Origin of the sequence: Porphyromonas sp. COT-290 OH860, from assembly GCF_000768935.1 — a bacterium.
Taxonomy (GTDB): Bacteria; Bacteroidota; Bacteroidia; order Bacteroidales; family Porphyromonadaceae; genus Porphyromonas.
This window is the reverse complement of record NZ_JRAR01000053.1, coordinates 1-115343: the sequence shown is the minus strand read 5'-3', so window position 1 is coordinate 115343 and position 115343 is coordinate 1. Positions and strand designations below refer to the sequence as shown.

Here is a 115343-nt window from a genome sequence, read left to right as displayed (position 1 = left end):
TATCATCGCTCTGCCCAGATAGGCCATGGCTAACCCAAAATGTCCCTGCGGCAAGGAGCAAAATTTTCACTAGTTTCATAATCTTCTTCAATTAATTAAGTGAAACACCTCTATAATCTCTACGTTATCCGAGGACATTAGTCTAACGCTACAAGCATAAAACATATTGCCTCCAGTGTGTAAAGTTACCAATTTTACACATTAAAACAAAACAGACACTCAAAACAATCATTTTGATAGATCTGACTAGAAGATCCAGACATTAGCACAGAAGAGAACAAGTATCCCGATCAATCTGACACAAATAAACAAAGGATACGGAAGCTACTGAGCTTCCATACCCTTTTCCGCTCGCATAAGCTAGGAGCGGCTGTGGTAGCGAAAAGGCTAAGTGCTACCTCTTCCAGAAGTGAGGCGTCAGGATACCCAAAACGGTGAAAACCTCTAAGCGCCCTGTAAGCATCAAGAAAGCCATCAGATACTTACTGAAGTCGCCAGCAGGGCCTATGGTAGACATATACTCCCCGATGCCGGGACCGGAGTTGCTCGCAGCCGAGCAAGCGATACTTAGACTGGAGATAAAGCCGTTGCCGTCGAGCATGAAGAGCAAACTACCCGCAAAGATCAGCATCAGGTATACCACACAAAAAGCCAAAACTTGATGTACCGTACTGATGCTTAGCTGCTTGCCGTTTAGTTTCACGGGAGTAAAGAGATGAGGGTAGATCTGCTTCTTAAACTCGGTATATAGATTTTTCATCAGCAAGACGAAGCGAGCAACCTTGAGTCCCCCAGAGGTAGAGCCTGCACAGCCGTTGATGAACATAATCTGTAGCCCTAGCATCCAAAAGAAAGGGCGCCACTCTGTAATATCGGCAGTAAGGAATCCTGTACTAGACCCCAAGGATATAACTTGGAATAACGACTTGCGTATCGCCTCCTCGAGATCTTGGTAGAAACCCTGCGAATACAACCAAATAGCCGTGACGATCACGGTAGCACCGATGAAGATATTAAACCATCTAAACTCCTCATCACGCAACAGCTTGAGTGGGCTACCAGCGAAGGCAAAATAGATAAGCGTAAGATTGAGAGCCCCTATGTACATAAACAAACTGAGCACATACTCAATGTAGACAGAGTCGTATGCAGCGATACCAGCATCTCGTGTGGAGTAACCGCCCGTAGAAACACAGCTAAGCGAATGGCACACGGCATCGAATAACCCCATAGGCCCAAGGACAAGGAGCACAATCAGTACCAGAGTCTCGACTACATAGACGATACACAAGCGCTGAGCCACATCGGCGATACGTGGCAAAAAACGTTCGTGCGTGATGCCCGTAGTCTCGGCGTTGAAGATTTGGCTCGCTCCGCCACCAAACATCGGCACCAAAGCCACCGTAAAAACTACGATACCAATCCCCCCCTGCCACTGCATTAGGCTACGCATAAACAAAATCCCATGAGGTAGATGCTCTACCCGACTAAAGACTGTAGCGCCAGTGGTGGTAAAGCCTGAAATACACTCTAGGAATGCATCGACAAAACGAGGCGTCGCCCCACTGAGCATCATCGGAATCGTGGAGAGTAGAGAGAGGAGTAGCCACGTAGAGGTCACGGTAAGCATGCCCTCACGCCTACCTACTCTCTGGTCTTTGAGATCTCTACCCAAACCAAACAACACCCCTCCGACGCCAGCGTATGCCAGTACTCCGATGACGAAAGGCATGATCACCTCGCCGAAATACAAAGAGATACCCACGCAGATGAGCATCATCACGCACTGGACAAGACTCATCAGCCCTAGTACTCGAGATATAAATCGGAAGTTGATTGTCTTCACGGTTCGCTAGTTAAAGAGGCGTTTGAGTTCGTTGAGAGAAACATCGTGGTAGAAAACCATGACGTGGTCGTATGGCTCAATCACCGTATCGCCCCCAATCATTCGAGGCACTCCGTTGCGTAGCATGCCACCAAGCGTCATGTGGTCTGGCAACTCCAAGTCCATGATGCGCTTACCAACCAAAGGCGACTGACGCCCGACGATGAGCTCTGCGACCTCGGCATTGTTGAGCAGGGAGAGGCAGACTATCGAGCCTGCTTTCTGCCCCAGCAGCATTTGATAGATATACCCCGCTGCAAGCAGTTTTTTGTTGATGAGCGTACCGATATCTAGGCGATAAGCTAGTGGGATATAGTCGATGTTCTCCTCCTTGGCGATCGTCTTATAGACGTTGTAGCGTTTGGCTGCCAGACATGCCAAGATATTCGTCTCGGAGTTCTGGGTCAGGGCGACGAAGACCTGAGCATCATCGAGCCCTACCTCTCTGAGCAGATCTGGGTTCTGTCCGTCCCCATGGTAGACCATAACGTTGGGGAACTTATGATCCGAAACCATAATACACTTCTCCTTACTCTTCTCGATGACACAGATGCGAATACTCTCGGGGAGCTTCTTGATCGTTTGCATGGCCACTCTGCTGGCGCCCATGATGACCATCTTGCGCACCTTGGGGCACTGCTTCCCTGCTAGCCGTCTGATCTCATCAATCTGCCCCACCGGACAAGTGAAGAATACCAAGTCATTGGCCTCGATGCGTGTCGAACCCGTAGGAATAATGGTCTGCAAATCTCGTTTGATCGCAACGATGTGGTAAAACTTGTCACTCCCCGCCGAAGACTCCTGCTTGAGCTCGTAGAGATGCTTACCCACAATCTCGGCATTGTCCCGCACCTTGACGCCCGCCAGTATCAGAGCGCCATTAAACAGCTCCACATACTGCCTAGCCCATGGGTTGAGCGTTGTGGAGGCAATCTCATTGGCGGCCAATTCCTCTGGGTAAATCAAGTGGTCGATGCCGATCGACTCGTAGTGATCTGCATACCTAGGCTCTAGATGGAGGTGCGTATTGACTCGAGCTATCGTCTGCTTGGCACCTAGCATCTTGGCTAGACTACAAGCCAGCAGGTTGGTCGCTCCGTCTGGCGTTACGCTCACGAATAGATCGGCCCCTACCACACGAGCCTCCTTGAGGTCGTCTAGAATCACGGGGTCGCCCACCGTCATCAAGGCTTCTATGTGCGATTTCTTCTCCTCCAGACGCTTCTCGTCAGCATCCATGAGGACGATATCCTGCTCCTCGCTCGCAAGCATCTGGGCTAGATGAGTACCAACCTCCCCAGCCCCTGCGATCACTATACGCATATCTCTAACGATTTATTAGTTGCTCGCCTGCCTCCCTAATAGAAGCATCGTCCAAGCCACAGTCTAGGCGCTGCTGGCTAGGTGTGCCATGGGAGATAAAGCGGTCGGGGATCCCCAACCTTTTGAGCCGAGCTGTATAACCTCTATCCAGTATGAACTCTGCCACTGCAGAGCCTAGGCCACCACAGATGGAGGCCTCCTCTACCGTCACGACATTGGGGCAACGTGCCAGCAGGTCCTCGAGTAGCTCCTCGTCAAGGGGTTTAGCGAATACCATATCTATATGCCCTACATCAATCCCCTCGGAGCGCAACTGAGCGACAACCTTAGCTACATTGACGCCAATCGGGCCGATAGAGAGATAGATAAGCAGACTACCTCTCTGCAGCTCTCGCCCCTTGCCAAAGGGAATCTCTTGCATGGGCTGGCGCCAATCGACCATAGAGCCCTGACCTCGTGGGTAGCGAATAGCTACGCTAATAGGCCAAGTCTTGTAGGCCGAGTACATCTGGTGGCGTAGCTGCGCCTCGTCCATAGGAGAGCAGACAGCTATATCTGGGATGCTACGCAGGTACGATAGATCGAACGCACCCTGATGCGTCGCACCATCTTCACCGACTAGACCCGCTCGGTCTAGACAGAAAATTACCTTATTACCCTGTAGAGCCACATCGTGTATGAGCTGGTCGTAGGCCCTCTGCATAAATGTCGAATAGATGTTGCAGAAAGGGATCATGCCCCCCGAAGCCAAACCCGAGGAGAAAGTAACAGCATGCTCCTCGGCAATACCCACATCGTAGGCTCTCTCGGGGAAGACCTCCATCATCTTATTCATCGAGCAACCTGAGGGCATGGCAGGTGTGATACCGACAATGCGCTCGTCCATGCGAGCCAGCTCTACGAGCGTCTCGCCAAATACGTCCTGAAACTTGGGTGGCTCTGGCTGGGCTGGTGCAGCAAGTCGTTGCCCTGTAGCGGGGTCAAACTTACCGGGGGCATGCCAAATCGTAGGGGATTTCTCGGCTGGTTCGTAGCCCTTGCCCTTGACTGTACTAATGTGCAGGATCTTGGGGCCTCGCATATTCTTGAGCCCATTGAGCACATGTACCATGCGCAGCACGTCATTGCCATCTACGGGACCGAAGTAGCGAATGCTAAAGCTATCGAACAGATTATTCTGCCTCGACACGAGGCTCTTGAGCTTATTGTTGAAGCCAAGAATATCTCGTTTGTCTTTCTCCTCGATGAGGCGTAGCTTCATCAAGCCATGGTAGAAGTCCCGCCTAACACAGTTGTAGGGACGAGAGGTAAGCAGATCTACCATATATTTATTAAGTCCACCGACATTCTTGTCGATAGACATATTATTATCGTTGAGTATAATGAGCAGATTGTTGGGAGCGGAGGAGGCATTGTTCAGCCCCTCGAAGGCCATGCCTCCCGTCATCGAGCCATCGCCGATGAAGGCTACCACACGCCGACGCTCCCCCTTGCTTCTGGCAGCTACCGCCATACCGAGGGCTGCTGAGATCGAGTTGGAGGCGTGCCCAGCCACGAAGGTATCGTACTCACTTTCCTTGGGGCTTGGGAAACCCGATAACCCACCCCATTTGCGTAGCGTATGGAACTCCCCTCTACGCCCCGTCAAGAGCTTATGAATATAGGCCTGATGCCCCACATCCCAGACAATCTGATCATACGGAGCATCGAAAACATAGTGCATAGCCACTGTTGCCTCGATAGCTCCTAGATTGGACCCCAAGTGCCCGGGATTAACCGACAGAGCCTCCAATAAGTACTGCCTGAGCTCCGCGCAGAGCTTGGGTAAATCTTCTAGGGCAAGCTGCTTGAGATCGCTAGGGGTATTGATCCTATCGAGCAACGGATAGAGGATTGTCCCCTCGGCGCTATGTTCCATAAACTTAATCGTTATCGTATAAATCTCACTTCAGATATAGCAAGCGCATGGGCGGTGCATCAAAATGTGGTTACTCTAGATCTGCATCGAACGGCTTCTGCTGTCGCATAGGCAGGCACCCTGACCTCCTACTATATCATTCATTAAACACATAAACAAAGGTAAGGGTTTCCATATAATATTATGGTGTATCCCCTGCAAAAGCATGAGAGGCCACACCGCAATAATAGGTGTAGCCCCTCCCTAATATATACAAGGCCTCAAAGGAAGAATACAAAGTATGAGGCCCACACGCATTCGTCTAACTAGAATACTGTGACTTTCTGGTTCTCAAACTCAAACTTGGCAGTATAAGACTGGTTTACCTTATCCTTCAAGACTAGAGCCTCACCAGTGTTGTTGTCATAGAGGTGATCACTCTTTCTAGACCCCTTGACTTCGGCCCTCTTGATCAGAGCATCTGCTTCAGGAAACTCAAAAAGCAAATGTTTATCCTTATCTTCTAGATTACCCTTAGGCTTTAACACGAACGTGATTTTTTCTCCCTCTTCGTAGTTAGAAACCTTGATATCCCCATAGATCCTAGGATCTGCACCAAATTTTTTGAAGGCAATCTTAACTTCCTCTTGATTACCACTCTTATACTCTTTCCTCACAAACACATCATAGGCATTATAAATATTCTCTCCAAGGCCTGTATGGAATGAGTCATTATTGAAGAAGACATCAAATGAAATGCGCTTAATAGGCTGCTTTTCTCGCGTGTATCTAGAGTAGATGACAGTCTTGAATGTCTGATTCGTTTCTAGTTCTCTGAGCTTATAAGCGATGGGTACTCCGAGATTATCCTTACTCCATGTTGCCCCCTCGGCAAGGAAACTCTTAATCATCTGCACATCTACAACGCTCTGACCAGCAAGCTTAGCGCTACCACCGAGAACACGCCCTCTGATAGAAGATCTCTCCGAGATAGACTTGAAGTTAGCCTCTGCCTCTGCGGTGAAAGAGCCGCCAAGGAAGCTTGTCTGCAGCTTTGCATCTAATTCATTCTTAGTTAGGCTAGTTTCAACACCTAGGAGGAGGATGCGTCCAACCTTAACCGAAGAGATGTAGAGAGGCTTATTAGTCCCGAAAGCACTCTTATAATCGAACTCGCCAGCGAAGAAGTCTGATGGCTTCTGTGGAGTATCCAAATCCATGGTATAGAACACCTGCTGCACTTTCACGAGGAAGTACTTCTTGTCGGAGCTATAAGAAAAGCCAGCTGTAGCCTTAACAGAAGTAGATGTACCATTATAGCCACCACCGATAGCAATCTTGAGGTGCTGCTCGTCATGTACCTCCTCTGATGAGTAAGAGATGTTGGCAGGAGGAGGGTTAAATCCTCTACCAAGCAATTCATTGACACCAGCACGCACAGTAGAGAGCTTAGGATCTGGTACTACAATGGTAGGATTGGAGCCTGTCAGAGAAACAGAAATAGTAATTGGCTTACGTGGAGCAACCACTGGGCTATAGTCCCCATTAATTACGCTCGTAGCCTTGATCAGAGCCCCGGGGTAAAAAAGCTCATGATTGTCCGAAAACAGAAGCTGTTCCTCTAGAGCGACTGCTTGTTCATAGTCTTTTCTTTCCCCTGCAACTGGCAAAATTTCATCTACCCTGAAAGCTCGTGGCTTCGAAGCATCATACGGACGCTCTGCGAAAGGTTCAATTTGCTTTACGGTTGGGAGATTAGTCACAAACGTGTTTAGCTGATCGGCATAAGCGGCACTTATATTGCCTTGTTTTTCAGCGCCATTTTGGTTTTTAAGGTTTGGCTCATCTTTGGTCGAACACGAATAAACCCCTACTACGAGAGCCACAGCCAAGAAGCCTTTAAATCCTGTGAAATCCATAAACGTTAAATTAAAATTGATACAACAATGTGAGCGTCAAATACGCCCCTTAATTCACTTCTTGGGGTGCAAAAGTAAGTCAAGCAAATTGAATAGCCATCTTTTTTCCGCAATAAATATTTGACACGATGTAGCAGAATTTCCAGAAAAAACCATTCTTAATCACTGAAAATCAAAATATTAATATAAAATTATTTTTTTATTTCAGGGCTGCATATTAAGTAAAAATCCAAACTTTATTCCACATCATTAAGGATATATCCGCACTAAATGGCCTTACACTGGGCTCTCGATAATAGATTTGGGAGAGGATTATGCCCCCAATTAGCTTGAATAGCGCCGGCTCGATGGGGCTCCCCCCTCCTACCCGAGCCAATGGAGCTGTACTACCCAGCCACTATAAGACCTCCTAAACTGAAAATAAATGTTTAAGCGAAGATCAATTTTAGATCAACTTTTAGATATCGGTGGGTGCGCCCCTCTACACTCAAGCCAAAAGGGGCAGACCTCGTATTTGCCCCCTAGCAGGCTCTAGGTTGCGTCCGACCTCGTTTGGGCTCTTCCCCCTTAGACCGACAAAAACACCCACCTTAAACGAAGGCCACACAAAGAACTAATAGTCAACATCATAAAACAAAACAACCTATCATCTAGCGCACTCATGCCTCATTTCGGGATATTTCTTCCCATCAATCTTGGCTAATTGATGGACACATTGCAGAGGGTTAGTCCACCAATCCGCAAAAATGTTCCCATCAATTTCCCGCCAATGCTCCACAGACCTTTATAAACTGAGGACTCGTTTCATAAAATTCGAGGGTAATACATTTACACACCTTAACAGATAAGTAGATAAATAGCCCGCCAAATCTCTCGACCCAATCATGACGACAGTACATACCGCCTCGCCATTCCTTGTCGAGATAGGCCTAAGAGAAGATATACGGTATAGATGTGCAATCAAGGTTTGCTCAATCTCCGCCCTCTGTGGGGACAAATATTGCCGACCAAGAGGATATATCATTATTTTTGTGGGTAGAAAAGCTAAAAAACAAACCTAATACAACGCCAATCGTATGTCATCGACGTTCAAACTTATCGCCGTCAAAATTGGGCAGGGATGTGCAGAGCATATCCGAAAGAACCTTAAAGAAGAGGTCTGGTACTTATTCGACAAAGACTACACCATAGACGAGGAGCTAGACAGCCCTAAGCTCAAAAAGGATCGCCAAGTCCCAGACAACTTCTTTTCCACTGAAGAGGGGCAAAACCCTTCGCCCACAATCAATATCCACGCCATTGTCGGTATGAACGGCAGTGGCAAGAGTGCCCTAATTGACTTCATCTTGCGACTCATCAACAACTATTCATACGCACATCCATATGATGAAAAACCTAGATGGGAAAGGCCACTCTTGAGTAGAGTCAAGGGGGTTCGAGGAAGATTAGTCTTTGAATATTCGGGGGAACTATACAAGTTAGAGCAAGCTAACGATGATGAAATAACAAACGATATTAAAATAACACTTGAATCAATCAATAACGAGAGTAAAACCACAGATTTAGATCTAAAAGACTTTTTCTACACAATTTTGCTGAACTATTCCATACACGCCTTGAATATTTGGGATTATGCAAAAGAAAAAGAAGACCTAGAAGATTATTGGCTCAATGGTCTATTCCACAAGAATGATGGCTACCAAACCCCATGCGTGCTCAATCCATGGAGATTAGAAGGAAATATAGACATCAATAAAGAGAATAAACTATCCAAGGATCGACTTATCGCTATTGCTTTGATGAACAAAGAGGGAAATATTGGAGGTGGCTATAAGCTGACCAAGTTAAAACTATCGTTACAAGAACGCAAAACTTTAATGAAATCAGGAGATCTATCAAAAAAAATAGTACCATGGCCAAGACTTAACTACGCAGATTTCTTCCAAGAGATTCGAGATGTTTGGAAAAACGGACATAAAGACGAGAAGAAAAAGCCACTTACCATAAGACGAACAGGTCTCTTACGAGATTTAGCTTTAGATTATCTCGCTTATAAGTCTATTTCGATTGACGACAAGTACATCGCCAATAACCATGTACTGGGGGAGGTGGCAGACTCCTTTATAATGTCAGTGAGTAGAGCGAGTGAGTTAGAAGGAAAGGCTGGTGAGTTAGTTGAAATTTTACTAAAAGACAAAAGCCATATCACAAACAAGATATATCAGACTGTAAAGTTTTTGAGCGGGGAGGAGCATGAGAGTGTTTGGTTAAGCAAAATAAAAGATTTAATTAGATTAAAAGATAGAATTGATCGAATAGGAAAAAAAGAGGGAGATGTAAACTCGCCCGAAGATCTAGTTGATTACGAAGATTTGTTTAAGGAGTTATACAATCTATCCGAGTACAGGTTTGACACTTTAGAGGATATTTTAAAAAGGAAAACTAGCTTTCTTGCTTGGTTTATTGATCGACATCGCAATAACATCCATGTTGCTTGGAGTGATTACATCAATCTCATCTACAAGGACATCCAAGATATCCACAAAAGGATCTATGACAATGCAGAAATAGATCTTGACTCAACAGAGGATGAACGTAACGAAACTCCAGAGTTTCTTCTTTGGGAACACCTTACGCCAAAAGAAGAAGAAAACTTCAAGTCTAACACTTGGAATGCACTCGAAAAAATTCTAGAATCCAAAGACCACGATGCTACTTTCTTTCAAAAGATTTGGAATAGAGAAGAATCTAACATTGAAAGTTTTGATATAGAAGTAGCCTCTGGTTCTACGGTGGTGTTACCCATAGAGGATTTTAGATGTGAGGGCGAAAATCCTATTTATTGTGTACCTCCGCCAATCTTTGATGTCGAGCTATTGGTATCTAAGGGTGGAGGAAAAGAAATTCCTCTCTCCAAGCTAAGCAGCGGAGAGAAGCAACTCCTCTATAGCTCTAGTAGCTATCTCTATCATTTGCTCAATCTTGATTCAGCGCACGAAAGCCCAAGCGACCGAATTAAATATGACTATGTCAATCTAATCTGCGATGAGATAGAGCTGTACTTTCACCCAGAGTACCAGCGGCAGTTCGTCGACTATATGCTCAAGTCCATTAGGTCTATGAACCTAAAGCACATCAAGGCAATCAACATCCTACTCTCTACTCATTCGCCCTTCATCCTCTCGGATATCCCCGATGCTCATGTCCTCTACTTGAAAGAGGGGGAACCAGAGAATCGGCAAGGAGAAACCTTTGGGGCTAATATCCACGAGCTACTCCGTGATGCCTTCTTCCTCAATGGAATGCCTATCGGCGACTTTGCTAGAGAGAAGATCCTCAAGCTCAATGAAAAAATCGAAGCAGTCACGGAGCAGACCTCTCTAGAAGAGCTTGAGAGGTTAAATAAAGAGATTAGCCTCATTGGAGAGCCGATCCTACGTCGTCAGCTACGTAGACTTCTCGGAGAGAAGGTAATGACAATGGGGAGCATACGATTGGCTACTAAAACTGCATTACTCGAGAATCGTATTAGAACTCTGGAAAGCGAAGTCAAAAGGCTGAAGAAAAAGAAGTAAAACTATGATCAAGATCAATATACCCAAAGAGGAGTTGAATGCTATTGCAGAAGAATATGCAGAGATATTGCTTTCGGGATGGAATAAAATTAACTCAGATCAAAGCTTAAGAGATAAGGTGAAGAGCCTTTTACTTTGTCCTGCTGATAAACTAGAAGAGGAGTATGAAACATTAAAATCTCATATACCTCCCTCATTGCTCATTTCCAAGGATGAGTATCAATATCGCATAAACAAGAAAGAATACATCATTAACGAAGAAAAAGTTACAGGACTAGCCTATTGGCTTGTACAAAAACTCAATATCCAAGTTTGCCCTTATTGCAATCATAACTATATCTTTATTCGAGATCCAAGAGGGAGATCTGGAAGACCTGATCTGGACCACTTTTATCCTAAAGGAGAAAACAGCCAAAAGGATGAATCTACCAGTAAGACTTATCCGTACCTAGCTCTCTCTTTCTATAACCTAATTCCAAGTTGTAAGACATGCAACCACCTTAAACTTGACCAACAAATAGATCATTCGCCATATATCCAAGGGTTTGAGCGGGTTCCTATATTCCGAATGGAGAAGTTGATTGAGTATCTGATGGGAGAGCCAGACCTAGAGATCAATCTAAAAGCCGAAGCATTGGGCAAGAATATGGAGGTCTTTAAGCTGAAAGAACTATATGCGCAGCACACAGCTGAGGCGGAGGAGCTGATCTTCAAGGCGAGGGCGTATCAGGAGGATTATTACGAGTCCTTGATTGAGTCTTTTGGCGGTATGGGGCTAGACGAAGGCGAGATGCACCGAATGATCTTTGGGAATTACCCCGATCCCGAAGACTTCAGCAAACGGCCATTGGCGAAGTTTACCTATGATTTACTACAACAGCTTGGCGTCAAGCCTCCGAAACAAAGCACGCTTACAGCCCTCTAGAGCTGGGCGAGAGACGAGAGGCGCAGAAAAGTTGGGGAAGTGTTTGGTGGTTTAGAAAACTCGTTCTATCTTTGCATCGCAAAAGAGAGCCCGGGTGGCGGAATTGGTAGACGCGCTCGTTTCAGGTGCGAGTGTTCAAAAGACGTGCAGGTTCGATTCCTGTCCCGGGCACGAGGATACAATCAGCTCCTTGCTCTCTAAAGCAAAGACATAATGCGCGGGTGGTGGAATTGGTAGACACGCTACTTTGAGGGGGTAGTGCCGGTTTCGGCGTGTGAGTTCAAATCTCATCTCGCGTACTTAGAGAGTGGTCAGCAATCAAGGTTGTTGATCACTTTTTCTTTTTAAATTTTCCTTTTTCAGGTTTATCCGCTTATGATCTCATTCCCCAATGCCAAGATCAATCTTGGGCTCAACATCATAGGTCGCCGCCCAGACGGCTATCATCTGCTAGAAACTCTATTCTATCCCATCCCACTATGCGATGTCCTAGAGGCGCATCCTCTACCCGAGGGGCAGGAAGATAGGCTTACTCTATACGGGGCAGACAATCTAGGCGACCCTGCAGACAACCTCGCCCTGCGTGCCGTTCGTGCTCTTAGGGCGCGCTATGCCGTTCCCCCTCTAGACATCTACCTCCGCAAGCATATTCCCTCGGGGGCAGGCATGGGTGGCGGTTCGGCCGATGCCTCCTTTATGCTCACGATGCTCAACCGAGAGCTCTCGCTGGGAGTCACCCAGGAGGAGTTACGAGAGATTGCCCTAGGGCTTGGGGCGGATTGCCCCGTCTTCATCGACAATGTACCCGCTTTCGGCGAAGGTATCGGGGAGCGACTAACGCCCTACGAGGGTCTATCCCTCTCGGGCTATACACTTGTCGTCATCAAACCCGAGCTACACATCAGCACAGCAGAGGCTTTCCGTGGACTCCGACGTGTAGCCCCTGCACCCGAACCTCTACGCGAGCTCCTCGACCTACCACTAGAACAATGGTACTCTCGAGTGGTTAATGATTTTGAAGAGAGCCTCTTCCCTCTTCACCCAGAGCTCGAGACTATCAAGGCCGAGCTCTACACCCAAGGGGCGATCTACGCCTCTATGACTGGCTCGGGAGCTGCTCTATACGGCATATTTGCCGAGGAGATCGAGCTGGATAGATATGAACTAAAAGATTACTTCGTTTGGCAACACAAACTTCCGTAGAAAGCAAAAAGCCACTGTGGCTACCGACGACCAAGAAAGAGATGGAGATGCGCGGCTGGGACGAGGCCGACGTGATCATCTTCTCTGGCGATGCGTATGTCGATCATCCTTCCTTTGGCAATGCAGTGGTAGGACGCTTCCTCGAGTCCATGGGGCTGAGGGTAGCGATCGTGCCACAGCCCAACTGGCGTGACGACCTGCGCGACTTCAAGAAGCTTGGTCGTCCGCGTCTATTCTTCGGTATCTCGGCTGGGGTTATGGACTCGATGGTCAATAAGTACACGGCTCGCAAGCGTTTACGCAAGGAAGATGCCTATACCCCCGACGGGCGCAACGATATGCGCCCCGACTATCCCTCTATCGTGTATGCGGACTGCATCCGCAAGTTCTACCCCGACGTCCCCATCGTCCTTGGGGGCGTAGAGGCCAGTCTTAGGCGTGTCACGCACTACGACTACTGGAGCGACCGTCTGATGCCCACCATTCTGGCGCAGACCAAGGCCGACCTACTTATATATGGTATGGGCGAGCAACCACTGCGCGAGATTGTCTCTCGCTTGCAGGCAGGCGAACCCTTCGCCAACCTCAAGGATGTTCCCCAGACTGCCTACCTCGCCTTACGTAAGGACTTCGAGGCTAAGAAAGACGACATCATCCTCTATGGACATGAGGAGTGCCTAGAGAATAAGCGCAAGCAGGCAGCTAACTTCAAGCACATCGAGCAGCAGAGCAATATGATAAAGGCTAACCGCATCCTGCAAGCCGTAGGTGGACGTATCTTAGTGGTCAATCCGCCCTATCCGCCGATGACGAGCCGAGAGATTGATGCGAGCTTCGACCTGCCTTACACACGCCTGCCCCACCCCAAATATCGAGGCAAGAAACTAGGGGCTTATGAGATGATTAAGTTCTCGGTCAATATGCATCGTGGGTGTTTCGGGGGCTGTGCGTTCTGCACGATCAGTGCACATCAAGGCAAGTTCGTTGCCAGCCGTAGCGAGCGTTCTATACTCAAGGAAGTAGATGCTATCACACAGATGGAGGACTTCAAGGGCTATCTAAGTGATGTGGGTGGCCCCTCTGCCAATATGTATGCGATGAAAGGGAAGAACCTGTCGATCTGTGAGATGTGTCGCCGCCCAAGCTGCATCCACCCCAAGATATGTCCCAACCTAAACGCTGACCATACACGCCTAACCAATCTGCTTAGACGCATTGACGAGCATCCACGCATCAAGAAGAGCTTCATCTCTAGCGGCATCCGCTATGACCTATTCTTCGGCGACCATCACGATCCTAAACACCGAGAGGCGGCACTCATCTATGCTCGCGATTTGGTAGAGAAGCACGTCTCGGGTAGGCTCAAAGTAGCTCCAGAGCACACGAGTGACCGGGTGCTTAACCTGATGCGCAAACCTTCGTTCAAGATGTTCTACGAGTTTAAGAAGTTCTTCGACGAAGTGAACCAAGCCAGCGGACAAAATCAGCAAATTATCCCTTACTTTATCAGTAGCCACCCCGGCTGCACAGAGGAGGATATGGCAGAGCTAGCTGCCGAAACCAAGAAACTCGGCTTCCGCTTGGAGCAAATACAAGACTTCACACCTACACCAATGACTCTGGCTACCGAGATCTACTACACCGGTATCCACCCCTATACTCTAGAACCCGTCTTCACGGCAATCACTGAAACGCAGAAAACAGCTCAGCATCAGTTCTTCTTTTGGTATCAGCCAGCCCAGCGCGCCAAGATCATGAAGGCCCTGCGCAAGATGGGTCGCCCAGACCTCGAGCGTGAGCTCTTCGGCAATGGGCATCAACGCAAACGGTAGACACAAAGGGATAAATAGCACATAGTCATCTAGACAAAAGACGTTTCCGCTCTTTTTGTATAGATCTTCGTGTGTTTTTACATATTTTGCTGTACCTTTGCTAGCCAGACAGATAGAGGTGTTCGCCGTATGCAAAGCAGCCTACCATTTGCTCTGGTTGGCTTGGGCACAATATGCAGTATCCTCCTAGCAAACCATGCGTTTGGTATCTTTGCTTTGCCCACTCCAGTCCACCCAAGGGGAATGCCAAAGTTGAAGCTTTGCCCCCAACAACTAAAACAGAAACAGATATGCGGATATGTGATACAAGGCTAGCGAGCATTGCCACCTTGGCAATGGCTTGGCTTAGCCCTTCGTTGTCAGCTCAAGAGAAGCCCGACACGCTTAGTCTAGACATGGCACGTGCGATAGAGATAGCTTACAAACAGAATGCCAATGTTACCACTAGCGACATGGAGGTCACGAGGGCTACCTATAATCAACGCAAAGGCTTATCAGCTTTACTACCGAACGTCAATCTCTCTGGCTCGTATGGCTACACACTCAAGAAGCAACGTGTTTACTTTGGCGGTGGAGATGATTCGTCCAATCCATTTGCATCAGCTTTCCCAAAAGAGGGTATTGAGATGGGGCAGACGCACAATATCCAAGCAGGAGTACAGGCAGGGGTAGCAGTCTTGGCACCTCAACTCTGGGCAAGTCTGGCCCTAGACCGTAATGCCGTAGAGCAAGCTGTGGAAAAAGCACGTGCCTCTCGAGTGGAGATGACCTCCGAGGTACGCAAGGCTTATCTGGGGGCACTCATGGCTCGAGATGCCCTTAGGGTGCTCGAGGAAAGCCTCGCCAATGCCCAAGAAAACCACGGGCAGATCCGACAGAAATTTGAGCAGGGTCTAGTGGCCGAGTACGATCTGATTCGCATGGATGCACAGGTCAAAAACCTAATGCCAGAGGTAATACGAGCACAGCAGTCGGTTCGTCTAGCAGAGATGAAGCTCAAGGTACTCATGAATATAGATCCTGATCACCCCATTAAACTCAAAGAGCAACTCGAAGACTACAACCATGTAGTATATGGACGCCTACTCTCGGACGATGCCCCCCTATCTCTGGAGCAGAATTCGGCGCTACGCACACTGGATCTACAAGGCGATCAGCTTGAGAAGATCATCAAAGTGAAGAAAATGGCGTACGCACCAACCCTCTCGCTTAGCTTCTCCTACAACTACAGCTTCGCCAGTGATCAGTTTAAGCTAGACAATAACCGCCGTTGGTCCCCACACTCTATGATCGGTGTTTCGCTCAATATCCCAGTATTCTCGGGTGGGAGCCGCTACTACGACCTCAAGGCCACACGCCTGCAGCTGCAACAACTGGCACTACAAAGACGCCAAACAGAGAAAGAACTCAACCTTGGACTGACGAACTCACGCAGCGAACAGCGCAACGCTGCTTCGCAATTCGTAGCCTCTCAAGAGGCCGTGCGTAGTGCACAGAAAGGCTACGACATCGCACAAGCACGCTACCGCACCGGTGCTGGGACGATCCTAGAGCTCAACGACGCCGATCTGGCGCTCAGACAGGCTCAGCTCAACCTCAACCAGTCTATCTTCAACTATATGGTCGCGTCCTATACGCTAGATCAGCTCGAGGGGCGCATCTATATGAAGTCCAACAAACAGCAGTAATGCCTCTAATCCAATGATCGAGGCTAATATCACAAGATCAATAAGGCTATATACGGAATATGAAACAGACAAGGAAAAGCTTCTTTGGCCTACTCACCGCTATGCTCGCTCTAGGGCTAGGCGCCTGCCAAGGAGCGAAAGACAATAACGAAGGGAACAAGCAGGCTGACTCAATCTCTATTAGAGTTGTGGAGATCAGCACCGCAGTGCGCGACACAGTAGCGGTAGAGCTTGAGTACAGTGCTGCCCTCAAAGCTAAAGTAACCAACACTATCTCCACCCAGACCGGCGGACGCCTGCAGCAGTTGCTAGTACGTGTCGGTGATCGAGTAGGAGTTGGGCAAATACTAGGTAGGCTAGATCCCTTTGCACTTAACCAAGCTAAAATCCAGCTTGATGATGCCAAGGTTAATTACGATCGCCTCAACGAGCTCTACAAGATAGGAGGTATAGCGAAGGCCCAGTGGGAGCAGGCCTCCAGTGCGATGCGCATTGCCCAAGAGGCATATAGTAATCTGCACTCCAATACTATCCTACGCAGCCCTACCTCTGGGGTGGTAACAGCCAAGAATTACGACATAGGTGATATGACTGCTCCCAGCCAGCCAATACTCATAGTCGAGCAGATTAGCCCAGTCAAAGCGGAGGTTCAAGTTTCGGAAGAGCATTACAGCCTGCTCAAACAGGGACGCCCTGCCACGATCGTGGTAGATGCCCTCTCGGGCGAGGCTTTTGACGCACGCATCTCTAATGTCTTCCCCACAATCAATCCTGCCACACATACTATTACAGTAGAGGTAGAGGCTCCCAACCGTAAGCAAGAGCTTCGCCCCGGAATGTATAGTCGCATCACACTAGACTTGGGCGATAAGGAGGCTCTCCTCGTCCCCGATATGGCAGTGCTACGCCAAGTAGGGAGCGGCGAACGCTTCGTCTATGTCTATCAAGACGGCAAAGCGATGCGTCGAGTGGTAGAGCTGGGATCCCTCTATGGCGATCGCTACGAGATACTCTCAGGTTTGGATGCTGGAGAAGCCGTGATCACCTCCTCTCCATCTACCCTTACTAATGGTATGTCTGTCGTATTGCAGGCGAGCCGATAAATACTCCAATCTCTACAGATATGAGCATATACAGCAGTGCAGTCAAGCGTCCGATTACCACGGCTCTCGTCTTCGTGGCCATCGCTATCGTGGGGCTGTTTTCTCTGACACGACTATCAGTCGATTTGATGCCAGAGACTGACCCCACGACGATCATGGTCATCACAGCATATCCCGGAGCGAGTGCCGAGGACATAGAAACCAATGTCAGTAAATTACTAGAAAACAGCCTCAACAGTGTCGATAACCTCAAACATATCAAGTCGGTCAGCAGTGAGAACACATCTTTCATCACACTAGAATTCGAGGCCGGGACCGATATCGCTGAGGCGACTAACGACACACGTGACAAGATTGATGCAATCCGAAGCAGACTACCTGCTGGAGTTGTGAATCCAACGATCTTCAAGTTCAGTACTAGTGATATTCCCGTAGCAATACTCACAGTAGAGGCTGAGGAGAGCTCTCGTGCGATGAATAAGATTCTGGACGATCTACTGGTGAACCGCCTAGCTCGTCTAGATGGCGTCGGCTCTGTCTCTGTCGTGGGAGCAGAAGAGCGTGCTATACAGATCTACTGCGATCCTCAGAAACTCGAGGCATACAACCTGACCATCGGTCAGATCTCACAAATCGTTTCAGCAGAAAACTCCAACATACCAGCAGGTCAAATTGATCTTGGCAGCAAGACTAACTCTCTACGTGTGCAGGGGGAACTGAACGATCCGCAACAGTTGGGCAGTATAGTCGTTGCTTCGTTTAATGGTGCGAGTGTCTACCTGCGAGATGTAGCACGCATCGAAGATAGCACGGTGGAACGTATGCAGGAGAACTATACCAATGGTAAGCGTGGGGCAATCATCGTCATCAACAAACAATCTGGGGCGAATGCCGTAGAGATCTCCAAGCAGGTAAGCAAAGAGCTACCTCTAATCCAGAGAGAGCTCCCCGAAGACATCAAGATCGACTACATCATCGACACCTCGACCTTCATCACCTCTACAATCAACAGCCTGTCTCAAACGATCGCCATTACCTTCATCATCGTGATGATCGTCGTGTATATCTTCTTGGCTAGAGCCTCTGCGACGTTCATCATCATTCTGACTATCCCAGTTTCACTGATAGGAGCTTTCATTTACCTGCTGATGTCGGGCAATTCGCTCAACGTCATCTCTCTGAGCTCGCTCTCCATTGCCATCGGTATGGTCGTCGATGATGCGATCGTAGTTTTGGAAAATATAACGACACATATTGAACGAGGGAGCTATCCCAAGCAGGCAGCCGTTCACGGCACGAACGAAGTAGGTATCTCTGTGGTAGCCTCAACGCTGACTATGCTTGCCGTGTTCCTCCCTCTGACGATGATTAGCGGGCAGAGCGGCCTGATGTTCCGCCAGCTTGGCTGGATCATTAGCATTGTAATGATCGTATCGACCTTCGCAGCTCTTACCCTGACGCCTATGATGAGCTCTCTCATGCTCAAGCGTGACGCACGCCAATCCCGCTTGGCTGCCAAAGTTTTTGCTCCAGTCAATCGTGGCCTAAGTGCTCTGGACGATGTGTATGCTCGATCTCTAGCGTGGGCCATCGGCCATCGCAAAACGACCATTGCACTAGCTTTCCTCTTCTTCTCTACGAGCATTATGCTAGCTTCGCTGATCAAAACAGAGTTTATGCCTGCGCAAGACAATGGCTTCATCGTGGCATCTGTCGAGCTCCCAGTAGGGACACGTATAGAAACCACACGTGAGCTAGGGAGGGAGCTACAAGACCGCTGGCGTAAGGCCTGCCCAGAGATCCATATTGTGTCTATGTCGGTAGGGCAAGCAGATGCGAGCAACGCCTTCGCAGCCTCTCAAGCTAATGGTAATAACATCGTGTCCTTCCGCATCGGGTTGGTTGGCTTCTCCGAGAGAACACGTAGCCAAGATCAGATTGCAGAAGATATCCGAGGGATTATCGCCGAATATCCTGCCGTAACAAGCTCGACTGTCAAAGGTGGTGGCGGAGGGGAAGGCGGCAAGAGCGATGTGGACCTCGATCTATTCGGCCACGATTTCGATGCAACGACAACGATTGCCAAGGAACTCAAAGCTAAGATCGAGTCTTCTAATGCCTGCTCGCAAGTTACGATTAGTCGTAAGGAGTACACCCCCGAGATGCGCTTCATTTTCGATAGAGAGAAGCTCGCCTCTCATGGGCTAAATCTAGCGACAGCTTCCAGTTTCTTGCGTAATGCGATCAATGGCTCTGTGGCTTCGTTCTACCGTGAAGATGGTGACGAATACGATATAAGAGTGAGCTACGCCCCTGAGGCTCGCCAGTCTATGCAGGATATCCTAGCAATCCCTGTGTACACAACTCAAGGGAAGCAGATACGTTTAGGTGAGCTAGGGCATATTGAAGAGGCCTTTACTCCACCAACGATCGAGCGTAAGGATCGCTCGAGAGTCGTTACCCTAGGCGTGAGCCTAGCCTCTGGATATGCCTTGAGCGATCTTGTGGAGAGCGTACAGAATGCTATCGACGACACTGCACTGCCAAGCAACATTACCTACAAGATGGGTGGGATCTACGAAACCCAGCAAGAAACCTTTGGGGAGCTTTTCGTGCTTCTTGCCCTGATCATCATACTTGTATTCATTGTAATGGCTGCGCAGTTTGAGAGTCTGTCTGCTCCATTTGTCATCATGTTCTCTGTGCCATTTGCCTTTACGGGAGTACTCTTTGGGCTGATCGTGACCCAAATCCCTATGGGAGCTATGGCACTCATCGGTCTAATCATGCTCGTGGGTATCGTGGTGAAGAATGGTATCGTACTAATTGACTACATACAGCTCTGCAGAGAGCGTGGTATGGGTATTTCTCGCTCTGTGATTACTTCGGGTCGTTCTCGCCTACGCCCCGTACTGATGACCACTTGTACTACGGTACTAGGTATGATCCCGATGGCTCTAGGCCTAGGTGAGGGGGGAGATATGTGGAAGTCTATGGGGGTGGCGGTAGCCTTTGGTCTGAGCTTCTCTACACTTGTTACCCTGATCCTTATCCCGACGATATACGCCTCCGTAGAGGGGTTCCGCCTCAAACGTGATCAGAGGCTATTAGCTCGCAAAATCCGCCGCAAGGCAACCGAACGCTTACACTCCTAGCGCAATGTACACATCAGACTATACACCCAAGACATCTCTCAAATCGGTTTTCATCGCCTATAATCAGGCTTATCACCCGCTGATCCTACGCATCTTGCGCCATCTCAGCCTCAAGGGCTACACGAGTTGGGCAGAAACTCCGGGGCAGGGGACACATCAAGGCGATCCGCATCTCGGTAGCCATGCGTGGCCTACGATGAACTCATCGATGCTAGTAGTCATACCAGGGGAGAAAGTTCCCCAGCTACTCTCGGATCTGAAGGCTCTGGACGAAGCTACACCCGAGCAGGGCTTACGTGCTTTCGTCTGGTCTATCGAGCAAACTATCTAAGCGAACTGATTCGTTTATCTTACCAAGGGCAGGCTATCTAAGCCCTGCCCTTGGTAAGCCCTATATACATTTATTTCATTCGTGTTTCGCAGATTACATCTACTCTCCATCTTTACTCTGATATGCGCAATCGGATTTGCCTGCTCCACAGCTCGCATCGACCGATCGGACTCTATCGCATACGCCCGTCCAGATAGTTCCGTTCTCGCAGATGGTAGTCAGATCCCCAGCGATAGTTTGCTGATGAAGATCTTGGAGATAGACGGCTTCCCCGTTTCGTCACACAATCGTATACGCCTCTTCACTCGAGGTCAAGATAAGTTTAATGACCTCTTCGATGCCATTGGTCAAGCCAAGCATCACGTACACATGGAGTACTTTAATTTCCGCAACGACTCCATCTCCTCTGCTCTCTTTAGCTTACTCAAAACAAAAGTCGCCCAAGGGGTGGAGGTGCGTATCCTCTTCGACGACTTTGGCAATTGGTCCAACAATCGTCCGCTCAAGCGGCATCACCTCGACTCGATCCGAGCCTGTGGTATAGAGATCGTGAAGTTCGACCCCATCGTTTTCCCATACATCAACCATGCCAGTAGCCGAGATCACCGTAAGATCGTCGTCATTGACGGACTGATTGGCTACACAGGAGGCATGAATGTAGCCGACTACTACATCAAGGGACTACCCAAGATCGGGCCATGGCTGGATATGCACCTGAGAATCGAGGGGGAGGCTGTGGCAGATCTGCAGCGCATCTTTCTTGGTGCATGGAATAAAGAAGCCAAGCAATCCATCGAGGGCGATCAATACTTTCCACCTATTATCCTGCGAGATAGCTTAGCAGGACAGAGCGTATCCATAGTTGATCGCCGTCCTAATAAGACGCCCGAATCAATTAAGGAAGCCTACACTCACTCGATCAACCTAGCTGGTAGCCACGTACGCATCATCAATCCTTACTTTGTCCCTACGAGCTCTATTAATAGGGCCATCAGGAGGGCTCTAGAGCGGGGCGTTGAGATCAGTATTATGGTACCCGAGAAGTCGGATATACCATTTACTCCCGACGCAATGTTACACAAACTAAACAAGCTCTCCAAGCATGGTGCCAAGGTGCTACTTTATCAAGGTGGTTTCCACCATTCCAAGGCAATGACAGTAGACAATACATTCTGTACAGTAGGCTCTGCCAACCTCAACAGCCGTAGCCTCAGATACGACTACGAGACCAATGCTTTCATCTTCGACCGAGGCATGACGGCACAAATCGACACCATCTTTCGTCAAGATGCCGAGCACTGCGTCCAGCTAGACAGAAATTACTGGCACAAGCGAAGCCTCTGGCGCAAGTTCGTAGGTTGGTTCGCCAACCTCTTCACTCCCTTCCTCTAGGAGTAATCAGACACAACAAAGGGGCTGTGGCAAGACTTGATGTCGCCACAGCCCCTTTGTTTTATATAAAACCTATTTCTCGGCTATCGCTCTAGGCGTTTGAGTAGGCTCTTACCTTTCTCGAGTGCCTCCATATTCATCGGTATGAGTTTATGGTGACGCTCTGGGAGCGACTTGCGAAGCCCTTTCTCGATGCTATCCATGTGGATCATCGGACGTGTAGCGAGTAGAGCTCCAAGGATAAGCATATTGAATACCTTCTGGTTACCCATACGGTTAGCCTCATTGGTTGCGTCTACCTCGTAGATCTCGATGTCATTGCGCTCTGGCACGTGGTGAATACCATTAGAGTCGTAGATCAGTACTCCACCGGGCTTAACGTGGGGAGCAAACTTATTGAGAGAGGGTTGGTTGAGGGCAACCACTACGTCATAGTCCTGAACTACGGGCGAGCTAACGGGCTCGTCGCTCACAATAACAGTCACGTTGGAGGTACCTCCACGTTGCTCTGGCCCATACGAAGGCATCCAGCTCACTTCTTTATCTTCCATCAACCCTGAGTAAGCAAGTATCTTACCCATTGATAGTACACCTTGTCCGCCGAAGCCCGCGATCACTATTTCGTATGTCATGATGCTATATAGTTATTATTAGAATCAGTACTAATGGGTTAGATATCCTTAATATCGCCGAGAGGATAGTGCTTAAACATATGCTCTGCCATCCAAGTGTTGGAGTCGGCTGGCGACATCTTCCAACCCGAGTTGCAAGTAGACACAATCTCTACAACAGAGGTTCCCTTACGTGCCATAGAGTTGGCGAAAGCCTTCTCTAGTGCCTTCTTGGCCTTGCGCACGGCTGCAGGTGTGTGCACAGCTTGGCGAGTGACATAGCAGGTACCATCTACAAGAGCGAGCATATCGGAGATCTTGAGTGGATAACCATTCATCTCCGTGTCACGCCCATCGGGGCAGGTAGCAGTCTTCATGCCCGGCAGGGTGGTCGGAGCCATCTGTCCGCCAGTCATACCATAGATACCATTGTTGATGAAGATAATCACGATGTTTTCGCCACGGTTGCAGGCGTGGATCGTCTCGGCTGTACCAATAGCAGCGAGGTCGCCATCTCCCTGATAGGTAAAGACCATACGATCTGGGTTGAGACGCTTGATGGCTGTGGCTACGGCGGGAGCACGGCCGTGAGCAGCTTCCTGCCAGTCTACATCGACATACTTATAGGCAAATACAGCGCAGCCTACTGGGGCCACGCCCACAGTCTTCTCTTGCATACCCATCTCTTGGACGACTTCTGCCACTAGCTTGTGCACCACCCCATGGCTACAGCCGGGGCAGTAGTGCATATTGACGTCGTTCATCAGCTCTGGCTTCTGATAGACCAGATTCTCTGGCTTGATTATATCTTTGATATCCATCTTCTTGCTTTATCTTTTTATTAGTCTTATTAGGTAAGAAATAGCACGTACAGCTAGAGCGGCGATGCCACACGACATGAATATCCATTTCTCCTCGGTTCCCCAAACGAAGTAGCTGACCAAAGTGGCTAGCACAAGGAGATAAAATATCAAAGTTAAGATTGCATCTAGACTGAAGTGAGGAATGCGTCTTTCTTCCCTATCCATAAGTCTTATAGATTAAAGAGTTTTTTTAGTTCGTCCAAGATTTCATTAGGCGAGAAGAGCATACCGCCCATACGCCCATAGTGTTCTACTGGTACTTTGCCATTGACAGCTAGGCGCACGTCTTCAACCATCTGACCAGCATTGAGCTCTGCCACGAGTATTCCCTTGACGTGGCTCGTGAGGTCTGCAATAGCCTGACTTGGGAATGGCCATAGTGTGATTGGGCGAAGCAGGCCGAGCTTGATGCCTTGAGCACGTGCTAGGTCTACTGTCTTCTGACAGATACGGCTAGACGAGCCGAAAGCTACGAGCAGATACTCGGCATCCTCTGTCTGCACAGCCTCGTAGCGCACCTCGTTGTCCTCGATAGCCTTAAACTTCTTCTGGAAGCGTTCGTTATTCTTCTCCATGATCGACGACTCAAGCTCTAGCGATGTGATCACATTGGGGGCTCTGCCATCTAGGCGACCCAGAGTAGCCCATGGACACTCTTGGCGTATCTGCTCATCGCTGCGACGAGGGTGGAAGTCGGGGAGCTTAACCTTCTCCATCATTTGGCCGATAATACCATCGGTGAGAATGATAGCAGGATTATTGTATTTGAATGCCAGCTCAAGCCCCAAGCCTACGAAGTCGGCCATCTCCTGAACTGAGTTGGGGGCAAGTGTGATGAGGCGGTAATCTCCGTGGCCACCACCCTTAACGGTCTGGAAATAGTCGGCCTGACTAGGCTGGATCGTACCCAAACCGGGGCCTCCACGCATCACATTGACTAGCAAGCAAGGTAGCTCTGCTCCTGCAATGTAGCTAATGCCCTCCTGCTTGAGGCTCATACCGGGGCTAGACGATGAAGTCATCACACGCTTGCCACAACCAGCACCTCCATATACCATATTTATAGCTGCTACTTCGCTCTCGGCTTGTAGTACCACCATACCAGTGGTTAGCCAAGGACGCTCCTCCATCAGAGTCTCTAGGATCTCGGACTGAGGCGTAATGGGATAACCAAAATAGCCATCTACACCATAGCGGATAGCAGCATGAGCAATGGCTTCATTGCCCTTCATCAACTTAATTTCCTCTGCCATATCGAAATTTTATTCAGGAGATAATTATAGTTTAACCTTATACACGGTGATGCACCCATCGGGGCAAACCATTCCACAGCTTGCGCAGCCGATGCAATCATCGTTGTTCTTGAGGCGAGCATAGTGATAGCTCTTTTCATTGACCTCAGTAGGATGTAGCTCCAACACTTTGGTTGGGCACGACACAACGCAGAGGTTGCAACCCTTACAGCGCTGTGTATTAACCACAATAGTCCCTCTTACTTTTGCCATTTTATAAACTGTTTAAGATTAAAATCGCTGGAGTCTATGAGGCTCCAAGTGATAAACTCATTTTATTTATCCCTCCAAATGTACGGTTATTTTTCAAAATACAAAGATTTAGCTAATTCATATTTTTAAGTGCTGAGCAAATTCCCCACCAAGCACACAAACGGTAAATAGAGGCTTGTGTATATATGTAAAAGTCAATACTATACTTCTAGATTAACTAAAGATGTAATTATAAGATTTCTTTGCAAGGCCCGTTCATTAAACGAATAGAATTGCAAAACGTCTAGCCGTAGCATACTCTATGGGTATATCCTAGAGCTAAGAGATGCCTTTGATACACGGTAGCCAATATGAGCTTCAATTTTTGCCTAGATGAATGAAGCCATATTTATATTTTAGACCAATTCTCGGGATATTGATGGGAAAAGAGAACTGTGCTACGGCTCTACGGTTCAGACTGCATATTTGCCCCCTCAGAGGCGCTACACGGCGTCTGCCCCCAATGGAGTACTTAGAACACTCTACAAGGTAAAAAGCCCCCATAAAAGGCCTCTAGTCAAAACGCTAATAAACAGATAGATAAAATAAACCCAAGAGCAATACCTACTGAATCAGTACTCAACCTTCAGCATTTCTTCCCATCAATTGCATGAGATTGATGGACACATTGCAATAGATTGGTGCACCAATCTTACACGATTAGTCCTTCAATTTTGCCACAAACCTTGAGGTATTCGTCCATAGTCCTCCTCTTTCCTCTCGAGTTCTGACGATATTCACTTTACACACTTTAACCAAAAAGATAAAAACCATGGCCGTGAAGGGATTTATGCATATAAGAGCTGCATGTCTTCGCTCATTAATCAAAAAGATAGGAGCATCAGCCGATAGCTATATAGCGTTTCGGTCCGATGCTCCTACTAGAAAGAGAGGCAAGGTGGCTAGGCACCTCAAATTAGGTCACGCTACTGTCCCTAGAGAACGGCGCATACCATAGACTATTTCTCGAGAGGTAAGCGTGGAGCAGGTACGCCCTCGCCTAGAGATAGTGAGGAGATCTCACGCTCTAGGCAGTCGTACAATCCTTGATCAATGAAGCTCTGAAGCGTCTTGGCGCCTCCCTCTACAAAAATGGACTGTATGCCCTCGGCATAGAGAGCTTGAGTTACAGCTTGGCTGGTAGGGCTGTCTAGGTCGATGCCGATGTAGCGCACTCGGCCTACTGGGCTGGGTGCAGGGAGCCTACTGTCGTGTAGCACCCAAGTAGGCGCCTGCTCGTCTGTGAAGATACGCAGGTCGCTAGGCAGAGATAGATGGGGGTCGAGCACGATGCGTATGGGGTGGCGACCATGCCAGTGTCGGTTAGTGAGGCTAGGGTTGTCTAGCAGAGCCGTTCGGTAGCCGACCAATATGGCTTGGTGCATCATGCGTTCTCGGTGTACAAGCCGCAGACGAAAGGACGAAGAGAAGAGCATGGCAGGCTCGGTGTGCGACAGACGCAGCTTATCCATGAAGCCATCGCGGCTCTCTGCCCACTTGAGGGTAATGAAGGGACGCCCCTGTGTGTACTGACAAACGAAGGGAGCATTGAGCCGCTCGGCCTCCTCTTGTAGCAAACCGACCTCTACCTCGATGCCTGCTTGCCGGAGCATCTCGATACCTCTACCAGACACTGCAGGATAGGGGTCCAGCATCGCCACTACGACACGAGGAATGCGATGCTGAATGATGAGCGAGGCGCAGGGAGGTGTCTTACCATAGTGGGAGCAGGGCTCTAGGCTCACATACAGAGTAGAGCTAGAGAGTAGCTCGGTCTGGCGTACGCTGCGTATGGCCATAACCTCTGCATGAGGTTCACCATAGGCGTGGTGGTACCCCTCACCGATGATCTCCCCATCGTGCACAAGCACCGCCCCGACCATTGGGTTGGGGCGAGCTGTAGCCTCGCCTAGAGCAGCCAGCTCTAGGGCTCTGAGCATGTACAGTTTTTCGTCCGATACCATTGATTATTTCATTACTTTTGCGTTTATGACTACGATCAGAGAGTTTCAGCAGTCTGCCTCACAGCGCATAGCATCTCTATACGAGGCGAGCGAGGCGCAGGCTATCGTGCGTATCCTACTTGAGGAGTGCTTGCAGATCTCCCATACGTCCCTCTTGATGATAGACAAAGATACACTTTTGTCCGCTCAGATCTTAGCGACACTAGAGGGGCAGCTCAGTCGGCTAGCCGAGGGAGAGCCCTTGCAGTATGTCCTAGGTTATACCTATTTCTATGGTGTGCGCATAGAGGTAGCGCCGGGCGTTCTGATCCCACGCCCAGAAACGGAGGAGCTCGTGGAGCTTATCGTCGAGCGAGAGCAGGGACAAGAGCGGAGGCGGCTACTGGATGTGGGGACTGGTAGTGGCTGTATCCCATGTGCCTTGGCCTCGGCTTGGGGGAGCAGACTTGTGGCAGACTGTATGGAGTACTCAAGTAAGGCGTTGCCTACGGCTCGGCGCAACCTAGAGGACTATCAGCGCACAAGCGGGGCTGAGCTTAACCTCATACACAGAGATTTGTTCGGCTGTCTTGGTAATAGCCCCGAGCAACCCTACGATCTCATAGTAAGCAATCCGCCGTATATCCACCCAGAGGAGGCCAAGGAGATGACTTCACAGATACTTGGCTACGAGCCCTCAACGGCTCTATTCGCCCCAGAGCACAATCCTATTATATACTACGAGGAGATCGCTTGCCTAGCCTCGAGCGGTTGGCTAGCCTCGGGGGGGCACCTCTATATGGAGCTTAACCCAGTCTATGCGGAGCAGACTCTCGATAGCATCTCAACAATACTCGGCCCTAGACTTGAGCATATAGAGCTGGTCAATGATCTTAGCGGTAAAAAGAGATTTCTATGCGTCAAGACAAAGCCCCTTTGACACGAGAGCAAGCCCTCGGCAAGGCAGCACGCTACTGCGTGGGGGCAGAGCGGTGCCTCTGGGAGGTAAGGCGCAAGCTTGAGCAATGGGAGGCTTCGCCCGAGGACTATGCCGACATACTCAACTACCTACAAACGGAGGGCTTCGTCGATGAGGGGCGGTATGCCGAGGCTTTCGCTCGTGACAAACATCGCTTCTCTGGCTGGGGAGCTAGACGCATCGAGCAGGAACTCAGAGGTCGCCACCTCAAGTCGGCAGACATCGCAGCCGCTCTACGGCGACTGGAGGAGGAGCTTGACCCACGAGAGCAGCTGCAGAAACTGCTGGAAAAGAAATATAAGAGCCTACCCTCGGGGCTCGATCGGCACAAGGTCTACGAGCGTCTGATGCGTTACGGCCTCTATCGTGGCTACGACTACGAGGCCGTGTCGAGTGTTGCCTCGGCGCTGACGGCTACCTCATAGATCTAACACTAGGCATATTGTCTGCTCTCATTACCTTTGTTGGACTTCATTCAGACTAAACATACTAGACTTATGACAGAACCTATATACTTCGTTTCCCTAGGCCCGGGCGAGCCCGAGCTAATGACCCTACAAGCCTTTAGACTCCTTGAGCGTTGTAGCCGTATCTATACACCAGTAGCTATTGCACCCACAGGCAAGCGCTCGTCCAAAGCCACAGAGATCATGCTCAGCCTCGGCATTCGAGCCGAGCAACTTATCAGCTACGACCTGCCGATGAGCAAGCAGAGAGAGGGAGCCGAGAGAGCATACCGTCGGGTAGCCGACGAGATCATCAGCCTACGCCAGATGGGCTGCGATGAGTGCATCGCCGTGGTGGCCGAGGGAGATAGTGGTTTTTACTCTTCATCTGCCTACATCGGTGATCATCTGCTAGAGGCTGGACTCTCCATCAAGCAACTGGCAGGAGTCCCAGCCTTTATCGCCTGCAATGCCCTCATCGGAGGTCAGCTCGTACAGCTGGAGGAGCAACTACGGGTAATACCCGGGGAGGCTACCGAAGCCGAGTGGACAGAAGCATGGAGCAGCCAGCACACCATTGTCGTGATGAAAGGCTCACTCTGCCAAGACGAGATACAGAGAGCAGTAAGAGCCTACCCCGAGCGTAAGTGGCATTACCTAGAGTTTGTAGGGCAGGAGCGCGAGTACTACTCGACCGACCTAGAGGAGATTTGCACACGCAAGTTCCCCTACTTCTCAATCATCATCAGCAAAACGAGATAGGGTTACTCCGACAATCCGATTTTATGACACACACTATTCGACTATTAATACTCTTCCTTAGCCTCGGCTGGAGCGTATTAGCCCAACGCAACCCCAAGCCGTTCGTTATCCCTGAGCTAACTGAGTGGCAGGGAGCAGAGGGAGAGTTCAGCCCTTCTGGACGCATCGTTCTCTCTAGCTCGTCCAAGGAGCTTAGGGCGGTGGCCGAGGAGCTGGCCAATGATTACAGACAGATGTTTGGCCGTCAGCTACGCATCGTCCGTGGCTCAGCCAGAGCTGGGGACTTCGTCCTATCTCTCAAGCCAGATCACGCTCTGGGACTAGAAGGCTATCACTTGTCTATCACCGAGGTTACTCGACTCACGGCAGCCACCGCTCAAGGGCTATTTTGGGGGACACGTACTGTGCTGCAACTCTCGGAGCAGCACGAGCGACAAGCCTTGCCTCAAGGACAGACGACCGACACTCCTCGCTATGCCATGCGTGGTCTACTGCTAGACGTAGCCCGTAAATATATCCCCATGGACTACCTGCATCGTTTGGTCAAGGTGATGGCTTACTACAAGATGAATACCCTACAAGTTCACCTCAATGACAATGGCTTCAAGGACTACTTCGGTGGCGATTGGGCACAGACCTCATCGGCCTTCCGCCTAGAGAGCGAGGTATTCCCCAACTTGGCCATCAAAGGAGCATCGTACAGCAAGCAGGAGTTCATTGACTTTCAGGAGCGTGCCATGCGTCAGTTTGTAGAGATTATCCCCGAGATTGATGTGCCGGCACACTCACTGGCTTTTAGCCGTATCATACCGGAGATCGGGAGCAAGGAGTACGGTATGGATCATCTAGACCTCTTCAACCCCAAGACCTATGAGTTTATCGATGCCTTATTCCACGAATATCTATCAGACGATAAACCCGTCTTTCGTGGTCGCCGAGTGAATATCGGCACAGACGAGTATAGCAATGCCAAAGAGGAGGTGCGAGAGAGGTTTCGCTACTTCACCGATCGATACATCAAGTACGTTCAGAGCTTCGGTAAGCAGGCTTGCCTATGGGGAGCTCTTACCCACGCATACGGCAAAACGCCCGTGGCAAACCAAGATGTGGTGATGATGTGCTGGTACAACGGCTATGCAGATCCTACGGAAATGAAGAAACAGGGCTATCAGATTGTGAGTATCCCTGACGGCTGGACCTACATTGTCCCCGGTGCAGGCTATTACTACGACTACCTCGACACCGAGCGTCTACACAAATTTTGGACACCAGCGCAGATTGGCAATCAGAGGTTTGAGGAGCAAGACTCATCGCTCCTAGGTGGTATGTTTGCCGTTTGGAATGACCACTACGGCAATGGTATAACGGTCAAGGATATTCATCATCGCTTGATGCCCGCCCTGCAAATGATCGCTCTGAAGACTTGGACGGCTCATAGCACGACCATTCCCTATGCCGACTACGAGCGACAGCGGCCTTTGCTGAGTGAAGCCCCCGGAGTAAACGAATTGGCACGCCTAGCAGCAGAGCCCGCCGAGGTGTACAGCCAAGCTAGCCTTAACCCTCGGAGCGAACTACCATACGAAGAGATAGGCTACAACTATACCGTCAGCTGGGATATGGAGCTAGCTGATGAGCTAATCGGTACAGAGCTATTCCGCTCGGCGCATGCGGTCTTCTATCTCACTTCACCCCAAAATGGGCAACTAGGCTTCCTAAGAGATGGCTACCTCGATACGTTCGACTATACACTGCCCAAGACTGGTAAGGTGCAGATTGCGATCCAAGGGACAAACAAGGGAACGGCGCTCTACATCAATGGTAAGCTACGCCAGAGATTGGATATCCAGACTGTGTATGTGCCACAGCAAGAGGAGGAACGCCTCAACACGCTCTACCAAGCCCCAGATTCATTCTCCCCAACAGTCTATCGCACGGGTAAGAAGATGCACTACCACCGAACACTGGTTTTCCCTTTGCGTAGAGCTGGAGAGTTTAATAGTAACATTACTAACCTAAAAGTTTACAACTATCTACTCCATAAATAGTAGATCTATCGCATGAATACCCCATTAATCCCACAAAGCCGAGCCGAGAGAGGATACGTCGCCCTATGTATTCTGGTTGTACTCTGCCTATCACTGGGCTGTATCCCTAGTCTGCAATCCTACTTTGCTTGGCTCACTCCGCCAGTAGCCCTATTCCTCGGGCTACTCTGTGCTGCGATTTTCGGTACACCATACGCCAAATTCAACTCTCGTGCCTCCAAACAACTGCTCCAATGGTCGGTTGTCGGGCTTGGCTTCGGCATGAATCTACAAGAGTCTTTGTCTTCTGGTGCGGGAGGAATGAGTGTGACGATCGTTAGCGTCTTCGGTACACTCGCTCTAGGCGTCCTACTCGGGCGGCTTCTTGGGTTGGAGCGCAAGATCTCTTACCTCATAGGTTCGGGGACAGCCATCTGTGGTGGGAGTGCTATTGCCGCAGTCGGGCCGACGATTGATGCCGATGAGCGGGATATGTCCGTAGCACTCGGGGCGGTATTTGTGCTCAATGCTATTGCCCTATTTATCTTCCCACCTATTGGGCGCTACCTAGAGCTTAGCCAGAATAGCTTCGGCACGTGGGCAGCGATTGCCATTCACGACACTAGCTCCGTAGTAGGAGCTGGCGCAGCCTATGGCGACGAAGCTCTGCAAACTGCGACTATGATTAAGCTAACTAGAGCTCTGTGGATTATCCCTCTGGCCTTCGTTTCGTCGCTTATCTTTAGCCGAGGCGGTAGCCGAGTACGTATTCCGTGGTTTATCGCCTACTTCGTACTGGCGATGATTGTCAATACATATTTCCTACAAGAGGTAAGCCCAGAGCTAAGCCGATGGATTAGTTCGCTTGCTCGTCGTGGTATGATGCTCGCTATGTTTTTCATCGGTGCATCGCTCTCTTGGTCTTCTCTACGGGGTATTGGAGCTAAGCCTTTTGTCTTAGCTATCGTACTCTGGGTAATTATTAGCATTAGCTCCTTGCTCGGCGTCTTCTTTTTTGCCTAAGCTATTGAGATAAACAAGAACCGCCTGCATTCCCTCTGTCGAGAATGCAGGCGGTTCTTGTTGTATGGGCTCTCCAAAGATTAGCCTAGCAGTAGGGTTTCGATCTTTTCTTTAAGCTCGGTCTTACCCATTACCCCAAGCATCAGCTTAGGCTTGTCGCTGTTGGGCTGTGCAAATAGGAGCGTAGGAACTGTACGAATGTTGTAGAGCGATGTTAGTTCGGGCTCTTGGTCTACATCAACCTTATAGATCTGGATACGTCCCTCGTACTCCTGTGCCACTTCCTCAAGCAGTGGCGCTAGAGCTTGGCAAGGACCACACCAAGTAGCATAGAAGTCGATCAATACTGGGAGGCTGTGCTTAGCCTGCCAACCAGCAGGATTGGTGTCTACATCGTGAACGAGTTGAACGAACTCAGCTTTGGAAATATGATTTACTGCCATGTTTGTAAATAATTTTAGTTGTTGTCTGGGTGTAAAACAAGGCCTCACCTAAATTGTTCGCTCCCCATGCCACAGACGGTAAGACGGCTACGATTCTCTTCACTAGGTGTAGCCGTCTTGTCAGATTATTGATATACTCATAGGTGTAGAGTCCTTATTTAGGAGTCTTGAAATTGTAGAAGAATGGTTCTGTCGTGATACCCTTCTTCCTAATCTAGGCCGATCACAATCAGGAAATATTCTGTATTAGGTCTTTTGGGGGCGAATAAGAGCTATATTTGACGTTGAAAATAGCCGGGGCAAAGCTCGGTGGGCTCCCCAAACTGTCCTATTGGCTTGCTAATCAATCTACCTAGCCCGACGCCAGCCCCGATAACTATACTATATCGAACTCCTGCTAAACAATATAATAGTTAATAGACTTATGATATATATAGTATTGTAGCTGTTGCGTTTGGCTCGCTACTGGTCCAGCCTCTGCCTCCAATCTGTCGAGATGGGTAGGTGCGCTGGAGTAATTCTATATTCACTACATAATAAGTTATGTTTGAGCTTGTCATATTCTTGCTTTTCGCCGCCCTACTAGGAGCCCTACTAGGGGGAGATAGCTTCGGGGAGTCCACACGCAGAGGCTGTGGGTGCCTCGTTTTGCTTTGTATCATATTCTTCATTCCCCTTACCTTGTATGGCCTTTTCATGCTACTAACGAACTAAATCATTTCTTATCATCATTCATACTATTTTTCTATGAAGCACGTTCTTCTCATTGTAGATCCTCAGATAGATTTCATCACGGGTACACTACCTGTGCCGGAGGCCGCCGAGGCGATGGAGCGCTTGGCGCTTTGGATGGAAGAGCATCCCAATTGCTATGACACCGTAGTAGTGACGATGGATCAGCACCCATACGACCACTGTAGCTTCGTCGCTCAGGGAGGCATGTGGCCTCCACACTGCGTGCGCTACACCGAGGGAGCTGCTATCTACCCAGCCATTCACGAGCAGACCGTACGTGCTGCTCTCTCGGGCAAGACATTGCTCTACGTAGAGAAGGCAACTACAAGCGAAAAAGATGCGTACAGCGCATTCGCAGAACAGACACCTCGTGTGCTACTCGAGGCAGACAAAATCTACCTCGCGGGCTTGGCTGGGGACTACTGCGTGGCCGCAACGCATAGTGACTTGCTCCGAGATATCCCAAGTGAACGTATCGAGCTCCTAAACGAAGGGATCGCTTACATCAATAAACCAGAGTAGTAATAGATAATGGGTACACAAGAGCTACCTCAAGACAAACCAAAGTCTGCGACACGCCTTAGAGGACCTATGGCCTCAACCTTCTTCCATAATGCGTCCAACAACTGGAACTGTGCTCAGTCCGTCCACAAATCTCAGCAAGAGCTGACGGGATTGACCGACGATGACATCGAACTTATCTACCGAAGCAAAGGCGGTGGAAGAGCCGAGGGCGGAATGTGCGGGGCAATCTATGCAGCAAGCAGCCTGATAAATGCCGAGCACTCGGCTCAGCTGATCGAAACCTTCCGCCAGAGAGCAGGCGGACTAACCTGTGCCGAACTCAAAGGTAAATACAACCGCCCCTGCAGCGCCCTAGTAGATATGGCACAAGAGATCCTCCTAGCGACCCAAGCTACACTAAACGAAGAAAACAGATGAAGACAACGAAGTATAAGCTAATGGCCCTTGATGTAGACGGCACATTGGTCAATTCCGAGAGGGTGCTCACGGCCCCAGTGCGTGATGCCCTAATCAAAGCTCAAGAAGAATATGGGATACGTCTAATCATTGCCTCTGGTCGCCCTACGGCAGGGCTAAGAGAGATTGCTCGTGAGCTACAACTAGACCGATACAGTGGCTATCTAATGCCTTTCAACGGAGGAGAAGTCTACAACTGCAGAGCTAAAAATCCCATTGCTTCGTACCTATTGCCCGAGGGCATAGCTACAGAGCTATACGGTCTGAGTAAAGAGTACGGCCTAACAATCCTGACGTACGATGCAGAACATATCCTATCCGAAAACATTGGAGACCCCTACCTACTCAAGGAAGTCGAGATCACTGGAATGAGCCCTAAACAGGTAGCCAACTTCTCCACAGACGTACCACAAGCCCTGCCCAAGTGCCTGATCGTTGGCCCCCCCGATCGCATAGAAGCTCTGGAGCCTATCGTCAAGGAGCGCTTCGCTGGTCGTGTCAATGCCTTTCGTTCCCACCCGAGTTTCTTGGAGGTGGTACCAGAAGGAGTGCACAAGGCAGCCTCTCTAAGCCGACTGCTTGAGCGACTAGACTACGACCGCAGCGAACTAATTGCCGTGGGGGATAGCTTCAATGATCTGGAGATGATCCAATACGCTGGTCTAGGCGTTGCTATGGCCAACGCCCGTGAAGCCATCAAAGCCTGTGCCGACTACGTGACCAAGAGTAATGACGAAGACGGTGTGGCACACCTACTAGCCAAGTACCTCTTCAACCACCACGACGAATCGCCCTACACGGTAGAGGAGTTCAACTCACTAATCCCCGGGACACTTATGGAGGCACTGGGGATCCGTTGCGTAGAGGTTGCCAAGGGCTATATCGTAGGGACGATGCCAGTAGACAATCGCACCGCCCAGCCTATGGGCATCATACATGGTGGGGCGAACCTCGCTTTCGCCGAAACTATGGCGGGCTACGGCTCGCTGGCCCTACTGGAGGAGGGGGAGATGCAAGTAGGCGCGCAAGTTAGTGGCAACCATGTAGCATCTGCCATGACAGGAGATACGATGAGGGCGGAGGCACGCATCATGCATAGGGGGCGTAGCACCCATGTTTGGAGCGTAGAGATCTATTCACAGAAGTCGGGTAAGCTTGTACATACGGCTCGAGTGCTCAACAGCATTCTCAAGAGAAGGTAACTATTGGCAGTTCGTAATCATCAGGTGTTAGGAGGGGAAGGATGAAAAGTAAGCGATTACTTCTAGAGCTGGTCGAGTACCTCGACCTATTTGAGAGCTTAGTACCAGATGCCGAGCAGATGGGTATGCGTAGCTTCTTGACTTTTGTCGAGAGTATGCTACCCATACATAAAGACACATCAGACCCTAGAGCCGATGCAGCCCCCGCAGATGTAGGGATTGCGAGGCATCTGAGCCTACTGCACCGCTACTCCAAGGCTTATATCAAAAAAGCTCTAGCGGAGAGTGAATACCTACAAACCGAGGAGGAGTACACCTACCTCGTGTGTCTACTCAATGACAACGGACTAACCAAAAGCGAACTAAACAGCAGAAACGGCATGGAGAAGACCTCGGGTGGAGAGGTGATGCGACGGCTCAAGCGGGACGGCCTCATCGAGGAGTTCCCTAGCGAGAATGACCGCAGAAGCATCAGAGTCTTCATCACACCCAAGGGCAAGGGGGAACTATTTAAGGTCTTCCCCAAACTACATATGGCAGCCAAGCTACTCTCCTCGCCACTGAGCCAGCACCAAAGGAAGAACTTACTCTTCCTGCTAGAGCATCTAACGCAGGAACAAAGCCAACACATAGGCCGCCTATCTGAGCTCGGTCTAGAGGGGCTGATGCCCACCTGCCAAACAGAGGAGTAGAGCTAATGGCCAACATGGCGAAAGCTACGGATAGCTTGCAGAGCACAATTACATCAACTACGGGGCTGTGTCAAAATTCACTTTTGGCTCAGCCCCTTTCGCTCTTAGAAACCTCAGAATAAGCAAAGTACAAGGTAAGTAATCAGCTCTAGAAGGCCTCAAGAATAAAACTAAAAGGTACGACAAAATATATGTAACCTCTGCCCTACGACCCAGTCCGTACAGAGCAAATATCCAAGGCTGCTTAAGCAGTTTGGTTATTACGACACTAACGATTAAGTAATCATCAGTACAGACAATATCTATTATCGCTATGAGAGTAAGTTTTTTCGTGGTCATCATGAGCCTACTTAGTGTAGCTAGTGCTTTGGCACAAGGCATCAGAGGGCGAGTATTGGGCGAGGGAGATAAGCCTCTAGAGGGGGCCACTGTCGTCTTGCAGAGTAGTGACTCGATTTATCTATCGGGAGCAATAACGGCATCTGATGGTTCGTTTAGCTTCACCAATTATCCTCCGATTTTTCGCCTACTCATTCAGCATCTCGGCTACCAAACCCATAGCTCTACATATCATTCTCCCGAGGTTGGCGATATACACATAGCCGCACAGACCAGTACTCTGGGAGAGGTATCCATCGTAGGGCGCAGGCCTCTGGTTCGACTTGAGCAAGGTAAGTTCGTCTACGATGCGCCCACACTTCTCAAAGGACGCATCGCCAACTCTGCTTTCGATCTCATCAAGCGCTTGCCCTCAGTCCTAGAGAGCAACGGCTCTCTATCATTGGTTGGAGCTTCGGAGGTAACAATCGTCCTAAACGGTCGCCCCAGCACCATGTCCACAGGTCAGCTTAGAGCCCTGCTGACCTCAATGCCCGCCAGCCGAGTGACAAGCCTAGAGGTGATGTACAACCCAGAACCCAAATACCAGACCCGAGGTGCAGTAATCAATGTAGTGCTACTTCGAGGAGAGGAAGCACACTGGCGAGGCGAGGTACAAACCAGCTACATGGAGCAATATGCCTCTAGTTTCTCGGGACGAGGTAGTTTGGTGTACGACTCCCCCACGCTGACCCTAGATGCTCTATACACTCCTCGGGTATCCCGCTCCGTTTCTCCAATAGGTCTGGAGGGCTGGCATCAAGTCGGGGGGAAGCGCTACGAGCTGAACCAAGAGCAAACCATCAGTACATCGGGGCAGGAGCATCTCTTGCGCCTAGGAGCCGACTATACGCCTAGCAAAGATCACCAATTCAGTGCTGCCTACACGACAGATCTAGCACCAGATAAGGCAAGCCAAGCGACATCAGTCGGCACATTCAAGCAAGACTTCAACAACAAAACCTCATCTACCTATATGCATAACCTCTCGGCTAGCTATACTTGGGGCAAGGGGCTAGAGATTGGTGTGGACTATCTGCACTACCGCTATCGCAGTGCGCAGATGATGAGCATAGCCACAACATCGGGACTAAGTGATTTTCAGATTGATGCCTCCCAGTATGCCCATCAAGCTAAGGCGTATCTCAACGGGAGCTTGACTCCTCTAAACAAGTTGCGTGTAACCTACGGTGGCATTGCCCAGCTCAGCCGTAGCCAAGACAGCCAAACCTCTCATACCCTCAAAGGAGCGCTCGTTTCCCTCCCCGACCTATCAGCTCTAACCCGTGAGCAGATATACGAGGTGTACGCAGGCCTATCGTACAAAATCGGCAACACTTGGATTGCGGGGTCGGTGACGGCAGAGTACTACCGTCAAGGCAATCGTAGCAGATGGCACGTCTACCCCAGCCTGTCGCTCAACTATATGAAGACGCCAACCCATATCGTACAGTTCTCTCTTAGCTCAGACAAGGATTACCCGCCTTACAAGCAGATGCAGCACAGCATCTCTTACCTAGATGTGTATAGCCAAATTCACGGCAATCCTCTACTCACACCGATGCGTAGACACAGAGCCTCGCTCAACTACCTCTACAAACAAGACTATGCCGTACAGCTCTTCTGGACCTATCAGCCCAGCTACTTCCAGCAATCGGCCTACCAGTCTACCGAGCAGCTAATCCTCATCTACAAGACACTCAACTGGGACTATGCTCTGCGTATGGGGGCTAATCTCGTTGCTCCTATCAAGCTAGGCCAGATACTCGACTCAAGGATTACGCTTGGCGTGATGCAAACACGTCTAAAGACGAATGACTTCCACGGGCACCAGTTAGACCGACAGAGGCTCAACGCCTATCTATACCTAGACAATAGTATCATGCTCCTAAAACGGCCTAAGCTCTCGCTAGACCTCTCGAGCTACTACGTTAGCCCCTCGATCCAAACCAACTACGACCTCTCCTCTCTCTGGGTCGTGAATGCAGGTCTACAATGTGTACTCCTAGACGACCGCCTAACACTTAGCCTCAAGGGCAATGACCTATTGGAGCGTGGAGCTCCACGCCCGACCGCTGAGCTTGGGGGCAATCGCCTAGTTATGCATGTAGATAAGCACCTACGCAGCGTTATGCTCTCTCTGTCCTACCGCTTCGGCCAATACAAGCAGCGCAAGCACAAGCAGGTCGACACCTCTCGCTTTGGCGGATAAAAAGGTTAGTTTACTCTTGATGTCTAGTATAATGATCGACAAATAGGGATAAACATCTATATTTGCTAAAAGAATGAAGCAAGTAATTGTCTAACTCTAATAAATACACATTATGCTGACACCCGAAGAGATTAAGAAAGCTGGCTTTGCAACACGCTCCATACACGTAGGTGCGGAGAAAAACATGTACGGCACGCTTGCATCACCAATCTACCAAACCTCAACATTTATATTCGACAACGCCGAGCAGGGAGGTCGCCGCTTTGCGCTGGAGGAGGGCGGCTATATTTATAGCCGTCTAGGTAACCCAACCTGCACTACGGTCGAAGAGAAAGTTGCCTCCCTAGAGGGCGGTGAGGCCTGCGTAAGTGCGGCCTCTGGCATGGGGGCTATTACCTCAGCGATCTGGGTATGTGTGCAGGCAGGCGACCACATCGTAGCAGGCAAGACCCTCTATGGCTGCACGTATGCCTTCCTTGAGCATGGGCTCAAGCGCTATGGCGTAGAGGTTAGCTTCGTCGACATGCGTGACCCCGAGGAGGTGCGCCGTGCGATGCGCCCAAATACCAAACTGGTTTATGTGGAAACCCCTGCCAATCCCAATATGTATCTGGCCGACATAGAGGCTATCGCCAAGATTGCCCACGCCCAAGAGGGTGTGCGCGTCATGGTAGACAATACCTACTGTACACCCTACATCTGCCGCCCGCTAAGCCATGGAGCGGATATCGTGGTACACTCGGCAACGAAGTTTCTCAACGGGCATGGTGACGTCATCGCAGGTTTCGTAGTCGGCAGCCAAGAGTACATCGACCAAGTTCGTCTAGTTGGCATCAAGGATCTTACGGGGGCATCACTCGGCCCATTCGAGGCATTTCTAATCAACAGAGGGCTCAAAACCCTACACGTGCGCATGGAGCGACACTGCGAGAATGCTCAGCAGGTGGCGGAGTTCCTAGAGCGTCACCCCAAGGTAACGAACGTAGCCTATCCCGGCCTAGAGAGTTTCCCTCAGAGAGAGCTTGCCAAGAAATATATGCGCCTACCCGGCTCGATGATTGCCTTCGAGGTAGCAGGTGGCCTCGAGGCTGGGCGCAAACTGATGAACTCTGTACATCTATGCAGCCTTGCCGTTAGCCTCGGAGATACCGAGACGCTCATTGAGCACCCCGCTTCCATGACACACTCGCCCTACACTCCCGAAGAGCGAGCTGCCAGCGATATATCGGAGGGGCTCGTACGCCTATCAGTAGGTATTGAGGACGCCGAAGACATTATTGCCGACCTAGAGCAAGCTCTAGCCTCGATATAGTACAACCCGAGCCAATGCACAAAAATCCCCTAGAGCTCACGGGCTCTAGGGGATTTTATGTTTGGGGGGGTTGGCCTGCTCTAGATCTGCAGCGAAGCGGGCTTGGCCCTTGCAGCTAGCCAGATAGATCGCTTGAGCTCCTCCTCATTGTGCAAAACCTCCACGTGGATCGGGAGGTAATAGATACGGCTAAGCAACTCGGGGCTTAGATGAGCTTGGTACTCTATGAGCCGAACGGCATCTTTCTCCGTGCAAATGACATAGAGAGAGGTATTATCCTCTGCTAGCAACTCGCTGTACCGTTGGTTTAGCTCTCTGATATCGTCTTGCTCGAAGTGGTGATGATCGGGGTAGATGAGCTTATCCACTAGCCTAAAACGTGCCTCTAACCTCTGGACAAAAGGATCGGGATTGGCGATACCAGCCAGAGCCACGACCCTATCCACCCGACCGGGAGGTGCAGCCTCTGCCGAGGCATCTAGGGGCGGCACCAACGGCTGCAACGCCTGATAGGCCATACGAGAGAAGTAAATCTGTTGATGAGGGAAGAGAGCCAGATTGCGCTCGATGATGCGCTGCTGTATGGGGCTCATATCCTCTGGGCACTTGGTCACGATGATGCAGTCAGCTCTGTAGAGTGCAGAGATAGACTCTCGCAGATTGCCCTCTGGTAGTAGCCGATCGTCCCACACTGGTCGTCTAGCATCTACAAGCAGTATCGAGTAGGAAGGCTTGAGGTAGCGGTGCTGATAGCCATCGTCCATGACCACCACCTCGGGGCGCTGATCTGCTGGCAGCGACATCAAGTAGCGCATCGCTCGCCGTCTATTACCATCCACGACAACCTGCACCTGCGGATATTTGAGCTTGATCTGCCTAGGCTCATCACCGATCTCTAGAGGGCTAGATACCTCGGTAGCCACGACCAGACCTTTGCTCTTGCGCTTGTAGCCGCGACTAAGTACTGCGACGCGATACTGCTGATGCAGATGCTGGAGAATATACTCCACATGAGGTGTCTTACCCGTACCTCCTATGGCGATATTGCCGACGCAGATAACGGGGATAGGGAAGGCTTCGCTAGGCAATAATCCACGATCGAAACAAAAATTGCGCAGAGCCACGCCCCTGCCGTATAGCCAAGCAAGGGGACGCAGCAATGGACGGTACTTGGTGATCGTGGACATATTCTACTCGCTATTGATGCACACGCTCTAGGTTTAGTAGACCGAGATCTCGTAGGGCAGACGAGCTTGCACGCCTAGGCTTGCGGTCTGTCGCTCAAGCAGGAGCAGGAGCTCACGCTCACGAGGGCTCATGAAACTATACTTGAGTCTAGCCACGAAGTCGCTGCTGCTCTGACTCTCTAGGAGCTCCGAGAGGATATTGCGAGAGGTTTGGCCGTAGTCCAGTCTATATTCAGAGAGGTTCGCTAGTTTGGCAGCAGCCTCCACGGCGGTAGATAGGCCGCCCAACTCATCTACCAGACCTAGCTCTAGAGCCTTACTACCTAGCCACACACGCCCCTGAGCAACCTGATCGACCTGCTCCAAGGTCATGTTGCGACCCTCGGCCACTCGACTCAGGAACGTCCGATAGCCTCGCTCTACCATACGCTGTATGAGGGCACGCTCCTCATCTGTCATGGGGTTGATGGGTAGCCCTGCTAGACCACCGCTCTGTAGATTGGCAAACTTACTCGTCTTGACAATATCCAAATTGACCCCTAGGCGACTAGCCAGCTCACTGGCGTTCTGCACTAGGCCAAAGATACCGATGGACCCAGTGAGCGTATTCGCCTCGGCTACGATGCGGTCGGCTGCCGAGGCTATGTAGTAACCACCAGAGGCTGCCACATCACCCATGGATACAACCACAGGCTTTAGCTCTTGCAGAGCCTTAACCTCTCTCCATATCTGCTCCGATAGGAATGCACTTCCCCCGGGAGAATTGATGCGCAGCACTACTGCCTTGACGTCCTCTCGCTTAGCTACCTCTTGTAGCTTATCGACTAGGTCGTATGTGATGCTAGTTACACCACCGTATAGAGATGCTTTCTCTGGCATGATCTCCCCCTCTGCGACGATCACAGAGATCGCATCGCCAGAGATAGGGGCACCAACCTCGGGCTGATTAACCATCTCCGACAGAGTAACCATATTGACTTCCTCGGGCTTACCTAGCTGCAAGCGCTCTGCCATAAGCCCCTTGATGTCACGTCTGTACAGCAGGGTATCGACCAGTTTGCGCTCAACGAAGAGTTGAGCTGGTGCAAACGCTTCACCACGCTCTGCTATCAGGCGTATAGAGTCGGGCTCGATGCCTCGGGCCTCTGCTATGGTAGAGGTAATGTTGTGCCAGAGGCCATCGATGTAGGTCTGTACCTGCTCCTTGTTGGCCTCGCTCATGTGGTCGAGAATGAAGGGCTCTACGGCAGACTTGTATGTACCCACCTTGAAGACCTCGGTCTTGATACCGAGCTTGGAGAGAGCGCTGCGCATCATCAAAGTGCTTGAAGCGATACCCATAATGCTTACCGAACCCTCGGGGTTGAGCGTAATCTGATCGGCAACAGAAGCCAAATAGTATGCTTTCTGACTGAAGTCGTCTGCGTAGGCTACGATAACCTTACCCGAAGCACGGAAGTCTTGCAGCGCTCTACGGAGCTCATCGACAGAAGCCATACCAGCCTGTATATGCTCTACATTGAGGTAAATGCCAGAGATATTGGGGTTATTCTTGGCCTTCTTGATCGCACGCACTGCTTCGGTCAGCGAAACGGGCATATCCTCCTTGCTTGAACTAAGCAGGTTGTCTAGCGGATTGCTCTCGACAATCTCGGAGATCTGCGACAGATTGATCTTGAGTACTGTATTAGCTTTGATTGCCACTGGCTCTACATCGCTACTGCCGAAAGATGCCAAGCTGGCTATAGCTCCTGCGATGAAGGTAAACAGTATGAAAATCAAACACCCCGAGCCTGCTACGATCCCAAGCAAAGAGGCCAAAAACATTTTAAGGAAACTTTTCATACGAACTGGTATAATACTGATTCTTATTCTGCTATAATGTATATGGGCTACAAATATAGCACATTGGGGTAAGAGAAACAAGCTCGCTAAACGCACTTGACCATACATGAAGCAGGCCATTCACTAGACTCATGGAGCTCCGGCTATATACCACCTAAGGAAGAGTCTGCTTGCACCATACATGAGGGCAGCCACTGGCTACCCAAGAAAAACAAAAATAACCGCCTATCAAACAGACTATTAAAACACTAGAGGCTCTCTACTGACATTATTTACCCAAAGGGCATCTATGAAACAAGGACAAGGGTGAGGCGACTACGGATAGCTCTCACTGGCACCCCCATTCGTATAAACATTCTGTAAAAAAATAACAACAACACTAGCTATCAATTCGGCGATTGTCATACAGCAATCAATCATTTCAATGGGAACATTTTTTAGAATTGGTGGACTAATCTGCCCAGATCTATCCTACAATCTGTCAAGATTGATGGGAAGAAATGCCAAGCAATAAGCCGAAAATCTATAAAATCGCCTAAGTCCGCAATTTATATTACTGGGAAACAGACATTTGTATAGAGGGCGTTTTAGGCAGTTATTTTCATCGCACTAGGGTAAAGGTCTGCCAGCGAGGTCGGACGCCGTGTAGCGCCCGCTAGGGGGCAAATACGCAATCTACCCCTTTTCTCCGCCTCGGGAAGTAAACGCCCCAACAATACTCAGAAAACTGATCCAAAATATAAATTATGTAATCCTCGACATCTCGCCAGAGTACGTCTAAAATAGTGCGATAAATCTAATTAGTTTTCGTATCTTTGCAGTCCGAAATAAAAAATTAAGAAGCGAGGCGCTGCATCACCCACAGCTATACCTTCGTCCAAATTCTATCATCTCTTACATATAATATGACATACCAAGAAGGGGCTAGGCATAGCTATGCCGCTCCAGAGACTTATCACATCCAGCTCTCAGGGCAAGGGATCAGTCTATTAACTCAAATATCGTATCTCGCCACAATCATAGACGAGGATCTCCTAGTTGATGATTGGGACGAAGAGGGCGAACTATAAAACTACAGACCCCGAATGAATACAAAAATCGCAAAGAATACAATGAGAATCAACCCCTTGAGATGTGCGACACTGCTCGTCCTCCTGCTCTCGATATGGGGCTGTACTGCCGAGGATCGTGAGGCCATACTCAGCGACAATGAGGCAGCAGCAACCGCCTCTACGGAGCCCGTATTAATCTCTGTGACTACCAATGCCAAGCAGGAGGTAGATGCACTGATGCTCTCACTCGACATTGACCTTGAGGGGGAGGATCTGAGAGCCAATAAATACGAAGAAGACGAAGCTACAACGACTCTGAAAAAGTCAGACGTTCGAGCTGAAGAAACGGCCCACTGCATCATCAGGAAAAAGGGCGACCGCTCGGCGACGATCTATGCCGACATCACTTGGAAAGGACGCAGTGGCAATCGGCTCAAGCTAGAGAAAGTGCGCCTCCCCTCGGATAAAAAAATAGACCGTGCAGGTCAGTGGTACATAACCGCAATCATCGGAGGTAAGAGCTTCGACCTCAGTAACGGACAGCTACGAATGGGAGAGGCTGGCTCGGAGCCGACTTCTCTGCCAGCAAACGGTAGCCTTGATGCCCCCTATATCTTAGCTTGGACAAGGCTAGAGCTACCTGCCAACAGCCAGACAGCCTTGATCCCAGCGGCGGCTCGCTTCCGCCCCCACGGGACGATCCTTAGATTGCAGTTCAATAGCGATATGGCTCAAGACTACAAGGCTATAGGGCTCAAGATATCGACCAATGCTTGGCGAGATACAGGGGTATTCGATCCCATGGCTATCGAGGACGACGCCCTCGATTCGCCCAATCAGCTCCCTCAGTGGCGTGCAGATGTCACCAATACCGATATCGTGGAGCGGAGGTTCACCCTTGCCCCAGCAGGAGCCTCTACGAACCATCGCCTCGTCTTACCCGCAGGAGCTGGCTGGTCGCCAGAGCGCACGATCTACACTTGGGGTATGCCTACCAATGTAGAGCAGCCCAACCTAAGCACCAAGATAGAGCTAGAGGTAGAGGCGCTGGAGACCCCACAAGCAGGCGAAATCAATGTCGCCCAGCATGTCGTTACCTACGACAAGCAGAGGCATCGCCCTCTGAAAATCGGGAGCACCTACAAGCTAAGCAATATCTTGACGAGCGGTCTGATCATCTCAGAGGTCTTCTACGACTATGCTCGAGAGGAGAACCCCAGCCAGCCACAGAACCGCAACAACTACTCTATCGTCGAGATCTACAACCCCACCACTAGCCCCATAGACCTAGCCGAGTATGCGCTAGCTAGGGCTATCAACAGCTACTCGGAGGGCTATACCTTCTATGTAGCCAATACCCCTAGAGGACAGAACAACCCTAACACAGCTCTACTACTACCCTTATCGATCATCTCGGGAGATGCACCCAACAAAGTGCCATTTGGAGGCAGTGTAGGTCAAAACTACCCTCGCATGGGCGAGTACGAGGGGGCGTGGTTTCATCGTTTCTTAGGTAGCCGATCGACAATCCTAGAGCCGGGGAAGACAGTACTCATCGCAGGCCCGGGTTACGCCAAAACACGCAAGAGCCCCAAGAGTAGCATCGATGCTTTTGACCGTGCCGTACAGCAAGGCACCCTCCCTGCAGACCTATTTACAGGGAATAGCACCAGCGACCCTAAGTATAGGTCTCTCAAACAAGCCGTGCAGGATCTAGAAGATGCACAAGCCACCAATCCAAGAGCTGGCGGACAGATCGACTCCGCCTTCAGCAGAGGATATACCCAAGCCTTCGTAGCAGCCGACAATGGTATCACACACGAGGGTGGCAATAGATGGCCAGCCGTCCTAGACCTAGCACCCACCGATGGTCTTGTTTTGGTTAGATACAACTCAGACAATCGCTCGCCCGAGGTAGTAGATGCGGCCGTCCCCGTCCTACAAGGACGAGCAGTAGCTTCGTCCTTCAATCAGCTTCGCTCAACGAGCCTCAACCAAGGCCTCGAGTTGGAAGATCATATCCAAGACCTCGATGCCGATAGCGACTTGCCTTACTCACTAGTACGCTCTAGAGGCTACAACTTCTCTACCGCACAGATGATCACCAAGGTGGGTGCTTGGCACTTTGAGCGTAGCGAGAACGGTGGGCGCAAGTCGCTCGGCTCTAGAAACTATGTAGCCGGACGCTCCCCATACGCCTCAACTTGGGCTGGCTACACCCAGCTCAACAACCCCAAGAACCTCCCCTTCTGGCGAGAGGTATCAGGAGTGAACATCGTACCAGAGCGAGGCTGGAGTAGCACCTCCGAGGCACAAGCAAGTGGGGTGTATAATGACGGATTCGATCGCAAGCAGTCGGCCATCAAGCAGCAGAACAAGATCAAGGTTGCCCGAGCCAAAGCCTCTTCTGAGCATGCGCACAGCAAGATATCCAACGCAATAGACGGCAACACCAATGGAACTACAGATGCCACCATCTATCACTCTCGCTGGGGACGAAATGATTTGCCAATTGAGCTAGATTTCATCTTTGAGCAGACCGAGCAAGTCGGCTCGATTACTTACTATCCTCGTCAGGGAGGTAATGACAATGGCAACTTCCAAGAGGTAGAGATCTTGTACTCAAACGATGGGCAGAACTACACTTCGCTGCAGAGGCACACCTTCAACGGGACGAAAGCTATGCAAGAGCTTGCACTCAAACAGGTAGTTACCGCTGGAGCTATCCGCATCAAGGTCCTGTCGGGTGTGGGTGGCTATGCTTCGGCCTCAGAGATAGAGTTCTACCGCTCGGGCTATAATCCTAGAGCGTATGAGCAGCTAATGGCAGATCTATTCTCCGACAAGGCTTGTACTGTGCTGCGCCCCAACCTCTCACGAGAGCAGATCCTCCAGCACTCCGACCCATTCCTCAAGGATATCGCCCTGCGGATGTACGACAGGAAGTATCCTAGAGAGTTCCGCATCGACGACTTCGAGGCCTACCCAGACCCTTGGATACAAGCCAACGAGCTCAAGACTTACCCACATTCTGTACATGACAACCCCACGGGTATAGCAGTGAAGAAGGACGAAGTGCTAGTCGTTTTCGTCGGGGATACGCATGGGCACTCTGGTCTACAACTTAGGATTCAGAACTTGGATAAGCCCAATAGCGACGGCTTCGGTGGAGCTATGTATCCGCTCAAGGAAGGCTTCAATGCAATCAAGGTTAGAGAGAAGGGGCTGATCTACGTCAATTATCTGACCAGCACAATGCAGGCACTTAGCACAGCCAAGCCCATCACTATCCACTTCGCCACGGGTACAGTCAATGGCTACTTCGACAGCCAGAGGGAGAGCCACCGTGGGCGTTGGCTAGAGCTACTCAGCAGAGCTACAGACCGCTACTTCGACATCATCGGAGCTCATGCACATATGACCTATGAGACTAGAGTGTTCCGTGGTCTGACCCCAGATGGTAAGGCACTCGCAGACGTGGCAGATAAGATCGTCGTGGCTGAGATGGAGCATCTAGGGCTCTACAAATACGACCGAGTACGTAAGAATAGATCTTATATGCATGTGATGTATCATGCCTTTATGTATGCAACGCATCACCATACAGCCTACGTCCACACTACGATGGAGACGCTAGCAAGCGCACAGAAAATGGAGAGTGCTTGGGGCCCCTACCACGAGATTGGACACACCAATCAGACGCAAGGCCTCAAGTGGAAAGGTATGACCGAGTGTACGGTCAATATCTTCTCCTTCTACGTGATGTACAATATCTTCAAGAAACAGACACGTATGATGAATGAGAACCGCTACCACGAGGCTTGGAATGGACTATTACGGCGCAATATCAAATCCCTAAGTGACCAAGAACCCAATAAGGTTGTGCCCAGTGATAGCCATGCCTCCAAGACGACCAATGTCTTCGGCAAGCTAGTACCATTCGTACAGCTAGAGCTCTACTTCGGCAACGTGTTAGGCAAGACACCCGCCATACAGACCTCCGACAAGGGAGGCTTCTATCCAGACCTCTACGAGTACCTCCGTGTCCATGCGACAAACGATGCTACCAAGAGAGCACCGGGCTACGAGCAGAGTGAGTTTGCCCTCATCGCCTCCAAGGTAGCGGGCTATGACCTGACGGACTTCTTCGACAAGTGGGGCTTCCTCACTCCTATCGATATGGAGATTGATGATTATGGCAAGGGTAGGCTCACTGTGACAGAGCAGAGAGGCCAAGAGGTGCGAGAGCAGATCAAGGCGCTCCGTAAGCCTAAGCTCAACGTAGCCCTAGAGTATATCACGGAGAACAATCTAGATCTGTACCGCAATCCTCAGCCCATGACGGTCGGCACGATTATCCGCAACAATCGTCAGATCTCCACACAGGGCTTCTCTCGTGTCGTAGCATACGAGGTGGCGGATGCCGACGGAGAGATCCTACACATCGAGTACGGCGACAAGACTTCGTGGACGCTCCCCGCAAGCATGACTTGGACAGCCAGTCATCGTATCATCGCTGTTGATGCGACAGGCAAACGCACCCGCCTAAGCGTTAGCTAGACTTAAACGCAAGCGGGGCAGTACCGAATGTCATCGGTGCTGCCCCGCTTGGCTTATATTCTATTGAGCTACTTAACCTCCCAATAAGAATCGGTCAGTAGAAGCTCCTCGAGTGTGCGTTGAGACTTCTTGGCTTGTACATCGGCAATCTGCTGATGCACGGCTTTTTCGTAAGAGATATCCTGCACATCACGGATCACACCAAGAGCAATAGGTAGCTCACCACCCATCATCGCCAGCATATTGTGCATCGTCACATCTGGTTCGTACGCATCGTGTACAAGTACATCGTCGATCGTGTAGCCATCTTCGCCTATTGTAACGGCCTTTAGCTTAAGCCCGTCGAGCACGAGTCCCTTGTTCCTATCTTTACCAAAGATCATCTTCTCGCCATGCTGGAGCATGATCGTACGGTCATCTCGTACGTCCTTCATGGCATAGGAGCGATGAATACCATCGTTGAAGATCACACAATTGACCAGCACCTCCACCACTGATGCACCTTCGTGCTTAGCACTCTCCTGCATACAGTACTGTAGATTTTTCATATCAACATCAATAGCTCTGGCAAAGAACTTCCCTCGTGCTCCCAAGCAAAGCTCGGCTGGAATGAAAGGGTCCTCAACCGTACCATAGGGAGAGCTCTTGGAGATAAAGCCTCTGTCGCTCGTAGGTGAGTACTGTCCCTTCGTCAAGCCGTAGATGCGGTTGTTGAAAAGAATGATATTCAGATTGACATTACGACGGATCGCATGAATAAAGTGATTACCACCGATAGCCAAGCTGTCACCATCACCCGAGACAACCCAAACGCTTAGGTCGGGATTGGCAGTCTTGACGCCCGTGGCAATAGCCGCTGCACGGCCATGGATCGTATGGAAGCCATACGTATTCATATAGTAAGGCAAGCGGGACGAACAGCCAATACCCGAGATAACCGCTGTCCTATGAGTAGGAATACCGACCTCAGCCATCGCCTTGTGTAGTACCGCCAACACTGCGTGGTCACCGCAACCGGGACACCAGCGTACGTACTGATCGCTCTTGAAATCTTTTGCTTCTAGCTTACACATATTCGTATCCATGGTTTTATTGCTCTATGATTTTGGTGAATGCCTCGGTCAGCTCAGCCACTGTGAAGGGCTGACCAGTAATGCGATTGTACTGCAATGGGCAGAAACCGGGTAGCAAACCTCTCAAATAGCTAGCAAATTGCCCCGTATTCTGCTCCGCTATGACCACACGCTTGTAGCGTCGTAGCACTTCCTCGGCATTGCTGGGCAGAGGGTTGATAAAAGCGAAGTGAGCCAGTGCTATCTTGTGGCCTACTGCTCTCATCTCCTGCATTGTTTCGTAGAGATGCCCGTAGGTACCACCCCACCCAACGATGAGTAGCTCGGCATCAAGGTCTCCCTCTACCTCCAGCTGTGGTATCTTATCGGCGATCTTGGCGACTTTCTCTGCACGGGTGCGAACCATCAATTCGTGGTTATCGGCATCTGTGCTGATCGCACTAGTACGGTAATCTTTCTCTAGCCCACCAAGACGATGTTCGTAGCCCTCCATACCGGGTTTGGCCCAATAGCGCACCTGAGTCTCGGAGTTACGCTCATACGGGCGCCATCTTTTGTCTGTTTCGGGGCGAAGATCTACTGTGTGTTGCTTGATCTCTGGTAGGTCGTGCATCTGAGGGATGCGCCACGCAGACGAACCATTGGCGATGAACGAGTCCGTCAATAGAATAACGGGCGTCATGTGCTCTAGTGCAATCTTAGCTGCCCAATAGGCAGAGTAGAAGCAATCGCTAGGAGTAGTGGCCGCAATAACCGGCATAGGGCTCTCACCGTTGCGCCCGTAGAGCGCCTGCATGAGGTCCGTCTGTTCGCTCTTGGTAGGCATCCCCGTTGAGGGTCCTGCACGCTGCACATCGACGATGACTAGCGGAATCTCGGCGATAACGGATAGCCCCATGGCTTCACCCTTGAGGGCTAGACCCGGACCCGAAGTTGTCGTTACCGCTAGATCACCTGCAAACGAAGCCCCGATAGCTGTACAGATGCCTGCAATTTCGTCCTCGGCCTGCACTGTCTTGACACCAAGTGCCTTGTGTTTGGCTAGCTCATGTAGGATATCTGTAGCAGGAGTAATGGGATAGCTCCCGAGGAATAGCTCTAGGCCTGCACGTTCGGCTGCCGCAATCAGACCGTAGGCCGTAGCCTTATTACCATTAATATCTAGGTAGCGCCCGGGCTTGGGTTGCTGATTTTCCACTCGATAGACGGTGGTGGAGGCGTGTGTGTTGGCTCCGAAGTTGAAGCCGTCGTGTAGTGCTTTGATGTTGGCGTTGCGTAGATCGGGTTTCTTGCCAAACTTGCGGTCGAGAAACTCCTCTGCATGCTCGAGAGGACGATCGAAGAGCCAGCAGATAAGCCCTAGCGCAAACATATTCTTGCATCGTACGGCGCTCTTGTTGTCAAGACCAAACTCCTTGAGGCCGTCCTTGACCATCGAAGTAATGGGGGCAGCGATGACTTGCTGTGTGGTCAACCCTAGCTCGGTGAATGGATCGTCGGTAGAGAATTCAGCTTTCTTTAGGTCGCCTGCACCAAAGGAGTCATTGTCGATGATGATGACAGACTCACGCTTGAGGTGCTTCTTGTTTACCTTGAGTGCTGCGGGATTCATCGCCACCAGCACATCCGCACTATCCCCGGGAGCACGCACGCTCTCTGAACCGATGTGCACCTGATAGCCAGATACACCGCTAAGTGTCCCTTGGGGAGCACGAATTTCGGCAGGAAAGTCTGGGAAGGTAGAGATGGTGTTGCCTAACATGGCCGAGAGATCTGAGAAGATCGTCCCTGTGAGCTGCATTCCGTCTCCAGAGTCACCAGAGAATCGAATGACAACGTCTTTCAAAGTTTTGACTGTCACTTGTCCGTCCATAACTTCTTAATTTGAACTTGTCGTTTAAGTGCCTACATAGCTATTGAGCCTGCAGAGCAATGTACTTTACATAACTACGATGCAAAGCTATGTATTTACATATACCTAGACAAATATTTTCACAACAAAATTCATAAATCAGATCACTCTCTCAAGGGGTTAATAAATATCCATCTCAATATCCACAGAGAGGGGTCGCAGATATAAGGATCATTGGGCCGATTGAAGCTGATGAAGACTCATAATATAGCGAAGGGAGGAGGACAACTTACCTACATATATAAATAGGTTGTGCTCGGGCTTAAGACTCGAGCACAACCTATCATAGCAGCATGATACATTAACCCAGCACCACCTCTACAGGGCAATGGTCGGAGCCAAAGACGTCTGCGTGGATCTTGGCGGAAGACAAGCTCGACTTGAGCCGGTCGGAAACAAGGAAGTAGTCGATACGCCAGCCTGCGTTCTTCTCTCTAGCCTTGAAGCGGTAGGACCACCACGAATAGGCCCCCTCTAGATCGGGGTAGAAATGGCGGAATGTATCGACAAAACCAGCATCTAGAAGCGTCTGAAACTTCTCACGCTCCTCGTCGGTAAAGCCTGCATTGCGCCTATTGGTCTTGGGGTTCTTTAGGTCGATCTCCTTGTGTGCCACGTTGAGATCGCCACAGAGGACAACGGGCTTGTGCCGATCTAAATTCGTAATATGCTGGCGAAAAGCATCGTCCCAAGTCATACGATAGTCTAGGCGACGTAGCTCATCCTGCGAATTGGGTGTATAGACCGTAACGAGGTAGAAGTCTGGCATCTCTAGAGTAATGACACGTCCCTCTTGGTCATGCTCCTCGACACCCAAGCCATAGGCGACCGATAGAGGCTCATGTTTGCTATAGATGGCCGTACCAGAATAACCTTTTTTCTCGGCATAGCTCCAGTAGCTCCTATATCCCTCGATCTCGGCATCGAGCTGCCCCTGCTGCATTTTGGTTTCTTGCAGGCAGAAGAAGTCGGCATCGAGCTCCTGCATAATTTTTGGGAAGCCTTTGTCGAAGCAAGCCCTAAGGCCATTGACATTCCACGATATAAATTTCATTGCTTTACGTTCAATATTCATTAGTGTTAGTTCATAACCCGAACCACTCGGGTACTACTTATATACTGAGTTCTATAAGGTCGAAGAGGGCTGCGTGAAGGTCCCGATATAGGCGCACCGCTCCCCGAGAGCACATCATACTGGCTCCCACACTCGGGGCAGCGCACCTGCAAGTCGTCCTGCACAAGCTGGACGCTCGGCGACATCTCGTAGGGACAAGCCAAATCGTAGGCAAAGAATGCCTCCTCCGTGAGTGAGCGAACCACCAATACCCCAGCGAAACCTAGGCGATCATGAGCCAGTCTGGCCTGCGTGATGCGCTCCATAACCCCCGGAGAGAGCAGACTTGTATGGCTCTGCAAGGGGAGCTCTAGCCACACTGGTAGACTTGGCGTAGTAGGCGCTAGCCTATCGCCACAAGCACAAAGGATGCCGAGGAGCATCAGCCCATACAGCACCCTTTGCATCAGTCTTTTGCTCGGCACAAGCATCACTAGCGATAGGGAACGGCAGCCATCATATCGGCCATTCTCTCTACCCCGTCTTGTAGCTTCCCGCCGATCATTTTTTTCATCAAGAAGTTCAGCTCCGTCCTTAGAGTCAGCCTAAGCCGAGTATCCTCTGGGGCAGCCTCTAGGAGCTGTACCCAAAGGGTAATGGGGACGGGTGACTGCTCGGCCTCGAGCTTGATAGTCTTATCTGGCTCTCGCTCCACAACCTTGAGTGTGAGTCTACCAGCTCCCGAGATCACGAAGGCACAAGTGTCTTGGTCTATTGCCTCGATCTGTATTTTGCTCGCCTCGGGGTGCTGCTTGAGAGCCTCGCCTATGCGAGATAGCCCAGTCAAGTCGCTCAGAGTCGCATAGACACGATGCCTACTGGCGGCGATGCTTTTGATATTGCTAACGTAGTCTGCCATAAGTTCTGTCGGTTATTTTCCTGTCCAAGTAGATGGGCTCTTGCGCCACTGGGCGAGTACCTGCTCATCGTCCTTGCTAATATAATTGGTACGTACTGCCTCTGCGAGCACGGCGTCGTAGTCGCTTAGGGTGATGAGGCGCACATCTGCCGCCTCGAAGTTGCGTACCGCATCGGGGAAGCCATGCGTATAGATAGCCACCATGCCCAGCACCTGAGCGCCATGCTTGCGCACAGCCTCTACGGCCTTGAGGCTACTGCCCCCAGTAGAGATCAGATCCTCTACGATCACGACCCGACTACCGGGTTTGAGGTCCCCCTCGATCAGATTCTCCATACCATGATCCTTGGGAGCGGAACGTATGTAGGAGAATGGGAGCGAGAGTACATCTGCAACCAAAGCACCCTGTGCAATAGCCCCCGTAGCCACCCCTGCGATAGCCTCTGCCTCGGGGAATTGCTCGGCGATCACTCGAGCGAGCTCTAGTTTGATGAGCGACCTGAGCTGAGGGTAGCTGAGCGTCTTGCGGTTGTCACAGTAGATGGGGGACTTCCAGCCACTAGCCCATGTGAATGGTTTGTCTGGCTGTAACCTAACTGCCTCAACCTCGATCAGCTTCTGTGCTATGAGTTGCTTTACCTGTTCCATTATTTCGATATTTTGGATATTTATTAATGCAGATGATTTGCTCACACAAAGATAAGAAACCGTTTATAGTTATCCCTATCGCAGAGCAATCGGCCTACTTACCACTGCTGTAGACCTGATTGTTTTTGAGGGTTCTACCTGCGAACAGCTCGTCTAGGGTGACAATGCGGTAGCCCTTGGCTTTGAGATTGCGAATTACCTGTGGGATCGCCTCTATCGTCGTCTTATGAATATCGTGCGCCAGTACGATGGCGTTGGGGCCTGCCTTAGACATCTCCAGAGCCACTCGGTCGGCGTCTTTGTACTTCCAATCCAGAGGATCCACGCTCCAACCCATAATGGGGCGATTGACTAGCGTGAGCTTATCTTGAGTATAGGCCCCATAAGGGAAGCGGAAGTAACTAGGTCGCTGTCCTGCCACCTCACCGACGATCTCGTCCGTACGCCCAATCTGGCGGCGTGCCTCCTCGACCGATATCTTGGCGAAATTCTTATGGTCATACGAGTGGTTGCCTATGTTGTGCCCCTCCTCTACCATACGCTTCATCGTCTGCTTCTGTACGGCGGCCGACTTGCCGAGAACGAAGAAAGTCGCCTTGACGCCCTCCTGCTTGAGGATATCTAGTAGGCGTGGGGTGTAGACCGATGGCCCATCGTCGAAGGTCAGTGCCACTCGTGGTGCACTCGAGTCATCGTCCGTCAAAGGACGAGCGGCCTCTTCCGGCTTCTCGAGATCAGCAATCTCTTGCGGCGCGTCTGGCTCAAGTGATCGCCCTAGACGTCTGAGGATATCTGGGTGTACATACCTGCGTACGACCCAGCTAGGCACAGGTACGGTAAAGGTGCCCATCGAGCCACTAACAATCTGATACTTATCAAAAGTCACATACCAGTTGCCTTCATGGTCAAAGAAGAGAGCATCGTAATTCGCATCAACAGCCAGAGTGCCCTCCTCAATACCAGACTGCATCTCCACCCAAACGGTCTGTCGCTCATGCTCGCTACCGAAGTCTTTGCTCTGCATCAAGCGCAGCCTAACAGCCTCACTTGCGGCAGCCCTCATCTCCGAGGCAAAGCCCTCGAAGGCATCTTCGTCTACAAACAAATCAGCTATTGATACAACACGCCTATGCTCTAGGTCGAAGATAGAGGCATAAGAGGAGTCGTCGTAGTTATTGCCCCGAGAGGTGCTACGTGTGTAGAGGAAAACGATAAAGCTATCGCCTCGGTACTTGACCTCGAAGTGCTGATTATAATCCAGAGTAGCCGTAGACTCCTGAGAGAGCTGTGCCACCTCTGCTCTAAACTCATCAATGAACTGCTGGGAGAGGTTGCGTTCTCGCTCGTTGATGAACTCATATTTGGTAAAAGGGAACGACACAGTCAAGTGGCTTCTCTCTGGGTCATTGCCTATTTTCATCGTGAAGACCTGCACATCCTCGTCCGTATCATCGAGCGTGAGATCCTCCGTCAAGGTCGCCAGATCCGTCACTTCTACCACATCGGCAGAGGCTAAGCTATCGGCAGAGGCTGACGAATCGCCCGACTGCCTAGATCCGCAACTAGCCATAAGGGAGAGTGCCAATACCCCGAATAGTAATGTGTTATATCTTTTCATAAACTTAGTTTTTTCGTATGCAAAAGTAATCAAAATAAGCACATTCCTCTACCCTAGCCCACGGTAACTCCCCCCAAGCTACTGCGATGCTATTCACTACATTCAGCCTCGGCCATACGCTTGGCATACTCCCGTCAGACTTAAAGCCTTCTAGGGCACGATTGCTTAGCTTGGTATAGCTAGAGCAACCGCTACTCTTACTCTCGTCTTACGACACAATCCTTGCATTTTGTACATTTTCACGCATCTAAAAGGGGATGAGCCAAAAATAAATTTTGACACAGCCCCTCTCTAAATCCTTGCCCTTAGGAATAAGCCTTACGTCTCCTGCTTGGTCATGATAACTAGATCCTGATAGTTGGGTGGCACTTCATCTCCTCTCCAGCGGCCAAAAAACGATCGTCTTGTGTACTCATTCGTCTACTTTCTTGTTAAGGAGTGCTAATAGGTTTGTAAAGAATTTCGAGAAACAAGCATAAGATTTATAAAGGACGGCGGGACTATCTAGAAAAATTGATGGGAAGACTTCCTCCGATTGGTGGACTAATCCCTTAAGATGTGTCAACCAATTTTAGTAGATTGATGGGAAGAAATTCTTCAAAATGTGATACAATTACACAGACAAAGCCGAGAATACAGCATAAATACCTTTATATAAGTACATTACAAACACCCGTTTTAGGCGAGTATTTTGTCTAGGCTGGGACTAAGTGCCCAAATGAGGTCGGACGCAACAGAGAGCCTCCTAGAGGGCAAATACGAGGTGTGCCACCTCCTACCCGAGAGGGGCGGATTGACACTCAAACAAGCCCTCAATCGTTACAGAGTGTAAACTCCTGAATTATCCCAACTAGACAGCAAAGTATTGGGAGGTGTAGGACTTACATCAGTCAGATTTTGGTTTTTCGCCCAAAGTTCGTTTGTTTATTATGGCACACCGCTTTACTTTTGTAGTCAGGCGGTGTGTCATGATGCGCAATTTGCTCTATTGCTTGCACATTATGGGGCACCGCTGAGGTGTAAATGAATTATAAACGGACAGATATGATACAGAAACAGGAGGCTCCCGTTCTCCTAATGATAGATACCGCTACGCCCGTATGTAGCTTAGCCATAGCTCATGGCGAGGAGCTAATCGCCTGCCACACAGAGCAGGGTCGCCGAGGTGAACACGCCGCAGTAGCTGGCCCGATTGCCGAGCAGCTCATCGCAGAGCTAGAGAGCCGAGGCCTTAGCCCCGATGCTATCGTTGTGAGTGCCGGGCCGGGGAGCTATACGGGGCTACGCATAGGCTCTTCGCTAGCCAAGGGACTATGCCAAGGCTATGGCATACCACTGATTGCGATCTCCACTCTAGAGATGATGGCTCAGGGCTATCTGGCCAGCATATCTAACCCAACAGATACACTGCGTCTATGCCCAATGATCGATGCTAGGCGTATGGAAGTCTACACAGCCACATTCGACAGCAAGGGCAATCGCCTAAGCGAGGACAAGCCTTGTGTACTCTCGGCCGATACTCTTCTGGACGATGAGATGCGTTCGTACCGCTATCATTTCTTCGGTTCGGGAGCTGGCAAATGCAGTGGTCTCTGGGAGGGCATAGACTATGTAGTGGTCGAGAGCTTCGCCCCCGAGGCTCGCTATATGCATCAGCTCGCCCTAGGAGCATACGAGCGAGGCGCATTCGTTGATCTAGCCTACTGGACGCCCAATTACCTCAAGGAGTATGTAGCCGTCGTGGCACAAAACAAGGTTCTAGGTCGCTAACCTCATGAGCGCTGAGGAAGTACTGCTGGATAGTAGCAATGTAGAGCAGGCAGCTCTACTAGATCTGCTGGAGAAAACCAACCAAAGCCTTTTCCTCACGGGTAAGGCTGGCACGGGTAAGTCCACGCTCCTACGCTACATCGCTCGACATACGCACAAGCGACATGTGATACTTGCCTCAACGGGCATTGCAGCACTCAACGTAGGAGGACAGACCATTCACTCCTTTTTTAAGCTCCCCTTGCGCCCTCTACTCCCAGACGACCCAGACCTGAGTACCGCCAAAAATCAGGTCTACGAAGCCTTTCGCTACACCAAGGAGCACAAAGCTCTGCTTCGCAGCCTAGACCTAATCATCATCGACGAGATCTCGATGGTGCGTGCCGACATCATTGACGCCATTGATAAGCTCCTGCGGGTCTATACGGGACGTAGCAGTACGGCTTTCGGTGGGGTACAGATGCTTTTTGTGGGCGACCTCTTCCAGCTAGAGCCCGTGGTCAAAGCGGACGAAAAGAGTATCCTCGACAGGTACTACAAGTCGCACTTCTTCTTCGGGGCTCAGGTATTCCGAGCTCACGAGCTAGTGACCATAGAGCTGCAAAAAGTCTACCGTCAAGCAGACGCACACTTCGTGGGGATCCTAGATCGTGTGCGCAGTGGCGTGGTAACCCACCCGGATATCTGGGACATCAACGCCCGAGTCAATGCCGATTATGTAGCACCCGAGGGCGAGCTGGTCGTTACGCTCGGCACTAGGCGTAGCCAAGTAACCTACATCAACGAGAAGAGGCTGGAGCAGCTCCTCACATCTGCCTTTACCTTCGAGGGTGTGGTCGATGGCGACTTCCCCGACAGCACACTACCCACGGAGCGAGAGCTAACACTCAAGGAGGGAGCGCAAGTCATGTTTCTGGCTAACGACCGAGAGAAACGCTGGGCCAATGGCACGATCGGGATAATTGACTCAATAGATGCCGAGGAGCGTAAGATCTACATTCGCCTTGAGAATGGTCAGGTACACACCGTAGACCCATACATCTGGGAGCACAAACGCTACACCTACGACGAAGAGGAGCGGCGCATTCGTACCGAGACGCTCGGTCAATTTATCCAGTTCCCCCTACGCTTGGCTTGGGCAATCACCATACACAAGAGCCAAGGGCTAACTTTCGACCGTGTGATCATTGACTTCGGCGAGCGTATCTTCGCAGGCGGACAAGCCTATGTCGCCCTGAGCCGCTGCCGAAGCCTAGAGGGCATGGTGCTACGCACGCCGATGAATATGCGGGACATCATCGTACGCCACGAAGTGCAACGCTTCTATATGCAAGCCAACAACCCCGAGGCAATAGCCTCGTCACTCGAGCGAGCCAAGGCGCTACAAGGCTATATAGAGGCGTGTAGGACATGGAGTAGAGGGCAGTACACTGCCGCAATAGAGCATCTGAGGCATGCCATCGCGGCGAAAAACGAGCTAGACAACCCTGCCTACCTGCGTCTGATGGCTCAGAAGCTGCAAGTCGTGGCGCAACAGAAAAGGCAGCTGCAAGAACTAAGGGTAGAGCTGGAGGAGAAGAAACAGCTCCTGAGAGCCCTGTCTCAGGAGCACAAAACGATGGGCGACGAGTGTCTACTCGAGGCACACGACCCCGAGGCAGCACTGCGCTGCTACGACAAGGCGCTTCGCTTCGATGAGCTCAACGTGGCAGCCTTGGTCGGTCGAGCGAGAGCTCTACACGAGAAGCGAGATCGCAAGGGAGCGCTCTCTGCTCTAGCCGAAGCCGTGGCTCTAGCTCCCGTAGATATACAGGTACTATTGGCCCAAGGAGAGCTACTACTAGGCTATGGTCTACACGAGGAGGCACTACAACCACTACAGAGGGCCCATAGCCTACAACCTAGATACATCCCAGTGCTGGAGCTTATGGCAGAGGCGTACGATAGGCTAGAGCAAGAAGATGAGGCAGAGGCGTGCCGCCAAGAGATCAAGCGCATCGAGCGCAAGAGCTAGAGGGTTGCGCCAGCACTGCTATATCACTTACTTTGGGGGTAGTATCCTAGCCGAAAACACACATAATTCACTATTAATAGGTATAGTTCGGTATCGGCTTATCCCATACCTTTGTTCCTAGCAATTTAATTCATCGCCAAAGGAGCATTGATATGACGACTGACTATTTAACTAGAGGGATGACCGAGTACCCAGTTAGTTTGCCATCTAGCGAAACGACGATGCAGCGCATCGCCATACACCATATCTATGAGTACGAAAAAGGTATCCGCTGCATGGTACTCTGTACACTAGAGCTAGAGGAGCTGGCTCTGATACAGCGCAAGCTCGAGGGACGTGGCATAGCTTATTTTACTCAGCCCACGCCGAAGCAAACCAAGATTAATCTCTTTTTTGGACGCAAGGAATGTGTGGATATGATTAGCTATTTCCTGCAAGACAAGTATCTGCACGAACTGAATGCAGAGCAGGACTTCATACTCGGCTCTCTACTCGGGTATGACTTGTGTGGTCAGTGTGCACGGTATCAGAAGCGCATGCAGCTCATCGGTCAGGAGGGAACGATCGCTTAGTAGGCTTTCGTTAAGCAGTAGAAAAGCAAATCGGTCTAAGGTAGCAGTTACCTTAGACCGATTTGTCTATAATGGGGGGCGAGGGCTGCCGTTAGCCTTAGAATCATATCGTAGAAGACCATACGGCTATTGACGTTTTGGGCGATATGGCGCATCGCCAAATCTAGTTCGTCGTGTAGAGAGCGGATATTTCGGCCATTGATGCAGGTACGTAGGTAATCGACGATCCGCTGCTCGGTCGGATTGATGTAGTTAATCTCTGGCATTTGTAGACCATGCAGGTAGCTCTCCCTAAACATCTGCCCTACATAGGTCAGTAGCTCCATTTGCTCCTCTCGGCTTAGCCCCGCCAGTTCGTCAGCTAGAGCTTTGATCTCGAGCGGACGTGCATTGACCGTGGCACGCAGGATACGCCCATAGAGCGTCGTGAGCTTATCGGTAGAGTCAGCTCTGCCGAGGTAGTGATCGAGAGCTTTGCGGTAGTTACCCGAGGCGAGGTGTGCAGAGAGTGAGCTATCCGCCCCAGCGGGAGGGTTCGCCACCTTCGCCAACCCCATAGCTATCTCGGCTTCGCTTAGCGGCCTTAGATGCAGCGTCTGCATACGGCTACGTAGTGTCCCGAGCACTTCACGTTCGTTCATCGTGACCATAAGAATAATCGTATGCTCGGGAGGTTCCTCTGTTAGCTTGAGCAACTTATTGGCAAGCGCCTCGTGCATTCTCTCTGGCAGCCAAATGAGCAAAATACGGTAGCGTGCGTCTGTAACCTGATAGGAGAGCTTATCTTGGAGCACTTCGCCCTCTCGGGTAAATATGCCCAGTCGTTTGCTCTCGGCATCCTCTAGACGGAGCCAGTCCGCATAGGTCGTGTAAGGCGATGAAGCGAGGAACTCACGCCAGCGTGGTAGCTCATCATCACAGAGATTACGAGAACCAACATTGACAATCGGGAAGAGGAAATGTAGATCCTGCCCAGCGTATTGGTCAAACTTCTGGCACGAGGGACACACACCGCAGGCGTCCTCGGCATCGGGTGTGGAGCAGTTGATGTAGCGTGCGTAGGCATAAGCTAGAGCTAGAGCTCCACTCCCGTCTTCGCCTACGAAGAGCCGTGCATGTGGCACGACACCTGAGAGGAAGCTCCGACGCAATTCGTCTTTGGCCGTGGACTGACCGATAGTATCTCTGAAGTACATACGCTAACAATCTTTGATCTGATGAGCCTGAGCAATAGTAAGGAAATTGTGAATGTAACGCCAGCCCTCCTCCGTTATCATACTCTCTGGGTGGAACTGTAAGCCATAGATCGGTAGATCCTTGTGTCTAATGGCCATAATCTCCGTCCGCTCCTCGGTACATGTTGCGATTATTTCGAGAACCTCAGGAAGAGCTTGCTCCGAGGTAACCCAGCTATGGTACCTGCCGACTGCAGTGCCTTGCTCCAGCCCATGGAAGATCGGATCACCCATGTGCTTTAGTTGGCTCAGATGTCCATGTCTTGGGTGTACAATCTGCCTAAGTGAGCCAGAGAAGTGTAGCGTGAGCGCCTGATGACCAAGGCAGATCCCGAGCATGGCGTGCGTGCGCTCACATTGAGCGATGGCCTGCATCAGAAGAGGCAACTCGTCCGGAGTGCCGGGGCCGGGAGATAGCAGTAGGGCATCATACAGGTGCAACTTGTCGAGCGGTACAGCATCTACCGAGCAAATATCAAACTCAGCCAATGTCTGCTCTCGTAGGAGCTGAACTAGGTTGTAGACAAACGAATCGTGACAGTCGATGACGAGTATTCGTAGCATTAGGCTTGTCTAGGGCGAAGCTTGAGGTGAAACAATCCGTGTAGTAGGTCAGCCACAAGTATCGACCCCACGACAACGGCCAAGGCATAGGTATAGTCGCTACAGATATAGATGAGATCGCCCCGAAAGACTATAATCAGCACGCCATGCACAAGGTACAACTCATAAGAGATACGCGCCAAATAGGCCATTAGTTGTCTGATGCCTTGATCGATTTGAGCTCCAATGGAAGTCTTTGGCTCTCCGCTTTTACCCCCCTCTCGGTCTATCCACGCAGCGTATCCTAGACGGTTCATCAAAACGATCGCAACGACTGGGATAACTAGATAGGCAAGCGGGAGAAGATATTCGATATCGGCAACCACAAGCGAGGCGACGAAGAGCAAAGCTAGAGCCAGAGCCCACCAACGTTTGGCGTAGCGATAGATCTTGGACTCGTATTCGGCATACAAGCTCCCTGAGAAGAAAGCGAGTGTCGTTGCCCACCAAGCGCGCTCGTGTCCCTGTACTTGGCACCATATCACACCTACGACAGAGAGCAGAAGTAAGATGATAAGAGCGGGGGTACGGCGCCTCTGCAGATAGCGGAAGGCAAGCCAAAAACTGATGTAGAGCCACATCAAGACGAAAACAAACCAAGAGTTGGGCAGAGGTGTCCTTCCTTGCCAAACGAGCTGAGATAGCCATTGGGCGCTATACCCACTACCATAGAATATTTGGTAGACCCCAAACATCAGGGTGATGAAGAGCATCGGCTTAAATATCCCCCAGAGGCGTTTGCCTAGATGGCCAACGCCACGACCTGCTCGCACCGACTGCATCAGACCATAGCCCGATATGAAAAAGTATAGGGCGATGATACTCGTCCCGAACTTATTGGCTAGAGTAAAAAGGAGGGCAGGCTCGGCAGAGGTGTAGGAAAGATGAGAGAGCATAATGCCTACCTGCATCACTCCTCGAAGCGAATCGCTAACGCCTCTGGAGAATGTTTGCTGATGCATCTATCCTAGTCGTGGTCGAGGATCTCGGTGATTGGGCGACCGATGCAACCGCTTGGTAATTGAGTTTTGAGCATAAAGGCTAGAGTGGCTGCTATATCGGTAATCTGTACCTCACGATACAGATGACCAGCTTCTACACTATGCCCCATGAAGATGAGGGGGATATGCGTATCATATGGCGACCACACAGCGTGCGAGGTACCCTGAGCAGCCTTATCACCCCTGTGGCTGTACCACCCGGGGTGTAGGATGACGAAGATAGAACCGCTACGGTTATGGTTGTAACCATTGACAATACGAGTGCGTATGTCCTCTGGTAGAGAAGCCGAGCCTGCACGATCGGATTGCACGGCATAGGCAACCCCGGGCATATTGGCCAGCTCTCTGCAAATAGCATCGTAGAGCTTCTGTCGGTTGGCACCTAGCTCATCAATTTTGGCTTCGTCAAGGAATACCTGATAGTTGGCGATGTCAATGAAAACCTTGGTATCTGCTCCGAGCTGTGCTTGGCAAATTTCACTCACCTTTTGGCGAGCAATGTCCACTCTCCAAGCTCTCCCCGGAATTTTCTTGTCCTCTAAGAAAGTCAGATTGTGCGCTGCAGCATGGTCGGCAGTGAGGAAGAATAGATAGCCATCTTTACCATACCGCCCATCAAGGTAGTCGAAGAACTCCTTGAGCTCTTGGTCGAGTCGCAGATAGGTATCCTCGATCTCCACAGAATAGGTCGCATAGCGATGACCGATATAGTCGGTAGATGAGAGGCTAACAGCAAGGAAGTCTGTATCGCCGTCCTCACGAGTCCCGAGCTCTTCGCCCTCGATCGCTGCTTTTGCCATATCAAGCGTAAGAGTATTACCCATAGGAGTTGTGCGAATGACGCCCAAGCCAAACTCCTTCTCTAGCTTACGTGTATCTAGTGGTAGCGTCGCCTTGGCTACCTCCTTCCATGGCTGCTCAAAGTTGTTTTCATCTGCCACGCTCTCCACATAGGTACGTTTGTTGTGTAGTGGCTTCCAGCCGTCACGCAGATACTTCTTGGCTAGCTTACGGTTGTTGAAGCGCTCTACCCAGCGAGGGAGCTTATCCATATAATAAGTGCTCGTGATGAAGTTGCCACTCTGATCGTCGAACCAATAAGCTCCATCGGCCGAATGTCCTGCTGGTAGGATAGCTCCTCGATCCTTGAGGGCAACGCCGATTACTTTGCTACGGAAGTTTGTGGCAAGCTTGAGTTCGTCTGTAATAGTAGTGCTGAGCATATTGCGAGGCGACATCTGCCCACTCTTGCCTTCGTCTGCCCCTACAGTTCGCACCGCTTCGTCCTGAGTACAGTAGAGCGACTTACACTGGCTATAGAAGTTGTTACCTGCAATACCGTGAATGCTTGGCACACTACCTGTATAGACGGAGGCATGGCCGATAGCAGTAACCGAGGGGATATAGTTGATGCGCGTGTTGTGGCAATTGAAACCTTCGTTAAGTAGCCGCTTGAAGCCACCCTCTACGAAACGGTTATTGTAGCGATATAGGTAGTCCCAGCACATCTGATCTACCACCATGCCCACCACAATCGCTGGGCGATCGGGCTTATTGTGCTCTAGCTTCTTGCCTGCGAAGGCGGGTAGCGTAGCGGTCAGAATGGTCAATGCGATGAGCCAACTACGCGATTTGTTCGTCTTCATTGTCTTTAGTCGTGTTATAGTGAATTTACTTCTAATTGCTTAACCCTTACATAGCTCCAGTAGTGTCCAGCGGTTGCGGCTCGTCTGGCTGACGAAGCTCAACCCCAGAGTGCGGCCACGCTCGATGAGCAGAGGTACGTCCTCTTCGTAGAAACCGCTGAGGATGATCCTCGCACCAGAAGCCATAACCTCTGCGTATGCTGGTAGGTCTTGGAGCAAGATGTTACGAGTGATGTTGGCTAGTACCAGATCGTATGGGCCTCTTCCCTCTAGACTTGTCGCATCACCTTGTAGTGCTTCGTCAATATGAACGGCATTGAGGTTGGCATTCTCTAGAACGTTTTGATACGCCCATTCGTCTATATCTATGACCGTGAGGCTACGAGCCCCTTGCTTCAAGGCGAGAATACCTAGGATACCTGTACCACAGCCCATATCTAGCACACGCAGCCCCTCGATGTCGTGCTCGAGCAGATAGGCAATGATGAGCGAGGTCGTCTCGTGATTGCCCGTTCCGAACGCCATCTTGGGTTGTATGATGACTTCCGTACGGATAGACGGGTCTGATGCGTGAAACGGAGCACGGATCATACACAAGTTATCGCCTAGGACGATGGGCTGGAAGTAATGCTTTTCCCACTCTTCGTTCCAATTGACCTCGGGGATTATCTCCATTTCGTAATCAAATCGAATACCCTGCCAAGGCTGCTCTTCCAGAGCCGTGGCTATGCTGCTCTCGTCAATCAGTTCTGTAGGTATGTAGGCCTTGAGGCTGTTACCCTCGACCTCGAAGCTATCGAAACCTAGTTCGCCGAGCGAAGCGGCCAGCAAGTCGTACACGACTTCTAGATCCACCCCCTCGGCTGCGTTGGTCGCACGGAATGTATACCCTGTATATTGCATTGCTAATTGTCTGTGATTTAGTCTTTGTCCCCAAAGGTTTGCTCCAAGGCTATGGCCATGGCCTGAGCAGTACGCTCTAGATCGGCCTCGGTGTGTGCCATAGAGAGGAACATACACTCAAACTGCGAGGGCGGCAGATAGATACCCTGCTCCAGCATGCTGCGGAAGTAGCGAGCATACTGCTCCGTATTGGCCTCCTTGGCGTGGGCGTTGCTACGCACCTCACCAGAGTGGAAGAATAGCGTGGAGAGGGAGCCGACTCGGTTGTATGAGATATGACCTGTATATCGCTCTAGTAGTGGCTGGATAAGTGCTTCTAGATATGCTCCCTTGCGCTCCAGCTCGTCGTAGAAATTGGGGACCGAAAGTTCTTGGAGCATAGCGATGCCAGCCGATAGCGCTAGCGGATTGCCCGAGAGTGTACCAGCTTGATACACGGGGCCTAGTGGCGACAAGTAGTCCATGATGTCGGCTCGTCCGCCGAAAGCTCCTACTGGTAGTCCGCCACCAATAATCTTACCGAGGCAAGTCAAGTCGGGGTGAATCTGGTACAGCTGCTGAGCACCTCCCTTGGCCGCACGAAAGCCGCTAATGACTTCGTCGAAAATGAGCAAAACACCAGACTGCTCGGTGAGCAAACGTAGCTCGGCGAGGAAGCCTACCTCAGGGAGTATCAGCCCCATATTGCCCATAATAGGCTCGAGGATTACGGCAGCGACCTCGTCGGGATAGAGCTCCAGTAGGCGTCGCACGCTGGCAATATCATTGTATGTAGCGACTAACGTATTCTCAGCTGTCTGCTGGGTAACGCCTGCGCTACCCGCTTGTCCAAAGGTCGCTAGCCCAGAACCAGCTTGTATCAAGAAGCTATCGGCGTGGCCATGGTAGCACCCCTCAAACTTGATGATACGGCTACGCCCTGTAAATCCTCTCGCTAACCTAATCGCACTCATCGTAGCCTCGGTACCAGAATTGACCATGCGTACCTTCTCAATCGAGGGGAAGAAGCGACAGATGAGCTCTGCCATCTCTACCTCTCGCTCGTTACAAGCCCCATAGCTCGTCCCTCGCTCCAGCTCACCAGTAATGGCTGCTTGTATCTTGGGATTGGAGTGCCCGACGATCAGAGGCCCCCAAGAGCTGATGAAGTCGATGTATTCATTGCCGTCTACGTCCCATATATGGCTTCCTAGACCTCGCTCTATATATAATGGTGTAAGGCCAACCGAGCGAAAGGCTCTTACGGGGCTATTAACGCCACCGGGGATCACACGCTGAGCTCGCTCGAAGAGCTCCTGCGAACGCTTGATATGTTGCATCTTAATCCTTTAGATTAGTTCATCGCTAGTGCCACCCTAGTCTGAGCGCACTCACAGCTACAAAGATACCTAAAATCTAGGCTTCCTCCCGATTGACTTCCCCCTCCGATATAGAGGGATCGCATAGCTAGGCTCAAACGATTGGGCTGGCTATGCGATCTGTTGAGGGCATCTATCTCGTCGCACCGGTCAAGGACACTTGGCGAGGCAATAGATTCAATGGACTAGAGCTCTGGTGTGAGGCGAGAGGAGGCAGCTTGATAGCCCGAGATAAGCTCACGGAAGACATCTGCCACAGACTCCTCCTGCTGCGTGAGGGCTACGCTCTGCCCGATCTCTAGCATACCCTCTGTAAGATCTCCCTCGAAGATACCACGCTTGGCACGTCCCTTACCTTGTAGCTCTCGGAGCGCCTCTACTGTTGCGCCTGCGGCCTCGGCTCTAGCGACCTGCTCGTAGAAGTCGTTTTTGAGCAGACGTGTGGGACTAATAGCCTTGAGCGAAAGCATGGTACCGCCCTCGCCCGTGGCACGACACAGACGTTTGAACTCCTCGCTGGCAGAGCTCTCGGTCGTCATAGCGAAGCGTGTGCCGATCTGTACGCCATCTGCACCCAGAGCTAGGGCAGCCGCTACACTATCGCCATGTGAGATACCGCCAGCAGCCACGACTGGGATTGTAACAGCTCGTGCGACGGCAGGTATGAGGCACATGGTCGTCGTTTCGTCACGGCCATTGTGTCCGCCTGCCTCAAAGCCCTCGGCAATCACAGCATCTACACCAGCCTCTTGGCTCTTGAGGGCAAATTTGGTACTGGCCACCACATGTAGCACCTTACAGCCCGCAGCCTTGAGCTTAGCCGTGTAGGTCTTGGGGTTGCCGGCCGAGGTTACCACGACTGGCACCTGCTCCTCGATGATGATGTCGATGATCGCATCTAGCTCTGGGTAGAGCATGGGCACATTTACCCCGAAGGGCTTATCGGTGGCAGCCTTGCATTTGCGGATGTGCTCACGCAGGTTGTCTGGGTGCATGGAGCCAGCACCGATGAGGCCTAGTCCGCCCTCACGGCTCACGGCAGAGGCGAGCTTCCAGCCGCTACACCAGACCATCCCGCCAGAGATAATCGGATAGCGTATGCCAAGTAATTGGCAGAGTCTATTTGCCATAGTTGTATTTATCTAAGTTTAGTTTTTTTGATTGATTTCGTTGAGCTCTACAAGCTTATTCATTATGGCGTAGATCGTCAGACCGCTAGGGCTATGGATCTGTAGCTTCTTGGTGATGTTGCGTCGGTGTGTGATGACGGTGTGGGTAGAGAGGAAGAGCGCACTAGCGATCTCTTTGTTGGTCATACCCTTGACCACGCACACAACGATCTCGCGCTCTCGAGGTGTCAGGCTCTGCGAATCCAAAGAGGGTGTCCCCTGCGTCTCTTCCTCGACACGCACCAAGCGGTCGAATAGGTCTGCGATCTGCTGCACCGAGTCGGTGATGCGCAGGACGTCGTCATACTCACGCAGGAGCGTTTCGTCTGTAGTGCCATAGCTCAGAGCGACGAACTTGGCGACCTCTCTCTGAGCCGAGAAGTAAGTCTGTGGGCTAATACCAGAGAGTAGCGGATTGAGAATAAAAATATCTGCTGTGATCAGACCTATGGCTTCGCTCCAATCCCTACGAAAATCCTCTACCAGATGGAGCACCTGTACTTTGTAGCGTGCCAACTTCTTGAGTTGTGCCTCAAGTCCACTGCGTATAATGGGGCATGGCTCGGCGATGGCTACACGTATCGCTGTCGTCATAATGTCATGGTTTTACATCGGTTATTTGATCTGTGGCGATATGAGTCCGTCCTCTAGAGCCTCTATATAGGGTGTGAAGATGTTGTCTTCGATGAGGTTGTGAGCAGCTAGGTCTGCCTCGCTAGTAAAGATATCGTGCAGTACATTGTTGAGCTCGTATCCGCTGGGAGCAGGGTAGTACTTGATAAGCAAATTCTTGAGCTCGGTAATTTTCAGCTCAATCTGATCGTGACGCTTGCTAAACACCCTGATGCTGTAGCGACTATCACGCTCGCCTTGCGCCAACTTACGAGCATAGGGGAAGACCGTTTTGTCTTCGTAGTTCATGTGCTTGCGCACTTCCTCTACATATTCGTCGAAGAAATTGCGGATCGCCAAAGCCACCTCGTTTGGGCAATTGGAGAGAGCCGAGAGGAGTTGCTGACGTAGCAAAGGCAACCTGAAGTCGAGGAAGTAGGAGTGAGAGTTGGAGAGATAGCTCAGCAGGCTATGAATGTCGAGCGCAGAGAGCTGCTCCACACAAGGCTTCTCTTCGGGATGCACCGAGCTATTGAGCAGTAAGAGCAGGGTTGGTGCATCAACCTCGTGCTCCTCGCAGACCTGCCCAATCGTCTTCTCACCGAAACCCAGCGGGATCCCAAAGCGAGTAATGATGAGCAGAAGTGGGAAGTTGTCGCAGATGAGGTCGCTCATCTTCGTGTTTGCTCCGAAAGGTTTGGTTACAGCTTTCGCACTACCATATTTGTATAGATTCATATTTTGATAAGTTTGAATTTTGTCTTGAGCTATATTATTTGTTGTAATAACGAATGATTACAAATATAGTTCATTATCTCCTGCAGGGCAAATGGCACACTCATAGGATAATCAAAACCTTAGCACCGCTCTCCTTTTTTGACCTGATCTCATGCCTAGGCAGAGCATCATTGCAATAGGACAGCGCCGAATTAGGGTTACATAAATTTACACTTTCGATGCACATTTGCTCCTCTAGCAAGGGGTGTATCGCTAGAGAGGGCAAAAATCGGCAGACTGCGTATTTGCCTTCTAGAAGGCTCTACACGCCATCTAGCCTCATTGCGACTCCTTGGGCGCAGCAGCACGAAAACAACCGCCTTAAAAGCGACAAGTACAACAGGCTGATTACAAGAAATATAAACAAACACTGTAATCATTTGAATACACTTAAGGCTCACTTCTTGGCATTTCTTCCCATCAATCTCTGGAGATCAGTGGGCACATCTCGGAGCATTAACCCACCAATCTGAGCAGCTCTTCCCATCAATCCTCCAGAGAGACCCAACCAGTCTTCACAAATCACCTCTCCATTACTTCAAATCTCTTAGTAAATCCTTTACACTCCTTAACTAAAAAGTAGACGAACAAGCCTCTAAATCCGCTGTGCTGACCACGGCAACATTCTCCACTTTGTCGCCACTGCTAGGCAAGGCTAGTAACTTACAGCTTTACAGCCACCGACATTCCCACCAAGCAACGCCTAATTATCCTTGGTCATTGAGCAAAAAGATCTTAATCTCGCAGACATAATACCCTAGGATTTGCGACCCTAAGGAGGGGCGAGAAGCTCGCCTTGGAGGACACACCTCTCCTACTCCAGCGAGATGCGTGAATTGAAACCCATAATCTCGGTGGACGGACAACGTGCCGATGTCGTTGTATCCCGCTCACCACACCAATGAATTTTGGCACAGCCCACAGAGCACACTATCTTTGGCTTGTATTATCAAGCCAAAACATCAATGAAACGCAAGCCTCAACTACTCATCGCTGCTACATCGTCTGGATGTGGCAAGACTACTTTTACCCTAGGGCTGCTAAGGACTCTACGCAAACGTGGTCTATCCGTAGCGAGCTTCAAGTGTGGCCCCGACTACATAGACCCCAAATTTCATGCTCTAGCCTCTAGCCCATCACTCGAGGAGCTACACCTACACACAAGTATTAACCTAGATCAATATATGATGAGCTCGGAGCACCTTCAAGAGGTCTACACTCGACACAGCGAGGCAGCCGATGCGATGATTGTTGAGGGCGTCATGGGTCTATTCGACGGAGCGACACGTATGCAGGGCAGTAGCGCTAGCCTAGCCCAAACTCTAGACATACCTGTTGTCCTGCTGGTCAATGCCGCCTCATCGGCGTACTCCGTGGGAGCACTCATCTATGGCTTCGCACACTGGAAACCTGATGTGCAGATCGCAGGTGTTATCTTCAACCGTGTCGCCTCCGAGAGCCACTATCGCTTCCTCGTCGAGGCAGCAGAGGACGCCGGCGTCCCCTCCCTCGGCTATATCCCACGCACCCAACTCCTAGATGTTCCCTCACGACACCTAGGACTCTCGCTCTCGGAGCTTGAGCGCCTAGACGAGCTACCCGAGAGTATCGCTACACTCATCGAGCAGCACGTCGAGGTAGATAGACTACTGGAGCTATGTCTGCGCCCTACTCCACAGCAACCAATCGCCACCTCCCAAGAGTCTACAAAGGGCAACCTGCGTATCGCAGTGGCTCGTGACGAGGCCTTCAACTTCATCTATCAGGAAAATATCCTCGCGCTAGAGCGCTTGGGAGAGATAAGCTACTTTAGCCCAATCCGAGATAGAGCCCTACCAGCGACAGACTTGGTATATCTACCGGGAGGATACCCCGAGTTTTACTTAGAGCAACTATCGGCCAATGCAGCCATGCGAGAGCAGATATACAACTATGCTCTAGGGGGAGGCAAGGTACTCGCCGAGTGTGGTGGCATGATGTACCTCTGCCGTACCATCATCGACGAGGCTGGCACAAACTACCCGATGTGTGGGGTACTAGACAATGAGGCAACGATGGAGGAGATGAAGCTCAGCCTAGGCTATCGTAGTGTGCACACAGCAGGGCTGACGCTCCGAGGGCATGAGTTCCACTACTCCAAACTCAAGCACACTGGCTCCGAAGACAACATAGCCCAGCAGCACAATGCCAGAGGCATAGATGTACCGACTGCTATGTATCGCAAGGGAAACGTGATCGCAGGCTACACACACCTGTACTGGGCCGAGCAAAATATCCTAGATCTGTGGTCGGCTCAGGACAACGAAGGAGCGAATGCCTAACCGAATAAATAAGATTAGCATGATATATTGTGAGAGATTTTGTATATATTTGCTAATGCTTGCTTTAGAGCGAGGTACGCTGTTAGATAAAAAAATAGTTACTTTGCAGCTCAGTTGGCAAAACAAGGACCGGTGAACTTAGTAATCGATCAAGGCAATACGATCTGCAAAGTAGCAGTTTATATAGAGGACGAGCTACGCTCTGTGCGTACCTTACCTCGCTTCTGTGAGCAAACCTTTGATGAGCTCATGGAGGAGTTTCCCTCTATATCCTCAGCTATCTACAGCTCTGTAGGCGAGCAGGACGATCGGGCAATGGCGTTGCTCACATCTCGCATACCAACAGTGGTAGAGTTGGGCGCAGACTCGCTTGTCCCCATTGAGGTTCACTACGACCGCTCTCGCCTAGGGAGCGACAGACTGGCTGCCGCTGTGGGAGCGTGCGCTCTGACCGGTGGTACGGGCGAGCATTTGGCTATCGATGCTGGCACGGCTATCACATACGAACGTATCGGGGCATCTGGGTGCTATCTCGGAGGTAACATATCACCGGGGCTGCATGCTCGTCTTAGGGCAATGCACGAGTTTACCAATCGGCTACCTCTAGTAGAGGAGGTACAGAGGAGTGAAGGCTTCGGGCAGGACACCGTGTCGGCTATGGAGTGCGGAGCTCTGCTAGGGCTTCTCTACGAGATAGAGGGGTATATATCAGCTCTCAGGGAGCAGCACCCCGAGGGTCGGGTATTCCTTACGGGAGGAGATGCCGACCTGCTGGGACAGAAGCTCAAGAGCGAACTGGAGATCGTACCAGACCTAGTTCTGTACGGTCTAAACTACATATTGGAGTATAACAAACATGCTAAAGAAAATAATCACCTCTAGAGGCTCTGCGTGTGCTCGGGCTCTAGCCCTGCTACTGAGTTTAGGCATGGCTGGTGAGGCTCTGCAAGCTCAGAGCAACAACGACCGCTCGCCCTATAGCCGCTTTGGCTATGGAACGCTTGGGCAGTCTACCACCGCTGGTGCTCGGGCTCTAGGAGGGCTAGGGATAGGGCTCTGCGATCCGATGATTACCAACCCGCTCAACCCAGCCTCATATACGGCCGTAGACTCTATGACCTTCTTGATGGATCTAGGGGTGTCACTACGCACCTCTATCCTCTCCGAGGGCAAAGAGAGCGACAGCAAAACACTAGGCAACCTCGAGTATGTGACGATGATCTTCCCGATGGGTAAGCGTATGGCACTGAGTGCTGGTATGATGCCCCTAGGGACTACGGGCTATAGCTTCGGCAATACGACAAGTCTAGGAGGCGACCGCAACGAGCGAGAATCACTGCGTACCTACCAAGGCACTGGCAACTACAACAATCTCTACCTCGGTCTGGGGGCTCGCCCACTCAAGCACTTCTCCGTCGGGGTCAATGGGGCAATCGTCTTTGGGCATACGACCCACACAAGGCAGGTGACCTACTTCTCCTCTGGCGCATATAATAGTGTACACAGCGAAGAGCTAGCCCTCAGAGGCCTCAAGCTTGACGCAGGGGCTCAATACGAGTTTAGACTCGACTCACTCGACCAATACAGCCACAGCCTAGTGGTGGGTGCTATCTTTTCGCCCAAGGTTAGTTTCTCCTCCGAGAGGACTCGTATTCACCGTCTCCTCAGCTCCAGCGGTAGTGGAGAGTTGATGAGTAGCGACACCATTAAGAATCGCCCCTATTCGCTCCCCTTGACGATGGGACTTGGGCTGACCTACCGCATCGCCAATAAACTTATGGTTGGTTCCGATGTCCAATATAGTAGGTGGTCAGAGGCACAGTTCGACGACCCCAAAGCTCAATTCCAAGATCAATGGCGCATAGCCGTCGGGGCGGAGTGGACACCCAACTATAGAGCACGTAGTCCTTTCCAGAGGGCGAGGTATCGCTTCGGGCTCAACGCAAGCAACTCATATATGCAGGTTCCCACATCTGCGGGGCAGTTCGCTGGCTACTACGACCTCGGCGCTACAGCAGGTATAGGGCTACCATTGGTAGATCGCAGGTCGATGCTCAACATAAGCCTAGACTACAAGCACCTGATACCCAAGGTGAGTGGTATGATACGTGAGCATTATCTAGGACTTAACCTAGGTATTAGCTTCAACGAGGGCTGGTTCCGCAAGGCACGTGTCGATTAAGAGAGTAGAAGTAATGTTATTTTAGGTATAAAAACGAAGAACAAATGAAACTGAACAAATCTCTCCTGAGCCTAGCAGCTATGCTTATGGCTACGTCTGCAATGGCTCAGACAGGGGTGGCTACAGGCACACCCTTTGGCTCTGGACAGGATAGTATCCGTTGTCGTCAGAACCTAAGTCTATTCAGTGGCTATGCCAAGGCTGGTAGCTTCCAAGATGCCTACGAGCCATGGAAGCAAGCATACGCTGAGTGCCCGGGCTCTAGCAAAAACATCTATATATATGGCGCTCGCATCCTCAAATGGAAGATCGAGCAGGAGAAAGATGCAGCCAAACGTGACGAACTCGTAGGGCAACTCCTAAAGATGTACGACACACGTGCCAAATACTTCGGTGACGACCAGAAGTATGGTCTAGACGTAATCATGGGTAATAAGATCCACGACTACGTAACGCTCCAAGGCGACAAGGTAGACTATGCTCAGGTCTACGAGTGGGCTAAGCCTGCCGTGGAGAAGTATGCAGAGAGCGCTACACCACAGCTCCTCTACTACTATGTATTCTCCTCTCGTGCCGTAGCCCAGAAGGACGAGGCCAAGCACGAAACCTACATCAACGACTATCTGCTTGCCTCGGAGTATATGGACAAGCAACTCGAGGCTGCCGCAGGCGACGAAAAGATGACAAGCCGCATCGAGCTCTACAAAAAGCCAATGGACGAGAACTTCGCCAGCAGTGGTCTGGCAGGTTGCGACATCTTGACGAAGATCTACACCCTAGAGAAGGTAGATGCCAACAAAGACAATAAGCCCTTCCTCAAGCAGACTTGCGCCCTCTTCGGTAGCACACCCGACTGCGATGCTCCTGCCTACTATCAGGCTAGCCGCTATCTCTTCGCTCTAGAGCCATCATCTGGCGCTGCAATGGGCTTAGCAGGCAAGGCTATCCGTGACAAGAACTACAGCGAGGCAAACTCTTATCTGCAAAAAGCTATTGAGCTGGCAGACAAGGCTAGCGACAAGGTGAAGTGCTACGAAGTGCTTGCCGACCTAGCTATGGTACAAGGGAACTATGGTGCTGCTCGTACACATAGCAACAATGCCCTTGCCCTCAACCCCAAGAGCGGTCGCTCGCTGATCAAGATTGCACAGATTATCGGCTCGTCTGCCGACAACATCTTCCCAGACGACAAGGTGAAGCAACGTGCCGTTTACTTCCTAGTCATCGATAAGCTACGTGCTGCTGCCGCTGCCGATCCTAGAGTATCGAGCGAAGCTAACCGTCTGATCGGTATATATAGCAAATCCCTACCCTCTGCTGCCGATATCTTTATGCACCCAGAGCTAGGTCAGGGCAAGAGCTTCACGGTACCCGGCTACGGTACTACGACCATTCGCTAATCACTAGTTGTTCTTTTCATGGACGACCCTCAATCGACCCATACGGGTCGTGATAGGCAGACAAGCCACCCAAGCAAGCCTCTCGTAGGCTCGCCTTGGGGGCTTTTGTCTTTTACCCATTTGTGGCCTGCACTGCTGCCTACCCTAGCCGTTTGCTTAATGATTGCCTTGGCCAGTTGTGGTAAGAAAAAAGTAGACACTGAGCAGCTCGGCATCAACCTAGACTCTAGCTACCGCATCCGTACGCTCGATGTAGATATGCTGGTTTCCGACACTTCGGGAGTAGTCAAGTATCGCCTGCAGAGCCCCGTCTGGCTTGTCTATGACCAGCCAGATAGGAAAGAATGGGTCTTCCCCGAGGGGCTTCGTCTAGAGGACTATGACACGATCAAGACAAGTGAGATGCTCGTCTTGGCAGACCATGCCGTCTACCAAACCAGCCAAGATGAGTGGATCCTCACTGGCAATGTACGCATCCATGGCCCAGAGGGGCGTAGGCTCTACACCCCCAAGCTCTACTGGGATAGGAGCAAGCGCAAGCTCTACTCCAACGATACGACCTACTTCGTCACTCAAGGACGTGAGCTCCATGGAGATCGCTTCGATGCCCTCGATGACCTTAGCCAATACTCGATCTACAACAATCGGGGAGTAGTCGAGTACGAGGAGGACAAGGAGGGTAGCCCCACGACAGTACAAACAGACACCACAAGGCGAGATAGCCTAGCGCTTCGCCCAACTCAATAAGGATTGTAACCACCACATAAGCCGAGTATGATTTACATTTATCTGCTTATTAGCCTCGTTGCCTCTGCATTCTTCTCTGGCATAGAGATCGCTTTCCTATCTTCGGATAAGCTACGCCTAGAGCTAGATAGGAACAAAGGAGGTGTGACGGCCAAGATCCTAAGCCTCTTCTACGGTCGCCCAGACCGTTTCATCACAGCGATGCTACTAGGCAACAACATCGCCCTAGTCATCTATGGTCTACTCATGGCACGACTGATGGAGCCACAGCTGATGCATTGGTTGCAGAATGATATATTGGTACTATTTACACAGTCGATCCTCAGTACCATACTCATTCTCTTCGTGGGCGAATTTATTCCCAAGGTTACCTTCCGCACGAACCCCAACCTCATTCTACACATCTGTGCCCTACCCCTGTGGCTCATCTATGTGGTACTATACCCGAGCGTATTCTTGATTTCTCTGCTCTCACGGGCAATTCTTTGGCTCTTTGGGCAGAAGCAAGAGAGTGCAGGGATCACACCAAGCCTCTCTCTGATCGACATCGAGCACTACCTAGAGAGCAACCAGCCCTCTGGGGGAGAGGGCGAGACGGAAGTCAAGATTATCCAAAATGCTATCTCCTTCCCCAGCCTACAAGTACGTGACTGCATGATACCACGAAACGAAATCGTAGGTGTAGAATACGGAGCAGAGATGAGCACACTGGAAGATACCTTCATCAAGACGGGGCTATCAAAAATCATCGTCTACAAGGAGAATATAGATGAAGTGATTGGTTATATACACTCGAGCGAGATGTTTGGATCCCCCGACTGGCAGAAGCGTATCGTGCCACCTCTCTTCGTCCCGGGGAGTATGTTTGCCAGCAAGCTGATGAAGCAACTGATGCAGCGCAAGAAGAGCATCGCCATCGTGATTGATGAGCTGGGAGGTACCGCTGGCCTCGTTACCCTAGAGGACGTAGTCGAGGAGATCTTCGGCGATATCGAAGACGAACACGACTTCCAAAAACGTGTAGCCAAGCAGGTGGATGACAAGACCTTCATCCTCAGTGGACGTATGGAGATCGACGACGTGAACGAACGATTTGGCCTTACCCTACCCGACGACGAAGACTTTATGACCGTAGCAGGCTTTATCCTACATCATCACCCCAGCATTCCAAGTCAAGGAGAGAAGATCGAGATTGGCGAGCTAAGGTTTGAGATCCTAAGATCTACCTCAACCAAGATCGTACTTGTGAAGATGACCATACCCTAAGCCAAGCATCTCACCCCACAGAGCAGACTCATCGTGGGCTAAGACCTAGATCAATCGGCACAAAGCTTACTTTGTCGCTTGAAAAAATATGCGCTGTGTGTATATTTGCACGCCTAATCGCTCGAAAATGTCATAAAACAGGTATAGACATCGAGCATTGGCAAAACTTAATCGAAGCACTAAACCGATCGGATAGATCAACTCTCAAACACTATTAGACGTATGCACCAAAGACACCTGCTTGCCTATCTGCTCCTAGGAGTAGCACTGACGACCTCTTGCAAAAAGCAAGACCCCATTCTCCCCAAGCAAGAAGACACTACAAAAACAGAGGAGCCTAAGGCCAAGGAATCAAAGGAAGAAGAGCCTAAACCTGAGGGACCAAAGGAAGAGCAACCTAAACCTACCGAGCCCAGTGGCGAAGAAGCTGCGACATTCCCCATACCCGACAATTCTATAGAGCTAACGGGCTACCCTGCAGAGATGCTACTGGCCATGCTCTCTAGTAAACAGCTAGATCAACCTATCGCTCTAGGAGAAACTCAGATCTCTCAGACGGAGCTAGCGGAAATCAAGAAACTATCAGACAAGCTAGTCAAGGAGAGCCAAGCAAGCAATCAGCTAGAGAAGCACAGAGCCCTCTTCAAATGGATTACTTCAAACGTGAAATATGGGCATATCTTAGATACAACAATTCCCAACTACAACAGCGCCTACTCAAGCTATAAGTATAAGAATGCTATCTGCCAAGGCTACGCAAACCTCCTCAAAGTAATGTGCTATACTCAAGGCATCAACGCACCAGTGGTCAATGGCTTGGCCAAGTTCCGCACCGTGGGATCTCCTGTGGGACATGCATGGAACTATACCTTGCTAGACGGGAAATGGTATGTTTCGGATCCAACGAATAATATCTTCTACGAGGCCGAACGCAAGGATAAGTTTGACTTCTTGCTGCCTGAGCGTCTAGACTTCGCTCTGTGGCAAGATGATAAGTTAACTTATATCTACGAGAATAAAGAACTCACTGTCGGCAATGTGCATGGAGAAGCGGCTAATGGTAAACTCATAGTGCCCTACAGCATAGGCGGCTTCCGCATTACGAACTTCAACCCCAACACTCTGCCCAAGTCCATTCGTGAGATCTATCTAGGAGCCAACATCAAGCATCTAGGCGTATCGGGCAATCGCAAACTACTCTATGCAGGAGCTGAGCTAGAGAAGATTGCCATTGATCCAGAAAACAAATACCTAGAGGACTATCGCGGAAGTATATATGAGCGAGGAGAAGGAGCAGGTAAGCTGCTCCTCATACCAGCACGACTAAAGAAAGCCTACCTAAAGGCAGAGAAAGAGATCGGCAAGAATATCATCTACAACCACCAAGGCATCGAAGAACTACACTTCGCCGAGGGGACAGAAGTCATTATGGATTACGCTGTCGAGAAATGCCCCAATCTCCAAACTGTCTATGTTCCCCAATCAATCAAGACAATAGCCCCCAAAGCCTTCGCTGGTTGTGACGAAAATCTAAAAATAGTTCGCTACTAAGCATTACCTCCAAGCAATAAATAGATAGACAAAGCGTGCCGCAATGCCCCCGATTTTATAGGGTCTGCGGCACGCTTTGGTTGTTTATTAAGGCTTGAAATCAAAAAATATCTAAAAACACAGAGCGACATTAGTTAATAGTTAAAACACTTTTGTATATTTGTATCCACTGAGTGTGACAAATTGCTTAATAACACCTTCAACATAGACAAAAAATGAAGAAAATTCTTTACTCATTTCTCTTCTTGAGCATAGTCCTCTTATGCCTTGGTACATCTAGACCAGCCATGGCTCAGGGTTCTACGCCATCTTTTAAGTTTGGCTACGCCGACCCCAAAGCTTCCAGTAGGGGTCTAGGGACTGGTAAGACAAACTATCTATCGGTTGCTATCAAAATTCCTCAGTCACCCGGCAATGTCATCAAGGGTATTTCATTCGATGTCATTCCGAACCAAAAAGCTTACAGTCCTAGTGTTTTCATTGCGAATCAAACCGACAAAAAAATCGTGATGATTCAACAGCTAGACGAGTTTAAGGCTGGCCGTAATGAGGTAACACTCGAGAAGCCTTTTACTATGGAGAAAGGCAAGCAATATCTAGTAGGGTACCAACTACAGGCTGTAGGCAAAGCTCAGCCAGTGGCATTTGAATCTACACAGGGGGCTAATCTCCCTCAGACGAACTTTATCGAGATTGGAGGGAACTATGTAAAAGAGGGGGATCCAACCGAACTATCTGAGTACGACAGCCCAGAGTTGGGAAATGCCATGATCTTCGTTGACATCGAAGACAAAGCCAACGCTCTGGCTCATGTGGCTTGTCTAGTAGGTGGCGGCTTCTACGGCAAGGAACTATCACCTAATCAGCCTGCCACAATCAAATTCAAAGTTCGTAACCTAGGGCATCAAGCAATCAATAGCCTGAGTCTATCAACCCAGTATAGCAAAAACCCTAAAGAAGGAGTTGTAATACAAGGAGTCAATATCGCTCCAGGGACTACTCAGGAGGTTGAAGCCACGACCAAAGCTCCCAACAGAGGCATAGGTATCGCATACGCTTCGATCACACAAATTAACGGCAAACCTCAGTCAATGAGCCACTACGTTAAGCACTATCCTTACAAGGTAACCACCCCCAATGGCTCATGGGCTAGAAACAGTATTCTCATAGAGCGCTTCACAACGGAGAGATGTCCCAACTGCCCTGCATCCGAAAAGCCACTTAGAGAACTTATCGGACAGATGAAAGCAGACGGTATGGAGGTAAGTGTGATCGCCCACCACGTCGGCTATGGTGAGGACAGCTTCACGATCGCAGAGTCCGTGCCAGTAATGTATTTTTCCTTTACTCCGGGAGAGACATACGCCCCTGCTCTGATGCTCAATAGAGTATCAGATGACAAGGACCAAAACTCTCTCGTTGGCAAATATTCAGTCAAAGAAGCTAAATACGAAAAGGCTAAGAACATAAAAGAAGCACTCCGTTTCACCGAGATTGCATCTACAGCTAAGGAAGGCAAGATCAACCTAGTTGTCAAAGGACAGACTGGCTATATAGACTCGGAAGACTTGTATCTGACAGCTGTAATTACAGAGGATCACGTCCCATCTATCAACCAGTCGAACGCTCCCAAAAGCTTCACACACGACCAAGTGGCACGGAAGTTTCTCACACCTCCTCTTGGACAAGAGATCAAGCTAGAGGCTGATGGGTCATTTGCCCTAGAGATTAAAGATGTGGCCTACGATAAGAATTGGAAGACGGAGAATCTAAAGATTGTAGTTTTCGCACATCAGAATATGTCGGCTATCAATCATGACAAACGACAGGTGTATGCCTCCAAGACAATCTGGTGGAATAGCTCCACATCAAACTCAGACGTTCTTGCTATCGAACACATACGTCCATACGCTGTAGATGGCTACATCGTACTCGATGAGCTAGTTGAGAGCCTAGAGGTCTATGAGCTATCTGGACGACTTGTTACCCGCTCAAATCAAAAGAAACTAGCTCCAGGAATATATGTGGTGCGTGTGAAAATAAACGGTGCCTACCACACCCATAAGCTATTCGTACATTAAGAACATCAATCTATCAGTTACAAGTACAAAAATTATGAAGAAAACATTACAACATTGTCTAGCCATTGCGCTTGGCTGTGCCATTGCTATGCCTCTGGCCTCTGCCCAAACAGAACCTAAGGACTATAAGATCGTCCTAGAGGCGACAGAGGGTGAAGGAGATACTCCTGTGCCTATGCCATGGGGAATATATCTAGGGGCTGCTCAGCAACACCGCTCTCTAGTCTGGGTGGACTTCAATGGCAACGGAAAAAGGGATGCCAATGAAGGCTGGAATGACGAAGCCACTGACTCCGAAGGGCTATGGACTATTGATGCAGAGAAGTCAAACCTCAAGCTCACCATATATGGTCCTGTAACTACTCTATTCTGTGGGTTCAACAATTTGATTAAGCTAGAAACTAAGGGTAACCCCGCACTAGAGAAGCTCGCAGCTCAGGACAATAGCATCGCGATCGTTGATCTATCAGCCAATACAAATCTGACAGTATTGAGCCTCAGCAAAAATCAGATTAAGCGCATTGACCTAACTGGGCTAAGCAAGCTAAGGGATCTACGTGTTGCACAAAACCCAAGACTCTCGGAGCTTGACCTGAAATCTGTAAAGGCTCTACAGGTTTTGGATATTAGCGAAACGAAGATGAGCAAACTGCCTCAAGGTAATCTTAGCGAAATCATAGCCCTAAACATCAGCACACTCCCCGGGTTCGAGCTTGACCTAAAGAGACTACCTAAGCTGTCTGTGCTAAATATGGCAGATTGTGCTATCTCCGAGCTTGAGTTTCAGTACGTTCCTGAGCTGAAAAGTCTTTGGGCCCCTAACAACAAGCTTGCCAAGCTAGACCTATCCAACAACCTAGAGATTACTCAGATGCAACTTAACTACAACGAGCTCAAGCGTGTTGACTTATCCCAAAATATCAAGCTAAGCAAGCTCTATTTGGGTAATAATCAGCTATCAGAGGTGCTACTCCCTGAGAAAGACAGTAAGTTGCTTATAATAAATTACTCTGGGAACAAGGGCATCACCAACATTGACATATCTAAACTCAGGGAGCTGAGAGTTCTGCAACTTGACGCAACTGGAGTCTCCAAAATAGATATATCTCAAAATCCAGAGCTAGAGGAACTCACAATCTTCGACACAGAGCTTAGCGAGCTTGATCTATCGAAGAATAAAGCTCTTTTAACCTTGAATATCTCGGACTGCAAATTCACAAAGATTGATGTGACACCCTGCCCCGAGCTAACAACGCTATACTGTAGTGGTAATCAACTCACGAAGCTTGATCTATCTAAGAATACCAAGCTTGAAAATCTCAAATGTCAGAAGAATCAGCTCAGCGAGCTAGTAATCTATTCACCCGCCTTGAAAGAGATCGGTTGCTATAGTAATGGGATCAAGAAACAGGCGATGAGTAGACTCATCGAGAGCCTACCTACTGTGTCTAGAAGCAATAAATTCTTCGTAGTGGACCTATCGGGCGAACAAGAAGGAAACCAATGCACCATCAAGCACGTAAATCAAGCCAAAGCTAAGGGCTGGTCAGTACTAAACTGGAACACTGCGGGAGGGAGAGCAGAATCATACCCTGGATACGATGATAGCAGTGCCCTAGAGCTGGAACAACATCTAGCCAAGGTTTATCCCAGTGTAACCTCAGAGATGATCACGATCTCAGGAGCTTCAGGCAAATACTATAGTATTTATAATCTAGAAGGTGCGATCGTTGCTCAAGGTCTGTGCACGGAGGAGTTACAGACAGTCGCAGTAGATACATTAACCGAAGGGACATACTTCGTGAAGATCTCTGGGGTAGCGAAGACTTACCGGATCGGTATCGTCAGATAGGAGCAAAATATAGAGGTCTGTCTAACCTCTCCTAACGACTAAGGGGGCTGTGGCAAAAAACAATTTTACCACAGCCCCTTTTCCCTTCTTCAGAGAGCTTCGGTTAATAGCCCTAGCAATCATCTGAGGGCGTAAGGCTTTATCTTGGGATACTCATGCCAGTAGCCAGCTACCTATCGGTTTGTAGCGCTTTCGGCACGCTTATCGGATTGGGTATATACGGCGGCAAATTTTCGTACATAAGAAAATTTATCGGAGTATATGCGGAAATTTATTTTTGTATATACGAAAATCTGGCTACTTTTGAGCCTTGATAAAACACATTTATTCACAGTAAATTAACTCTAGTATGATTAAGATTAAAGCAATCGAGAGAAAAGCGGGCTTCGGCAAGACCAGCAAGACGCTTTGGTACCCTGCAATTCACTTGCATTCTGATGTAAAGTTTGAGGAGTTTATCGACCTTGTGGCGGACGAGACGACAGTTTCTTCAGCTGATGTTAAGGCAGTCTTTGACCGCGCCTCGAAGGTGCTTATCCGCCTACTCCAAGACGGCAAGAGCGTAGATTGTGGCGATATGGGAACGTTCCGCCCTAGTATCACGGCGAAGACTGGTTCGGGTGTCGATAGCGCCGATAAGGTCGGCATCGAACTCGTAGACAAGGCGAAGGTTATCTATACGCCTCGTGTGAAAGTTAAGACAGCTCTCAAGGGCGTTCGTATGGAACGTGCCGAACGCGTGCTCGATGTCACCTACAATTCTTCGGGCAAAAAGGACGAAAAGCCCAACAGCGGCGGCAGCTTTTCACCCATCAACAACGGCGACCACGCCGGCCTGTAAAAAAGGAGCAGAGAGTTTTTAAGCATATAAACTAACGAAATATCATGAAGAAAATTATTTGTTTATACGGTAGTGCTAATAAGGGTAAAACACCTACTTTAAATATCCTAATAGGTTTGCTAGAGCCAGCAAAAGTAATAGCTCTCGAAGAATTACATCTGGATCATCGCGAAGTTGTAGTCTATAAGGGACATCGAATTGCAGTTACCACAGCAGGAGATAGGGACTACGATTTAACCGAAAACATCAAATTCTGCAAAGAAAATGAATGCGATATATTAGTTACTGCAACGAGAACTAGAGGAGGCTCAAATAAGGAAGTACATAAATTCTCTCAAGAAGTTTCATGCAAGATAACATGGTTGAGGAAAAATGAGGCTATTGAACAAATAGACTTGGTTAACAAATCTCAAGCAAAAGACATTCAAGCTATCATTGATAAGTTGTAGTTCTTTTCTTTAGAGAGTAAAGGGGGTGTGGCAAAAATAAATTTTGCCACACCCCCTTTACTACTGGTGAAATTAAGTTTTGACTATGACACATGTGTCCTGCAACCGTTCGATGCTCTTTTGTTTAAGGGGGCAAGGCTTCACCATCAGCCTGTCTATTTGCCCTCGTATAATCAAACGAGAGGACGGAGGAAGCGTCCTGTCCAGCTCTCTTCACATTCGGCGACTTCCTCGGGAGTTCCCTCTACGACAATTTTTCCGCCTCCTGCTCCTCCCTCTGGGCCGAGGTCAATGACCCAGTCAGCACTCTTAATGACCTCGAGGTTGTGCTCTACGACGATCAGAGAGTGTCCGCTGTCGATGAGAGAGTTGAAGGCTTTGAGTAGAGTTTTGATGTCGTGGAAGTGCAAGCCCGTAGTTGGTTCGTCGAAGATGAAGAGCGTTGGGTCTTTTTTGCCTTGCCCTAGATAATAGGCTAGCTTGACGCGCTGATTCTCCCCACCCGAGAGTGTAGAGCTTGGTTGGCCGAGCTTGATGTATCCCAAACCAACCTCATGCAAAGGTCTGAGCTTCTCGATAATCGTGTGGGAGAGGCTAGAGTGGCTGCTGCTGTGGGTGTCGAAGAAGTCAATCGCTTCGTCTACACTCATCTCTAGGATCTGATGTATATTCTTGCCCTGATACTCTACCTCTAGCAGTTCTTTGCGAAATCGCTTACCACCACACTCCTCACATTGCAGCGTGATATCTGCCATAAACTGCATCTCTACAGTCGTGAAGCCATCTCCCTTACAAGCCTCGCATCGTCCGCCTTCCTTATTGAAGCTAAAGTAGTAGGGTTTGTAGCCCATTTGCTTGGCTAGAGGCTGTTCGCTATAGAGCTTTCGGATCTCCTCGTAGGCGCCGATGTAGATACTTGGGTTGGAGCGAGAGCTTCGCCCGATGTTGTTCTGATCCACATACTCAATCTGTTTGATGCTCCCAAGCTCTCCCTCTAGCGATGTGCAGGACACTCCGTCCAGCGACTCGCCTGCGAGCCGACGGCGCACGCCTTCGAAGAGAATATCTCGAATGAGTGTACTCTTTCCCGAGCCACTGACGCCGCTGACAACAGTCATCGTATTGAGCGGGAAGCGAACGTGCAAACCATGCAGATTGTGTTTGCGTGCTCCTTTAAGCTCAATGTAGTTATTCCATTGGCGGCGATACTTAGGGAGCTCTATCTGTTCTCGACCAGATAGATAGGCTGCAGTATGTCCGGGAGTCTGCTTGTCGATCGCATCCGTAGGGCCAGAGTAGACCACCTCGCCCCCTAGACGTCCTGCATTGGGGCCTATATCAACGATGTAGTCTGAGGCACGCATCATCTCTTCGTCATGCTCCACGACTACAACCGTATTGCCTAAATCCCTTAGGCGCTTAACCACGCCAATCAATCTAGAGGTGTCGCGTTGATGCAGCCCTATGCTTGGTTCATCGAGGACATAGAGCGAGCCGACAAGGCTACTACCCAGCTGAGAAGCTAGAGTAACACGCTGACTCTCTCCTCCCGAGAGTGTATTGGAGAGGCGATCGAGGGTGAGATAGCTTAGCCCAACTTCAATGAGGAAGCCAACTCTATTTCTAAGCTCTTGGAGTAGGCGACGTGCGATCATTTCTTCTGTGGGAGTGAGGATCAATTCATCGAAGAATGTCTTAGCCTCCGTCAGTGTCATGGATACGACCTCTGCGATATTCTTGCCGCCCACCTGTACGCATAGAGCATCCGATTTGAGGCGTCCACCTCGACAGCTTGGGCAGGTCGTTTTGCCTTTGAAGTGCGAGAGGCGTACCCTATTCTGTATCTTGTGTAGGTCACGTTGGAGTACGGCGAAGTAAGAGTCGATTCCCACGGTCTTTACATATGTATCCCCCTCGACCGGTACACCACGCCAGAGCATCTCTTTGTGCTCGGCATCGAGGTCGCAGTAAGGACGATGGATTGGGAAACCCAATGGCTGAGCATGTCGAATGAAGTACCGCTTCCATTCGCTAGAGACATTGCCTTTCCAGCAGGCTACGGCATCGTCGTAGACCGAGAGTTCTTTGTTGGGGATTACTAGATCTTCCTCGATGCCCATCACCTTACCGAAGCCCTCGCATTCGGGACAAGCGCCTACAGGATTGTTGAAGCTGAACATCTCGGGCGATGGTTCTTGGAAGATACGTCCATCGGCCTCATAGATATTGCTAAAGTCATGCGTCGATAGTACACCCTCGGGCGACTGTACGACCAATCGGCATCTGCCCTTGCCCTCGAAGAAGGCTAGCTCTCCACTATCACCTAGACGCTTGAGGCTCTCCTTGTCTTCACTCACGACCATGCGGTCAATCAGTAGATAGAGTTCATCTCCTTTCTTGGGTTTGCCCACGAGGTAGTCCTCGATGTTGATGACTACTCCATCTAGCCAGAGGCGTGTGTAGCCCTGCTGGAGCTGTATGTCTAAATGTTCTTTGATTTTGCGCCCTGCTGGAAGGTAGAGAGGCGTTACTAAATAGATCCTAGAGCCAGCGACCTGAGCCGAGGCGAAGTTGAGCAAATCCTCTACCGTATGCTTCTTGACCTCGACTCCACTGATTGGAGAGATCATGCGCCCCACTCGTGCATAAAGCAGGCGTAGATACTCGTAGATCTCTGTAGAGGTCGCCACCGTACTGCGTGGATTGCGGCTGATGACACGTTGCTCGATAGCAATCGCAGGCGGTAGCCCTCTGATCCAGTCGCACTCTGGCTTAGGCATACGCCCTAGAAATTGGCGTGCGTATGCCGAGAGACTCTCTACATAGCGTCTCTGTCCCTCTGCATAGAGGGTCTCGAAGGCAAGCGAACTCTTACCAGAGCCACTGACTCCTGTTACGACTAATAGCTTTCCTCTCGGGATCTCTAGGTCTATATTTTTGAGGTTATTGACCCGAACCCCTTTGAGGGTGATTAGGCCTGCTTGTTCGGAAACAAAACTTTGAGGTTTATCCGATTTCTTTTTTGCCATAGCGTCGACTTTTTAATCAGAAACCCCGTACGTATAGGTAGGGCTTACCAGTACGTACGGGGCAGTATATAGGATTGATAGGTCTATCCAAATCCGATTTCTCGGCTCGTGCCTATTTCTTTTCTTTGGCCAGATACTGCTCTAGAGCCATCACCATAGAGGGAGCGGCTGGGGTTGGAGCGGAGAGATCTAGGCGGAAGCCAGCCTCCTCGACAGCCTTGGCAGTCTGTGGGCCGAAGGCGCCGATGTGCACCTCGGTTTGCTTGATCTGAGGGTAGTTCTGCTGTAGAGAAGTAACCCCCACTGGGCTGAAGAAAATCATCATATCATATTGCTCTGCACGCTCTTCCTCAGTGAAGGTACAAGGTACGGTGCGAAACATAATCCCCTTGGAGAAGCTGATCCTCTTCACCGTAAGCATATCAATCAGGTCATTCTTATGCTCCTCGGGTAGAGGGAGGAAGTATGTTTCCTTATTGTGCTTGTGGATGAGGGTTACTAACGCATCCGTAGTTCCCGTAGGAGGAAAGAATACCTTGCGCTTGCGATAGACAATAAACTTCTGTAGGTAGTTGGCGACCTGCTCACTAATGCAGAAGTATTTCATAGTCTCGGGCATGGTCAGGCGAAGCTCCTCAGATAGCTGGAAGAAGTGTTCCATAGCTTTACGTGTCGTGAAGATTACAGCCGAGTGCTCGAGAATATTGATTTTTTGATTACGAAACTCACGAGTCGACAAGGACTCTACCTGAATGAAGGGGCGGAAGGTAATCTCTGCGCCAAACTTAGCGGCGATGTCGTAGTAGGGCGACTTACCAGACTCGGGTTGTGGCTGTGAGATGAGAATTTTCTTTATTGCCATTTATATTATGTACTCTATGTATTCGCTACTTCTCAAACAGCTAATTCCTAGAACTAAATAGATCCAGGGGAGCAATTCGTGGGCGCAAAGGTACAAAAAAATATAAATATAGGAGTCCTCTCCATACCATAGACGTCTTACCGCCTGTAGCCATCTGAGGCTCTGGCAGAGCACGAATGAGCCACCTAATAGCCATAGACAAATAGATGTAGATACGGGCGATAGCAAGATCAATGTGAGTGGGAGCATCAGCAGACCACGAATGCCTGCGATGACGAAATAGTCTTGCTTAAGAAGTTGGGCACCCTCCTCAGGCATGTAGATGTAGCTCCACATGGAGAAGCTGATGCGGTAGAAAGCAAACCAAACGAGTAGCCCCAAGAAGATGCCCAAGAAGATGCCCCACACCTCGGCTGGGCCACTACTGAGTTCAAATAGCTCTAGCCTCTGCATCAGGCGTAGCAGTAGATTGGCTCCTAGTAGCGCGTTGAGCAGGTGTACTGCTCCCGAATATATTGAGTAGGGGACGTAGCGGGCTATGTAGGCCGATACACGCTCTGTACGGCTATGTAGATAGGAGTTGACCGTCAGACCAATAAGCCCCGGTACTAGCAGCAGAAGCAGTAACCCCAGTAGCCAGCCTATCCCTGCCGTCAGATACAGAACGTCTATAGTGGGCTGAGATGCCCAAACCCCCTGTGCCATAGCCACGCGATAAAACCAATAGAGGGATTAGCGCCCAAAGACGCGATCCCAAAAGCTCTTTTTAGGCGCTTGGTAGACGTCGTCGGAGAATAGCGACAGGCGCCCCCAGTCGGCGTCGTGTGCCTTACCTGCCTTGATGCGGTGGTAGATAACCCCCCAGTCGGGTAAGCCGCCGAAGCTACGGTCGTCAATGAATAGATCCGCCTTGAGTTTGCGCGAGAAGCCCTCTCCGGTCGCATCCTCCTCTGGGAAGTCTCTATTGACGGCGTAGAACTCTAGCCCACGTTTGCGACACCACTCAACGGCTTCGTCAAGGAGCTCGCCCTCGCGTACCGTCCAGAGGATTAGGCGATGCCTCTCCTCTTGGAGCATCTTGAGCGTGTCGATGGCAAATGGAATCTCTTCTCCGATGGCTGGATAACGATGTTTGACGATTGTCCCGTCGAAGTCAACAGCTATAATCATACGATATGGTCTCTGTCTAGTTCTTATTGTTTGGTGGATTACTCGCTCGATGCCCTCTCGGCATTGATCACGGGGTTGGCATACATCTCGAGCATACGGCGACGTAGGAAGTCGATATCGGGTTCGATGCCCTCTGGCATCTTGACGAGTGCTAGGCGCTCGGCGATGTAGGTCTCGAAGGTTTGCTTCTCGGCCTCTGTATAGCGGTCTAGATACCTGCTCTCGCCGTTGAGCCAGTCGCATGCCACGTAGTTGCCCGGGTAAAGCCTATAGTTGAGGTGGATCTCCTTGTCGATAAGGCGACCCAGTACTTCTACTCGATCGGTTTCTTTGATCTCGTCCCACTCAATCGGCTCAACTAGATCGGCAAGCGGACGTCCTGCCTGCATGTGTACTCGACCCTTGTAGCCGAGGACGCCAGTGTGCATATTGAGTCCATCCTCCGCTTTCGTTTTGCGATAGTCGGTCTGGTCTCGTTTGAGCTGCATCTCGCGTGCTTTGAGCCAGTCGCAGGGGTCATACTCGTAGCTACAGCAGGTAGGCACGATGTGTAGCGGTAGTAGGGACTCGACGATACCCTTACGCCCCGAGCCCATGGCTAGCATCTTGAGCAGAGCTGGCTGCGTACGGTCGGTAGAGTCCTTGGAGCGCCCTTCTCGCTGAGCGATCCACATAGATATGCCCTCGGCTGCAGCATCGTGCATATACTCCGAGAGCTGCTTGGCTGCGAGGAGGATGTCGCGTCCCTGTAGGCCTCTACGTACGATGAAGCTACTATTCAGCTTAGCTAGCATTTCTACCCACGGATAGAGCATCAGGTTATCCCCGATAGCCACCTGTGGCATTCGACGTCCGACCTCTAGGAGTAGCACGTTGAGGAAGGCCGAGTCTAGAATAATATCTCGATGGTTGGAGATGTAGGTGTAGCCAGCCTCGGGTGCTAGATGCTCCTCGCCCGAGAAGCTAACGGCTGAGCAAGTGCTATCCATCACGTGCTTGACCAGCATGTAGCCAGCACGGCGTTTGAATTCGTCCGTCGAGTCCGTCCCTTCTAGGAACTTGCCAAGATCTGCCCAGCTCTTGCCCGTTTTGAGAGCCTCGAAGGTAGCCTGTAGTGTAGCATTGCCAAGCAACATCTCAATCGCCCCCGGCACCTCCTCGGGCGTCAGAGGGCGTATATCTCGATACTTATCGTAGTCCATAGCCAAAAATCATAGTTTAAGTTAATGTTTGTCTTGCAGGCCTGCTTGGATAATATCCGTCAAGACTGCACCAATCTCTAGCCCTGCTACAGCTATTTGCTGTGGAATGAAGCTCGTGGGAGTCATTCCCGGTGTTGTATTGACCTCGAGTAGGGTAGGCAAGCCGTCCTGCTCGATGATATAGTCTACTCTGATGATGCCACGTGCATCGACATAGCCGTAGATCGCCTCCGTGAGGGCTTGGATGCGTCGGGTCAGTTCGTCCGAGATGCGCGCGGGAGTAATCTCCTCGACTTGCCCGTTATACTTGGCGTCGAAGTCGAAGAACCTATTGTGCGTAACGACCTCCGTCACGGGCAGAGCCTTGGTCGCTCCGCCTACTTGGTAGCAACCACAGGTTACCTCCGTACCCGAGATGAAGCGCTCGAGCAGGACCTCTCGGCTCTCGGCAAATGCCGTTTGTATGGCCTGCTCGAGCTCCTCTATCCCCTCCACTCGGCTGGTGGCTACGCTCGAGCCACCAGTATTGGGCTTGACGAAGAGAGGCAGGCCCAGTTGCTCCACGATATGCTCCGACTTGGGAATTGCTTGCTCGCGCAGTAGGCGCAGAGACTGGGCGACTCTTACCCCCTCGCAGGTAGAGAGGTAGCGATTGCAGAAGTATTTGTTGAAGGTAAGCGACTCGGTAAGCACTCCGCCCGTATTGTAGGGGATACCTTTCATATCGAGGTAGCCCTGTAGCAGACCGTCTTCGCCCGGTGCTCCGTGGATTGTGATGAGCGCATAGTCTAGGGTGATGCGCTCTCCTTGTAGGTCGAAGCCGAAGTCGTCTAGGCTGAGCTTGAGGCTCACGCCCTCGGCCATATCGACCCACCAACCATTGCGCTCGATGCGCACGAGGTACGGCGTAAATAGCTCTCGGTCGATCCATGAGAGCAAGCCTGCGGCAGAGCGAAGCGAAACACTATATTCACCCGAATAGCCTCCTGCCACGACGGCGATATTCAGTTTTTTGTTGATCCTCATACTTGAGTTATTTAACACTAATTAGATACCTTCCAAGAGGGAATGAAGTTAGGCTTTCAGCTTCTTTTGCTACTAATTTAGACCATTGAATATACAAAGATTCGGCAGATTGACATGGTTTAACGGGCCAGTACTCCTGGAGTTCCTCTATATTCAGAAGCTCAAGTTGGTCTTTAATCAAGGGAAGCAAATCTATCAACGTTTTAACAATCTTTGGAATCGCATAATGTTTGCCTTCAAAAGATAGCTGCTCCTGCCCCCCTGCCGTATATTTATCTCTAAGATTACTTGTAATTACAGACTCAATGGTTGCTAGCCACAAAGACATACGGGCGTACTTATCTTTCTTACTGCTTAAAATTTCGGGGAATAATAATAGCCCTTTCGCCCGTAATACATCAGCCTCCTTTTGGGTCAGGCTAGACCAAAGGCGAATTACCATGTTACTCTCCTTGCTTTTAGTGCCTCCTGTCAACCACCAAGTTGTTTCTCCTTCCTTGAGCTGAGAACGATAATAGTCAAGTATTATTTCTATTGGATTTTCCTTAGTCCTTAACTTGTCATATGGGATTTTAATCTTGTCAAAAAATGTTTCCCCCTTGCCCAAGGTCATATCTATCGTATAACGAGGAGAATGAGTTACAACAACTGAAGCTAAGCACTCTTCATATGGTCTGCATCTGAATTCTATGGGAGGGTTCATTTTACCAAAGAGCATGAAAATTCGTTCTATTCCTTCTACTCTAGTCCCTTCGGCGACACTGCTACCAATAGACTTCCAATGATTTGATTTTGTAGTTTTTACTTCCAACCCATAGTGTTTGTTTGCAATAATATCGGGGAAATTTTGCCCTGATACAAGTTCTATAGAGCCATCAAAAGGAGTCCCATTGGCTAGCCTACATAAAATCTCATAGGTTACACGTTCTAAGCGATTCCCTAAGAGATTTTTGTATTTTTGAGGGTTCTTCTTTGCCTCATGCTTTAATTCTATAACAAGGAGATCTAGTAGCTTCTTGAACTCCTGTCTATGAGGCTCGCTATTGAGAGAAATAACCATATATCAAGATGTCAATGAAAATAAGTTTCCCATAGATCTTCTAAACGCTTTGCGATGTGATAGGCCAAGAGTGGAGGTACAGCATTTCCTATAATTTTGTAGGCCGCAGACGGACTCAGATCATACCTTTTTCTACCAGAACTTCCTGAAAGTACAAAGTCATAGTCTGGTGGAAATGTCTGGATCAAGGCGCATTCTCTAGGTGTCAACCTTCTCTCCCTCATCCCTAAAGCGAGTTCGTCGGTCATTATCCCTCCATTGGACTCTGAGAGTCTTCTAAATTCTATGTTACCATGATGCTCGCTTCTTATAGTTGGAGCTATTCTGTCTAGACTAATTTCTTTTTGCCCTTGACAATGCCCTCCCATGTATTTTGCTTTTGAATATTGCTGTTGAGATTTATCCGAGCTATTTTCAGGCTCTTCTAGATCTGCAAATACCTCTCTTAAATTAACAGGAGGAAGTAATCCTTCACTGGTTGGAGTATACTTATGGGTGGGTTTAGGGTAGGGTAAGAGTTTATCAGGTATCACATCCGAAGAAAGTAATTCTTTTAGAATCACTGGGGTTAACGCCGACTTCTTTATTCCTATAAAGAATACTCTTTCTCGAGACTGAGGGACTCCATAGTCTGCTGCGTGTAGTATTTTTGGGGGTAAAACTATATAACCTTCATTATCGGCAAGGGAGAAATCTTTTTGGATAATATCCTTGACATTCTCAAGATTAACAAGTCCTCTTACGTTTTCTGCTACAAATATTTTAGGGCGGACTATCTCAATTACTCGCTTCATCCAATAATATAGCATCCCTCTAGATTCTTCTGTTGCAGAATCCAGAGTGTGGTTTCCTAAATGATCCTTTTCTGATTTGAATCCTTTGCGCTTTCCTGATAAACTGAAATCTTGGCAAGGGAAACCTCCTATGACCACGTCTATATTTTGTGGAAATACTTCCTCTCCCATCTGATGACGTCTGACAAGACTGATAATGCTCTCTAAATGGTACAAATCAGGAGAATACCCTTTACGAATAAAATAGTTGCTCCATGCTGTTTTCGCATCGTTCATAATATCATTCGCAAATACCAGCTTAAACCTAGTACTTGGAACTCGAACAACCTTTCTCTGACTTGAAGCTCCTCCAAAGCTTTGAGCGAGTACCTCAAAATCTCCGTCAAAACCCAAATCCATCCCTCCGCATCCGGAGAATAGAGATAAGACTCTCAAGTCTTTAGTACTAGAAATCTTTGGAAATTCAGAAGATAATGAATCTCCTTCAGGCAAAAACATCTGGGGGGAGAATAAAGTGAGATGCTCCCAGTCTTCTCTCAATCTATTCACTTTTTTGGCATATTAAGTCGTTTCTTCTTTCAGCAGACGAGCTGCTTCTTCTAGTTGGTCGTACCACTCTTGCCCGAAGGCACGTATCAGAGGCCCTTTGAGAAACTGATAGACTGGCATGCCCTCCTTACGACCTCGCTTGAGGGCACACTTGCATACGCTCCACTTATGGTAATTGACCGCTGTGAAGTCCTTGTATTTGGTCAGCCTAATCGGGTAGAGCTGACAGCTAATAGGTTTGATCCAGTCGATCTTGCCCTCGTAGTACATTTTTTCGTAGGCACACAAGCAGTTGCCTCGCTCATCATAGGTCGTGAAGACGCAGTCCTTACCCCCGACGATGGAGGTTACTTCGTCGCCTTCCTCATCAATATAGCTGACACCTTGCTGGGCGATGACTTCTCTAGCACGAGAGGAGAGCAGATGCTCTACCTCGGGTAGGTACTTGCGTAGCATCTCTGCCTCGCCGGGCTCTAGTGGGGCTCCACTATCTCCCTCGACACAGCAAATTCCCTTGCATTGCTCATAGTCGCAGGCGAAGAGCACCTCGAAGACGTCCATACTGACGATCTTGTCTCCTATCTCTATCATATAACTACAAAGATATAGTATATCCTTATTAATTGCTTGACTGGTTTCTTGAGCCTGCGTCCTTGCACACTTAATAATGATGCTAAGTGGACGACGGGTAAGAAGATATTTGCACACTATTGGGGGCTGCACAGCCAAGTACAGCCCCCAATAGTGGATATTATGGACGACCCCTCTAGGCGATGGAAGTGCGCTTCCTTTTGTAAATCCAGAGCAATGCCAAGACTGAGAGTAACCCCTTGAGCATGGACGAGAGGCTGATGGCCCACCAGATTGCCTCCAAGCCCCAGCCTAGAGAGATGAAGTAGAGTGCTATAGGGATGCGCAAATAGTTGCCAAAGATGCTGATACCAGCCGGTAGATAGCTACGTCCCATACCATAGAATAGCCCTTGGGTCGTGATCTCCGCCATCATGAAGATCTGCGAATAGCCACTGATGCGTAGGTACACTGAGCCAGACTGATAGGTCGCAGGTTCGGGGACAATCAGAGCAAACAACCCCTCTCCCCAAAAGACGAAGATGAGCGTCCCGATAAGACCGATGAATAGCGTGTGAGCCAGAGCTATGCGGTAGGTGCTGTACACTCTGTCACGCTTACCCGCTGCGTGGTTCTGCCCTACGATGGTGCAGAGCGCAGTGGTGATGCCTTGGGAGGTATTCCATGTGAGCGCCTCTAGCTGTCCTCCAGTAGTCAGCGTTGCTACGCCAATGTGTCCGCCTACCGACGAGGCCAAGCGCCCCATGTAGATGCTTACCAGAGCGAATAGGACGTTGAGCGAGGCGGCGGGTAGACCAATCTGCGTGATACGCCAAACTAGTGGCCACTTAAGGCGGGTAAGTAGTGGGAAACGCTCAAACAGATGATCCTTGATGCGCAACCTATAGAGGAAGTAGATGAGTGTGATGAGCTGGCTAAGTACGGTCGCCCAAGCTGCCCCTGCTACGCCTAGGTTCATCACATGGATAAACAAGGGGTCTAGCACCATATTGCACACCAAGCCCAAGCCCAGTACGCGGAAGGGGACACTGCTATTGCCCGAGGCATTGTAGATGCCGAATAGGGCTGCCGTGAGGAAAATCTCGGGGAAGCCGATTAGGCTGATGTACATATAAGTCAAGGCATCGGCCCTTACCTCTGGCTCTAGCAGGTACAGATCGACCATCTCTGTGGCGAAGAAGCCAAAGAGTAGCGCGACGCTCACCCCGATGATGAAGCTAAGCGTCGTATTGTGCGAGGCGTAGACACGTGCCAGATCGATATCGTTGCGCCCGATACTCTGGGCGATGGTTACCTCGCTACCTGTCTTGTTGAAGTATGCGATCGAGTGGGCGATCCAGAGAAAAACCGAAATTGTCCCCACTGCAGCCACAGCCTCACTGCTTAGCCGTCCGAGCCAAGCCATATCTGTGAAGCTGTAGGCCATCTGCACAAAAGACGTCCCCATGATGGGCAGAGCCAGTTTGTACAGATGGCTACGCAGATTGCCTGTTGTAAGATCCTTGACCGTCGCCATTACTGTATGAATAGTAGCTCTCTATACTTGGGCAGTGGCCACATCTCGTCATCCACGATGAGCTCTAGATGATCGATGTGGTAGCGAATTTTGGCGAGGTAGGGCAAGACGTTGTCGTGGTAGGCATAGGCACGCTCGTGCATGCTCTCGATGCGGTTCGCCTTCTTGCGCTCCTCTACCATCTCCTCTACCATCGTATGCACCGAGCTTAGATGGCGACTCATCTCGGCGATCAGGTGCTTAGGCCCCGAGGCAAGCTCCTCGTACTGCTCACCCTCGAAGACGTTTTTGAGCTTGGTCACATTGTCTAGTAGCATCGTCTGGTACTTCGTCGCTACGGGGACGATGTGGTTGAGCGAGAGGTCGCCCAGTACACGGCTCTCGATCTGAATTTTCTTGACGAAGATCTCCCACTTGACCTCGTTGCGTGCCTCCAATTCGGCCCGAGTGAGCACCCCCATCTGCTCGAAGATACGAATGGACAGCTCTGCCGTGTAGGCTTCATATAGACGAGGGACATGCACATCTACATCTAGTCCACGGCGTATGGCCTCGGCATGCCACTCCTCGCTATATCCATTACCTCCAAAGCGTATGGGTGCGGACTCCTTGATATATTGGTGTATCGTCTGGAAGAGTGCCGTCTGTGCACCAACCTCTCCTAAGCGCTGCTCTACTTGCTGGGCAAATAGCTCCATCTCATAGGCTAGAGCCGAGCATAGGCTAAGCATGGCGCACGCAGGGTTGGCAGATGAGCCGACTGCACGGAACTCGAATCTATTTCCCGTGAAGGCAAAAGGAGATGTGCGGTTGCGATCGGTATTGTCAAGTAGGAGCTCTGGGATCTGTCCTACACCTAGGCTATAGCCCTTCTTGTCGTCCATGACGATGGCGTCCTCGCTACTGCTAGAGAGGAAGCGATCGAGTACGGCGCTTACCTCACTGCCGAGGAAGCAAGAGATAATCGCTGGGGGCGCTTCGTGACCGCCGAGGCGATGCAGGTTGGTGGCTGAGGCGATGCTCGCCTTTAGGAGGGCATTGTTGCGGTACACCGCCATCAGTGTAATGGCCATGAAGGCAATGAAGCGTAGGTTCTCCTGTGTATTTTTGCCCGGAGAGAAAAGGTTGGCGCCCGTGTCTGTACCGATCGACCAGTTGCAGTGCTTGCCCGAACCGTTTACCCCCTCGTAGGGCTTCTCGTGCAGCAACACACGGAAACGATGCCGGCTAGCCACTCGCTTCATCGTACTCATGAGCAGGATATTGTGATCATTGGCTAGGTTGCACTCCTCGTAGATAGGGGCGATCTCGAACTGATTGGGGGCGACCTCGTTGTGCCTAGTCTTAATTGGTATGCTCAGCTTGTAGCACTCGTACTCCAGATCCTTCATAAACTCCTGCACACGCTCGGGGATAGCGCCGAAGTAGTGGTCATCGAGTTGCTGATTTTTGGCACTCTCGTGCCCCATCAGGGTGCGCCCCGTCAGACACAGGTCGGGGCGTGCGTAGAAGAGCGATTCATCTACGAGGAAGTACTCCTGCTCCCAGCCTAGGAAGGTCGTGCAGCTCTCTACGTCGGGGTTGAAGAAATTGACGACACGGGTGGCGGCTCTATTAAGCGCATCGAGTGAGCGCAGTAGAGGCGTCTTGAAGTCCAATGCCTCGCCCGTGTACGAAACGAATACCGTCGGGATACATAGTGTGTCGTCTACGATGAAGGCAGGCGAGGACGGATCCCAAGCCGAGTAGCCTCGAGCCTCGAAGGTATTGCGTAGGCCTCCGTGTGGGAAGCTACTAGCATCGGGCTCTTGCTGTGTGAGGAGCTTACCGCTAAACTCCTCAATCATACCACCCTCGTTGGTAACACTAGCGAAGGAGTCGTGCTTCTCGGCTGTACCATCGGTCAGAGGTTGGAACCAGTGGGTATAGTGCGTCACGCCGTGATCCATCGCCCACATCTTCATCGCAGCGGCTACTTGGTCGGCCAGCTCTAGGCCTATGGGTAGTCGCTCGTCGATGTGGCGAGATACCTTCTTGTACACCTCCGTACTGAGGTAGCGGCGCATCGTTTGGCGAGTGAATACAGCTGACGCAAAGTAGTCAGCGACAGAGGCCTGTACGGGATCTACGTGCAGAGCCTTACGCTCTGTGGCCTGCTCCAATGCCTTAAATCTCAAGTAAGACATTCGTTTTTCTAATTCTAAATAATATTATAATGTACTTCATATCATCGTGCCACAGAAGCAGAGGGAGAACCACTCGGACAGACTGCTTCTTGACCTTAATCCTAGAGAGCACAAAGGTACGCAACACGCTCGGCTTCATCAACAACCATACTTGGCAATCAACCAAACCAAGCCCACCATGAAACGACCAAAGGGAGCGTGACGATATTTACACTCGGCACACCCCCTTATTAGCTAATGCTCACACGAGTTCTATTCCAACCTACTCCGTGGCTCCCGACTCTGCTGGAGCTGAAGCTACTGGCAGAGGTTGCTCTGGGCGACTAATCTCTGCGACCGTCCCCTCTGCACTTGTATTTGGTTCACGGCGAGCTTGCTGCTGGCTACGGCCTCCACGGCGCTCTCTGCGCTCACGAGGCTCATGCTGCTGGCGGGCCTCCTGTTGGGGCTTCTCCTCTACTGACTCACGAGCGGGTTGCTCTACACGAGGCTTCTGCTCACGCTGAGGCTGTGGTTCACGCTCTGCACGAGGCTTCTGCTCACGTTGCTGTCCTTTGTTGCGCTCTTTGGACTCACGGGGCTTCTGCTCTTTCTGCTGCTTCTGCTCCTTCTTGTCATCATCTCCTTCACGGCGCTTCATACCCAAACGGCGAAATGAACCGCCTTGCGTCGGATCCCTATGTTCTTTCTTGCGATCCTTGATGCTCTGCAGATTGAGTTCTAGCGCCTCTACCGAGATCTGAACCTCGATGATGCACAAAACGAGTGAGGCAGCCAACAGCACCATACCCACGCCGAAGGTAATATCCCCAGCGACCATCCAACAATTGTAGATACAGAACATCGCAATCAGGCAGAAAAGTAGGCTGCCTGCCCCAAGAGTCTGCATCGCTCTGATGAGCTTGAGGCGTATGCGGAAGTTACGGATCTGCGCCAGCGAGGTGCGATCAGCTTCGGGATCGGCATCATACTTCTCCTTGAGGCTACGAACCACAGAGGCATAAGAGAGGAAACGGTTGGTATAGGCTAGCAAGATAAGCGAGATAGCCGAGAATAATAGCGACGGCGTAGTTAGGTCAAGGCCGTGCATTGTCTGGTTTAATTCTTCCATAAATTTTTGATTGTAACCCTCCAGTTACGGGCGCAAAGCGAACCATGTTAGCCTTCGATGTGGCAAAGGTTCGGGCGTTGTACGTTCTGCAAGGCTTTTAGTTTGTTAAAAAATATCGCCGATAGCTGATGCTTGACGACAGTAAAATCGACTTCGTAGCCCACTTCTTGGGCAATCGAGCTCACCTTCCCTTCCTTGAAACCGCAAGGGTTGATAAGCTTAAAGGGACTTAGGTCTGTATTGACGTTGAGGGCAAAGCCATGCATGGTCACATAGCGGCTACTCTTTACCCCTATCGCACAGATCTTACGTGCCAGAGCAGGCTTATCAGCATCGAGCCAAACGCCCGTCCCAGCAGGGTTGCGCTCTGCCCGTAGACCATAGAGGGCAAGCAGCTCGATGATAGACTCCTCAACTAGGTCTATGTAGGCCCTTAAGCCAAGACCATAGCGCTCTAGGTCTAGAATGGGGTAGCCTGTTATCTGACCCGGCCCATGGTAGGTAACATCTCCCCCACGCTCTACTCTAAACCAGTCGTAACCCTGCTCCTTGAGGTAGGCCTCGCTCATGAGCATATTACCCTCGACTCCGTTCTTGCCAAGTGTGAAGACAGGGTTATGCTCACAGAAAAGCAGGAAGCTCTCAGTCGGCTCTCCCCTACGCTTCTGCTCCAAGATCCGATCAAAGAGTTTGTGCTGCAAATCCCATGCCTCGGCGTAGGCAATGCGCCCACAATCCATATAGTCAAAGGGGGCAATAGGGGCAGGCTGCTCGGTCGCCCTAATACTCTCGGGCTGCAACGAGAGGCATAGCCCATCGTATGCAGGCCGAATATGGCTAGGAAGGAGCTCAAGCATAGCCCTATGCGAGGGGGCATGGTGCGACAGATGCGTCAGGAGCATCAACTCGGGCCTATCCTTGAGCTCGGACAGATGCGCCAAAATATCACGAATAGACTGATGCGACGGGTGCTCCTTGAGCATACGCAAGGCATTGATCACCACCAGACGCTGCTGGGACAGACGCTCCCACTCCTCGCCCTCCAACGTTTTCATATCCGTAATGTAGGTCATCTCCCCTATCTCATAGCCCAATATAGGGAGTTTGCCATGCATCACCGACAGAGGGCGTATCTCTAGGCCAAAGAGGTCGAAGGATATACCTGCCTCAATCTCTCGGAGTACAAGCTGAGGCGTCCCGGGATAGGGGTGAGCGCCGAAGACATAGTGCAGACGCTGACGCAGGGCTTGCAGTACACGCTGCTGGCCGTATATAGGCACCTCTGTGCGCCAAGCTATGGTGCGTAGATCATCTAGCCCCCCGATATGGTCATAGTGCTCGTGTGTAAGCAGGATTGCATCTATACGATCTAACCCTAGACGCAGAGCCTGTTGGCGAAAGTCAGGGCTACAATCGATCAAGATGCGTTTGTCTTCATCAGTGATAATAAGTGCCGAGGTACGCAGGCGTTTGTCCCGAGGGTCACTACTCTGGCACAGGCCACAGCCACAGCCGACCTCTGGGACTCCCGTACTAGTACCAGAGCCTAAGATGATAAGCTTCATGAAAATACTAAATACAAGAGGCTAACTGATATATTTCACCTCTGGATAAACCTCTACGGCAAATCGCTCGAGGACAGTTTGCTGCACATACTCCGCTAGAGTGGCGATCTCCTGTCCTGTCGCTCCTCCGTAATTAACCAATACGAGGGCCTGATGTTCATAGACCCCTGCTCGCCCCATACGATAGCCCTTGAGCCCGCACTGATCGATAAGCCAACCAGCTGCGAGTTTGACACGCCCATCTTCTAGTGGATAGACGGGCATCTGTGGATAGGCTTGGCGTAGGCGATCGGCTACTTGGGCTGGCACTATTGGATTCATGAAGTAGCTCCCAGCATTGCCGAGTATCTGTGTGTCGGGGAGCTTCCTTTGGCGTATCTCGATGACAGCTTGGCGTACAGACGTAAGTGTAGGCTTGGTGTCGTGCTCTGCGAAGTAGCGCTTGAGGTCTGCATAGTCAAGAGCGAGATGCTCGACCTTGCTCAGGCGAAAGTCCACGTGTGTGACGATATAGTCCGCCTGCTCCGCTTCTTTGAAAGTGCTGTGTCGATAGGCATACGCACACTCCCCTCTAGAGAAGCAACGCTCCTGACCAGACCGCCGATGTAGGGTGTGTACCGAGGAGATGAAGCGCTCGACCTCTACACCATAGGCCCCAATGTTTTGAATGGCAGACGAGCCGACCTGCCCGGGTATAAGAGATAAGTTCTCCACACCATAGTAGCCATGCTCGGTGCAGTAGGCCACGAAGTCGTCCCAGATCATACCAGCGCCCACACGCAGCTCTATCTCCTCGGCGCTCTCTCGCAGCACCTCTATGCCTGTGATGCCAGAGCGCAGGACGATACCATGAAAATTGGCGAGGAAGAGTAAGTTACTTCCCTCGCCAATATGCAGATAGCGACACTCCTGAAAGTATTCGTCACGGACAAGAATCCGAAGGTCATCTACACTATCGTAGGTGACGAACCAATCCGCCTGAGCGTCTATACCGAATGTATTATGGTGCTTGAGTGAAAAATCTTTTTGGATTTTCATTACTCGTTCTCAAGTAGCCAAGCATCCTTAAAGTCTGGAGCAAAACGAGCCTTAACCGCATCACGGCTGGCTGCGGCCTCCTCACGGCTATTGAAGCTCGCTACGATCACACGTAGCATACCATAGTCGTTCTTGGCGAGTACAGCGTTATAGCCCTTCTCAACCATTCTATCCTTTAGGGCACGTGCATTCGTTGGGTTCTGGAAGCTACCGATAACTACGCTATAGCGCTTGAGATTGTTGGAGTTCTCTCCCTCGATCGCTGACACACGTTCCTTACGCACAGAGATAGGCTGCATCTGGCTTGCCGATGGAGCTGGCTCTTCGTAAGTGATGGTACGATCGGTATCTTGAGTGGCGATCTCGCGCTGCTTAGCTTGTTCGTAAGCCTTGCGGTAGGCACTCTTCTTAGGACGACAAGAGCCCAAACCAACTACTAGAGCAAGTGCTGAGCAAACGATCAGAATCTTCTTCATGACAAATCTGTATTTGATGTTTAGTTAATACTTAAATTATCTATGACTAAGCTGCTACATATATCTATAACAGCTTAGCAAAGGTACAAAACTTATCCCAATATCGCCCAACAAAACACCTAATAACATACGCTTTTTACGGTTTATTTGTTTATCATTGTAAACAAAACGCAAATAGCGTGTAGCCAAAATCCAACCTCCACAAACCTCAATTACATATTTATACAACTATGTATGCTACTTGAACTCCAATTAGGAGCAGAGGGTCTGCCCGAGCCTCAAAATCACGAATGCCGTATTTGCCCCCTAGCATGCCCTAGATTCCATTTATCCCCTCCTCTGGCTTTACCTCCCAGCGCAGGGGCAATACCCGCTTAAAACGCCATTTGCATAAATAACTCATAAACAAATACATAAAACAAAACTCCAAGCAATCTCAACAAGCCCAAGCTGACTTCTGAGAGATTCTTCCCATCAATATCTGCGAGTTGATGGGTATGTCTTGCGGCATTAGCCCATCAATCCAGACGAATCAGTCCTACAATCTTGCTCAAGGACGCCACAAATTTTCAAGAAGTGCCTTTCTATTTCACAAGAAACAAGGATAAATCCTTTACGTATCTTAACAGAAAAGTAGAAGAATGAGCAAGAAAACCGACAAACTGGGCGGTCATATCGGTCGTCTGGCATCACAAATCTCGAGGAAATAGGCTGCGAGGCTTTCCCCTGCCCTACACGATAGGGGCGGAATAAGCACCCACAATTCCCTATCTTTGTGCTACATAAAAGTATCTGATTAAAACATTGCCTTATGCCACGTCCTACAACCAAAGCAATGCTCATCCAGCAGAGCCAAGAGAATTACGAGAAGCTACTCAAACTAATCAATACCCTGTCGCCAGAGGAGCAAGAGCAAACCTTTTCGTTCGAAGATCGGGATAGAAACCTCAGAGATATCTTGATTCATCTCTACGAATGGCATCAGCTACTCCTTCTGTTCGTTCAGAGAAATATGTCAGACATTTCAAGCCCTTTCCTCCCCGAGCCATACAATTGGCGCACCTATCCCGATATGAATGTAGAGATCTGGCGAAAGCATCAGTCTACACCACTAAGCAAAGCGAAAGAGCTTTTTGCGGATAGCCATCAAGCTGCGCTACAAGCCTTAGAGCCATTTACCGACGAAGCTCTATTTACCAAGCAGTTTTTCCCTTGGACGGGAACAACCTCGCTCGGCAGCTATTTCGTTTCGGCGACCTCTAGCCACTACGATTGGGCGATTAAGAAGCTCAAACGCCACATCAAGACGAAGGGATAGGCTTCAACGCCAACTTCCCTCACTTCAATATTCCCTATCTTTGTGCACATAAAACCCAATAAGTAGCTAACGATGATTTTCGTACAATATCCCGCCTGTGGCACTTGTCAGAAGGCTAAGAAATGGCTCGCTGAACAAGGCATCTCTGTAGACATGCGTCATATCGTAGATGAAGCCCCTACTGAAACTGAACTAGCAGAATGGATTGCCCGCAGTGGTCTGCCCCTCAAGAAGTTTTTCAACACGAGTGGTGTGCTCTACAAAGAGCTTGCTCTCAAAGATAAGCTCCCCACGATGACCGAGGCCGAACAAATCGCCCTGCTTGCTACCAACGGCAAGCTTGTCAAGCGTCCCCTGCTCATCTCTGATGCCTTCGTCCTCGTCGGCTTCAAAGCAGAGGAGTGGGCAAAAGCACTTAAATAAGACCTTGTAGCTATGGGAATAAGAGGACTAGTCAAGTCTGGGATTAAAGAAATCTACAACGCCTTGTTCTTTGGGAGGGGAAGAAACCGAGAAAAGTACAAAGGAGATCGTTTTGAACAGTGGGTTGTTTCTCATTCTAACATCAAAAAGATTGGACAGGAATTTGGGTATTGGATTCTCCTTGATTGGCGTAGTGACAAATACATTACAGAAGGCTATTGCCCAATAAGCTCTAAAGCTCCTGATTTGCTATTAGAGTGTGCTTATGACAAGAAATTTTCTCGCTATAAGCCTGGTACCATAATTACAGTCGAATGTAAGTGGCGAGGTTCTAAAAGCTTCTATATAAAGGAGGAAGATGTAATGAAGTATGAATACTATCTTCAAAATAATTATTTGCGAGAGCCTATTGCTGCTCTTTTTTATGTGTTTGGTTTTGGTTGGATAAATGGTCGGCCAAAGGAGGTATATGTTATCCCCTCACAAGCGCTTTATCAATTCCCAGAAGGAGCAAGTAAGCCTAGATTTATTAAGTATGAACAGCATTATGAGTATTTTGCAAAGTACAAAGTTCCTGTAGACAAAATTATTTATAACCCCTTCGATATAGAATCTACAATATTGAAGAATAACAATTGGCTTCATTGATTTATAGAATGCATCTCCCTCTCTCTTCCGATACGATATGTGCTGTGGCGACTGCTCCGGGTGTGGGTGGTATCGCTGTTATTCGTGTGTCTGGTGCAGACGCTTTCCGCTTCGTGAGTCCGCTCTTTCGTCAGCGAGAAAGAACCGTACATCTTAGCGAAGCGAAGCCTCGTTATGCCCTCTATGGCGAGTTTGTCGAGGCAGACGAACTCATTGATGAGGTCGTTGTTACGCCTTTTGTTGCGCCTCATTCGTTTACGGGCGAGCATACGGTCGAGATTTCTTGCCATGGCTCCGTTTATATTCGTCAGCGCATCCTCGAGGCTCTTATCAATCAGGGTTGCCGTATGGCTCAGCCGGGCGAATTTACTCGCCGTGCTTATCTCAATGGACGTATGGATTTGAGTCGTGCCGAGGCGGTAGCGGACATCATCGCCAGCGAGAGCAAGGCACAACACCAAATGGCGATGAAGCAGCTGCGTGGTGGGTATAGCGAGGAGCTGAATGCTCTGCGAGAGGAGCTCTTACGCCTAACAGGGCTTATGGAATTAGAACTTGATTTTCCCGAGGAAGATGTAGAGTTTGCCGACCGTACCGAGCTCCTTACACTTTGTGACCAAATCGAACTTAAACTCCAAAAACTCATCGACAGCTATCGCCTCGGTAATGCCGTGAAGCGTGGCATCCCCGTTGCTATTGTCGGGACAACGAACGTCGGCAAAAGCACGCTACTCAATGCTCTCCTTGGCGAGGAGCGGGCTATCGTGAGCGACATACACGGCACCACGCGCGACACGATTGAAGACACAATGCACATTGGGGGCTACCTCTTTCGTTTCGTTGATACGGCGGGGCTTCGTGAAACCACCGATACCATAGAGAGCCTTGGCATTGAGCGTAGCCGAAACAAAATCAAAGAGGCAGACATCATTCTTGCCGTAGTGGACGGCACACGTCTTAATGAAGCTAGCCAGCTGGACTATATCAAGAGCATTTGGGACGAAAGGGGGGAGCGAACATTCATGCTACTTGTCAATAAAAGCGAAAGCCTCACCGAGACCGAACGAATCGGGCTCAGCGAGGCTCTACAAACGAAGCTCTCAACCACTACGACACCGCTATTTATTTCGGCTCGTGAGGGCAAGGGGATAAACGAACTACAAGGCGCACTCACCGATGTAATGGATACGGCTAAGGCAAGCGAAGCCGACCTAATTGTGAGCAATGCCCGCCATCATCAACTCTTGCGTGATGCCCTTGATGCTCTTCTGCGCATGCGTTCGGGCTTTGATATGGGGCTCTCGACTGACCTGCTGACACTCGACCTCAGGCACGCCATTACCTCCATCGGCGAAATTACAGGTCGCGACATCACCAGCGACGACACCCTCCACTACATCTTCGCCCACTTCTGCATCGGCAAGTAATGATATTAAATAACTGATAGTTAGCTATGAAATTAGTTCAATATTATGTACTAAAAAATTATCCTCTCTAAATATCTCAGAAATATTCTCAGGTGTTATCGAGCTATCCTTCTTAACTGAAAATACTAGTTCTGCTCGGTTATTTGTCCTATTTCTGTGAACCTGCACCGTACGAATATCACTATACATAGATAAGACCTTGTTTATCGTTGAATCTTCATCAAAGTTTTTTCCTTCCTGTGAGACTGTAAGTGAGATAGTCTTTTGGTCACTTGTTAACCCTCGGTTAAATGGGCGTATACCTCCCACTCCAACTCGTTCCATTCGAGCCAATCTTCTCTGAATATCATCTAACATCGAAATAAGGTATGTTGATTCGCCCTCTTTGACTGCAACTTCTTTCATTTTAAAGTCTTTATTTACCCTATATATAGGGTTGTCTGCCTCAGCCAGAGTTGCAATAGACTCGATTGCTGCTCTTAACTTAGGTTTCAGTTGCTCTACTCCAAACATGTCATTTTCGTAGAATATTGTCCTTTCATCTGATATGTCAAATGGAAGTTTAGTATGATTTTCAGCGATACAAACCACTGGTAGACCTACCGCATGTCTGACCGCTAGCTCGTACATAACATTTGGGTTAAGTTCTGTTAGATTCGCTATAACTAAATTATCTTTCAATAGATGTTCTATTATCTGCTTAGTAATAGAACCAGTAGTGTCTATTTCGTGAGAGGCTATAGCTTCATAGCCTAACTCAGACAATACTGGTTTTAATACAGACTTTATAACTCCATCTGCTTTCCTTCTTGTCTCAGAACTATCCATGCCTAAAGGAGTAGCAATAAAGCATTTCTTAATCTCAATGGTGTCAGTAGTGATACTTTTTTCTTTTTGCGCCATATCTTTAATCTATCAAGTATTTACAGTAGTATTTCAATAGAGTGAAATAATCTTTTACAGCCCTACGTGGTCGCCATTGTCGGAGGGGGAAGAGTCGTCGCCGTTGGGCTTTTCGTCCTTTTTGCCCGAAGAGGCGTAAGGCACGTCGAGCACGCGTTCGGCACGCTCCATGCGAACGCCCTTGAGAGCTGTCTTAACTTTCACACGAGGCGTATAGATAACCTTCGCCTTGTCTACGAGTTCGATGCCGACCTTATCTGCGCTATCGACACCCGAACCAGTCTTCGCCGTGATACTAGGGCGGAACGTGCCTAAGTCGCCACAATCCACGCTCTTGCCGTCTTGGAGTAGGCGGATAAGCACCTTAGAGGCGCGGTCAAAAACGGCCTTAACATCAGCCGAAGAAACTGTCGTCTCGTCCGCCACAAGGTCGATAAACTCCTCAAACTTTACATCAGAATGCAAATGAATTGCAGGATACCAAAGCGTCTTGCTGGTCTTGCCGAAGCCCGCTTTTCTCTCGATTGCTTTAATCTTAATCATAGTGACCTTAATTAACTGTTAATTAGTGGTTTAATTTCGTAATATCTATGTGCTTTTATCACGACTTAAAGGTAGAGATATTTTCGTATATACTCCGATAAATTTTCTTATATGCGAAAATAAATTTCTGTATATACTCCGATAAATTTCTGTATATGCACAAATTTCCTGCCGTATATACAGAACCTCGAAGATGCTCACGTATTGCAACGTCAGCACAACACTAATCTATGCCGACCTTGTAAACTCGAAGAAACGTGAAACAGCTGAGAAGATTTCATTGAAATAGCCATTAAACAACTCGGCCTTACAGTTGGAGCTGTAAGCCCGAGTTATCATAAATTCAATGGGCTTCTATACTTAATGTAATTGCATGAAAATCATTAGATTTGCAGAGAACACTTTTCAAAATATCGTTTTATGGTAGATATTCAAGACTTCAACGAAGAAAGACAATGTATTTACAAAGAAGAACTTTATTCCGTCCGTGACAATGGCTCTGTTCTTCGTCACTCTAGGGAAGATATGAGAAAACGCAAAGACGACGATGTCTGGACATTTGGAAAATACGATAACAAAAATGGGTATGCTCATATTGGAAAAGAAAGGGTTCATAGGATAGTAGCATGTGCTTTTATAGGTGAGCCACCTTCACCGCAACATGTTGTAGACCATATCGACACAAATAGAAGAAATAATCGCCCAGAAAATCTTCGCTGGCTAACAAAACTAGAAAATGTATTATTGAACCCCATTACTATATCTAAAATAGAAAACATCTGTGGTAGTATTGAAACGTTTATTGAAAACCCCTCTATACTCCATGGTCATGAAAAAACAGACCAAAACTTTAAGTGGATGCGAGCTGTAACAGCAGAAGAGGCTAGAAATGCATTCCAAAACTTATCTCAATGGGCTAAAGAAAGACCTGAACACAAAGGAGGTTCTTTAGGAGAGTGGATTTATCGTCCTATTCTCAGCACCAAACAATTTGTATCAAAAAACGGAATAGAGGACAACTCAAAGCAATCGTTAATACCTAACGCCGTGCAAGTTAATTGGCATGTCCCCTCAGAATTTCCACTTTGTCCACAAACCCCAACGAACCCAATTTTAGACTATTACAAAAACTTGAATAAAGGAGAAATCTTCTGCAAAAATGAATCTTATACTTCTATAATTTTAGATGCAACAATAGTAGATGATCACGCAGCAATCTTGGTAATGACAAAATCCGATGATGACTCATTAAAAAATTGGGCTTTAGCAAAAATCACCTATGCTAACGGAGTTTATTTTCATCACAATAAAGGTTCATTTTTCAGCGAAGACGGCGTTCGCAAATATTATACGCTAGGACAAGGGAAGGAGTGGACTGGTCCAACTCCTATTGATGATTACATGTAAAAGCAAGTCTCTGTTATCCTAATTTTTAAATATAAAATCCGTCAATCTACGAAAAAGACATCTACACGGTTCCAAGATGGTAATGCACAAGAACGTCTCCACAACCCAAATCTATGCCGACCTTGTAAACTCGAAGAAACGAGAAACGGCTAATAAAATTTCCCTGAAGTAGAACGCCCTATTTCCTTTCTTTTCCCTATACTTCCCGCTATTTCCCTGAGTGATAAATGGTGATGAATACTTGTTTATGTTTGCATCAAAACATAGACAAGTATGAAGCCTTTAAGCACCAACGATAACTATATTCCACAGCTTATCACGCTGGGATGTATTATGATTTTCTCTTTAGCCGTTTGTTCCATTGCACTGAATTGTGGAGCGGATGGCTTCACTGCATTCGGATTGTTTATCCTTTCCTCCTTGATTAGCACTGCTCTTTTCTTGGCTATACAGTCTATACTACAAGACCTTTTTCTTCTTTTAATCAAGTTCCCAAAAGAAGAAAGGACAGTGAAGAAACTTGACACTTCTCCCAAGATTCAGTTATCAAACTATGAACAATATCGTCAAGAAGCTTTATTGGCAAAAGCAGAGGAAGAGCGGAACAAGATAAATACAGTCCTTTCCTATACAGAGAAAACACTCGCCCCCTACGTGGTAGAATCAGAACTTTCTAACCTTTGCACCCAAATCTCTCATTTCCTATCATCCGACTGGAAAGAGGAAGAGAGTCGAGAGATCAAAATATCATCTCAGTTAAAGAGCATAGATTTGATGCACTTCGGGTGGAATATTGCCCAACCTTTTAGAAAATCACGCAAAGAGATCGCCACTTTTCTTAAATACACTTTTGCCCATACCTTGAAAGATGTAGAGGTGAGTTCTATCCAACGAAAGCTCACCAATACAGAGGGGAAATACCTTATTCCTCTCTGTAAAGACCTTTTCATTAATGAGCATTTAACCCCATTAGAAAGTTATCCAAAAGTTACTTGAAGGAGTTGTAGCGCACCGAGAGAACACCGATTTCCTTTGCTCGCAAATAATCAGAAACTCGCAGGGCAACCTGCACAAATTTATTTGCGAACATGGACAAAGAAATTACATTCGACAAGTTACCTGAAGCGGTAACGTATCTGACCGAACAGGTCTCTGCCATCAAAGAGATGATCTCGGCATTGCGTCCGCCTATACCTGAAGAGAAATCTCTCATTGGTATAGATGAAGCGTGCGAAGTCATTCAAAAAGCAAAACCTACCATCTATGCTCTCGTCCGTAAGGGGATTATCCTAGCTTACAAACGTGGCAAGAAGCTATATTTCTATAAAGAAGAGCTACTGCAATGGGTAGAAAGTGGACGTAAAGGTATCCTTTATGCGCCCTCCTCAGAGGAACAATTATCCTCCATAAGAGCAGGCATCCGACACAAGCCTAAATCATTCAAAGGATAATGGGCTATGGGAGAACAAACAATCGTGCCAGAAGTCCTGCTGGATAAAGCCATCGAATTGGGGTTGTCATTCTCAGGCTCTGCTTTTCCCATTGGTATCTTTCCCTCTGAGATACGAAATATCATTGCTGAAGTCCACGAGTGTCAAGGCTTTCCCATCGACTATATCGCATCAGCAATGCTGGTGGCTATCGCTGTGGGCATCGGGAATACACACCTTGTCCAGCTCAAACGAGGTTGGCAAGAGAGTGCAATGCTTTATGTGGCATTAGTTGGACGCCCCGGCACAAACAAAAGTCATCCACTTAGCTTTGCAATGAAGCCTTTTCTTGACTTTGACTATCAGGAGAATAAACTCTACGAACAAGCCTACACTGAGTATGACAATGTTGTACGAATGAGCCGTAAGGAGCGTATAGAGGCTGGTTATTCAGAGCAACCTACAGAGCCTATACGAAGAAGGTTTATCGTCTCTGACATCACGCCCGAAGGTTTGAGTTTTATCCATGCTCAGAATAAGCGAGGTCTTTGTTTGTGGACGGATGAATTATCGGCTTGGTTCAAGAACTTCAATCGCTACAACAGTGGCTCCGAGGAGCAGTTTTGGCTCTCTGTATTCAGTGCCAAGGCAACCATTAGCGACCGAAAGGGGAATCGAAGTTCTATCTTCATCAAGCATCCTTACATCTCTGTTGTGGGCACTATTCAGAAGAAGATTCTCGGAGAGCTTTCCAAAGGCGAACGCTCGAGTAGTGGCTTTATAGACCGCATTCTATTTGTGATGCCCAATCTTCAGCAGAAAGCCCGATGGAGCAAAACCGAGCTTCCAGAGGATACAGAGAAACGCTGGGGAGGGATTATTCGACGGCTCATAGATTTACCGTGTGCCAAAGATGAAGAAGGAGAAGTTTCCCCTGAGATTATTCCTTTTGAAGAAGATGCCAAGGCTCGACTTTATATGTGGCAGGAAGAGCATGCTCGACTATGCGATACTGAGGCCAATGAAGTACTTGTAGGAGTCTACTGTAAATTAGAAATCTACATCATTCGTTTTTGTCTCATTATTCAGTTGGCTCGATGGGTATGTGGCGAAAGTGAGAAGTCCGCTATAGACCTGATATCTGTGGAGAGAGCCATTACTCTTATTGATTATTTCCGTGATTCTGCTCAGCAGGTACAAACAGTGATAGACTGTACTCAGCTGACTCAACAGCAACGTCAGTTTCTGACAGAATTACCCGAAAGCTTTCAGACCGCCGAAGCCCTTCTGATAGCAGAGCGTATCGGAATTAAAGAACGAGCCTTTAAGGATTTTCTCAGTCGCAATATCGGGACGCTTTTTACCAAGGAACGACACGGTGTCTATCGAAAACTCGGCCTACAAACCTGATGCACTTTCTGCATTATCTGCATTTCTTCCCCTCTTGACAGATTGAAAGTGCGCAAAGTGTAGATAGTGCCTGAAAATATAGACCCCACAAAAAAAGGTTGTCTAATCAGATGACGAAAGTTGCCTAAGGTGATGCGACAAGTTAGACAATTTGATTTCGAGGGTTAGACATCCATTTTTCTGGGAATGACTTTATATCAAATTCATGTTAAAATAATTTTCTCAATGAATAATTACAGATTCAAATTAGAACCTTATAAGGGTGTGCAGACACGGCACACCTGCCCATCATGCGAACGCCCTCGATGCTTCGCTCGCTATATTGACACAGAGGGTAAAATAGAGTTTCCCGATAATGTGGGGCGGTGCGACCACGAGCAGAGGTGTGGCTATCACTTCACACCCAAGGCTTATTTCGCAGAACACCCTGCAATGAAGGAAGAGTTGCATTCAACTTCTGAGCTTATTCACAAACCTGTCGTTCTCGTTCCTCCCTCTTTTATTGATAGGGAAATGATGGAGAAGACTCTAAAGGGGTACGAACTCAATAATCTTTATCTCTTTCTCTGTGGACGTCTCGGAAAAGAAAATGCATTACAACTTATGCAACATTACCATGTCGGTACTTCCAGGCACTGGTCAGGAGCAACGGTCTTTTGGCAAATAGACACCAGAGGACAAGTGAGAGCTGGTAAGATTATGCTTTACGATCCCGAAACAGGTAAGAGGATAAAGAAGCCGTTCAATCATATTACGTGGGTACATAGTCTGCTCAATCGCCCGAACTACAACCTACGGCAATGTCTTTTCGGGGAGCATCTTTTGTCGCAAGAGACTCAAAAAACAGTGGCTTTGGTCGAGAGTGAGAAGACGGCTCTCATTGCCTCGCACTACCTACCCCAATATCTTTGGTTGGCTACTGGAGGAAAACATGGATGTTTCAAAAGTAGAAGCCTCACGCCTCTGTTGGGCAGGAACGTTATTCTCTTTCCAGATCTCGGTGCGACTGCATACTGGCAAGAAAAAATGTTGATGATGCAATCCATGGAAATAGAGGTTCGACTCTTCGACTATTTGGAGAAGTATGCTCCTTCCAAAGACCAGCATGAAGGGTACGATATAGCCGACTATCTCCTCCAAATCAAAACCAAAGAATCGGTGCTGAGCGAGTTGATCCAGCGCAATCCAGCCCTCAAACTTTTGGTAGAGAAACTTGAACTTCGAGTGGTCGAAGAGGCCAGACCAACCAAGCCTCCTCTCCGAAAGAGAGGACTTCGTAGATAATGGAAGCAAGTTTGTGTTTTGGGCTACCCAAAACCTCCCCAACGCCCATCTATCAGGGCGAAACAATCCCGATGGTCTCATCAATAAGACAAAAGAAACAATGACAATACAAGACAAAAATAGAGGTGGACGACCCACCAAAAAACTATCTGAAAAGAGACGTTACTCCGTCCTACTAAAACTGAACACCATGGAGTACTTTACGCTCAAAAGCAAAGCCTCCGAAGCTGGTGTCAATAAAAACGAATACCTGCGTTCGCTCATCTCTGAGGGACAAGTCAAGGCTCGCATCACGGTAGAGCAAATGAAAAAAATCCGCCTTCTCTCAGGAATGGCAAACAACATCAACCAGATAGCTCATCGTCTAAATACTTTCGGAGTATCCACTGTACCGACTGAACTAAGAATGTTGAAACTCTTGGTCGATGAACAACTCAAAAACTTGAAAAGATGATAGCCAAGATAATCAAAGGGACATCTTTCTCTGGGGTACTCGCTTATATCCTTGGTAAGCAAGAAGGTAAAGCCCGAATCCTTCATGCCGAGGGCGTAAGAGCCAATGCTCAAGCATCGGATATTGCGAATGACTTTGCCTTACAAGCCTCAATGCGCCCCAGTGTAAAGAAACCTGTTTGCCATACCATTCTCAGCTTCTCTGCCGAAGATACAGAGCGTTTATCTGATAAGGTAATGACAGATTTGGCGAAGGAATACCTCCAACGAATGGGCTACGCAGATACTCAATACCTCATCGTACGGCATCTTGACAGAGAGCACCCACACTTACATATCTGTATCAATCGAGTGAATAATGAGGGGAAAACAATTTCAGACAGTAATGAAAAGTATCGCTCAGCAAAGGTCTGCAGAGAACTCACCGAGGCTAAACTGCTGAAATGGGGCGAAGGAAAAGAGGCTGTAAAACGTCATCGCCTAAGAGGAAATGATCAACTAAGGTATGCCATCTTCGATGCAATACAAGCTGCACTACCCAAATGCACGAACTGGCAGGAGCTTACCTCCGAACTGCAAAAGCGAGGTGTTGAAGTACAATTCAAAACAAAGGGGCAAACTGAGAAAATCGAAGGAGTTATTTTCTCTATGGATGGTGTCAGCTTTAGTGGTTCGCATATCGACCGCTCATGTAGCTACTCCAAACTCTCTTTTGCATTAGAGCAAAATGCAAAGCAAGCTCTTTCTCTGTCAGACCTACCTAAAGAGGAATGTTTTATCGAAGAATTGAGCGAAGCCATAGAAAAGCTTGGAGAGGACCTATTCGACAGCAATGCGCCTGCCGTAGATGTTGCAGAACTTGTATTCCAACGTAAACTCAGAAATCAAGCAAATAGGAAACTAAAACGTAGAAGATTATGAACGACCAAATCAATGTTCTCCTCGAAGTATTGGAGGAAATCAAGCAACAGAACAGAGAACTCAAAGCGAATATCTCCAATTTACCACAACCAACAGAGTCGCAAATCGAAGTCGAGAATAGGAAAAATCTCGCAGGAATCGCCAAGATTTTAGAGGAGCAACTGGAGTTTCATCGTCAATTTAGAGAGGAACTTTGTCAAGTGATAGTTAAACTTGGAGAGCGCATCCACGAAATGAGACTATTGCGCAATGCGCCGCTCAAAGGTTCTTGTATCTTTCTCGGTGTTTTTTGCGTGTTTGAGCCGCTTTGGGAGCCTTGAATACTATCCCCCTATCCCCATCCCTGAGGGATATTTCCCTCAGGGATGGGGATTTTACGGTTATTTGACACCTTCAAGCACA

General features: G+C 49.6%; 94 protein-coding genes, 2 tRNA genes and 3 pseudogenes (1 of these 99 running past the window's edge). 51 read left to right on the top strand and 48 right to left on the bottom strand.

The features are described 5' to 3' along the window. From HQ41_RS05770 to HQ41_RS05750, 5 genes are all read right to left on the bottom strand, one after another. Positions 1 to 79, bottom strand: the beginning of a protein-coding gene (locus tag HQ41_RS05770; RefSeq protein WP_044189198.1) for a hypothetical protein. The gene continues 1136 nt to the left of window position 1, outside the view; only the first 79 of its 1215 coding nucleotides appear in the window; its start codon is at positions 77 to 79; its stop codon lies off the left edge, out of view. A 315-nt stretch (positions 80 to 394) separates the two neighbouring features. After that, positions 395 to 1801, bottom strand: a complete 1407-nt coding sequence (locus HQ41_RS05765) for a TrkH family potassium uptake protein (RefSeq protein WP_044189096.1) — start codon at positions 1799 to 1801, stop codon at positions 395 to 397. Between the two features lie 51 nt (positions 1802 to 1852). Beyond that, entirely contained in the window at positions 1853 to 3208 is a 1356-nt protein-coding gene (gene trkA, locus HQ41_RS05760) for a Trk system potassium transporter TrkA (protein ID WP_044189094.1), read from the bottom strand. 4 nt (positions 3209 to 3212) lie between these two features. Further along, entirely contained in the window at positions 3213 to 5126 is a 1914-nt protein-coding gene (gene dxs, locus HQ41_RS05755; protein WP_044189093.1) for a 1-deoxy-D-xylulose-5-phosphate synthase, read from the bottom strand. Positions 5127 to 5431: 305 nt separating this feature from the next. Beyond that, a complete protein-coding gene (locus tag HQ41_RS05750) occupies positions 5432 to 7024 on the bottom strand; it encodes a thiol-activated cytolysin family protein (RefSeq protein WP_052405309.1) in 1593 nt (530 codons plus the stop codon). A gap of 1076 nt (positions 7025 to 8100) precedes the next feature. Between HQ41_RS05750 and HQ41_RS09345 the strand changes: the two genes are divergently transcribed. The 11 genes from HQ41_RS09345 to cls all read left to right on the top strand — a co-directional run bounded on the left by HQ41_RS09345 (position 8101) and on the right by cls (position 22228). Further along, positions 8101 to 10599, top strand: coding sequence for an AAA family ATPase (locus HQ41_RS09345; protein ID WP_052405308.1), 2499 nt, complete (start codon positions 8101 to 8103; stop codon positions 10597 to 10599). Positions 10600 to 10603: 4 nt separating this feature from the next. Beyond that, complete coding sequence (locus tag HQ41_RS05740) at positions 10604 to 11524, top strand: hypothetical protein (RefSeq protein WP_044189090.1); 921 nt, start codon at positions 10604 to 10606, stop codon at positions 11522 to 11524. A gap of 88 nt (positions 11525 to 11612) precedes the next feature. Continuing rightward, positions 11613 to 11695 (top strand) — tRNA-Leu (locus HQ41_RS05735). 44 nt (positions 11696 to 11739) lie between these two features. Further along, a tRNA-Leu gene (locus HQ41_RS05730) sits at positions 11740 to 11823 on the top strand. A gap of 76 nt (positions 11824 to 11899) precedes the next feature. Further along, positions 11900 to 12727: a 4-(cytidine 5'-diphospho)-2-C-methyl-D-erythritol kinase gene (gene ispE, locus HQ41_RS05725; RefSeq protein ID WP_044189088.1), complete on the top strand. Its 828-nt coding sequence runs from the start codon at positions 11900 to 11902 to the stop codon at positions 12725 to 12727. Continuing rightward, positions 12706 to 14559 carry a YgiQ family radical SAM protein gene (locus tag HQ41_RS05720; RefSeq protein ID WP_255327521.1) on the top strand — a complete coding sequence of 618 codons (1854 nt, stop codon included), beginning with the start codon at positions 12706 to 12708 and terminating at the stop codon, positions 14557 to 14559. The genes ispE and HQ41_RS05720 overlap by 22 nt, the downstream gene beginning before the upstream one ends. A gap of 335 nt (positions 14560 to 14894) precedes the next feature. Next, positions 14895 to 16247 carry a TolC family protein gene (locus HQ41_RS05715; RefSeq protein WP_044189087.1) on the top strand — a complete coding sequence of 451 codons (1353 nt, stop codon included), beginning with the start codon at positions 14895 to 14897 and terminating at the stop codon, positions 16245 to 16247. A 59-nt stretch (positions 16248 to 16306) separates the two neighbouring features. Beyond that, complete coding sequence (locus HQ41_RS05710) at positions 16307 to 17350, top strand: efflux RND transporter periplasmic adaptor subunit (RefSeq protein ID WP_044189085.1); 1044 nt, start codon at positions 16307 to 16309, stop codon at positions 17348 to 17350. 20 nt (positions 17351 to 17370) lie between these two features. Continuing rightward, positions 17371 to 20505 carry an efflux RND transporter permease subunit gene (locus tag HQ41_RS05705; RefSeq protein ID WP_044189083.1) on the top strand — a complete coding sequence of 1045 codons (3135 nt, stop codon included), beginning with the start codon at positions 17371 to 17373 and terminating at the stop codon, positions 20503 to 20505. Between the two features lie 4 nt (positions 20506 to 20509). After that, a complete protein-coding gene (locus tag HQ41_RS05700; protein WP_044189082.1) occupies positions 20510 to 20836 on the top strand; it encodes a PG0541 family transporter-associated protein in 327 nt (108 codons plus the stop codon). 243 nt (positions 20837 to 21079) lie between these two features. Further along, positions 21080 to 22228 (top strand): cardiolipin synthase, encoded by a 1149-nt coding sequence (cls, locus tag HQ41_RS05695; RefSeq protein ID WP_081964775.1) that lies wholly within the window; start codon positions 21080 to 21082, stop codon positions 22226 to 22228. Positions 22229 to 22311: 83 nt separating this feature from the next. Here cls and HQ41_RS05690 read toward each other — a convergent pair whose 3' ends face one another. The 6 genes from HQ41_RS05690 to ribD all read right to left on the bottom strand — a co-directional run bounded on the left by HQ41_RS05690 (position 22312) and on the right by ribD (position 27210). Further along, positions 22312 to 22860 carry a 2-oxoacid:acceptor oxidoreductase family protein gene (locus tag HQ41_RS05690; RefSeq protein WP_044189078.1) on the bottom strand — a complete coding sequence of 183 codons (549 nt, stop codon included), beginning with the start codon at positions 22858 to 22860 and terminating at the stop codon, positions 22312 to 22314. Between the two features lie 38 nt (positions 22861 to 22898). Further along, the gene (locus tag HQ41_RS05685) at positions 22899 to 23660 is read right to left on the bottom strand and encodes a thiamine pyrophosphate-dependent enzyme (RefSeq protein ID WP_044189075.1); all 762 of its coding nucleotides are present in this window, start codon (positions 23658 to 23660) and stop codon (positions 22899 to 22901) included. A 9-nt stretch (positions 23661 to 23669) separates the two neighbouring features. Beyond that, a complete protein-coding gene (locus tag HQ41_RS05680) occupies positions 23670 to 23867 on the bottom strand; it encodes a hypothetical protein (RefSeq protein ID WP_044189071.1) in 198 nt (65 codons plus the stop codon). 5 nt (positions 23868 to 23872) lie between these two features. Then, positions 23873 to 24955, bottom strand: a complete 1083-nt coding sequence (locus HQ41_RS05675) for a 3-methyl-2-oxobutanoate dehydrogenase subunit VorB (RefSeq protein ID WP_044189070.1) — start codon at positions 24953 to 24955, stop codon at positions 23873 to 23875. Between the two features lie 24 nt (positions 24956 to 24979). After that, the gene (locus tag HQ41_RS09505) at positions 24980 to 25207 is read right to left on the bottom strand and encodes a ferredoxin family protein (RefSeq protein ID WP_081964774.1); all 228 of its coding nucleotides are present in this window, start codon (positions 25205 to 25207) and stop codon (positions 24980 to 24982) included. A 998-nt stretch (positions 25208 to 26205) separates the two neighbouring features. After that, positions 26206 to 27210 carry a bifunctional diaminohydroxyphosphoribosylaminopyrimidine deaminase/5-amino-6-(5-phosphoribosylamino)uracil reductase RibD gene (gene ribD, locus HQ41_RS05670; protein WP_044189069.1) on the bottom strand — a complete coding sequence of 335 codons (1005 nt, stop codon included), beginning with the start codon at positions 27208 to 27210 and terminating at the stop codon, positions 26206 to 26208. Between the two features lie 25 nt (positions 27211 to 27235). On the opposite strand from ribD, the gene HQ41_RS05665 reads away from it, so the two are divergent. From HQ41_RS05665 to HQ41_RS05645, 5 genes are all read left to right on the top strand, one after another. Next, the gene (locus HQ41_RS05665) at positions 27236 to 28129 is read left to right on the top strand and encodes a HemK/PrmC family methyltransferase (RefSeq protein WP_044189068.1); all 894 of its coding nucleotides are present in this window, start codon (positions 27236 to 27238) and stop codon (positions 28127 to 28129) included. Continuing rightward, a complete protein-coding gene (locus tag HQ41_RS05660) occupies positions 28105 to 28593 on the top strand; it encodes a regulatory protein RecX (protein WP_044189067.1) in 489 nt (162 codons plus the stop codon). The genes HQ41_RS05665 and HQ41_RS05660 overlap by 25 nt, the downstream gene beginning before the upstream one ends. A gap of 72 nt (positions 28594 to 28665) precedes the next feature. Beyond that, on the top strand, positions 28666 to 29376 hold the full coding sequence (locus HQ41_RS05655) for a precorrin-2 C(20)-methyltransferase (protein ID WP_044189066.1): 711 nt from the start codon (positions 28666 to 28668) through the stop codon (positions 29374 to 29376). A gap of 23 nt (positions 29377 to 29399) precedes the next feature. Beyond that, entirely contained in the window at positions 29400 to 31424 is a 2025-nt protein-coding gene (locus HQ41_RS05650) for a family 20 glycosylhydrolase (protein WP_044189065.1), read from the top strand. 12 nt (positions 31425 to 31436) lie between these two features. Continuing rightward, complete coding sequence (locus HQ41_RS05645) at positions 31437 to 32426, top strand: YeiH family protein (protein ID WP_044189064.1); 990 nt, start codon at positions 31437 to 31439, stop codon at positions 32424 to 32426. An 80-nt stretch (positions 32427 to 32506) separates the two neighbouring features. On the opposite strand, the gene trxA is transcribed toward HQ41_RS05645, so the two are convergent. Continuing rightward, a complete protein-coding gene (trxA, locus tag HQ41_RS05640) occupies positions 32507 to 32869 on the bottom strand; it encodes a thioredoxin (RefSeq protein WP_052405306.1) in 363 nt (120 codons plus the stop codon). Positions 32870 to 33616: 747 nt separating this feature from the next. On the opposite strand from trxA, the gene HQ41_RS05635 reads away from it, so the two are divergent. From HQ41_RS05635 to megL, 6 genes are all read left to right on the top strand, one after another. Beyond that, positions 33617 to 34126, top strand: a complete 510-nt coding sequence (locus HQ41_RS05635) for an isochorismatase family protein (protein ID WP_044189061.1) — start codon at positions 33617 to 33619, stop codon at positions 34124 to 34126. Positions 34127 to 34135: 9 nt separating this feature from the next. After that, positions 34136 to 34546 (top strand): C-GCAxxG-C-C family protein, encoded by a 411-nt coding sequence (locus HQ41_RS05630; protein ID WP_081964773.1) that lies wholly within the window; start codon positions 34136 to 34138, stop codon positions 34544 to 34546. Further along, positions 34543 to 35787 (top strand): Cof-type HAD-IIB family hydrolase, encoded by a 1245-nt coding sequence (locus tag HQ41_RS05625; RefSeq protein WP_044189059.1) that lies wholly within the window; start codon positions 34543 to 34545, stop codon positions 35785 to 35787. Before HQ41_RS05630 ends, HQ41_RS05625 begins: the two co-directional genes overlap by 4 nt. A gap of 41 nt (positions 35788 to 35828) precedes the next feature. Beyond that, complete coding sequence (locus tag HQ41_RS05620) at positions 35829 to 36479, top strand: MarR family winged helix-turn-helix transcriptional regulator (RefSeq protein ID WP_044189058.1); 651 nt, start codon at positions 35829 to 35831, stop codon at positions 36477 to 36479. Between the two features lie 313 nt (positions 36480 to 36792). Then, the gene (locus HQ41_RS05610) at positions 36793 to 39069 is read left to right on the top strand and encodes an outer membrane beta-barrel family protein (protein ID WP_081964772.1); all 2277 of its coding nucleotides are present in this window, start codon (positions 36793 to 36795) and stop codon (positions 39067 to 39069) included. A 112-nt stretch (positions 39070 to 39181) separates the two neighbouring features. Beyond that, positions 39182 to 40381, top strand: coding sequence for a methionine gamma-lyase (gene megL, locus HQ41_RS05605; protein ID WP_044189054.1), 1200 nt, complete (start codon positions 39182 to 39184; stop codon positions 40379 to 40381). A gap of 80 nt (positions 40382 to 40461) precedes the next feature. Here megL and lpxK read toward each other — a convergent pair whose 3' ends face one another. Both lpxK and sppA read right to left on the bottom strand, forming a co-directional pair. After that, complete coding sequence (gene lpxK, locus HQ41_RS05600; protein ID WP_044189052.1) at positions 40462 to 41568, bottom strand: tetraacyldisaccharide 4'-kinase; 1107 nt, start codon at positions 41566 to 41568, stop codon at positions 40462 to 40464. Positions 41569 to 41601: 33 nt separating this feature from the next. Further along, positions 41602 to 43413, bottom strand: coding sequence for a signal peptide peptidase SppA (gene sppA / locus HQ41_RS05595; RefSeq protein ID WP_052405305.1), 1812 nt, complete (start codon positions 43411 to 43413; stop codon positions 41602 to 41604). Between the two features lie 905 nt (positions 43414 to 44318). Between sppA and HQ41_RS09730 the strand changes: the two genes are divergently transcribed. Both HQ41_RS09730 and HQ41_RS09340 read left to right on the top strand, forming a co-directional pair. After that, entirely contained in the window at positions 44319 to 44483 is a 165-nt protein-coding gene (locus tag HQ41_RS09730) for a hypothetical protein (RefSeq protein ID WP_161780584.1), read from the top strand. A gap of 15 nt (positions 44484 to 44498) precedes the next feature. After that, a complete protein-coding gene (locus HQ41_RS09340) occupies positions 44499 to 49025 on the top strand; it encodes a M60 family metallopeptidase (RefSeq protein ID WP_052405304.1) in 4527 nt (1508 codons plus the stop codon). Between the two features lie 68 nt (positions 49026 to 49093). Here HQ41_RS09340 and HQ41_RS05585 read toward each other — a convergent pair whose 3' ends face one another. The 7 genes from HQ41_RS05585 to HQ41_RS05555 form a co-directional block, all read right to left on the bottom strand. Next, positions 49094 to 50110 (bottom strand): 2-oxoacid:ferredoxin oxidoreductase subunit beta, encoded by a 1017-nt coding sequence (locus HQ41_RS05585; protein ID WP_044189049.1) that lies wholly within the window; start codon positions 50108 to 50110, stop codon positions 49094 to 49096. 4 nt (positions 50111 to 50114) lie between these two features. Next, on the bottom strand, positions 50115 to 51971 hold the full coding sequence (locus tag HQ41_RS05580; protein ID WP_044189038.1) for a 2-oxoacid:acceptor oxidoreductase subunit alpha: 1857 nt from the start codon (positions 51969 to 51971) through the stop codon (positions 50115 to 50117). Positions 51972 to 52311: 340 nt separating this feature from the next. Further along, positions 52312 to 53064 (bottom strand): exodeoxyribonuclease III, encoded by a 753-nt coding sequence (locus tag HQ41_RS05575; protein ID WP_044189181.1) that lies wholly within the window; start codon positions 53062 to 53064, stop codon positions 52312 to 52314. A 26-nt stretch (positions 53065 to 53090) separates the two neighbouring features. After that, complete coding sequence (locus tag HQ41_RS05570) at positions 53091 to 53531, bottom strand: hypothetical protein (RefSeq protein WP_052405303.1); 441 nt, start codon at positions 53529 to 53531, stop codon at positions 53091 to 53093. A 26-nt stretch (positions 53532 to 53557) separates the two neighbouring features. Then, on the bottom strand, positions 53558 to 53983 hold the full coding sequence (locus HQ41_RS05565) for an SRPBCC family protein (RefSeq protein WP_044189035.1): 426 nt from the start codon (positions 53981 to 53983) through the stop codon (positions 53558 to 53560). A gap of 12 nt (positions 53984 to 53995) precedes the next feature. Then, entirely contained in the window at positions 53996 to 54631 is a 636-nt protein-coding gene (gene pyrE, locus HQ41_RS05560; RefSeq protein ID WP_044189032.1) for an orotate phosphoribosyltransferase, read from the bottom strand. A 94-nt stretch (positions 54632 to 54725) separates the two neighbouring features. Continuing rightward, a complete protein-coding gene (locus HQ41_RS05555; RefSeq protein WP_044189031.1) occupies positions 54726 to 56249 on the bottom strand; it encodes a polysaccharide deacetylase family protein in 1524 nt (507 codons plus the stop codon). A gap of 1044 nt (positions 56250 to 57293) precedes the next feature. On the opposite strand from HQ41_RS05555, the gene tsaB reads away from it, so the two are divergent. The 3 genes from tsaB (at position 57294) to HQ41_RS05540 (ending at position 60605) form a co-directional block, all read left to right on the top strand. Then, a complete protein-coding gene (tsaB, locus tag HQ41_RS05550; protein WP_044189030.1) occupies positions 57294 to 58019 on the top strand; it encodes a tRNA (adenosine(37)-N6)-threonylcarbamoyltransferase complex dimerization subunit type 1 TsaB in 726 nt (241 codons plus the stop codon). 4 nt (positions 58020 to 58023) lie between these two features. Next, complete coding sequence (locus HQ41_RS05545; RefSeq protein WP_044189028.1) at positions 58024 to 60033, top strand: AAA family ATPase; 2010 nt, start codon at positions 58024 to 58026, stop codon at positions 60031 to 60033. A gap of 152 nt (positions 60034 to 60185) precedes the next feature. After that, on the top strand, positions 60186 to 60605 hold the full coding sequence (locus tag HQ41_RS05540) for a DUF2023 family protein (protein WP_235300186.1): 420 nt from the start codon (positions 60186 to 60188) through the stop codon (positions 60603 to 60605). 47 nt (positions 60606 to 60652) lie between these two features. Here HQ41_RS05540 and HQ41_RS05535 read toward each other — a convergent pair whose 3' ends face one another. The 9 genes from HQ41_RS05535 to HQ41_RS05495 form a co-directional block, all read right to left on the bottom strand. After that, entirely contained in the window at positions 60653 to 61801 is a 1149-nt protein-coding gene (locus HQ41_RS05535) for a DNA polymerase III subunit delta (protein ID WP_044189025.1), read from the bottom strand. Between the two features lie 3 nt (positions 61802 to 61804). Further along, entirely contained in the window at positions 61805 to 62404 is a 600-nt protein-coding gene (locus tag HQ41_RS05530) for an aminodeoxychorismate/anthranilate synthase component II (protein ID WP_044189019.1), read from the bottom strand. Beyond that, positions 62404 to 63405, bottom strand: coding sequence for an acyltransferase (locus tag HQ41_RS05525; RefSeq protein ID WP_081964770.1), 1002 nt, complete (start codon positions 63403 to 63405; stop codon positions 62404 to 62406). The genes HQ41_RS05530 and HQ41_RS05525 overlap by 1 nt, the downstream gene beginning before the upstream one ends. A gap of 5 nt (positions 63406 to 63410) precedes the next feature. Then, positions 63411 to 65090: an alkaline phosphatase PafA gene (gene pafA, locus HQ41_RS05520; protein ID WP_044189015.1), complete on the bottom strand. Its 1680-nt coding sequence runs from the start codon at positions 65088 to 65090 to the stop codon at positions 63411 to 63413. A 39-nt stretch (positions 65091 to 65129) separates the two neighbouring features. Then, positions 65130 to 65993 (bottom strand): 50S ribosomal protein L11 methyltransferase, encoded by an 864-nt coding sequence (prmA, locus tag HQ41_RS05515; RefSeq protein WP_044189013.1) that lies wholly within the window; start codon positions 65991 to 65993, stop codon positions 65130 to 65132. Between the two features lie 17 nt (positions 65994 to 66010). Further along, positions 66011 to 67312, bottom strand: a complete 1302-nt coding sequence (hemL, locus tag HQ41_RS05510) for a glutamate-1-semialdehyde 2,1-aminomutase (protein ID WP_044189011.1) — start codon at positions 67310 to 67312, stop codon at positions 66011 to 66013. Between the two features lie 224 nt (positions 67313 to 67536). Beyond that, on the bottom strand, positions 67537 to 68481 hold the full coding sequence (locus HQ41_RS05505) for a nitronate monooxygenase family protein (RefSeq protein ID WP_044189009.1): 945 nt from the start codon (positions 68479 to 68481) through the stop codon (positions 67537 to 67539). Between the two features lie 18 nt (positions 68482 to 68499). Continuing rightward, entirely contained in the window at positions 68500 to 69114 is a 615-nt protein-coding gene (locus HQ41_RS05500; RefSeq protein ID WP_044189007.1) for a response regulator transcription factor, read from the bottom strand. Positions 69115 to 69135: 21 nt separating this feature from the next. Beyond that, positions 69136 to 69870: a hemerythrin domain-containing protein gene (locus tag HQ41_RS05495; RefSeq protein WP_044189004.1), complete on the bottom strand. Its 735-nt coding sequence runs from the start codon at positions 69868 to 69870 to the stop codon at positions 69136 to 69138. 1004 nt (positions 69871 to 70874) lie between these two features. On the opposite strand from HQ41_RS05495, the gene HQ41_RS05490 reads away from it, so the two are divergent. The 11 genes from HQ41_RS05490 (at position 70875) to HQ41_RS05440 (ending at position 84599) form a co-directional block, all read left to right on the top strand. Then, positions 70875 to 72230, top strand: a complete 1356-nt coding sequence (locus tag HQ41_RS05490) for a cobyrinate a,c-diamide synthase (RefSeq protein ID WP_044189172.1) — start codon at positions 70875 to 70877, stop codon at positions 72228 to 72230. Between the two features lie 132 nt (positions 72231 to 72362). Beyond that, entirely contained in the window at positions 72363 to 73112 is a 750-nt protein-coding gene (locus HQ41_RS05485) for a type III pantothenate kinase (protein ID WP_044189000.1), read from the top strand. After that, positions 73087 to 74412 carry a hypothetical protein gene (locus HQ41_RS05480; protein ID WP_044188998.1) on the top strand — a complete coding sequence of 442 codons (1326 nt, stop codon included), beginning with the start codon at positions 73087 to 73089 and terminating at the stop codon, positions 74410 to 74412. The genes HQ41_RS05485 and HQ41_RS05480 overlap by 26 nt, the downstream gene beginning before the upstream one ends. A 44-nt stretch (positions 74413 to 74456) precedes the next feature. Beyond that, entirely contained in the window at positions 74457 to 75812 is a 1356-nt protein-coding gene (locus HQ41_RS05475; RefSeq protein ID WP_044188997.1) for a lipopolysaccharide assembly protein LapB, read from the top strand. 18 nt (positions 75813 to 75830) lie between these two features. Next, positions 75831 to 76559: an LPS export ABC transporter periplasmic protein LptC gene (lptC, locus tag HQ41_RS05470; RefSeq protein WP_052405302.1), complete on the top strand. Its 729-nt coding sequence runs from the start codon at positions 75831 to 75833 to the stop codon at positions 76557 to 76559. 27 nt (positions 76560 to 76586) lie between these two features. Next, positions 76587 to 77825, top strand: a complete 1239-nt coding sequence (locus HQ41_RS05465) for a hemolysin family protein (protein ID WP_044188995.1) — start codon at positions 76587 to 76589, stop codon at positions 77823 to 77825. Between the two features lie 222 nt (positions 77826 to 78047). Then, entirely contained in the window at positions 78048 to 79376 is a 1329-nt protein-coding gene (locus HQ41_RS05460; protein WP_044188991.1) for a transglutaminase domain-containing protein, read from the top strand. 215 nt (positions 79377 to 79591) lie between these two features. Then, positions 79592 to 81457, top strand: a complete 1866-nt coding sequence (locus HQ41_RS05455; protein ID WP_081964769.1) for an Omp28-related outer membrane protein — start codon at positions 79592 to 79594, stop codon at positions 81455 to 81457. Positions 81458 to 81491: 34 nt separating this feature from the next. Beyond that, positions 81492 to 83309: a leucine-rich repeat domain-containing protein gene (locus tag HQ41_RS05450; protein WP_044188987.1), complete on the top strand. Its 1818-nt coding sequence runs from the start codon at positions 81492 to 81494 to the stop codon at positions 83307 to 83309. A 349-nt stretch (positions 83310 to 83658) separates the two neighbouring features. Further along, positions 83659 to 84150 (top strand): HU family DNA-binding protein, encoded by a 492-nt coding sequence (locus HQ41_RS05445; RefSeq protein WP_044188985.1) that lies wholly within the window; start codon positions 83659 to 83661, stop codon positions 84148 to 84150. A gap of 44 nt (positions 84151 to 84194) precedes the next feature. Beyond that, the gene (locus HQ41_RS05440) at positions 84195 to 84599 is read left to right on the top strand and encodes a hypothetical protein (RefSeq protein WP_044188983.1); all 405 of its coding nucleotides are present in this window, start codon (positions 84195 to 84197) and stop codon (positions 84597 to 84599) included. 173 nt (positions 84600 to 84772) lie between these two features. Here the strand turns inward: HQ41_RS05440 and uvrA are convergent, their stop codons facing one another. The 16 genes and pseudogenes from uvrA to HQ41_RS05365 form a co-directional block, all read right to left on the bottom strand. Beyond that, the gene (gene uvrA / locus HQ41_RS05435) at positions 84773 to 87628 is read right to left on the bottom strand and encodes an excinuclease ABC subunit UvrA (protein ID WP_044188981.1); all 2856 of its coding nucleotides are present in this window, start codon (positions 87626 to 87628) and stop codon (positions 84773 to 84775) included. A 112-nt stretch (positions 87629 to 87740) separates the two neighbouring features. After that, complete coding sequence (locus HQ41_RS05430; protein ID WP_044188979.1) at positions 87741 to 88490, bottom strand: uroporphyrinogen-III synthase; 750 nt, start codon at positions 88488 to 88490, stop codon at positions 87741 to 87743. Further along, complete coding sequence (locus HQ41_RS05425) at positions 88491 to 89195, bottom strand: DUF4271 domain-containing protein (protein ID WP_044188977.1); 705 nt, start codon at positions 89193 to 89195, stop codon at positions 88491 to 88493. A 27-nt stretch (positions 89196 to 89222) separates the two neighbouring features. After that, positions 89223 to 89660: a BT0820 family HAD-type phosphatase gene (locus tag HQ41_RS05420; RefSeq protein WP_044188974.1), complete on the bottom strand. Its 438-nt coding sequence runs from the start codon at positions 89658 to 89660 to the stop codon at positions 89223 to 89225. A 38-nt stretch (positions 89661 to 89698) separates the two neighbouring features. Further along, positions 89699 to 90862, bottom strand: a complete 1164-nt coding sequence (locus HQ41_RS05415; RefSeq protein WP_044188972.1) for a 1-acyl-sn-glycerol-3-phosphate acyltransferase — start codon at positions 90860 to 90862, stop codon at positions 89699 to 89701. Positions 90863 to 90883: 21 nt separating this feature from the next. Continuing rightward, the gene (locus HQ41_RS05410; RefSeq protein ID WP_044188970.1) at positions 90884 to 91888 is read right to left on the bottom strand and encodes a D-alanine--D-alanine ligase; all 1005 of its coding nucleotides are present in this window, start codon (positions 91886 to 91888) and stop codon (positions 90884 to 90886) included. Between the two features lie 7 nt (positions 91889 to 91895). Next, positions 91896 to 92948, bottom strand: coding sequence for a hypothetical protein (locus HQ41_RS05405; RefSeq protein ID WP_044188968.1), 1053 nt, complete (start codon positions 92946 to 92948; stop codon positions 91896 to 91898). Positions 92949 to 92959: 11 nt separating this feature from the next. Then, a complete protein-coding gene (locus tag HQ41_RS05400) occupies positions 92960 to 94291 on the bottom strand; it encodes a DNA cytosine methyltransferase (protein ID WP_235316916.1) in 1332 nt (443 codons plus the stop codon). A 12-nt stretch (positions 94292 to 94303) separates the two neighbouring features. After that, positions 94304 to 94882 (bottom strand): DUF3109 family protein, encoded by a 579-nt coding sequence (locus HQ41_RS05395; protein ID WP_044188966.1) that lies wholly within the window; start codon positions 94880 to 94882, stop codon positions 94304 to 94306. 175 nt (positions 94883 to 95057) lie between these two features. Then, positions 95058 to 96398 carry an MATE family efflux transporter gene (locus tag HQ41_RS05390; protein WP_044188963.1) on the bottom strand — a complete coding sequence of 447 codons (1341 nt, stop codon included), beginning with the start codon at positions 96396 to 96398 and terminating at the stop codon, positions 95058 to 95060. Next, entirely contained in the window at positions 96398 to 98584 is a 2187-nt protein-coding gene (locus HQ41_RS05385) for a glutamine synthetase III (RefSeq protein WP_044188962.1), read from the bottom strand. Before HQ41_RS05385 ends, HQ41_RS05390 begins: the two co-directional genes overlap by 1 nt. Positions 98585 to 99275: 691 nt before the next feature. Further along, a pseudogene (locus HQ41_RS09865) lies at positions 99276 to 99674 on the bottom strand (DUF2721 domain-containing protein); the annotation flags it as partial. 68 nt (positions 99675 to 99742) lie between these two features. Continuing rightward, entirely contained in the window at positions 99743 to 100435 is a 693-nt protein-coding gene (gene lipB / locus HQ41_RS09970) for a lipoyl(octanoyl) transferase LipB (RefSeq protein ID WP_369794229.1), read from the bottom strand. Positions 100436 to 100594: 159 nt separating this feature from the next. Beyond that, a pseudogene (locus HQ41_RS09965) lies at positions 100595 to 101260 on the bottom strand (MBL fold metallo-hydrolase); the annotation flags it as partial. A 21-nt stretch (positions 101261 to 101281) separates the two neighbouring features. Continuing rightward, positions 101282 to 102298 (bottom strand): UDP-N-acetylmuramate dehydrogenase, encoded by a 1017-nt coding sequence (gene murB / locus HQ41_RS05370; protein WP_044188958.1) that lies wholly within the window; start codon positions 102296 to 102298, stop codon positions 101282 to 101284. Then, positions 102298 to 102774 (bottom strand): SPOR domain-containing protein, encoded by a 477-nt coding sequence (locus HQ41_RS05365; RefSeq protein ID WP_044188955.1) that lies wholly within the window; start codon positions 102772 to 102774, stop codon positions 102298 to 102300. The genes murB and HQ41_RS05365 overlap by 1 nt, the downstream gene beginning before the upstream one ends. Before the next feature lie 811 nt (positions 102775 to 103585). On the opposite strand from HQ41_RS05365, the gene HQ41_RS05360 reads away from it, so the two are divergent. From HQ41_RS05360 to mnmE, 4 genes are all read left to right on the top strand, one after another. Continuing rightward, complete coding sequence (locus tag HQ41_RS05360; protein ID WP_044188953.1) at positions 103586 to 104092, top strand: ClbS/DfsB family four-helix bundle protein; 507 nt, start codon at positions 103586 to 103588, stop codon at positions 104090 to 104092. Between the two features lie 72 nt (positions 104093 to 104164). Further along, positions 104165 to 104515, top strand: coding sequence for an arsenate reductase family protein (locus tag HQ41_RS05355; protein WP_044188951.1), 351 nt, complete (start codon positions 104165 to 104167; stop codon positions 104513 to 104515). A 12-nt stretch (positions 104516 to 104527) separates the two neighbouring features. Further along, positions 104528 to 105163 (top strand): hypothetical protein, encoded by a 636-nt coding sequence (locus HQ41_RS09770; protein WP_052405301.1) that lies wholly within the window; start codon positions 104528 to 104530, stop codon positions 105161 to 105163. A gap of 8 nt (positions 105164 to 105171) precedes the next feature. Then, positions 105172 to 106590 carry a tRNA uridine-5-carboxymethylaminomethyl(34) synthesis GTPase MnmE gene (mnmE, locus tag HQ41_RS05345; RefSeq protein ID WP_044188948.1) on the top strand — a complete coding sequence of 473 codons (1419 nt, stop codon included), beginning with the start codon at positions 105172 to 105174 and terminating at the stop codon, positions 106588 to 106590. A 24-nt stretch (positions 106591 to 106614) separates the two neighbouring features. Here the strand turns inward: mnmE and HQ41_RS09335 are convergent, their stop codons facing one another. Further along, positions 106615 to 107493: a hypothetical protein gene (locus tag HQ41_RS09335; RefSeq protein ID WP_052405300.1), complete on the bottom strand. Its 879-nt coding sequence runs from the start codon at positions 107491 to 107493 to the stop codon at positions 106615 to 106617. A gap of 54 nt (positions 107494 to 107547) precedes the next feature. Continuing rightward, positions 107548 to 108036 (bottom strand): HU family DNA-binding protein, encoded by a 489-nt coding sequence (locus tag HQ41_RS05335; protein ID WP_044188946.1) that lies wholly within the window; start codon positions 108034 to 108036, stop codon positions 107548 to 107550. A gap of 175 nt (positions 108037 to 108211) precedes the next feature. Between HQ41_RS05335 and HQ41_RS09645 the strand changes: the two are divergent. The 9 genes and pseudogenes from HQ41_RS09645 to HQ41_RS05295 all read left to right on the top strand — a co-directional run. After that, a pseudogene (locus HQ41_RS09645) lies at positions 108212 to 108325 on the top strand (site-specific integrase); the annotation flags it as partial. A 131-nt stretch (positions 108326 to 108456) separates the two neighbouring features. Further along, positions 108457 to 109443 (top strand): HNH endonuclease signature motif containing protein, encoded by a 987-nt coding sequence (locus tag HQ41_RS05330; protein ID WP_044188945.1) that lies wholly within the window; start codon positions 108457 to 108459, stop codon positions 109441 to 109443. A 273-nt stretch (positions 109444 to 109716) separates the two neighbouring features. Then, positions 109717 to 110439 carry a hypothetical protein gene (locus HQ41_RS05325; RefSeq protein ID WP_044188943.1) on the top strand — a complete coding sequence of 241 codons (723 nt, stop codon included), beginning with the start codon at positions 109717 to 109719 and terminating at the stop codon, positions 110437 to 110439. A 92-nt stretch (positions 110440 to 110531) separates the two neighbouring features. Beyond that, positions 110532 to 110894, top strand: coding sequence for a helix-turn-helix domain-containing protein (locus HQ41_RS05320; protein ID WP_044188941.1), 363 nt, complete (start codon positions 110532 to 110534; stop codon positions 110892 to 110894). Positions 110895 to 110900: 6 nt separating this feature from the next. Next, a complete protein-coding gene (locus tag HQ41_RS05315) occupies positions 110901 to 112283 on the top strand; it encodes a DUF3987 domain-containing protein (protein ID WP_044188938.1) in 1383 nt (460 codons plus the stop codon). Positions 112284 to 112508: 225 nt separating this feature from the next. Beyond that, positions 112509 to 113567 (top strand): DUF6371 domain-containing protein, encoded by a 1059-nt coding sequence (locus HQ41_RS05310; RefSeq protein ID WP_044188935.1) that lies wholly within the window; start codon positions 112509 to 112511, stop codon positions 113565 to 113567. A gap of 106 nt (positions 113568 to 113673) precedes the next feature. After that, on the top strand, positions 113674 to 114021 hold the full coding sequence (gene mobC / locus HQ41_RS05305; protein WP_044189159.1) for a plasmid mobilization relaxosome protein MobC: 348 nt from the start codon (positions 113674 to 113676) through the stop codon (positions 114019 to 114021). Further along, positions 114018 to 114941 carry a relaxase/mobilization nuclease domain-containing protein gene (locus HQ41_RS05300; protein ID WP_044188932.1) on the top strand — a complete coding sequence of 308 codons (924 nt, stop codon included), beginning with the start codon at positions 114018 to 114020 and terminating at the stop codon, positions 114939 to 114941. The genes mobC and HQ41_RS05300 overlap by 4 nt, the downstream gene beginning before the upstream one ends. Continuing rightward, positions 114938 to 115261 (top strand): hypothetical protein, encoded by a 324-nt coding sequence (locus HQ41_RS05295; protein ID WP_235316914.1) that lies wholly within the window; start codon positions 114938 to 114940, stop codon positions 115259 to 115261. The genes HQ41_RS05300 and HQ41_RS05295 overlap by 4 nt, the downstream gene beginning before the upstream one ends. The last annotated feature ends 82 nt before the right edge of the window (positions 115262 to 115343 follow it).

Excerpts from the sequence above, each read along its gene's own strand:
- HQ41_RS05420 (WP_044188974.1), bottom strand. The coding sequence starts at position 89,660 with ATGATTATAGCTGTTGACTTCGACGGGACAATCGTCAAACATCGTTAT.
- HQ41_RS05570 (WP_052405303.1), bottom strand. The coding sequence starts at position 53,531 with ATGCAAAGGGTGCTGTATGGGCTGATGCTCCTCGGCATCCTTTGTGCT.
- HQ41_RS05610 (WP_081964772.1), top strand. The coding sequence starts at position 36,793 with ATGAGAGTAAGTTTTTTCGTGGTCATCATGAGCCTACTTAGTGTAGCT.
- HQ41_RS05450 (WP_044188987.1), top strand. The coding sequence starts at position 81,492 with ATGAAGAAAACATTACAACATTGTCTAGCCATTGCGCTTGGCTGTGCC.
- HQ41_RS05355 (WP_044188951.1), top strand. The coding sequence starts at position 104,165 with ATGATTTTCGTACAATATCCCGCCTGTGGCACTTGTCAGAAGGCTAAG.
- HQ41_RS05750 (WP_052405309.1), bottom strand. The coding sequence starts at position 7,024 with ATGGATTTCACAGGATTTAAAGGCTTCTTGGCTGTGGCTCTCGTAGTA.
- HQ41_RS05625 (WP_044189059.1), top strand. The coding sequence starts at position 34,543 with ATGAAGACAACGAAGTATAAGCTAATGGCCCTTGATGTAGACGGCACA.
- dxs (WP_044189093.1), bottom strand. The coding sequence starts at position 5,126 with ATGGAACATAGCGCCGAGGGGACAATCCTCTATCCGTTGCTCGATAGG.
- megL (WP_044189054.1), top strand. The coding sequence starts at position 39,182 with ATGCTGACACCCGAAGAGATTAAGAAAGCTGGCTTTGCAACACGCTCC.
- HQ41_RS05545 (WP_044189028.1), top strand. The coding sequence starts at position 58,024 with ATGAGCGCTGAGGAAGTACTGCTGGATAGTAGCAATGTAGAGCAGGCA.
- HQ41_RS05565 (WP_044189035.1), bottom strand. The coding sequence starts at position 53,983 with ATGGCAGACTACGTTAGCAATATCAAAAGCATCGCCGCCAGTAGGCAT.
- HQ41_RS05300 (WP_044188932.1), top strand. The coding sequence starts at position 114,018 with ATGATAGCCAAGATAATCAAAGGGACATCTTTCTCTGGGGTACTCGCT.
- murB (WP_044188958.1), bottom strand. The coding sequence starts at position 102,298 with ATGAAAATCCAAAAAGATTTTTCACTCAAGCACCATAATACATTCGGT.
- HQ41_RS05480 (WP_044188998.1), top strand. The coding sequence starts at position 73,087 with ATGCTAAAGAAAATAATCACCTCTAGAGGCTCTGCGTGTGCTCGGGCT.
- HQ41_RS05440 (WP_044188983.1), top strand. The coding sequence starts at position 84,195 with ATGAAGAAAATTATTTGTTTATACGGTAGTGCTAATAAGGGTAAAACA.
- HQ41_RS05535 (WP_044189025.1), bottom strand. The coding sequence starts at position 61,801 with ATGTACTTCAGAGATACTATCGGTCAGTCCACGGCCAAAGACGAATTG.
- HQ41_RS09345 (WP_052405308.1), top strand. The coding sequence starts at position 8,101 with ATGTCATCGACGTTCAAACTTATCGCCGTCAAAATTGGGCAGGGATGT.
- uvrA (WP_044188981.1), bottom strand. The coding sequence starts at position 87,628 with ATGGCAAAAAAGAAATCGGATAAACCTCAAAGTTTTGTTTCCGAACAA.
- HQ41_RS09505 (WP_081964774.1), bottom strand. The coding sequence starts at position 25,207 with ATGGCAAAAGTAAGAGGGACTATTGTGGTTAATACACAGCGCTGTAAG.
- HQ41_RS05315 (WP_044188938.1), top strand. The coding sequence starts at position 110,901 with ATGGGAGAACAAACAATCGTGCCAGAAGTCCTGCTGGATAAAGCCATC.
- HQ41_RS05650 (WP_044189065.1), top strand. The coding sequence starts at position 29,400 with ATGACACACACTATTCGACTATTAATACTCTTCCTTAGCCTCGGCTGG.
- HQ41_RS05765 (WP_044189096.1), bottom strand. The coding sequence starts at position 1,801 with ATGAGTCTTGTCCAGTGCGTGATGATGCTCATCTGCGTGGGTATCTCT.
- HQ41_RS05385 (WP_044188962.1), bottom strand. The coding sequence starts at position 98,584 with ATGTCTTACTTGAGATTTAAGGCATTGGAGCAGGCCACAGAGCGTAAG.
- HQ41_RS05660 (WP_044189067.1), top strand. The coding sequence starts at position 28,105 with ATGCGTCAAGACAAAGCCCCTTTGACACGAGAGCAAGCCCTCGGCAAG.
- lptC (WP_052405302.1), top strand. The coding sequence starts at position 75,831 with ATGGACGACCCTCAATCGACCCATACGGGTCGTGATAGGCAGACAAGC.
- HQ41_RS09730 (WP_161780584.1), top strand. The coding sequence starts at position 44,319 with ATGACATACCAAGAAGGGGCTAGGCATAGCTATGCCGCTCCAGAGACT.
- HQ41_RS05310 (WP_044188935.1), top strand. The coding sequence starts at position 112,509 with ATGAATAATTACAGATTCAAATTAGAACCTTATAAGGGTGTGCAGACA.
- HQ41_RS05630 (WP_081964773.1), top strand. The coding sequence starts at position 34,136 with ATGGGTACACAAGAGCTACCTCAAGACAAACCAAAGTCTGCGACACGC.
- trxA (WP_052405306.1), bottom strand. The coding sequence starts at position 32,869 with ATGGCAGTAAATCATATTTCCAAAGCTGAGTTCGTTCAACTCGTTCAC.
- HQ41_RS05665 (WP_044189068.1), top strand. The coding sequence starts at position 27,236 with ATGACTACGATCAGAGAGTTTCAGCAGTCTGCCTCACAGCGCATAGCA.
- HQ41_RS05715 (WP_044189087.1), top strand. The coding sequence starts at position 14,895 with ATGGCTTGGCTTAGCCCTTCGTTGTCAGCTCAAGAGAAGCCCGACACG.
- HQ41_RS05460 (WP_044188991.1), top strand. The coding sequence starts at position 78,048 with ATGCACCAAAGACACCTGCTTGCCTATCTGCTCCTAGGAGTAGCACTG.
- HQ41_RS05490 (WP_044189172.1), top strand. The coding sequence starts at position 70,875 with ATGAAACGCAAGCCTCAACTACTCATCGCTGCTACATCGTCTGGATGT.
- HQ41_RS05575 (WP_044189181.1), bottom strand. The coding sequence starts at position 53,064 with ATGAAATTTATATCGTGGAATGTCAATGGCCTTAGGGCTTGCTTCGAC.
- HQ41_RS05580 (WP_044189038.1), bottom strand. The coding sequence starts at position 51,971 with ATGGACGGACAAGTGACAGTCAAAACTTTGAAAGACGTTGTCATTCGA.
- HQ41_RS05405 (WP_044188968.1), bottom strand. The coding sequence starts at position 92,948 with ATGGTTATTTCTCTCAATAGCGAGCCTCATAGACAGGAGTTCAAGAAG.
- lpxK (WP_044189052.1), bottom strand. The coding sequence starts at position 41,568 with ATGTCCACGATCACCAAGTACCGTCCATTGCTGCGTCCCCTTGCTTGG.
- HQ41_RS05495 (WP_044189004.1), bottom strand. The coding sequence starts at position 69,870 with ATGAATCTATACAAATATGGTAGTGCGAAAGCTGTAACCAAACCTTTC.
- HQ41_RS05655 (WP_044189066.1), top strand. The coding sequence starts at position 28,666 with ATGACAGAACCTATATACTTCGTTTCCCTAGGCCCGGGCGAGCCCGAG.
- ribD (WP_044189069.1), bottom strand. The coding sequence starts at position 27,210 with ATGGTATCGGACGAAAAACTGTACATGCTCAGAGCCCTAGAGCTGGCT.
- HQ41_RS05295 (WP_235316914.1), top strand. The coding sequence starts at position 114,938 with ATGAACGACCAAATCAATGTTCTCCTCGAAGTATTGGAGGAAATCAAG.
- HQ41_RS05335 (WP_044188946.1), bottom strand. The coding sequence starts at position 108,036 with ATGATTAAGATTAAAGCAATCGAGAGAAAAGCGGGCTTCGGCAAGACC.
- HQ41_RS05505 (WP_044189009.1), bottom strand. The coding sequence starts at position 68,481 with ATGGCAAATAGACTCTGCCAATTACTTGGCATACGCTATCCGATTATC.
- mnmE (WP_044188948.1), top strand. The coding sequence starts at position 105,172 with ATGCATCTCCCTCTCTCTTCCGATACGATATGTGCTGTGGCGACTGCT.
- HQ41_RS05675 (WP_044189070.1), bottom strand. The coding sequence starts at position 24,955 with ATGGCAGAGGAAATTAAGTTGATGAAGGGCAATGAAGCCATTGCTCAT.
- HQ41_RS05330 (WP_044188945.1), top strand. The coding sequence starts at position 108,457 with ATGGTAGATATTCAAGACTTCAACGAAGAAAGACAATGTATTTACAAA.
- HQ41_RS05395 (WP_044188966.1), bottom strand. The coding sequence starts at position 94,882 with ATGATAGAGATAGGAGACAAGATCGTCAGTATGGACGTCTTCGAGGTG.
- HQ41_RS09770 (WP_052405301.1), top strand. The coding sequence starts at position 104,528 with ATGGGAATAAGAGGACTAGTCAAGTCTGGGATTAAAGAAATCTACAAC.
- HQ41_RS09335 (WP_052405300.1), bottom strand. The coding sequence starts at position 107,493 with ATGGCGCAAAAAGAAAAAAGTATCACTACTGACACCATTGAGATTAAG.
- lipB (WP_369794229.1), bottom strand. The coding sequence starts at position 100,435 with ATGGATTGTGGGCGCATTGCCTACGCCGAGGCATGGGATTTGCAGCAC.
- HQ41_RS05635 (WP_044189061.1), top strand. The coding sequence starts at position 33,617 with ATGAAGCACGTTCTTCTCATTGTAGATCCTCAGATAGATTTCATCACG.
- HQ41_RS05705 (WP_044189083.1), top strand. The coding sequence starts at position 17,371 with ATGAGCATATACAGCAGTGCAGTCAAGCGTCCGATTACCACGGCTCTC.
- sppA (WP_052405305.1), bottom strand. The coding sequence starts at position 43,413 with ATGAAAAGTTTCCTTAAAATGTTTTTGGCCTCTTTGCTTGGGATCGTA.
- HQ41_RS05700 (WP_044189082.1), top strand. The coding sequence starts at position 20,510 with ATGTACACATCAGACTATACACCCAAGACATCTCTCAAATCGGTTTTC.
- HQ41_RS05445 (WP_044188985.1), top strand. The coding sequence starts at position 83,659 with ATGATTAAGATTAAAGCAATCGAGAGAAAAGCGGGCTTCGGCAAGACC.
- HQ41_RS05690 (WP_044189078.1), bottom strand. The coding sequence starts at position 22,860 with ATGACATACGAAATAGTGATCGCGGGCTTCGGCGGACAAGGTGTACTA.
- HQ41_RS05680 (WP_044189071.1), bottom strand. The coding sequence starts at position 23,867 with ATGGATAGGGAAGAAAGACGCATTCCTCACTTCAGTCTAGATGCAATC.
- HQ41_RS05525 (WP_081964770.1), bottom strand. The coding sequence starts at position 63,405 with ATGCATCAGCAAACATTCTCCAGAGGCGTTAGCGATTCGCTTCGAGGA.
- HQ41_RS05325 (WP_044188943.1), top strand. The coding sequence starts at position 109,717 with ATGAAGCCTTTAAGCACCAACGATAACTATATTCCACAGCTTATCACG.
- HQ41_RS05710 (WP_044189085.1), top strand. The coding sequence starts at position 16,307 with ATGAAACAGACAAGGAAAAGCTTCTTTGGCCTACTCACCGCTATGCTC.
- ispE (WP_044189088.1), top strand. The coding sequence starts at position 11,900 with ATGATCTCATTCCCCAATGCCAAGATCAATCTTGGGCTCAACATCATA.
- HQ41_RS05685 (WP_044189075.1), bottom strand. The coding sequence starts at position 23,660 with ATGGATATCAAAGATATAATCAAGCCAGAGAATCTGGTCTATCAGAAG.
- HQ41_RS05530 (WP_044189019.1), bottom strand. The coding sequence starts at position 62,404 with ATGCTACGAATACTCGTCATCGACTGTCACGATTCGTTTGTCTACAAC.
- cls (WP_081964775.1), top strand. The coding sequence starts at position 21,080 with ATGAAGATCTTGGAGATAGACGGCTTCCCCGTTTCGTCACACAATCGT.
- HQ41_RS05320 (WP_044188941.1), top strand. The coding sequence starts at position 110,532 with ATGGACAAAGAAATTACATTCGACAAGTTACCTGAAGCGGTAACGTAT.
- HQ41_RS05425 (WP_044188977.1), bottom strand. The coding sequence starts at position 89,195 with ATGGCACAGGGGGTTTGGGCATCTCAGCCCACTATAGACGTTCTGTAT.
- HQ41_RS05415 (WP_044188972.1), bottom strand. The coding sequence starts at position 90,862 with ATGGACTACGATAAGTATCGAGATATACGCCCTCTGACGCCCGAGGAG.
- pafA (WP_044189015.1), bottom strand. The coding sequence starts at position 65,090 with ATGAAGACGAACAAATCGCGTAGTTGGCTCATCGCATTGACCATTCTG.
- HQ41_RS05540 (WP_235300186.1), top strand. The coding sequence starts at position 60,186 with ATGACGACTGACTATTTAACTAGAGGGATGACCGAGTACCCAGTTAGT.
- prmA (WP_044189013.1), bottom strand. The coding sequence starts at position 65,993 with ATGCAATATACAGGGTATACATTCCGTGCGACCAACGCAGCCGAGGGG.
- HQ41_RS05620 (WP_044189058.1), top strand. The coding sequence starts at position 35,829 with ATGAAAAGTAAGCGATTACTTCTAGAGCTGGTCGAGTACCTCGACCTA.
- HQ41_RS05390 (WP_044188963.1), bottom strand. The coding sequence starts at position 96,398 with ATGGCGACGGTCAAGGATCTTACAACAGGCAATCTGCGTAGCCATCTG.
- hemL (WP_044189011.1), bottom strand. The coding sequence starts at position 67,312 with ATGCAACATATCAAGCGTTCGCAGGAGCTCTTCGAGCGAGCTCAGCGT.
- HQ41_RS05645 (WP_044189064.1), top strand. The coding sequence starts at position 31,437 with ATGAATACCCCATTAATCCCACAAAGCCGAGCCGAGAGAGGATACGTC.
- tsaB (WP_044189030.1), top strand. The coding sequence starts at position 57,294 with ATGATACAGAAACAGGAGGCTCCCGTTCTCCTAATGATAGATACCGCT.
- trkA (WP_044189094.1), bottom strand. The coding sequence starts at position 3,208 with ATGCGTATAGTGATCGCAGGGGCTGGGGAGGTTGGTACTCATCTAGCC.
- HQ41_RS05365 (WP_044188955.1), bottom strand. The coding sequence starts at position 102,774 with ATGAAGAAGATTCTGATCGTTTGCTCAGCACTTGCTCTAGTAGTTGGT.
- HQ41_RS05430 (WP_044188979.1), bottom strand. The coding sequence starts at position 88,490 with ATGGCAATAAAGAAAATTCTCATCTCACAGCCACAACCCGAGTCTGGT.
- HQ41_RS05455 (WP_081964769.1), top strand. The coding sequence starts at position 79,592 with ATGAAGAAAATTCTTTACTCATTTCTCTTCTTGAGCATAGTCCTCTTA.
- pyrE (WP_044189032.1), bottom strand. The coding sequence starts at position 54,631 with ATGGAACAGGTAAAGCAACTCATAGCACAGAAGCTGATCGAGGTTGAG.
- HQ41_RS05500 (WP_044189007.1), bottom strand. The coding sequence starts at position 69,114 with ATGACGACAGCGATACGTGTAGCCATCGCCGAGCCATGCCCCATTATA.
- HQ41_RS05465 (WP_044188995.1), top strand. The coding sequence starts at position 76,587 with ATGATTTACATTTATCTGCTTATTAGCCTCGTTGCCTCTGCATTCTTC.
- HQ41_RS05585 (WP_044189049.1), bottom strand. The coding sequence starts at position 50,110 with ATGGATACGAATATGTGTAAGCTAGAAGCAAAAGATTTCAAGAGCGAT.
- HQ41_RS05555 (WP_044189031.1), bottom strand. The coding sequence starts at position 56,249 with ATGAAAAGATATAACACATTACTATTCGGGGTATTGGCACTCTCCCTT.
- HQ41_RS05360 (WP_044188953.1), top strand. The coding sequence starts at position 103,586 with ATGCCACGTCCTACAACCAAAGCAATGCTCATCCAGCAGAGCCAAGAG.
- HQ41_RS09340 (WP_052405304.1), top strand. The coding sequence starts at position 44,499 with ATGAATACAAAAATCGCAAAGAATACAATGAGAATCAACCCCTTGAGA.
- HQ41_RS05740 (WP_044189090.1), top strand. The coding sequence starts at position 10,604 with ATGATCAAGATCAATATACCCAAAGAGGAGTTGAATGCTATTGCAGAA.
- HQ41_RS05475 (WP_044188997.1), top strand. The coding sequence starts at position 74,457 with ATGAAACTGAACAAATCTCTCCTGAGCCTAGCAGCTATGCTTATGGCT.
- HQ41_RS05410 (WP_044188970.1), bottom strand. The coding sequence starts at position 91,888 with ATGAGGATCAACAAAAAACTGAATATCGCCGTCGTGGCAGGAGGCTAT.